This is a genomic window from Streptomyces sp. WMMC1477 (assembly GCF_027460245.1).
Taxonomy (GTDB): Bacteria; Actinomycetota; Actinomycetes; order Streptomycetales; family Streptomycetaceae; genus Streptomyces.
In genome coordinates, this window is the sequence record NZ_JAPZBD010000003.1 from 5,183,317 (window position 1) to 5,298,659 (window position 115,343).

A 115,343-nucleotide genomic window follows, 5' to 3' on the forward strand; every position below is an offset into this window, starting at 1 on the left:
GACCGCGCGGGACCCCACGCCACGGCTGCAGGGACCGGGCCGCTCCGACCGTGATCTGCTGGAGGCAGTGCTGCATGGACTCCGTACCCGGCTCTGACGTGTTCCCGGAGGCGGTGAAGATCCTCGTCGCGGGCGGCTTCGGCGTCGGCAAGACGACGTTCGTGGCCGCGGCCAGCGAGATCGCCCCGCTGAGCACCGAGGAGCTGCTGACCCAGGCCGGTGCCGGCACCGACAGCCTCGACGGCGTCGAGGCCAAGCGCACCACGACCGTGGCCATGGACTTCGGCCGCATCACGCTGAGCGGCCGGCACGTGCTGTACCTCTTCGGGACACCCGGGCAGGAGCGGTTCTGGTTCCTGTGGGACGAGCTGAGCGCCGGGGCGCTCGGCGCCGTCGTCCTCGCCGACACCCGCCGGCTCACCGACTCCTTCTCGGCCGTGGACTTCTTCGAGGAGCGCGGCCTGGCCTTCCTCGTCGCGGTCAACGAGTTCGACGGCGCATACCGCTACACCACGGACGAGGTGCGCGCCGCACTCGATCTCGGCCCCGGTGTCCCGGTCGTGCTCTGCGACGCGCGCGGCACCGAATCCACCACCCAGGTCCTCGTCTTCCTCGTTTCGCATCTGCTCGACACCAGGAGTGCGCATGCCCCCGACGTCGTATGACCCGACCACCCATCTGCTCCTCACCCCCGAGGACACCGAGGCCCCGGCCCGGGTCGTGCGCCTGCGCGAGCTGGGTCTGGGCGACGCGCCCGTGCCGGAGTTCGACGCGTTCGCGCGCAAACTCGCCGACGTGACCAGAGCGCCCTACGCGATGGTGAACCTCATCGACGAGCACCGGCAGTACTTCGCGGGCCTGTACACCCCCGCCGTCGACCGGGCGGTGGAGCTGGGACCCGCGCCGCCCAGCGCCCGGGTCGGCCGCACCATGGCGCGCGACCACGGCTACTGCCCGCACGTGATCGTGCGGCGCAAGGCGCTGGTGCTGGAGGACGTCTGCGACTACCCGCGGTTCGCCGGCAACCCGGTGGTGGACGAGATCGGGGTGCGCTCCTACCTCGGGGCGCCGCTGATCGACCGCACGGGAATGGCCCTGGGCACGGTCTGTGTCGTGGACCAGGAGCCGCGGCCCTGGGGGAGGCCGGGCCTGGAGACCATCAAGGGCATGGCCGCCGAGCTGGTGGAGCAGATCGAGCGGCGCGAGAGCGGCGGCTGAGGCGAGCCGGAGGGCGACCCGTCAGCGGCGCCCGGCCCCCACCGGATCCGGTGCCCCCGGCGCGTCCGGGGCGTCGGCCGGGCCCGCGTCCGCCGCACCGGTCCGCCCCACGTGCGCCGCCGCGGGCGGGGCCCCGCCCGGCGCCGGCGCCGTGGCGGCCGACTCCGCCGTCGCCGCCGTCTCCCGGCGGACGAGGTCGGCGAGGCGGGCCGACCAGTCACCCCGGGACGTGCCGAGGGCCACGTCCCCCAGCCGGTGCCGCTGCACGTCCGAGGTGCCCGCGGGGGCGAACAGGTGGTGCACGTCCCGCAGATAGCGCTCGACCGGGCAGTCGGTGAACAGCCCGGACGCCGCGTGGAGCTCCATCGCGTCCCGCGCGGAGTCCAGTGCGTTCTCCACGTTCACGAGCTTGGCGTTCATCAACTCGGCGTCGCAGGGCTGGCCCTGGTCGAGCAGGTGCACCGCCTGGTAGGCGGCGAGCCGCGCCGTCATCAGCCGGGACTGCATGCGGCCCAGCTTCGCCCGCACCGCCCCGACGCGGCCGAGCGGCGCCCCGTACCGCGTGCGGGCCGCGCACAGCCGCGACGTCTCCTCCAGCAGCGCGGTGTGGATGCCCAGCGCGACGGCGGTCAGGTTGGCCCGCCCGTAGAGCACGCTGGAGGAGTAGGCGACGGCCAGCCCGTCGCCCTCGCGCCCCAGCAGGGCGCTCGCCGGGACCCGGCAGTCGATGAGGCGCACCTCGCCGAAGCTGAACCCGTGCAGACCCATCGCGGGCTGCTGGGGAGCGAGCGTGCAGCCCGGCGTCCCCGCCTCGACCAGGAACGCCGAGAGCCCCTGGGAGCCGGGACCGGTGCGCAGCACGACGCCGTGGAGGTCCCCGATGTGGCTGTTGCCGACGAAGACCTTGCTGCCGTTGAGCACGTAGTCCTCGCCGTCGCGGACGGCCGAGCCGGTCATGCCGAGCACATGGCCGCCGGATCCGGGCTCGGTGACGGCGATGGTGGGAAGGCACTCCCCGGCGGTCACGGCGGGCAGCCAGGCGCGCTTCTGCCGCTCGCTGCCGAAGTGGAGTATCTTCGCGACGCCCAGCTGGGAGGCCTGGGCCATGGCGCCCATGGCGCCGCTCACCCGGGACAGTTCCTCGATGACGACCGTCTTCGCCACATGGCCGTCGCCCATCCCGCCGTAGCCGCGCGGCACCGTGACACCGATCCAGCCCTGCCGCGCGATGAGCCGCGACAGCTCGGGGCAGACCCGCCGCCCGGCCTCCATCGCCGCGACCCTGGGCCTCACCTCCGCCTCGGCGAAGTCCCTCACCTGGCGGCGCAGTTCCTGGTGTCGTCGGTCCGTGAAGTGGCGATCCATGACGAGCCCTTCCGCGTAGCGCTGCCCGCGGGCCTGTCCTGCGGGATGGTGCGCCGGCAGCCCCCGGCCGGGCGGCCGACCCCGCGATCGTGTCCGGCGCACGGCCCAGGCCCGGGGATACCGGTACTGTGACCGAAGGGCCGCGCTCTGTCACGGGGGCGCGGAAGCCAGGTGCGCCGCGGTGGGCGGTACGCGGGCGGGGAGTCGGGTGTCGTCCGTTCCGGTGGCTGTCGGGTCTCCCGCAGCATGCCCGGGCGGCACACCCGGCCCACGTGGAAACCCGGCTCACCGCAGGGCGCTCGGCGTGGAGACGGGGCGCGCGGGGACGGCGCGCGCCGAGGGGTGCGCGGCCGGCCCTCGGCCGGCTCCCCGCTCAGGCCGCAGCGGTCACTGCGCCGCGACCAACGGCATCGGTGCGGCCACCTGCTCCGGCGGGCCGGGCCGTGCGTAGAACCAGCCCTGGGCCGAGTCGCAGCCCAGGTCGCGCAGTTGCTCCGCCTGGGCCGCCGTCTCGACGCCCTCGACGGTCACCGAGAGGTCCAGGACGTGGGCCAGGGAAACGATCCCCTCGACCACCTTGAGGTCCACGGGGTCGGCCGGCTGCTGCTGGAGTCCCCGGGTGAAGGAACGGTCCAGCTTCAGGGTGCTCGCCGGCAGCCTGCGCAGGCTGGCCAGGTTGGAGTAGCCGGTGCCGAAGTCGTCCAGCGCGATGCCCACGCCCAGTTCGGCGAGTTGGCGCAGCGGCTTGAGCTCGGCGTCGTCCGCCCGGATCATCGCCGACTCGGTGACCTCCAGGCACAGCGAGCCGGGTGGCAGCCCGGCGTTCTCCAGGACGGCCACGGTGTCGGACACCAGGTCCGGATGGCTGAGCTGCCGTGGCGAGAGGTTCACGTTGACGCGCAGGGGCCGGGTGCCGCCGATGCCGCGGACCTGCCACTCGCAGGCCTGACGCACCGCCTCCTCCAGCACCCAGCGGCCCAGCGGGACGATCAGCCCGGTGTGCTCGGCCAGCGGGATGAACCGGTCCGGACCGAGTACGCCGTGCCGCGGGTGGTCCCAGCGCACCAGCGCCTCGGCGCCCTCCACGCTGCCGTCGGACATCCGCACCAGCGGCTGGTACTCGATGAAGAACTCCCCGGCCTCCAGCGCCACGGGCAGCCGGTTGGTCAGCGAGTGCCTGCCGATGATCCGCGCGTCGGAGTCCGGGTCGGCCAGCTCGTAGCGGTTGCCGCCCTGGGCCTTCGCCCGGTACATGGTGATGTCGGCGCTGCGCAGCACCTCGGCCGCCGTCCGCTCGCCCGCCGGGCCCTCGACGATTCCGATGCTGGCCCTGACCGTCAGCTCCCGCCCGTCCACGAGTACGGGGGTGGACAGCGCCTCCAGGGCGCGCTCGGCGAGTTCGGTGATGTCGCCGGAGTTCTCCGGGTCGGTGTTGAGTGCCACGAACTCGTCGCCGCCGATGCGGGCGACGAGCTGGCCGGGCCCCTTCACACAGCTCTGCAGCCGCTCGGCGACGGCGACCAGGAGCTGGTCCCCGACGGAGTGCCCCAGGCTGTCGTTGACGGTCTTGAAGCCGTCCAGGTCGAGGTAGCACAGGCCGAAGCGGGCGGCGTCCCCCTCCCTGGCCAGGGCCTGTTCCAGCCGTTCGAAGAACAGGGTGCGGTTGGGCAGGTCCGTCAGCGCGTCGTGGGTGGCCTCGTAGCGCAGCCGCAGGTGCAGCAGCCGACGCTCGGTGATGTCCTCCATCAGCGCCAGCATGTACCGGGGGGCGCCGTCGGGGTCACGCAGGAGGGAGACCGTCAGATGCGTCCACAGGACGGTGCCGTCGGGACGGTGGTAGGGCTTCTCGGTGCGGAAGTGGTCCCGCTCGCCGCGTGCGAGCTCGTCGTACATGCGCCACACGTTCGGCCCGTCGTCGGGATGCACCCAGCTCTTGATGGGACGGTTGCGCACGAGCCGCTCGTTGCCGCCGAACATCCGGGTGAGGGCGCTGTTCACCTCCAGGACCCGGCCGTCCAGCGTGCCGATGCCGATCCCGATGCTGGCGCCCTCGAAGACGGCGCGGAAGCGGGTCTCGCTCTCGTGCAGGGCCTGCTCGATCTGCGACTGAGCCGTCAGCGCGGCGCGTGAGAGGGCCTCCTGCTCGAAGCGGGTGCGCTCCTGCAGCGCCCGGGCGAAACCGGCCGCGATCGCGTGCTGCAGCCGGGCGCAGCGGGCCCGCGCCTCCTCGGGGGGAAGGCGGGAGGGATCGGAGCAGTACAGCAGCAGATAGGCGTCCACGACACCGAGGATCTGCGGCAGTGCCTCCGGCGCGGTGCAGTGCGCGTCCACGAGCTCCTGGCCGACCGCCCGGGCTGGCACCGGGTCGAACGGATGGGCGTGCAGGCAGGTGCACAGCAGTTCGGCCAGCGGCACGAGGTGCTGTTCGAACTCGGCCAGGGTCATGCAGGTGGCCGTCGTCGGGTAGACGGCGCGGCTCCAGACCGTCGCGAAACGCCGCAGCCCGTCGTCGCCGTCCGGGCCGGGCCCGGCCGGGGGGTGAAGGCCCGGCTCGGCTGTGTCTTCCGGGGAACTGTTCACGCCTTACGTCCCACCCCGCCGAACCCGGTGAACACGACCGGGTCCTCGTGCTCCGTGGATCCCTCCGGACGCCAGTTCGGCATCGGGACGAGACCCGGGTCGACGAACTCGAAACCGGCGAAGAAACGCTCCACCTCGGCTCGTGAGCGCATGATCAGCCGGGAGCCCACGTTCTTGTAGACGTTCGAGATCTCCCGCCCCTGCTCCGCGGTGCGCGGGCCCCCGTCCGTGGAGGCGTGCGTGAGGATCAGCAGCGACCCCGGGGCCAGCGCGTCCCGCAGTTGCGCGACCGCCGTCCAGGGGTCCTCCGAGTCCTCGACGAAGTGCAGCAGCGCGACCAGCAGCAGCGCCACCGGCCGGTCCAGGTCCAGCAGCCGCTTCACCGGCGCCCCGCCCAGCAGCGACTGCGGCTCCCGGAAGTCGGCCGCCAGCACGTCGGCCCGCTCGACGCCGTCCAGCACCGCCTCGCTGTGCGCGACCGCCACCGGGTCGTTGTCCACGTAGACCACGCGGGCCTCCGGCGAGGCGCTCTGGGCCACCTCGTGCACGTTGCCGAACGTGGGTATGCCGGAGCCGATGTCCAGGAACTGGGTGACGCCCTGGCCGACCGCGTAGCGCACGGCGCGGCGCATGAAGGCCCGGTTGGCCTGCATGATCTTCGGCAGTCCGGGGAACACCTCGATGGCCCTCCTGGCCGCTTCCCGGTCCACCTCGAAGTTGTGCGATCCGCCGAGGTAGTAGTCATAGATCCGGGACACACTCGGCTTGGACAGGTCGATGCCCTGCGGTGCCCAGGAGGGACGTTCCATCAATGACTCCTCATCGCGATCGCCGGCGTATTGACGTTCGAGGGATGAGGCTACTGACCTGAGGTGGGTGGGAGTAAGGAAAAGGAGACTCAACCTCCCGACACTGTCCTGATGTTGAGGTATATGCCCGGTTCGTGAAGGCGAAATCCTCCTGTTCCGCGCCCCATTCTCCACCCGTGCGGCCCCAGAACGCGCCGTTTCCCGCCGGAGCCGCCGGTACCGCCCTCCGGCCCGGGGACACCCGCACCGCCAGACGGGCGACCGCGGGGGTGCGCGCGTCGACGAGGACGCGGCCGGGGAAGGCCCCGGCGGGGTGGCCGGTCGGCTGGAGCTCCCCGCCGCCCGGGGCCGCCCGCGCCCGCTCGGCCGTCGGCGGACGGGTCGCCGCGCCGGCGGGCGGGCGATGTGTAGGTTCCGCGTAGAGGTGCACTCGTGGGGGTGTGAACGACACGAACGCATCGACTCCCGAACCGGACGGCGGCCGCTCCCCCGGGCAGAAGGGGGGCGGCGGGGTGCCCCCGAACGAGACGCCCCCCGCGGAGGGCACGCTCTCCGGCGCCGGGCCGGAGGAGACGCCCCACAACCCGACCAGCGGATGGTCCACCGGCCCGCTGATCGCCATCGGGCTGCTGGTGCTGGTCTTCGTCGTCTACTTCGTCGCCCGGATCATCCTGGCCTGAGCGGGCCGTCCTGACCGGCCCGGCGCGGAACCCGCTCCCGGCGGCCCCAAAGTCCGCTACGGGCGGCCCCGGAGGATCGTCGCGAACTCGCGCAGTCGCCCGCCGGGCAGCCTCGGCCGCAGCGGTGCGGTGTCCATGCCCTCACCCCTGCGGAAGGCCGCCAGGAACTCCGTCAGCGTCTCCGTGGAGGAGGCCGCGGGGGCCCACTCCAGCTCCTCCCGGGCCCGGCGCGTGCTCATCAGCGGCAGCCGCAGGAACGCGTCGAACAGCGAGGGCGAGGAGGGCACCAGCCGCAGCCGCCACGCGGCCGCCAGGGCGGCCCGGACGGCCGGGGCGGGCACGCGGACCGGGCGTGCCGCCAGGAGGCCCGCCAGCACCCCGGCATCCACCGGAGGCTCGCAGGCGAGGTTGAAGGCGCCGCTCACCGGCCGCAGCACGGCACGGACGAAGGCGTCGGCCGCGTCGTCGGTGTGGAGCACCTGGAAGCGCAGGCCCGCCAGGTCCGGGACGACGGGCACCAGTTCCGGGCGCACCAGGGCGTTCGGGACGGCAGGCCCGCCGAACAGCCGCCGCTGGCCCATCGCCGACTCCCGTTTGAACATGAACGTCGGGCGCATGCGGACCACCCGGATGCCGGGATGGTCGCGCTCGAAGGTGTCCAGCAGCCGCTCGATGTAGGCCTTCTCGCGCGGGTAGGCGGCCTCCGGCCAGCCGTGCGTGGGCCACGACTCGTCCACCCGCCGCTCCTGCCCGTCCGCCGGTCCGGGCGAGTAGACGCCGACCGAGGAGGAGTACACGAGCGCCGGAACCCCTGCCGCCGCCATGGCCCGCAGCAGCCGCTCGCTCCCCTCCACGTTCGTCCGCCAGGTCAGCCGCGGGGTGTGGGCGGGCTGGATCAGCCAGGCCAGGTGGACCACGGCGTCCGCGCCCTGGAGCAGGCCCGTCAGTTCCGCTTCCGCCTCGGGGGTGCCGAGGTCCGTGCTCGCCCACTCCGTCTTGGCCGGCGTCCACGCCGGGACCCGGCGGCACAGCCCGAGGACCGAGGCGACGCCCGGTTCATGGGCGAGGCGCCGCAGGACGCTCGTGCCCACGTTGCCCGTCGCGCCCGTCACGACGACCCGGAGTCCCTCCGTCTGGGTCACGCTTGCTCCTTCCGTCGCCGTCCGTGAACCTCCGCAGGTACCCCGGGCCCGGCGGCGGAAACGCGCCCGGGCGGGCCGTGTTTCCCCGCGTTCGCGCACGGGTACCGCGCACGGCTGAGGAAGGGGGAGCCATGGAGGAACCCGACCCGCGCGACGAGGAACGCGACCCGCGCGAGGACCCCGAGCGCGAGGGCCTGCTCAGCCACGTCTCCCCGCGCACCGGCACGGAGCCCGTGCGAGCTCGCAGCGCCGTGCGGCTGCGGCTGCTGCTCGGTCTGCTGTTCACGCCGCTGTTCATCGCGGGCGCGGTGCTGTTCTGGGCCTGGGCGGCCGCGTCCGGGCCCCACGACGTGCCCACCGACGGCTCGCTGCGCGTCATCGCCGTCCTGTTCACCGCGCTCGCGGTCTTCTCACTCATCGACCTGCTGGTCGTCCAGCGGCGCCTCCTGCGGGCCCGGCACCGGCGGGGGCGGCGCGCCGGGCACTGAGTGCGCGCCTGCCGCGCGCGGGCGGCGCACAATGCGGGCCATGCGCGTGATCGGACTGCTCAGCGGTACCTCCTGCGACGCCGTGGACGCGGCCCTGGCCGAGCTGACCGTCCGCCCCGACGGGGACCTGGACCTGCGCTGCGGCGGGCTGCTCAGCGTGCCCTTCCCCGCCGGGCTGCGCGCCGGGCTGGCCGCCTGCCTGCCCCCGGCCGAGCCCACCTGGCGAGGGATCTGCCACCTCGACGCCGCGCTCGGCCGGCTCTTCGGCGCGGTGGCCGCCCGCGCGAACGCCGAACTCGCCGACGGGGACGCCGCCCTCGTCGCCTCCCACGGCCAGACGTGCTTCCACTGGACGGACGGCCCCCGGGCCCTGGGCACCCTGCAGCTCGGCGCGCCCGCCTGGATCGCCGAGGCCACCGGGCTGCCCGTCGTCTCCGACCTGCGCTCCCGCGATCTGGCCGTCGGCGGCCAGGGCGCCCCGCTGGCGGCCACGCTGGACGCCCTGCTGCTCGGGGACGAGGGCCGCCCCGGCGCCCTCAACCTCGGCGGCATCGCGAACCTGAGCGTGCGCGAGAGCTCCGGCGCCGTCCTCGCCTACGATCTCGGCCCGGCGAACGCCCTGATCGACGCCGCCGCCGTCCGGGCCAGCCGCGGCGCCGCCACCATGGACCGCGACGGAGCCCGTGCCGCCCGCGGCCGGGTCCTGCCGGAGCTGCTTGCCGAGCTGCTGCGCGATCCGTACCACCGACTGCCCCCGCCCAAGTCGACGGGGCGGGAGCACTTCCACGCCGCCTACCTCCACCGCCACCTGCCGATCCCCGAGCCTGCGCCCGACGACGTCCTGGCCACGGTCACGGAGCTCACCGCACGCCTGGTGGCCGACGCCTGCCGCGCCCACCGGCTCACCGCGTTGACCGTCTCCGGCGGCGGGGTGCGCAACCCCACGCTCATGGCCCGCGTCCGCGCCCTGGCCGACCCGGTGCCGGTCACCGACAGCGCCGTGCTCGGCCTGCCGCCGCAGGCGAAGGAGGCCCACCTCTTCGCGCTGCTGGGCTTTCTGACCGTCCACGGCCTGCCGGGCAACACCCCCTCCGCCACCGGGGCCGAGCGCCCCGTGCTCCTCGGCTCCCTCACCCCGGGCCGAGGCCCGCTGCGGTTGCCGGACCCGCTGTCGCGTCCGCCCCGCCGTCTGCACGTGGCCGCGCGCTCCGGGCCGTGAGCCCGGCCTCGCCCCGGCGCTGCCCACGGCGGACCGGAGCCGGGCTCGGCCACGGCCCGCCCGGCTCCGGCCCCGTGGGCCGTACCCACATTGCCGCACGGCGTGGCCCGCCCGTCAAAGGGGCGTACGCCCCTTTGACGGGCGGGCCACGCCGTGGACCCGGGCGAGGCGGGCCCCGGGAGCCACTGAGACGGGCGTCCCGCCGGCCCCGTCGCGGGGGAGGCGGCTGGCCGGGGCTACACGCGGACGCCGTGCGCGCGCAGGTAGGCCAGGGGATCGATGTCCGAGCCGTATCCGGAGCCGGTGCGGATCTCGAAGTGCAGGTGGGGCCCGGTGGAGTTGCCGGTGTTCCCCGCCCGCCCGACCCGCTGGCCCGGCTCGACGCGCTGCCCCGCGCTCACCGATATGGCGGAGAGGTGCGCGTACTGGCTGTAGCGCCCGTCGTGGTGCCTGAGGACGACCTGGTACCCGTACGCCCCGCCCCAGCCCGCCGAGACGACGGTGGCCCGCGTCACGGCCGTGACCGACGTGCCGGTGGGCACGGGGAAGTCGACGCCCGTGTGGTAGCCCGCGCTCCAGGACGAGCCCGTCTGCCGGTAGGCGGTGCCGGGCCGGACGCCGGGGATCGGCGCCGTGTAGGCGGGCGCTGCCGACCGCTCCTGCCGCCGGTCGGCGGGACGCTGCTCGCGGTCCGGGGCGGGCTGGGGAGCCGGTGCCTTCGCGCGCCGCTGGTCCTGCCGCTGGTCGGCCCGCTTCTCGGCCGGCTGGCGGTCCTGCCGCCCCTCGGCCTTGCGCTCGGTCTTGTGCTCGGCCTTCTTCTCGGCCTTCTTCTCGCCCTTCGGGCCGGCCTCGCGGTCCTGGGCGCTGTCGGCGGCGGCCGCCTCGCGTGCTCCCCGCTCAGGCTGCGGGGACTTGGTCGCCGGACGGGGCGGGGCCGGGCGCAGGGCCAGGCGCTGGCCGGGAAGGATGAGGTCGGGATCGTCCCCGACGGTGCTCCGGTTGCGCTCGTAGAGCGCCGGCCAGCCGCCGCGCACGGTGTGGTCCTGCGCGATGGAGGACAGCGTGTCGCCCGGGAGGACCTCGTGCGTCTGGTTGCCGCGCCGGTGCTCCTGGCCCTCGGGGTCGTCCGTGCGGCGCTGCCCGGGCATCTGCCGCGCCTGCTCGCGGGCCGCCTGCCGCGCTATGGCCTCGCGCTGGCTCGCGGGACGGGCGCCGGTCCGCGCGGCCCGGTCCTCCGCGTTCCCGCGCGTGAGGCCCGCCTCGGGGCCGCACGCCGGCCAGGCCCCGGGGCCCTGCCCGGCGAGTACCTTTTCGGCCACCGCGATCTGCTCCGCCTTGGAGGCCCCGTCCGCGCGGACGGCGTACCGGGTGCCCCCGTACTGCTCCCAGGTGGACTGCTTGAACTGCAGACCGCCGAAGTACCCGTTGCCCGTGTTGACGTGCCAGCGTCCGCTGCTCTCGCAGGCGGCCACCTTCTCCCAGGTGTCCACCGGGGCCGCCTGCACGTGGCTCACGCCGATGAGGGGGAGGGCGATCCCGGCGCCACCGGCGGTGACGGTGAGCGAGGCACGGGATACGGAACTCGTCCGGGGACGGCGGTGACGACCACGGGGTGCCATGGGTTCCTCCCACTACCTGCGCTGCCGTGCGCTCCAACGGGCTCCCGAGAAGACGGGAGTTGACAAGCGCGTCAAACGTAGAGCGCACTCGGTGCGCACGGCAACCGATTCCGGCTCATTCGCCGGTTCCACCGCCCGTGCCGTGTACCGTCACATGGTGCTGGGCGGCCCGGCCGGCGGTCTCCGCGTCCGCGTAGACCTCGCAGACCAGGCGGCCGTCGGTGGTGAAGTCGTGTTCCAGCTCGTAGAGGGTGACCTCGCGGCCGTCCGCCAGCAGGAACGCGTGTTCGTAGACGGAGCAGAAGGCGTTGGGTCCGGCGGGGCCGAACCGCTGTGCCACACGGGAGATGTGGTGTCCGACGGCCGTGTCGAGCAGGGTCCGCGTCCGGGCGCCGGGGCGATCGGGGTTGACGGCGCGGCGCAGCAGCCGTCTCGCGTGGTCGGCCGAGTTCTCCTCGGTGTATCCGTGTGACACCGGGGCGGCGAGGTGGACCGGCACCGGGGGACAGGCCGCGCCGTCGCCCCCGGCCGCCACCGGCCCCGCGCCCGGATCCCCCGCCTCCGGCGCGGCGTCGCCCATGCGCTGGTGCACCCGGCTCTCCGCCTCCTGGAGAGCGGCGAAGTCCGGGTACACCTCGCAGGTCACCTCGCCGTCCGTATCCATGACATGGCGCAGTTCCCAGAGCACCAGGACGCTGTGGTCGGCGAAGGTGAACGTGTACTGGTAGGTCGAACACCGCAGCGCGGGAGGCGGGTTGCGATGCTGCCGGAAGGACCGCAGCTGGACGTCGCAGCGTACTGCCGCCGCCAGTCGGACCGTCAGCCGTTCGCTGAGGTCGAAGGGGTTGCGGGCCCGGGCGATGAGCAGCGCCAGGTGGTCGCCCGGCGCCGGCCCGCCCGTGCGCCGCGCCGTGTCGTTCATCGGGCGCCTCCACGTGTGCTGGACCGGAATCCCCCGTCACCCGTTGAATACCCAAAGTAGCGACGTCGCTTCACCGTGTGCGCAGAATGGCTGACATGTGCGGTTCCCGTGGCTCATGTGAGAAGGCCATCGCCACGCAACTCCCGCTTTAGTCAACGCAGTTACTTTCCGTGTCCTCATCCGCTCCCGTGGAGGACACCTCAATGCGCGCCAAGACCCCGCTCGCTCTGGCCACGTCCGCCGTCTCACTCGCCACCGTCGTCGCCCTCGCCAGCCCCGCCACGGCGGTGCCCGCCGACAAGTCACAGGTGCTGTACGGCTGGACGCAGACCAGCTCCTCCAGCTACAACTCCTGGCTCTCGGCCTACTACAACAAGTCCGCCTGGTCGTCCTACGCGTTCAACTGGAGCACCGACTTCTGCTCCACCTCGCCCGACAACCCCTTCGGCTTCCCGTTCAAGCTCGCCTGCGCCCGGCACGACTTCGGCTACCGCAACTACAAGGCCGCGGGCACGTTCAGCTCGCACAAGAACCGGCTGGACAGCGCCTTCTACGCCGACCTCCTGCGGGTCTGCGACCGCTACAGCGGCGCCACCGAGGGCTCCTGCAACGCCACGGCCTGGACCTACTACCAGGCCGTGCGGATCTTCGGCTGACGCGCGGCCCGGGGGTGCCGGCCGGCCCCACCGGCCGGCACCCCGCGGCATGGCCCGGCCGGGCCCTACCGCCGCGCGGAGGGCGCGGCCCCGCGCACGGTCAGCGCGCCGAGCAGGGCCCCGGTGGCCGCCGTGACCTCCTCGACGGCGCGGTCGAACGCCTCCGCGTTGTGCGCGGCGGGGCGCCGGAAACCGGAGATCTTGCGCACGTACTGCAGGGCCGCCGCGCGCATCTCCTCCTCGGTGACCGCCTCGGTGTACGGGGGACGCAGCGTCTTGATGCTTCGGCACATACCTCGACGGTACGCCGCCGCCCCGACGACCGGTTCCGGACGCCGTGGTGCCCGGGCGGGCACAGGGCCGGGCGGGCCCGCCCGGCGCCCGTGGGGGCTCCGGCGTCCCGCCCGGCGTCCTTCAGTGCGTCAGGTGAGCGGGCTGATGTGTGACCGACTCGATCTCGTGGCCCGCCTTGGCGAGGAGCTGGTGGGAGAGGTCGCGCAGCGCCCTGGCGGCCGCGATCTCCTCACCGACCCGCTGCTGAGCCGGGTCCGACGGGTAGCGGTCGGCCCTGCCGTGGGCCTTCAGCTCCGTGCCGTCCTGCAGGCGCATCATGCAGGAGGCCCGCGTCTTGTCGCCGTCCTCCCAGAACTCCATCTCGACGTTCATACCGACGATCGTTTCCATCAGGACCTTCTTTCGAGGGAACCATCGGCTGCGGCCGGTGGGGGAAGCGCATTCCCTGCTTGAGATTCTTCTCGTCCCGCGGAGGATCGGTCCGGGCCGGGCCGTCACCCGCGTGGAGACCCCTGCGGACAGGGAGCGCGGGCGCGGCGCCCACCCGCACCGACCGGTGGGCTTCTTCCAGGGTGCCTCCACGGCGCGCCGCGGGCGACTCAGGCCGGGGGACGGGCCCCGGCTGCCCGGCCCCTGCTCAGCCGAGGTCGATGCCCGGATACAGCGGGTGCTTGCCCAGGAGTTCCGCAGCACGCCCCCTGACCTGGTCCGCGACCCCGTCCTCGAGGGTGTAGCGGGCCTTGGACGGGGCTCCCGAGGCGGTGGAGCCCGGCGAGGCGGACCTGAGCACGGTGTGCATCAGGTCCGCCACCTCGTCCATCTCCGCGGTGCCGAACCCGCGCGTGGTGAGGGCAGGGGTGCCGATGCGCACGCCGGAGGTGTACCAGGCGCCGTTGGGGTCCTGCGGGATCGCGTTGCGGTTGGTGACGATGCCGGCGTCCAGCAGTGCGGCCTCGGCCTGCCGGCCACTGAGCCCGTACCCGGAGACGTCCAGCAGCACGAGGTGGTTGTCCGTGCCGCCGGTGACGAGCCGCCCGCCCCGGCGCTGGAGGCCTTCGGCCAGGGCGCGGGCGTTGTCCACGACACGCTGGGCGTAGCCGCGGAACTCGGCCCTGCGGGCCTCGGCGAGGGCGACGGCCTTGGCCGCCATGACGTGCGGCAGCGGCCCGCCGAGGACCATCGGGCAGCCCCGGTCGACCTGTTCGGCGAGTGTGGAGTCGCAGAGCACCATGCCGCCGCGCGGGCCGCGCAGCGACTTGTGCGTGGTGGTGGTGACGATGTTCGCGTGCGGGACGGGGTCGAAGTCGCCGGTGAGCACCTTGCCGGCCACCAGGCCCGCGAAGTGCGCCATGTCCACCATGAGGGTGGCTCCCACCTCGTCCGCGATCTCCCGCATGACGCGGAAGTTCACCAGCCGGGGATAGGCCGAGTACCCGGCGATGAGGATCAGCGGCCGGAACGCGCGGGCGGCGGCGGCCACGGCGTCGTAGTCCAGCAGGCCCGTCGCCGGGTCGGTGCCGTAGCTGCGCTGCTCGAACATCTTGCCGGAGATGTTGGGGCGGAAGCCGTGGGTCAGATGGCCGCCGGCGTCCAGCGACATGCCGAGCATGCGCTGGTTGCCGAGGGCGCGCCGCAGCCGCTCCCAGTCGGCCTCGCCGAGGTCGTTCACATGGCGTGCCCCGGCCGCGGCCAGCGCCGGTTCCTCGACCCGCTGGGCGAGCACCGACCAGAAGGCCACGAGGTTGGCGTCGATCCCGGAGTGCGGCTGGACGTAGGCGTGCTGGGCGCCGAACAGCTCCCTGGCGTGCTCGGCGGCCAGCGCCTCGACGGTGTCCACGTTGCGGCAGCCCGCGTAGAAACGGCGCCCCACCGTGCCCTCGGCGTACTTGTCGCTGAGCCAGTTCCCCATGGTGAGGAGGACGGCGGGGGAGGCGTAGTTCTCGCTGGCGATGAGCTTCAGCGAGCCGCGCTGGTCGGTGATCTCGGCCCCGATGGCGTCGGCGATCCGGGGCTCCACGCCGCGGATCACCTCCAGCGCGCTGCGGTAGGCGACGGTCTCGGGCGTGGGCCCGGCGGCGGGAGAGGGGGCGGGAGAGGGGGCGGGCGGAGTGGTCTGCGGTTCGGCCACGGGAACCTCCGGGAGGCGGCGGGGTGTGCTCCGGTGGCCCAGGCGCGCGGCAGCACATCACCGTTGACGGAGCCGCTCCCCAATGGTCAGTCCCATTTCCTCGCGCCAGTCACGGCTCGCTGCGAGCGTATCAAGCCCGGTCAGCGGATGTTCCTGCCGGAGAGCGCGCGGGCGATCACGAGCCGTTGGATCTCGCTCGTGCCCTCGAAGATCGTGTAGATCTTCGCGTCGCGGTACATGCGTTCCACCGGGTGCTCGCGGCTGTAGCCGGCCCCGCCGAGGATCTGGACGGCCTTCTCGGTCGCGCTCACGGCCAGTTCCCCGGCGCGCAGCTTGGCCATCGAGCCCTGGCCCGCGGTGAACTGCTTGTCGTTGCGGGCCATCCAGGCGCCCTGCCAGATCAGGAGCCGGACGGCCTCGATCTCGGTGCGCAGGTCGGCCAGGGTGAAGGCGATGGACTGGTTGTCGATGATCGGACGCCCGAAGGCCTCCCGCTCACCCGCGTACTCCAGGGCGTACTCGTAGGCGGCCCGGGCGATCCCGAGGGCCTGAGCTCCCACCGTGGGACGGCTGACCTCGAAGGTCGCCATGGCGGCCTGGCCCTTGGCGGCCCGGCCCTCCCTGGCCCTGGCCAGACGCCGGTCGAGCCGCTCCCTGCCGCCCAGCAGACAGGCACCGGGCACCCGGACGTCGTCGAGGAAGACGTCGGCGGTGTGCGAGGCCCGCAACCCCAGTTTCCTGATCCTGCGGTTGCCGGCCAGGCCCTCCGTGCCCGGGGGGACGATGAACGCGGCCTGGCCGCGGGAGCCCAGTTCCGCGTCCACGGAGGCGACGACGACGTGGACGTCGGCGATGCCGCCGTTGGTGATCCAGGCCTTCTGGCCGTTCAGCACCCAGGTGTCGGAGGCCGCGTCGTAGCGGGCCCGGGTGCGCATCGCGGACACGTCGGAGCCCGCGTGCGGCTCGGAGACGCAGAAGGCGGCGAGCCGGGGGTCCCGGGCGTCGCCGTAGCACTGCGGCAGCCACTCGGCCATCTGGTCGGGGGTGCCGGAGGCGAAGATGCCGGCCGCGGCGAGGGAGGTGCCGAAGAGGGCCATGCCGATGCCCGCGTCGCCCCAGAAGAGCTCCTCGTTGGCGATCTGGAGGGAGAGGCCCGAGGGGTCGCCGTACATCTCGGCCAGCGACTCGAAGCCGTACAGGCCGATCTTCGCGGCCTCCCGGATGACGGGCCAGGGCGTCTCCTCGCGGTCGTCCCACTCCGGTGCCGCGGGGCGGACGACCTCCGTGGCGAAGCCGTGGACCCAGTCGCGCAGGTCGCGCTGTTCTTCGGTGAGTTCGAGGGAGAACCCGCTCATGTCCGTCTCCTGGTGGTCTCTCGCGCGCCGGTCAGGCCTTGGGGATGTCGAAGAGCCGAGTGAGCCCGGAGGCCATGCCGACGTCGCCGGCGACCTTGAGTCTGCGGGTCATGAACATCGTCACCGGGGAGCCGTTGCCGGAGACGAGCTTCAGGAACTCCGCGTCGCCCATGACGAGGCTCACCCGCGGTTCGGCGTCGCTGCGGCCCTCGCGGACGGTGCAGGCGCCCGCGTCGATGGCCGTCTCGTAGACGGCGTCGCTCGCGCCGGTGATCTTCCAGCGGATCAGCGCGCTGAGCGAGCCCGCGGCCTCGGGGCGGAACTGCCGTTCCATGCGGGAGAAGACCGCGCCGAGGACCCGGTCGCGGAACTCGCCGGTCATGAACTGGCCGATCTCCCCGGCGGACAGGCCCTTCACGATCGTCGCGAACTCCTGCGGGGAGATGGTCGCGAAGTCCAGAGCGGCCAGGTCGTCGCGCGATGTACCCATGGTCGGTTCCTCACTGAAGCGGGCGGGCAGTATCTTACTTCTTAGTAAGTTTACTCTTTAGTAAGATTAGCCACGGGGTGGGTAGGCTGGCAAGGGTGACGGAGAAACGCAGGCGACGGGTCCCCCGGCAGGTCCGGGAGCAACAGATGATCGACGTGGCGGTCCAGGTGTTCGCCAAGCGCGGCTACCATGCCGCCTCGGTGGACGAGATCGCCGAGCTGGCCGGGGTCTCGAAGCCGATGGTCTACCTGTATCTGGACTCCAAGGAGAACCTGTTCATCGCCTGTGTGCGCAGGGAGGCGGGGCGGCTGGCCGAGGCCTTCGAGAACGCGGCGCGCGAGGAGGCCACCGCGGACCAGCGGCTGTGGGCGGGGCTCTCCGCCTTCTTCGGCTTCGTGCACGCGCACCGCGACAGCTGGGTCGTCCTGCACCGTCAGGCCTCCGAACTCTCCGAGCGCATCGCCCACGAGGTGGCCGCGGCCCGGCGCACGGTCATGGCCCAGGTGGCCGGGCTGGTCAGCGACGGCATCGCCGACAGCCCCAACCCGGCCCGTCTGGACGAGGAGGACGCCGACTTCGTCGCCCACGCCCTGGTGGGGGCCGCCGACACGCTCACCGACTGGCTGGAGAGCCATCCCGACGAGTCCCCCGAGCGCGTCACGCTGCGGCTCATGAACATGTCCTGGGTCGGCATGCGCAACGTGCTCGGGGGCGAGGTGTGGTCACCCCCCGGTCCGGCCGAGGGGTGAGACGCGCCCGCGCAGGTGCTCCCGCGTGCCGTCCGCGGAGCGCAGGACGAACGCGTGCCCGCCGTCCCGGACCGCGTGGCCGAACTCCACCCCGGCCGGCAACAGGACGGGGGAGCGGAAGCGCACCTCCGCCCGGCAGGCCTCCGGCAGGACGTCGGCCAGCGCCGCCAGCGAGCGGGCCTTGCTCCACATCCCGTGCGCGATCGCCCGGGGGAACCCCAGAAGCCGCGCGGTGAGCGGGTACAGGTGGATCGGGTTGCGGTCGCCGGACACCGCCGCGTAGGCCCGCCCCGTCGAACCCGGCAGCCGCCAGCGCTCGGTGCGGTCGGGGCGGGGGAGTGCCTCGTCCGGCCCCGGTCCGGCCGCCGGGCCTGTCGGGCGGCCGCGGCGCAGGTAGGTGCTCGTCGAACGCCAGACGGCGGTGTCGCCGTCCCGGGCCTCGGCGTGGATCTCGAACGCCGTGCCCTTCGGGTGCGGCACCTCGGCGCCCGTGCGCACGCGGTAGGTCAGCTCCTCCCCGGGGTCCACCGGACGCGTCCGCTCCACGACGTTGGCGACGTGGACGAGGCCGAGCAGCGGGTGGGGGAAGTCGCGACGGGCCATCAGTGCCATCGCCAGCGGAAACGCGACGAGGTGCGGGTAGGTCAGGGGCAGCGGCGCGGCGACCGGGAAGCCGCACACCTCCGCGTAGCGGTGGACCCTGGCGGGCTCGGCCCGCGCCGTGACGGTCAGCTCCCGCTCGGGGGCCGGGCCGCGGGGCCCGCCCCTGGGCCCGCCCTTGGGCAGGACGGCGCGGGCGTAGAGGGGCAACAGGGACGGGACGGCGCGCAGTTCGCGCACCGCGGGAGTGCGGGCGGGCGTTCCGGCGGTCTTCTCGCGGTCCACGGCGTCACGCCCCCAGCAGGGCCTGGCCGCACACGCGCAGCACCTGGCCGTTGACCCCGGCGCTTGCCGGTGCGGCGAAGAAGGCGACGGCCTCGGCGACGTCCACCGGCTGTCCGCCCTGGTTCAGGCTGTTCAGACGGCGTCCGGCCTCCCGGATGAACAGCGGTACCGCCGCGGTCATCCGGGTCTCGATGAAGCCCGGGGCCACCGCGTTGACGGTGATGCCGCGGCCGGACACCCGCGGGGCGAGCGCCTCCACGAGCCCGATGAGCCCGGCCTTGGCGGTCGCGTAGTTCGTCTGCCCGGCGTTGCCGGCGATGCCGGAGATCGACGACGTGCACACGAGCCGGCCGCCGTAGCGCAGGACCGGGTCGTCTCCGGCCAGCAGGGCCTCCGTCATGCGCTCGACGGAGGTCAGGTTGACCGCGATGACGGCCCTCCAGCGGTCGGCGTCCATGCGGCCGAGGATCCGGTCCCGCGTGATGCCCGCGTTGTGGACCACGACGTCCACGCCGCCGTGCTCGGTGCGCAGGTGCTCGGCGAGCGCCCGGGGCGCCCCGGGCGCGGTGACATCCAGCTCCAGGGCGCTGCCGCCGCAGCGTGCGGCGACGGCGCGCAGCTGCCCGCCCTGGGCGGGGACGTCCAGGCACACGACGTGGGCCCCGTCCCGGGCGAGCGTCGCGGCCACGACCTCGCCGATGCCCCGGGAGGCGCCGGTGACCAGGGTGATCCTTCCGGACAGCGGCCGGTCCCAGTCCTCGGTGGACGGCACGTCGCCGGTGCCGTCCACCCGCAGCACCTGCCCGGAGACGTAGGCCGAGCGGGCGGACAGGGCGAACCGCAGGGTGGACTCGACGGCTCCCTCCGCCCCGGGCGCGACGTGCAGCAGATGGGCGGTCGCCCCACGCCTGAGCTCCTTGCCCGCCGACCGGACGAAGCCCTCCAGCGCGCGCTGGGCGACGGCCGCCGCCGACGGGCCCGCCTGCTCCGGGGGTGTGCCGAGGACGACGAGGCGTCCGCACGGGGCCAGGGAGCGGATGCGGGCGTGGAAGAAGGCGTGCAGGTCCGTGAGGCCGTCGCTGTCGGAGACGCCGGTCGCGTCGAACACGAGGGCGGCGGGCCGTCCGTCGTCCGCCGCGTCCGGTCCGAGGACGGTGGCGCCGCTCGCCCCCAGGAGCTTCCGCAGCGGTCGGCGGAGGCGTCCGCCCTCGGCGCCGCCCAGGACCACCGGGCCCGTCACCACGGGATCGCCGGCCTCGTGTCGTCGCAGGGGCTCGGGGTGGGGCAGTCCGAGCCTGCGGACGAGGAAGCCGCCCGGTCCGCTGTTGGCGAGCCGCTGGTAGCGATCGGCCATGGATTTTCTCCTTACGCACAAGTAAGTTTACCCAAGAGTAAGAACCGAGTCCCCGGACCACAAGGAGAACCGTCCATGACTTCCCCCGGGAGCTCCCCCGGCCGTCGCGTCGCCATCGTCGGAGGCAACCGCATCCCCTTCGCCCGGGCGGACGGTCCCTACGCCACCGCGAGCAACCAGGACATGCTGGGCGCCGCCCTCGCCGGCCTCGCCGACCGCTACGGGCTGCACGGCAAGACGCTCGGCGAGTTCGTCGCCGGCGCCGTGCTCAAGCACGCCCGGGACTTCAACCTCGCCCGCGAGGTCGTCCTCGGCAGCCCGCTGGACCCCCGCACCCCCGCCTACGACGTCCAGCAGGCCTGCGGCACCGGGCTGGAGGCCGTGAGCCTGGTCGCCAACAAGATCGCCCTCGGCCAGATCGAGTGCGGCGTCGCCGGCGGCGTGGACACCGCCAGCGACGCGCCCCTCGGCGTCAACGACGACCTGCGCAAGGCGCTGCTCACGGCCCGGCGGAGCCGCACCCTCGGGCAGCGGCTCCGGGCCCTCGGCGCCGTCCGCCCCCGCCACCTCGTCCCGGACGTCCCGCGCAACGCCGAGCCGCGCACCGGCCTGTCCATGGGCGAGCACGCCGCGCGCACCGCCCTGCGGTGGGACGTCTCCCGCGCCGACCAGGACGCGCTGGCCGCAACCAGCCACCGTCGGCTGGCCGCCGCCTACGAGCGCGGCTTCTTCGACGACCTCCTCACCCCCTTCCGCGGCCTGGAGCGGGACCAGAACCTGCGCCCCGGCAGCAGTGAGGAGAAGCTCTCCACGCTGCGGCCCGTCTTCGGCGACGGGCCGCGGGCCACCATGACGGCGGGCAACTCCACCCCGCTCACCGACGGCGCCGCGACCGTGCTGCTCGCCAGCGAGGAGTGGGCCGCCGCCCACGGACTGCCGGTGCTCGCCTACTTCAGCCACTCCCGTACGACGGGCGTGGACTTCGTCGACGGCCCCGACGGCCTCCTCATGGCACCCGCCTTCGCCGTGCCCCGGCTGCTGGAGGCCGCCGGCCTCCGCCTCGCCGACGTGGACCTCGTCGAGATCCACGAGGCCTTCGCCTCCCAGGTGCTCGCCACGCTCGCCGCCTGGGAGGACCCGCGCTTCTGCGCCGAGCGCCTCGGCCTGGACGCCCCGCTCGGCGCCGTCGACCGGGACCGGCTGAACGTCGCCGGCTCCTCGCTGGCCGTCGGCCACCCCTTCGCCGCCACCGGCGGCCGCATCGTCGCCACGCTGGCGAAGCTGCTCCACGAACGCGCGGACGAACGCGGCGGCGAGCCCGGCGAGGGCCGGGAGCCCGTCCGTGGCCTCGTCTCCGTCTGCGCGGCCGGCGGGCTGGGCGTGACCGCCGTGCTCGAACGCTGACCGTGCCCCGGCCCCGCGCCTGCCCCGGCCCCCGCCGCGGCACCCGCCCCTCCACCCTGCCCCTCGTGAACAGGAGCCGCCTCCATGGGAGTACGCAAGGACCTGAAAGCAGCACGCAGCCGTCGTGACCTGGCCGCCCGGGCCGCCGTCGAGGTGATCCGGGAAGGAGGCGTCGTGCGGGAGGCGCGGTCCGCGGCCCTCGCCCCCGAACCGGTCGCCGGCAGCACGGCCGACATCCCCTTCACCAACGCCCAGGAGGCACCGGACGCCGTGGTGATGCGGCGCAAGCGCGGGGAGAGCTGGGAGCCCGTCACCGCCGCGCGGTTCGCCGCCGAGGTCACCGCGGTGGCCAAGGGACTCGTCGCCGCAGGACTGCGGCCCGGCGGGCGGGTCGCGGTGATGTCCCGCACCCGCTACGAGTGGGCCCTGGCGGACTTCGCGATCTGGGCCTCCGGAGGGCAGAGCGTCCCCGTGTACGCCACCTCGGCGGCCGACCAGGTGCACTGGATCCTGGAGGACTCCGGCGCCCGGTTCGCCGTCGTGGAGAACGCCGAACACCGCGCCACCGTCGAGGAGGCGGCCGGCCGGCTCGGCGAACCGGTGCGGATCTGGGAGTTCGACGCCGGCGGCGTGGCCGAACTCACGGCAGCCGGAGGCCGGATCACGGACGAGGAGGTGGGCGGCCGACGCGCAGCCCTGACCCCCGGGACCATCGCCACCGTCTGCTACACGTCCGGCACCACGGGACGGCCCAAGGGCTGCGTGCTCACCCATGCCAACCTGCACGCCGAGGCCAACAACACCGTCCAGCTCCTGCACCCCGTCTTCCAGGCCGTCACCGGCCAGGCCGCCTCCACGCTGCTGTTCCTGCCGCTCGCCCACATCCTCGGGCGCACCATCCAGATCGCCTGCCTGACGGCCCGGATCGAGCTCGGCCACTGGCCGAGCATCAGGCCCGACGAACTGCGCCCCGAACTGCGCCGCTTCCGCCCCACGTTCCTCGTCGGCGTGCCGTATCTGTTCGAGAAGATCCACGACACCGGCCGGGCCACGGCCGAGAAGCTGGGCCGCGGTTCCTCCTTCGAGCGCGCCGACCGGATCGCCGTGCGCTACGCCGAAGCCGTGCTGGCCGAGTTGCTGGGCACCGGCAGGGGGCCGGGCCCCGGGCTCGCCCTCGCCTGGAAGCTGTACGACCTGCTCGTCTACCGCCGGGTGCGCAGGGAGCTGGGCGGCAGGCTGCGGTACGCCATCAGCGGCGGCTCCCCGCTGGACCGCGACCTCAACCTCTTCTTCCTGGCCAGCCGCGTGCTCGTCTACGAGGGTTACGGCCTGACCGAGACGACCGCCGCGGCCACCGTCATCCCGCCGCTCGACCCCCGTCCCGGTACCGTCGGCCGGCCCGTCCCGGGCACCGCCGTCCGCATCGCCGACGACGGCGAGGTCCTGGTGCGGGGCGGCATCGTGTTCACGTCCTACTGGAACAACGAGGCCGCCACCCGGGAGGCCCTGAGCGACGGCTGGTTCGTCACCGGCGACCTGGGCACGCTCGACGACGACGGCTATCTGACCATCACCGGACGCAAGAAGGACATCATCGTCACCTCCGGGGGCAAGAACGTCTCCCCGGCGGTGTTGGAGGACCGCCTGCGCAGCCGTCCGCCGGTGGGCCAGTGCCTGGTCGTCGGCGACAACCGGCCCTGCGTCGGCGCGTTGATCACGCTCGACCCGGAGGCCGTGGAGCACTGGCTGGCCGTCCGCAAGCGGCCCCGGGACACGCCGTTCGAGCGGCTGCGGGAGGACCCCGAACTCCTCGCCGACATCGGCAGGGCCGTCGAGCACGCCAACGAGGCCGTCTCGCGGGCCGAGTCGATCCGCACCTTCCGGCTGGTGCCGGGGGAGTTCACCGAGGAGAACGGGATGCTGACGCCCTCGCTCAAGGTCAAGCGCCAGGCCGTCCTCACGGCCTTCGCCGAGGAGGTCGAGGCCCTGTACGCCTGAGGGCGGCGGCCGGCCTCAGGCGTGGTCGACCAGCTCGGCGTGCCCCTGGACCCGGGCGCAGTGGGCGCAGCAGAAGAACTGACCGTCCGACTGCACGCCGTGCCCCAGAATCCGGCACGAGCAGTTCTCACAGATCGGCGCCATCTTCTGGGCCATGCACTCCAGGCTGTCGAACACATGGACGGCGCCGCCCCGTGCGTGGACCTCGAAGGACATCTCGTACTCGTTGCTGCACACTTCGCACACGGCCATGGCTGCTCTCCCACAGTGCTCGGACGGTGGCGGACGCTCGGTCGTCCGCCACCGGCCAAGGATGGCGCCGCGGCCGCCGGGCGGCCCGGCGCGACGCGTCCCGCCCGCCGACCGGCCCAGCCGCGACCACCCGCCCGGACGACGCCGGTGCGCCCGGGTGGCGGCCGACGCTCGGCCACCCGGTTGACTGGCCTTCATGAGCTGCCTCTTCTGTTCCGTCGTCGCCGGGGACATCGCGGCCCACCGGGTGTTCGAGGACGACGTGGCCGTCGCCTTCCTCGACCACCGCCCGCTCTTCCCCGGCCATGTGCTCGTCGTCCCCCGCGCACACCGGGAGACCCTCACGGACCTCGCCCCCGAGGAGGTCGGCCCGTACTACCTGCGGGTCCGGCGGCTCGCCGGGGCGGTGGAGCGGGCCATGGCCGCCGCGGGCACGTTCGTCGCCGCCAACAACCGGGTCAGCCAGTCGGTGCCGCACTTCCACACCCACGTCGTGCCGCGCAACCGCAAGGACGGGCTGCGGGGGTTCTTCTGGCCGCGCACCCGCTACGCGGACGCGGACGAGGCCGCCGCCGTCGCCGCCCGGGTGCGCGGCGCGCTGGCCGACGGGGACACCTGACCAGGAGGCGTGCGGCGGCGGCCGGTTCAGGCCGTCGCCCCGCCTCCGCGCTCGTGCAGGGCCCGGACCGTCTCGACGGTGTCGGCCTCCTCGGCCCGCTTGTCCTCCCGGTAGCGCAGCACCCGCGCGAAGCGCAGCGTCAGGCCGTCCGGGTAGCGGGAGGAGTGCTGGACCCCGTCGAAGGCCACCTCGACGACCAGCTCGGGACGCACCCGTACGCCCCACGGCTCGCGCTCGCCGGCCAGCTCCGTCAGCCGCCGCGTCTGCCAGGCCAGCAGGGCGTCCGTCAGGCCTTTGAACGTCTTGCCCAGCATCGCGAACGTCCCGTCCGCCCGCCGCGCCCCCAGATGCAGGTTCGACAGGGTGCCGGTGCGGCGGCCGTGCCCCCACTCCGCCGCCAGCACGACCAGGTCCAGCGTGTGGACCGGCTTGACCTTCAGCCACGACGCGCCCCGCCGCCCCGCGTTGTACGGGGCGTCCAGCGCCTTGAGAACGACCCCCTCGTGGCCCCGGGCGAGCACCTCCTCGGTGAAGCGCCGGGCCTCGGCCCGCCCGGCCGGGGCGGCCGGGTCGGCGACGGTGAGCCGCCGCACGCGCAGCGGCTCGGGCACCACCGCGGCCAGCGCGGCGTGTCGCTCGTGCGCGGGCAGGTCGAGCAGCGTGCGCCCGTCCACGGACAGCAGGTCGAAGAAGACGGCGGACAGGGGCAGGGCGGCCCGCGCCGTCCCGACGTCCGAGCGGGAGCCGACCCGGCCGGAGACCTCCTGGAACGGCCGTGGGCGGCCCGCCGCGTCCAGCGCGATCATCTCGCCGTCCAGCACGGCCGAGCGCGCCGACAGCTCCCGGGCCGCGCTCACCACCTCGGGCAGCCGCTCGGTGATCTCGTCCAGCGTGCGGGTGTAGACGGCGACCTCGGCACCGTCGAGGTGGACCTGCACCCGGATGCCGTCGAGCTTCTCCTCCACCGCGCACGGTCCGAGCCGGTCCAGCGCCTCGTCCACGTCTCCCGCGCTCTGGGCGAGCATCGGCAGCACCGGGCGGCCCACGGTGAGCCGGAAGTCCGCGAGCGCGGCGGGGCCCCGGGCCAGCACGGCCTCGGCCACCGCGCCCAGTGAGCCGCCGAGCATGACCGCGCGCCGCACCGCGGCGACGTCCGCCCCGCTCGCCGCGGCCAGCCCCTCGACGGCGAGCGCGTCCAGCGCGCCCTGCCGCAGCTCCCCGGTGAGGAGCCGCACCAGGAAATGCTGCTCCTCGGCGGTCGCCGCGCGCAGCAGGCCCTCCAGCAGCCGGCGGCGTTCGGCCTGCGCGCCCTTCCCGGCGACGGCGGCGACGGCGCTCAGCGCCGCGTCGACCTCCGGGACGGTCAGAGCCGCCTCGGCCGCCGGGGGCACCGGTTCGGCGAGCGTGCGCCAGCCCACGCCGATGCTCCGCTGCGGCAGCCGTCCCGCCAGATACGTGACGGCGACCGGCGCCTCGGACGGCCCGGCGGTGCCGAACAGCTCCGCGAGGAGGGCCACCTTCGCCGAGCGGGAGGAGGTGGCGGCCACGGCGTTCGAGGTCCTGGCGAGGTCCGCGAGCAGCATGCGTCCATCCTCGCCCGCAGCCCCGCGCGGCGCAGGACGGCGGCTCCCGCCGCCTCGCCGCCCGTGCCGTCTCCGTAGAATCGCCCCCGGGGACGTGGACGTGTGAGGAGGCACGGTGGTGCGTGACCGGGACGAGGCGGGCCGGGCCCGCAGCGCCCGCCCGCGGGACGGGCTCGGCCGCCCGCTGCCCTACGGCGAGACGGGCGTGGCCCGGCAGCCCGAGGGCGTCGTGCGGACCCCGGAGGAGTCCCTGTCGGAGGCCCAGCGCCTGCTGGACGCGGGCAGGCCGTTCCACGCTCACGAGGTGCTGGAGGACGCCTGGAAGTCGGGTCCGGCCGCCGAGCGCCGACTGTGGCGCGGGCTGGCCCAGTTGGCCGTCGGGGTGACGCACGCGGCCCGCGGCAACCCGGTGGGCGCCGCAGCCCTGCTGCGGCGCGGCGCGGAGGGCATCGAGCCCATGGCCGAGGCGCTCCCGCACGGGGTGGACGTGCCCGGGCTCGTCGCGTGGGCGCACGAGCTCGCCGAGCGGGTCGGGCAGTTCGGCGAGGCGCCGGCCGCCGACGCCATCGCGCCGAGACTGCGCGGATAGCGGCGGGTTCCGGTCATCCTCCCGGCCGGCTGACGCCCCGCCATGTCGCCGACGTGGCGTCGGTCACGGAATGCGGGCACTCCTTCGCCGTCGGTACAACGGCGGGTAACCCCACGGCACCCTGGGATGATGGTCGGATGAGCGGAAGCGCTCTACAGTGAGCCGTGCGGGCGGCACACCTGACGGGGGCTCGACTGTGCACGGTGCACAGGGACAACCGTCGGCGTCCCACTAGCGTCCCTTGCGACCGTGCACCACACATCCGCAGCGCTCGTGCCGACCGACCGAGGCCGAGGCGCTGTGCTTGCCACTGGGGGGCAGTCATGCAGAGGATGGTTGAGCTGTCAACGTACAGCCGTCTTCGCCCAGACGGAAGGGGGGGTCACCGGAGGGGGGGAGCGCTCGTGGTCCCGCACCGTCCGCGTTCCCGGTGGAGCCGGTCGTGATGGAGACCTTCGAGTTACCGTGGCTCGTCACCTTCGGTGAGACGCCGCCGCCCGAGCTGAACGGCCACCAGGGCGGCATCGTGCAGGCGCCGCGCCGCAGCCTGGTGGACTCCCTGCAGGCCATGCGCCACCAGGGGATGCGGGTGGGAGCCGTGCTCATTTGCCTCGTCCACGAGTTGGCCCACGCACCCGTCGACCCGGAAGACGGGCCCTGGCAGTGGCCGCCGCCCAGCGCCCTGTACCGGCGCCTGACCACCCGTTGCAGCTCGCCGGACGGCGGCGGGCTCGACTACCGGCCGTGTGCGGCCCGCTTCTGGCTCCAGCCGCCGGAGCGCACCCACGTGCTGACCGACGGTGTCGCGCTCTACGACACGCTGTGCCGGGTCCGTTCACTGCGCCGCCACGGCCCGAACAGGTTCACCGCCGCCCTCCCCACGGAGGCCCTTCATCCGGAAGAATCGCCACCGCAGCCACACCAGGCTCAGGACGAGCACGGACCACACCAACCGGCCGACGTGTACTACCGCTGGACGTCGTGAGGGAACCGGCCGCCCACACGCACCGCACGAAGGGGACGCATGCGCATCGGGGTCCGCCTGGGCACCCGCGACATCCACGCGGCGCTGCTCGACGGCGACCGGATCGTCGAAGCGGCCGGTGCTCCGCTCGACGACGGAGCCGGTCCGCGCCCACGCGAGGTGGCCGACCGCCTCCTGCGCCGGCTGGCCGACCGCGCGCCGTCCGCCGTCGCCTCGGTCACCTGGGACGTCTCGGCCGTCCTGGAGTCCGCCCTGACCCGGGCCGCCGCACCGGCGGAGGACCGCCCCGCGGGCCGCGCCCCCTCCTGGCCGCCTGGACGGCGCCCGGTGGCCGCCCTCCGGCTGGTGCCCCGCCCGCCCGCCGTCGCCGGGGCCGGCTGCCACCCGGCCGCGCTCATCCGCTCGCTGGTCGCCTGGCGCGGCACCGCCCGGGGCGGGCACGACCTCTTCGGCACCGAACTGGCCGCACCCGATCTCACCGCCGCGCTCCGCTGCGCGGACGCCGTCGCCGCCGCCGGAATCGGCACCGTCGCCATCACCGCCACCGGCGCCACCGCCTGCCCCGACCACGAGGCGGGGGCGGCCGCGGCCCTCCTGGAGCGCGACCCGCGGCTGCGACTGTGCCTCTCGCACGAGACAGGCGGCCTCGGGCTCCTGGAACGCGAGGCGACGACCGTCATCAACGCCGCTCTGCTCGGCCCGGCCGAGAGCGTCATCGCGCACTGCGAGAAGTCCACCGCCACGCTGCCCGGCGCCCCCGCCTGCTGGTTCGCCACCGGGGACGGCGGCCGCGTCTCGGCCCGGCGGCTGTGCTGGCTGCCGGTGCTCGGGCTCGCCGCCACCGCGGCCGCCGCCCTGATCGCCGCCGCCCGGCAGTCGGGCACCGCCGACGCCCTCGTCGTGCTCGCCCAGAGCGGGACCGTGACGGTCGGCCAGGTCCGGGACGGCCTGCCGCACGTCGAGTCGGACCTGCCGGGAACCGGCGGTGTGCGGGTGTCCGCGCCCCAGCCCGTCCTCACCACCGCCCCGGCCCGCGCCGCCGGGATGACGCTGCCCGGGGCGCGCAGCCGGCAGACGGCGGACGTGATCGCCCCGCTGGACGACGGCGGGCGGCGGACGGCTGAGGAACTCGCCGAGCAGGCCGGGCGACAGGCCGTCCTGCTGCGGCCCGAGGCCGACCTCGCGGCGGCCGGAGCGGCGGGCACGGAGCCCGGCGCCTGGCTCGACCTCCTCGTGCCGGTGGGCGTGGGCGAGACGCTCGAAGGGGTCCAGGCCCAGGCCGAACACCGGGCGCTCGCGCTCGTGGCCGCGCACGGCGCCGAACCGGGCACCGCCACGGTGGTCCGCTCCTCCGCCACGGCCGTGGGATACCTGCGGATCTACCGCATCCAGATACGGGCCGGCAGCGGCCCCCGCGCCGGGGGGCGCCCCCGGGCCGGGGAGCCGTGGCGGACGGAGGACGGCCGATGAACGCGCCCGTGCCGCTGCGGCACATCGCCGCCGCCGACCTGCCCGCCCTGGTCGCCGGGAACGAACTCCTCAGCTCCGGCCGGGGCGCGGCCGGCCTGGACGGCCTGACCGTGTGCGTCGGCGCGCTGCTCGACCAGCACGGCCCGGTGCCGCTGGTGCCGCTGGACGGGCTGCCGTCCGGCAACCGCTGCGTGGCCGTGGGGGCCGTAGGCGGCTTCGCACCGCTCATCGAACTGCCCTTCAGCGGAGACGAGTTCGCGGCGGCCGTCCGCGCCCTGGAAGATCGCACGGGGGAAGCTGTGGACGCCGTCGTGGCGCTCAACTCCGCCGGCCCCAACGCCCTGGTCCCCGTCGCCGCCGCGGCGGCCCTGGGCGTGCCCCTGGTGGACTGCGACGGCATGGGGCGCATCCTCCCGCTCATCCACCAGACCACCTACGCCCTCGCCGGGCTGCCCGTCGCCCCGCTGGCCGCGATGAGCGCCGCGGGCGACAGCGTCGTGCTCGACTGCTCCACGGCCCGCGCCGACCTGCTGCTGCGCGGGGCCGTCGACGCCTCCGGCGGGCTCATGACGTGCGCCATGTACCCCACGACCGTCGAACGACTGCGGCACGCCGCCATCCGCGGCTCGACGAGCCGCATCCTGCGCATGGGCGAGCTGCTCCTCACCCAGAACCGGCACGCCGCCGTGCTGGCCGGGCTCGCCCGCACCGTCGGCGCCCGGCTGCTGGCCAGCGGCCGCGTCGTCGCGCTCGACCTGCCGGAGCCCGCCGCGGGCGCCCGCCACTACCCGTCCATGCCCACCAGCATCGTGGTGTCCGACCCGGCCTCGGACGGCCCCGTCGTCCGGCTGGAGGCGCAGAACGAGATCCTGCTGGCCCTCGTGGACGGCGCCGTCGTGGCCGCCGTGCCCGACGTGGTGTGTCTGCTGGACCGGCAGAAGCTGCGCCCGGTCGGGCTGGAGGGCGTGGCCGTCGGCGACCACGTGGACGTCCTGGTCGTACCGGCCGCACCCAGGTGGCACACCCCCGAGGGCCTCGCGCTCGCGGGTCCGCGCGCCTTCGGTTTCCCCGTGCGTCACCCGAACGAGGAGGGCAGCCGATGAGCCGCAGCCGTCCCGCCGGTCCGCTGACCGTCGCCGAGCTGGTGCGCTTCGGCCCCCTCGGCGAGGCCCGGATCTGGGCCGGAGACCGACTGGAGAGGCCCGTCACCGGCGTCACCCTCATCTCGGAGCTGGACCAGGCCCGGCGGTGCAGCCCGGAGACCGCCATGGTGCTCCATCCGGCCGCGGCCCACGGAAGCTGGGCGCTGGAGGCGGCGATGCGCTTCGCCTGGGAGCGCAACGCCGCCTGCGTGGTGGCGCCCGCGGACATCCCCGTCACCGGCTCCACCCCGCAGCTGGCCGAGCGGCTGCGGATGCCGCTGCTCTCCGTCGCCGACCCCGCCCGCCTCGCCCTCGACCTGGCCGTCGCCGTCGCGGACACCGAGGCCGCCCGCACCCGCCTCGTCGCGCGCTGCGCCGTCCTGTTCAGCGAACGGTCCAGCCTGCGGGACATCGTGGGGGCCATCAACACCGAGGTCCCCGGCGCTCTCGTCGCCCTGGTCACCCAGGAGGGCTATCTGCTGGCCGGGCGGGCCGCGGCACAGCGGACGGACGAGGCCTGCGCCGGGCAGCAGCGCCGGGTCACCGTCCCGGTGCCCGGCCCGGACGGGCGCCCCTGGGCCACGCTCGTCGCCCGCCTCAGCGACGTCTCCCCCGCGTGGACGGAGACGGTGACGACGATCCTGCGCCTCGCCCGCTCCTCCCTGACCGCGGCCGGAGCCGGGCTGCGGCTGTCGCTGTCCCACCAGGTCGGACGCGACCGGCTGCTGCTGGAGTCGCTGCTCAGCGGGGACGCGAGCGCCCTGCCCGGTGGCGGCGCCGGACCGGCCGGGGACGGTGGCGGCGCCGGACCGGCCGGGGACGGTGGCGGCGCCGGGCCCGCGCAGATGGCCAGGGAGGCGGGCTGGCCCGTCGACGGGCTGCACGTCGGCGTCCAGCTGCGCCCGGCCGAGCCGGTCACCGCCGACCTGGAGGCGGCCTCCGCCGGAGTCGTCGCCGGCTGGCAGACCGGCCGCTCCGCCGCCCCGCTGGTGTCCCAGCACGGCGGCTGGACGACCTGGTTCACCGGCTGCGACGTCGGCCAGGTCGTGCGGCAGGTCCAGCGGCGCATCGCCCACGCACGCATCCCCCTCCCGCTGACCGCGGGGGTGGGGGAGCCGGGTGAGGGCGTGGCGGGCCTGCGCCGCTCGCTGGCCGAGGCCGAGCTGGCCGCGACGGCGGCCAGCCGAAGACCGCCCGGGACCGTCGAGCGCTACGCCGAGCTCGGCCCGCGCGCCGTGCTGGCCGCCCTGCCCGTGGCCGAACTGGCCGCCGCCGCCCGTACCCTGCTCGCGCCCCTGCTGGCCGACGCCAAGGCCGACGTCCTGCTGACCACCCTCGCCGCCCTGCTCGACTGCGCGGGCTCCACCGGGCAGACCGCGGCCCGGCTCGGCGTCCACCGCAACACCGTCCTCGGCCGGGTGGAGCGCATCCGGGCCCGCGGCGTCGACCCGGACGCGCCCGACGGCCGGCTGGCCCTCCACCTGGCCTGCCACGCCCTCCTGAGCACCCGTGCGGTGAGCGGCTGACCCCGCGCGGGGCGGCGTCCCGTACACCGCCGCCGCGTGCCCGGGCGAGACCTGACCGACCAGCAGATCGCCCCGGACGGCCTCCGGGTCGCGCGCGGCGGCGTCGCCGTACCCGCCGCCACCGGTCATGCAGCGCACGACGTGCCCGGCGTGCGGCGGCACCCCGTCGCACTTCGGCATCCGCCGCTCGTCGGGGCGCCCCGGGTTGACGGCGACCTCGGGCGGCGCCGCGTCCGCGCCCCCGGCCAGCCCGACGGGGGCGAGGGCCCAGAAGGCGGCCACGTCGGCCGGCTTGCGCCTGACCCGCGGGCTGTGCCGCGCCACCCGGGCCCGCCGTGCTCGCGGAGGTGCGACGCACCGGCTGTCAGGAGGCGGGAGGGGCCGGCGGGGGAGTGGGGAAGCCCTGCCCGGGGCGGGCCGGGCGGCTGAGCCGCGGGGGGTGCGGACGCCGGTCGGGGACGCTCCGCGCCCGCCAGGACGCGTAGTCGGCCAGCGCCGCCCACTCCGCGTCCACCCGGCCGGGCAGCGCGCGGTCCTGGGCGGCCCACTGCCGCAGCAGGGCGGTGTAGACGGGTGTGGCCACGGCGTGAGGAACCGTTTCGTCAGATGCGGGGCGTGGCGTGGGCCCGCGCCCCCGCCACGGGGCGCCCGAAGAGGTTGCTGTCACAACCAGCCAACGGGGAGGACCCCGATGAGGTCACGCTGCCGTCGCACGGGGTGCCCACGCGGGTGAGCACGCCATTACCCTGTTCGTCACACGGACGCCACGAGGAGCCCCACCCCCACCCGGTCCCACTGGGACCCCACCGACGGAGTACTGATGAACGCCGCCCCTTCCCGCCGGAACGAACGGCAGCGGCGAGGCCGTCACCTCAAGGCCCTGCGCCGCACCTGCGAGGACATCCTCGGCGCCCTGGAAGTCGCCGACTCGCCCGACATGTTCGCCCTCTGTGAGCAGGTGGGCCGACGGCGCGAGCGCCCCGTCCGGCTCGCCGCCGTCGACCTGCGGGACACCGGCGTCTACGGACTGTGGATCGCCACGCAGGACGAGGACTTCGTCCTGTACGAGAGCCACACCAGCAGGCTGCACCAGGAGCACATCGTCGCCCACGAGCTCGCGCACATCCTCTGCGACCACCACCGCGGCGGGGATCTGGACGACCAGTCCATCCACCTGCTCTTCCCCAACCTCGAACCCTCCGTCGTGCGCGGGATGCTGGGGCGGTGCGGATATCTGGCCGCCGAGGAACAGGAGGCCGAGGTCATGGCCTCCGTGCTGCTGACCCGGGTTCAGCGCAAACCCGCCGAAGCGACCTGGGACGTCTCGGCCGAGGCCGCCCAGACGATCGCCAGGATCGAGAGTGTCGTCGGCCAGGAGACACACCAGGAGCGGCCCTAGGATGTTCTACCAAGTCCTGTCGTGGACGTGTGCGCTCGGCGGCCTGGCCGCCGTCCTGTACAAGCTGCCCGCGCTGCCCCGCCACCGGCGTGACGCCGCCTACATCGCCCTGTGCGTGTACTTCCTGTGTTCCAGCCTCAGCTTCTTCGTCGAACTGGACCAGGTGCGCGACGACATCGCGCGGTTCCTGCACTACCCGAACATCACCACGTTCCTGTGCCAGGCCCTCGTCGTCGTGCTCACCGCCGCCCAGCAGGTCGTCCTCGTCCACTGGTCCCACGGCCCCGGGCAGGCGGCGGCCAAGGCCCGCAACCGCATGCTCGGCTACGGACTCGCCCTCGCCGTGCTGGCAGTCCTGTTCTTCTTCGTCAACCCGCCCAAGCGGCAGGGCTCGGCCGAGGTCACCGTCCTGCTCAACCTGGAGAACCCCCGGTACGCCGCCTACTTCGCGTTCTACCTCGCCGTCTGTGCCGTCGGCCAGGTCGAGGCGGTACGGCTGTCCCTGCGCTACGCCCGCATCGCCCACCGCTCATGGCTGCGCTCGGGCATGTGGGCCGTGGCCGTCGGCGGCTCGCTCATCCTCGTCTACTGCCTGATCCGCTACTGGCAGATCCTCGCCGTCTCCACCGGCTTCGTCGAACCGTGGTCGGACCTGTACTGGATCGCCGGGAGCATCGGCTCGCTCCTCCAGGTGTTCGGCTGGACCGTCCCCTCCTGGGGACCGAAGCTGTCCGAGGCTGCCCAGTGGTGCGGGCACTACCGCTCCTACCGGCGGCTGCGGCCCCTGTGGTGGGAGCTCTACCGCGCCAACCCCGGCATCGCCCTGGACGCCCCGCCCACCCGGCTGCACGAGCTCGTCCCCGGCCGGGACCTCGAGTACCGGCTCTACCGGCGGGTCATCGAGATACGCGACGGCCAACTCGCCCTGCGCCCCTACATGGACCCGGACAGCGTCGGCGCCGAGGCCCGGCGTCTGGGCCTGTCCGACACCGCGCCCTCCTACGAGGCGCTGCTCCTGCGCAGCGCCCTGACGGCCCGCGCAGCCGGGCCCCCGAGCCCCGGCTCCGGCGGCCCGGAGTCCGTCACCCACGCCCCCGACGGGGACATCGACGAGGAGATCGCGTGGTTGACACGCGTCGCGGACCATTTCAGAGTCTTGACCGCGGGCCGTGATCCGGCCGAGGCGGAGCGTGCCCGGACCGGGGCGTGACGTTCCGGTCGTGCCCCCGTGGCGGCCGGGCGTCCTCGGCCCGCAGGACGTGCGAGACGAGGAGTTGACGATGGAGGCCGGCTGGTCGGCCCGGGCCGCGGGGGAGTACGCCGCACGGGTGCGTGGAGCCACCGCGCGGGTGCTGGCCCTGGAGGCCCGTGCCGGCGCCACGGCCGCCGGGCCCGAAGCGGCTCGCGCGGCCCTGGCCGCCTGGGCGGGCGTCCGGGCCGGGCCGCCGGGCCAGCCCGCCGGCCCGGAGTTCCGGCGGGGGAGCGGCCTCGGCCCGGAGACCGGGCGGGGGAGCGACGTCGGGGCGGCCCTCGGCGAGCTGGCCCAGGTCGCCGGATGGCTCCTCTTCGACGCCGAGCGGCACCGCGCCGCGCACCGCTTCTGCCGGCTCTCCCTGTCCCTGGCGCGCCACTGCGGGGACCGGGCTACCGAGCAACTCACCCTGGCCACGCTCAGCATGCAGGCCGCACACCTCGGCCGCCCGGACACCGCGCTCCGCCTCGCCGACGCCGCGCTGGAGCAGCCCCGCCTGCCCGCCCGTGTCGCGGCCGTCTTCCACCTCCGCCGCGCCCGCGCCCACGCCCTCGGCGGCCGCCGTGGCGCCGCCCTGGCCGCCGTCGACCTCGCCCGCGGCCTCGTCGGCGAAGGTCCGTCCCCGCGCGATCCGGCCTGGGCCTGGTGGGTGGACGAGGACGAGGTCGCCGGGCATCTCGGGCTCACCCACGCGGGCCTCGGGGAGTGGCACCGCGCCGTCGACGCGCTGACCGCGGCGACGCGCGGCGAACCCGGCACCACCGGCTTCCGGGCCCTGTTCGACGCCGAACTCCTCACCGCCGGGGTCCGCGCCGGGGCGTGGCGCGACGCGACGGCGCTGGCCGCTCGCATGGCCCAGGGCGCGGGCGGTATCGGCTCGGCCCGTGCGGCGGCGCTCGCGGGGCGGGCCGCGCGCTCGGCCGTCGCCGCCGTGCACGTACCCGGTGCGCTGCGCGACGCCGCGCGGCACCTCCAGACCACCCTGCCGCCACCGTACGGCGGCGGGACGTCGGGCTCGTCCCCCACGGGCCCAGAAGGGAGCGTGCCAACGTGTGGAACAACCCGGGCGGAGCACCGCTGCGAGCGTCACACCGGCTGCTGGTGAACCTGACCGTCACGGCCCTGCTCATCAGCGCGCTGTCACTCCTCGCGCTCGCCCTCGACCGCCACTCCGCCCCGGCCTCCGCCCCGGCGCCGGCCGGCCTCGCGCCCGCCGGGGCCGCCGAGGCCGCGCCCGGCGCCGAGAGCCGGCCGCACCGAGGCGAGCGCTGGATGGAGACCCGGCTCTTCTTCGGCACCGGCCGCCACGACGGCGAACCGCCGATAACCGACGAGCAGTTCCACGCCTTCCTGGACGAGGAGATCACCCCGCGCTTCCCCTCGGGCCTCACCCTGCAGAAGGGCCACGGGCAGTGGCGTGACCGCGAGGGCGACATCAACAGTGAGGAGTCCTACGAGCTGATCCTCCTCTACCCGGCTCACACCGCCCGGAGCAGCGACGCGGCGATCGAGGAGATCCGCCGCGCGTACACGACCCGCTGGGACCTGGAGTCCGTCGGCCGGGTGGACCACCGCGTCCTGGTCGACTTCTGAACCAACGCCGCCCGGCGGCACCGGCCGGGTGAGGCCGTCCGGCCCCGGGGCGCCCAGCTGCCCCGGGGCCGGCGTCCTCCGGGCGACGGCCGACCGAGGCGATCGTTTCGCGCCGTCGCCCGGTGGGTACCCGGCGGCGTCACACGCCGTACGGCGTGAGCCGCCGCCAACCGGCCTGCGCCCCGGCGCGGCTCAGCCGTCCCCCGTCCTTCCTTGGAGGAGAGGACCCGATGACGATGCAGCACGGACCGAACAAGGGCGGCCCGATGCGGGACGACGCGGCCAAGGAGGCGGTGCGCAGCGAGCTCCAGGCGGGCCGCTCGACGCGCGCCGACGACTCCCGGGAGGCCGAACCCCCGGGAGAGGACCAGCCGGAGGCGGACCTCGCGCCCGGCACCACCCTGACCGGCGGGACCCCGCCCGGCATGACCCCCGACGACGTCGGACTGCGCAACGAGCTGGCCCGGCACCTGGGCATCAGCGTCTACCCGGCCCAGCGCAACGACCTCCTGCGCACACTGCGCGAGAACAACGCGCCCGACCGGCTCGTGGACCTCGTCTCGGGGCTGCCAGCGGGGCACACCTACGAGAACGTCCAGGAGATCATGCGGGCCCTGGGCTTCGGCACCGAGGCGCACCGCACCTGACCCGCCCGGCAGGGGCGTGTCCGCCGTGTCCCGGGCGGGCGGGTCAGCTCAGCGCGTGAGGGCCCGCCCGCCGGCCGCCGCCGCGCACGCCAGCCCGGCCGCGAGAGTCGCCCGGCGCACGGCGGTCCGGTGTCCGGACCGCCCGCCGTGCACACTGCCCGTCCCGGGCTCCGGGGTGTAGAGGTTCCCGTGCCCGGGGCGGGCGGACCGCCGCCGCGAGAGGTGCTCCCGGTCCACCCGGCGGGCCATCCGCCGCTCCGCGCGCGCCGGAGCGAACCGCGCGCCCCGCACCAGGGAGCGGCTCCCCGCCCCCACCACGATCTCCCGCCGCGGCCGTTCGACGGTGTGCACGATCGCCCGCGCCACCCGCTCGGGGCTGTACACCGGTGGCATCGGACGCACCGCGCGCCGCGTGTAGTTGGCGGCCTCCCGGAAGAGCGGCGTGTCGACCGTCCCGGTCAGCACGGTGCACACCCGGATGCTCCGGTCGCCGCTGAGCCGCAGCTCCTGCCGCAGGCTGCCGCCCAGCGAGCGGATCGCGGCCTGCGACATCCCGTACAGGTGGGTGTAGGGCTGGCTCACCTCGCCCACCACCGAGGAGACGTTCACCAGGGTGCCGCCGCCGTGGGCCCGCATCGTCCGCAACGCGGAGCGGGAGCCGTGCACGGAGCCGAGCACGTTGACGTCCAGGACCGTGCGCAGATCCGGCAGCGGCACGCGGCGGAAGGGGCCGAAGACGCTGACGGCGGCGCAGTTCACCCACACGTCGACGCGTCCGAACACCTCCACCGCCCGGTGGGCCAGCCAGGTGACCTGGTGGTTGTCGGTGACATCGGTGGGAACGACGAGGGTCCGGGCGCCGCGGTGGCGCTCGCACTCCTCGGCCGCCGCCCGCAGCGCGCCCTCGCGCCGGGCGGCGAGGACGACGGCGCAGCCCCGCCGGGCGAACGCCTCGGCCGTGGCCCGTCCGATGCCTCCGGACGCCCCGGTCACGACGACGACGGATCCGCGAACACGCATGCCGACCTCCTCGGACGCCTTGCACCGGCGCCGCCGGCCGCGGGCCCGCCGGTGCCTCCGGCGCACCGCGCCCGGCCGCACGAACACCCCGGGTACCCCGGGGACGCGGAGCCAAGCACGCCCCGCCCGGCCGTGTCCGGGAGCGCTCTGCGGCCGCCGTCCGCACCGGACGTACGGTGCCCTCCGGCGTGCCGCGCGGCAAGGTCGGTCCGCGCACCCGCGCCCTTGATGGAGCCCAGCCCCCTCACACCCCCGGCTCGGCCGCCAGCCGGCCGGTCCTGACCGCCGTCAGCAGCTCGGCGTGGTCCGCCTCGGTGCGGTCCGCGTAGGCGACGGCGAACGCGGCCACCGCCTCGTCCAGCTCCTCGTTCTTGCCGCAGTACCCGGTCACCAGTCGAGGGTCGGCGCTGTGCGCGTGCGCCCGGGCCAGCAGCGCGCCGGTCATCCGGCCGTAGTCGTCGAGCTGTTCGGGGGCGAGCGCGGCCGGGTCGACGCTGCCCTTGCGGTTGCGGAACTGCCGCACCTGGAACGGGCGTCCCCGGACCGTCGTCCAGCCGAGCAGGATGTCGCTGACGACCTGCATCCGCTTCTGCCCCAGCACGACCCGCCGCCCCTCGTGCGCCACCTCGGGGACGGCGAACCCGGCGTCGGGCAGATACGGCGACAGGGCCGAGGCCCGGGCCTCCTTCACCTGGAGCACCAGCGGCTCGCCCCGGTGGTCGAGCAGGAGCACGACATACGACCGCGTGCCCACGCTGCCCGTTCCCACGACGCGGAACGCCACGTCCTCGATGGTGTGGCGGGCGAGCAGCGGCAGCATGTCCTCCGAGACCGTCTCCAGGTACGAGCCGAGCGCCCCCGCCACGGCGGCGGCCTCCTCGTCCGGGACCCGGCGCAGCACGGGGAGCGCGTCGACGAAGCGCCGGCCGCCCTCCGGGCACGCCTCGGTCGACTTGGCCGCGAAGCGGGCGCTGGTGTTCCTGCGCGCCTTCTCCACCACCCGCTCCAGCGTGCCCAGCAGGTCCCGGGCGTCCGCGTACGACACCAGCCGCTCGTCGGGGATGGCGTTCCACGCCTCCAGCGCGGACATCCCGGCCAGCAGGCGCATCGTGCGCCGGTAGGCGCCCGCGGCGTCGAAGGCGGCGGCCCGGCACACCTCCTCCGAGGCACCCGCCGCCCGGCCCGCCAGGACCAGGGACACAGCGAGCCGCTTGACGTCCCACTCCCAGGGGCCGACGGCCGTCTCGTCGAAGTCGTTGAGGTCGATGACGAGCCGGCCGCGGGCGTCCGCGTACAGCCCGAAGTTGCCGGCGTGCGCGTCGCCGCACACCTGGGCGGACACGCCCGTCACCGGGGTGGCGGCCAGGTCGTAGGCCATCAGCCCCGCCGAGCCCCGCAGGAACGCGAACGGCGAGGCCATCATCCGCCCGACCCGTATCGGCGTCAGCTCCGGCACCCGTCCGCGGCTCGACTCCTCGACCGCCTGGACCGCGCCCGGCCGTTCCCCGTCGAGCGCCCGGGCCCCCAGGGTGCGGTGGGCCGAGCGCGGCACCCGCTCCCGCAGCGCCTTGCCGGCCTTCTTGGGTGACGGGCCGTCTCCCGCCCCGGCCCGCCTCCCGAACCCCGCGACCTCCGGAATCCGCACCTCGGACCGCACCGCCGCCCCCGCCTCGCCCATGACCGGCCACTCCTCGCTCTCCGCCTGACCACCGAACGCCCCGACCGTACCGCCACCGCGGTCTGCGGTCCTTCCCCGGGGCGCACCCGGAGCAGCGGTTCAGGTGGCCGGTGCCGTGCTGGCGCGCACGATCAGGGCCGGCTCGACGGAGGCCGGGTCCGGCGCCGCCTCCGGGTCGGCGAGGTGGCGCAGCAGGTGGGAGACGGCCAGCGTGCCCATCTCCGCGAACGGCTGGGCCACGGTCGTCAGCGAGGGTGAGCAGTACTCCGCGAGGGCGATGTCGTCCACGCCGACGACGGAGATGTCCTCCGGGACCCGCCGGCCGAGTTCGTGCAGGGCACGGATGACGCCGAAGGCCATCTCGTCGCTGGCGACGAACACGGCGGTGACGTCCGGGATCTTGCCCAGGATCAGCCCGTTGCGGTAGCCGGAGGCGGGCGACCAGTCCCCTTCGAGCACGGGAGGCACGGTCGCACCCGCGGCCTCCAGGGTGTCCCGCCAGCCGCTGCGGCGGCTCGCGGCGTCGAGCCACTCGGTGGGGCCTGACACGTGCCACACCGTCTCGTGGCCCAGTTCCAGCAGGTGACGCGTCGCCAGCCGCGCGGCCAGCGTCTGGTCGACGGCGACGACCTCGGTGTCCGGTGTGCGGGAGCCGTCGATGGTGATGGTCGGCACGGAGCGGGTGAGCTGCTCGATCTTGCGGCTCACGTGGATGAGCGGCACGGCGAGGATGACCCCCTCGACGCGTTGGTCCGCCAGCCGGGACATGGCCTCCTCGATGGCGTGGGTGTCCAGGGAGGTGGCGGTGGCGGTGGACACCGAGTACCCGGCGGCGCGGGCGGCGCCCTCGATACCGAACGTCAGCGTCGTGCGGGAGGAGGAGTTGGTCCGCAGGGTCACGACGCCGATGGTGCGGCTGCGCCCGGAGGACAGCGTCCTCGCCGCGTTGTTCTTGCGGTAGCCGAGCTGCTCCACGGCGGCGAGGACCTTGGCCCGCGTCTTCTGCTGCACGTTGGGGTGGCCGGACAGGGTCCGCGACACCGTCTGCGCCGAGACCCCGGCCACCCGTGCGACGTCGGCCATGCCGGGCTCGCGTGAGGCGCCGCCGCCCGCAGCGCGCTTCCTCATGGTCTCCTTTCCCGTCGCCTTCACGTCCGTCGACATCGTTCGCTTCTCCTCCGGCCTGCCGACCCCGGCCACAGGTCCACTGCGCCGTCGGTTCGGGCAGTCTATCCATGGCCATGTCATTGGCATCGCTGTCACACCGGGGAACGGTTTCGTTGCGTCGGTGCGGGGGCTCCCGTCGCGGGGTCTCCGTGCCTCGCCCGCGGCCTCGGGCCGAGAGGCCGGATCGGACCGTTCCATCTGGTCGGCAGAAGGGAGGGAGCGAGTGAGACGGGCCGTGAGCGCGGGCGGCCGGGGCGGTGGTCGGCATCTGGGCTGGTGGCGGGCCGTCCGGGGGTGGGACGCGAACTGACGGGGTATCCGGAGTGTTATCGCTGACATCACGGGACTGCATCACGGCCACGAGGCGGTCGGTCGTCGGTGCCGCCCCGATCGTCCCGTCCGGCACGGACCGCCCGGCGGGGTCCTGAGGTTCGCGGCCCCCGTCCGCGCCCCCTGGCCCCGCACCGCCTCTGGCGCGCCGGTCTGACCACGGAGCCGCCGCGTCCGCCGCCGCCCACGCCCGGCGCCGGTCAGGCGCCGGGCACCCGCCGAGGGTTCGGCCGCGAACACGCGCGGCTCGGGCAGCCCGTGGGCACCGAAGACGGCCGAGACGGCGCCGGAGACCGAGGGGACCGCTTCCTCCGGCGCCAGCGCGATGACGCAGCCGCCGAACCCGCCGCCGGTCATCCGGGCGCCGAGAGCGCCCGCGGCCAGCGGGCTGACCGGTTCCTCGACGAACGATGCTTGTATATGCTCGAAACCAGCTTACTTCGAGCAGTAACACGCATCGAGGCTCACGGGTGCCCGGACGGTTCGCCTTCGGCGCCCTCCGGGAGGGTTCCCCGGGCCCGGTGCGCCCAGGGTCCACCGGCCTTCCGAGGAGCCTTCCCGCATGTCCCACGCAGCCCCCTCCCGCACCGCCGGGGAGATCGCCTCCCAGCCCGAGTCCTGGCGGCGGGCGGCACAGCTCGCACCCCGCTGCGCCGACCTCCTGCCCCGCCGCGGTGAACGCGTCGCCGTCGTCGGCTGCGGCACCTCCTGGTTCATGGCCCAGTCGTACGCCGCACTGCGGGAGAGCGGCGGGCACGGCGAGACGGACGCGTTCGCCGCCTCCGCGTTCCCCCACGGACGGCGCTACGACCGCGTGCTCGCCGTCACCCGTTCCGGCACCACCACCGAAGTGCTCGACCTCCTGGGGCGGTTGACGGGCCCCACCGCCACCTCGGTGCTCACCGCCGACCCCACGGCCCCCGTCCTGCGTGCCGCCGACGCGGCGGCCGTGCTGGACTTCGCCGACGAGGAGTCGGTCGTCCAGACCCGCTTCGCCACCTCCGTCCTCGCCCTCCTGCGCACCCACCTCGAGACCGAGGCCGCCCTCCCCGCGGGGGTGCGCCCGGTCGAGCGGGCCGTGGCCGACGCCCAGCGGGCCCTGACCGAGGCGCCCGGTGACCTGGAAGGCCGCGCCCCCGAGCAGATCACCTTCCTCGGCACGGGCTGGACGTACGGGCTGGCCCTGGAGGCGGCGCTGAAGCTGCGCGAGGCCGCCGGGGCGTGGACCGAGGCGTACCCGGCCATGGAGTACCGGCACGGGCCGATCCGCATCACCGGGCCCGGCCGGCTCGTCTGGGCCTTCGGCGCGGTGCCCCCGGGCCTGGCCGACGAGGTCGTCGGTGTGGGGGGCACCCTCGTCGCGCACTCCGGAGACGGTCACGACGGGCTGGACCCCCTCGCCGACCTCGTCCGCGCCCAGCGCCTCGCCGTCGCGCTCGCAGAGTCCCGCGGCCACGACCCGGACCGGCCGCGCAACCTCACCCGGTCCGTCGTCCTCGGAACCGGCCGTGCCTGAGCCGGGGCGGGCGCCCCGGCCGGGGCCGGAGCCACGTCCCGGACCCGAGCGCGTCATCGGTGTGGACGCCGGGGGCAGAAAGATCAGGGGCGTCGCGCCGGACCGGGAGCCGCACCCTCCAACCGTCCGGCGCCGCGCCGCCCCCGGCGGCGGACCGGCGGCCGCCCACGGGCCGGTGGGGTCCCGGTGATCCTCACGGTCACGCTCAACGCCGCGCTCGATGTCACCTACGGCGTCGACCGGCTCGTCCCCGACACCTCGCACCGGGTGGGGGAGACCCACGAACGGGCGGGCGGCAAGGGGATCAACGTCTCCCGGGTGCTCGCCGCCCTCGGGCGGCCCACGCTCGTCACCGGGCTCGCCGGCGGGCCCACCGGAGAGCTGATCCGTGGCGAACTGCGTGCCTCGGGCCTGCCCGAGGCGCTCATCCCCGTGGGCGGCGACGCGCGGCGCACGGTCACCGTCGCCTCCCGCGAGGACGGCCAGGCCACGGTCTTCAACCAGCCCGGCCCCCGCATCGCGCCCGGGGAGTGGGAGGAGTTCACGGCCCGCTACGCCCGTCTCGTACGTGAGGCACGGGTCGTCGTCCTCTCCGGCAGCGCTCCGCCCGGCCTCCCGGCCGACGCCTACGCGCGGCTGATCCGGACGGCGGCCGGAGCCGGAGCCCGCACCGTCCTCGACACCTGCGGACCCGCTCTCGGCGAGGCCCTCGGGGCCCGCCCGGACCTCGTCAAGCCCAACGCGGCCGAACTCGCCGAGGCCACCGGCCACACCGACGTGACCGCCGCCGCGCTGGCCCTGCGCACGGCGGGGGCGCGCACCGTCGTGGCCTCGCTCGGCCCGCGGGGCCTCCAGGCCCACACCCCGGACGGCGCCTGGCACGTGGCGCCCCCCGAACCCCTCACCGGCAACCCGACGGGCGCGGGCGACGCCTGCGTCGCCGCACTGGCCGCCGGGCTCGCCGACGGCCGGGCCTGGCGCCGCGTCCTGCGCGCGGCCGCGGCCCTGTCGGCCGCCGCCGTCCTGCGTCCCACCGCCGGTGACGTCGACACCGCCGCCTACCACCGACTGCGCACGTCCGTGCGTCTGGAGGAACTCCATGCCCCTCACCCCCACCGGTGACATCCTGGCCGAGGCCGAGCGGGAGGGGGGTGGCGTCGGCGCGTTCAACGTCGTCCAGCTGGAACACGCCGAGGCCATCGTCGCCGGGGCCGAGGCCGCCGGACGCCCCGTCATCCTGCAGCTCAGCGAGAACACCGTCCGCTACCACGGGGCTCTGGAACCGGTGGCCCTCGCCACGCTGGCCGTGGCCCGTACCGCCGACGTGCCCGCCGCCGTCCACCTCGACCACGCGGAGTCCCCCGAACTCGTCCGCGCGGCCGTCGAACTCGGGGTCCGCTCCGTGATGTTCGACGCCGCGAAGCTGCCCTACGCCGACAACCTGGCCGCCACGCGCGACATCACCGGCTTCTGCCACGCCCGGGGTGCCTGGGTCGAGGCGGAGCTCGGCGAGGTCGGCGGCAAGGACGGCGCTCACGCTCCCGGGGCGCGCACCGACCCCGACGAGGCCCGGGCCTTCGTCGCGACGACCGGGGTGAACGCCCTGGCCGTCGCCGTGGGCAGCTCGCACGCCATGCTCACGCGGGACGCCGTCCTCGACGAGGAGCTGATCACCCGGCTGCGCGCGGCCGTCCCGGTGCCGCTCGTGCTGCACGGCTCCTCCGGGGTGGCCGACGACGGGCTCCGCCGCGCGGTGGCCGCCGGGCTGCGCAAGGTCAACATCGCGACCCACCTCAACCGGACGCTCACCCGGGTCGTGCGCTCCCGGCTGGCGGCCGAGCCGGAACTCGCCGACCCGCGCCGCTATCTCGGCCCGGCCCGGGACGCCGTGGCCGCCGAGGTCGCCAGGCTGCTGGACCTCCTGGCGGCCCCCGGCGCCGCGACGACGGGCGGCGCCGGGGGCCGCGTCGCGGCTCCCGCACCCCGGGAGGCCCGCCCCCGCGTGACCCGTCCCGCTGACCCGTCGCGCCGTGGACAGCCGTGCCCCGGGAACCGATGATCGGAATCACGGTCCAGACCACTTCGCCCGCATCGTCCGCTCGCCCCAGGAGACGCCCGACGTGAACGCCCCGCCCACCGCCCCGTCCCCCTCGCCCGGCGGTGAGACCGCCCTGCGGCGCGAACGCGTCATCCGCGCGGCGGTACGGGAGGGGCTGACCGACCCGGACGAGGCGGTGCTCGCCGCCTTCGTCGACCTCGACGGCGTCGCCGCCTTCGTCGCGGCCCTGCGTTCGGCCTTCCCCGCCTCCCTCTCCGTCCTGCACACCTTCGCGGCCAAGGCCAACAGCCTCGTGCCGGTGCTGGAACACCTGCGGCTGCACGGCATGGGCTGCGAGGTCGCCAGCGCCGGTGAGCTGGACCGGGCCACGGCCGCGGGCTTCGGCCCCGAGCTGATCGTCTTCGACTCCCCGGCCAAGACCCGCGCCGAACTCGCCCGCGCACTGCGCCTCGGGGTGGCCGTCAACGTCGACAACTTCCAGGAACTGGACCGCGTCGACGCCCTCCTGGCCGGGAACCCCTCTGCCTCGCCGCTCGGGGTGCGCGTCAACCCGCAGGTCGGCGCCGGCTCCATCGAGGCGATGAGCACTGCGACCGACACCTCCAAGTTCGGGATCGCGCTCGAGGACGAGGGCAACCGCGCCCGGCTGGTCGACGCCTTCCGCGAACGACCCTGGCTCACCTGGCTGCACACGCACGTCGGCTCCCAGGGCATCGCGCCGGAGCTGACCGCGCGGGGCCTGGCCAGAACGGTCGAGCTCGCCGACGAGATCAACGCCGCGCTCGGCCGCCGGCAGGTCGTCGGCATCGACATCGGCGGCGGCCTCTCGGTCGATTTCGGCAGCGACGACCCCGACCCCGGCTTCGACGGCTACGTGGCGGCCCTGCGGCAGCACGCGCCCCGGCTGCTGAGCGGCGACTACCGGCTCGTCACCGAGTTCGGGCGGGCGCTGCTCGCCAAGAACGGATTCATGACGGCCTTCGTGGAGTACACCAAGACCGCCGGAGGACGCCCGGTGGCCATCACGCACGCCGGCGCCCACGTCGCCACCCGCACCGTCTTCCGGCCCGACGCCTGGCCGCTGCGCGTCACCGCGCACGATCCGTCGGGCCGTCAGAAGCGGGGCGACGTCCTGGCCCAGGACGTCGCGGGCCCCTGCTGCTTCGCCGGGGACCTGCTCGCCACGGCCCGCCCGCTGCCGCGGCTCGCCGCCGGCGACCTCGTCGCCGTCCTCGACACCGGCGCGTACGCCTTCTCCACACCCTTCCACTACAACAGCCTGCCCGTGCCCGCGGTGTACGGCTTCTCCACCGGCGCGGACGGCGAGGTCCGCTTCCGCACCCTCCGCCCGGCGGGCGGTCCGGACTGAGCGGCGGGCGGGGGAGCGCGGCGTAGAATCGGCGGCCGATATCGGCTTCGCCACCGCCGGAGGAGGGCCACGGTTGCGGGAGTTCCAGCGGGGCGCGGTGCGCCTGCACATCCTCCACCACGCGGCACGGGAGGAGATCCACGGCGCCTGGATGACGGCGGAACTGACCCGGCACGGCTACCGGATCAGCCCCGGCACCCTGTACCCGACGCTGCACCGGCTGGAGGCGGACGGGCTGCTCACCTCCGAGCAGCGGGTCGTGGCCGGGCGCACCCGGCGCGTCTACCGGGCCACCGCGGCCGGCGAGCGGGCACTCGCGGAGGACCGCAGAGCTCTTGCCGAACTGGCCCGTGAGGTCCTCGGCGACGAGGCGGCGAGGACCGGCGACGAGCCGCGGGGCTGAACCGGCCGCGCGGGAGCCTCAGCGGCGGTTCGCGGCGAGCCGCCGCAGCCCGTACCAGGCGGCGCCCACGGCCAGCACCGCCGTGCCCGCCAGCACCGAGGACGCGGGCAGCGTCACGGCCAGCGTGAGGCACCCGGCCAGCCCGAACAGCGGCACGACCCGCGGCGGACGGCGCTCCTGGCGCGTCAGCGTGAGGGCGGAGGCGTTGGCGACGGCGTAGTAGACGAGGACGCCGAACGAGGAGAAGCCGATCGCACCGCGCAGGTCCACCGTGGCCGCGGTCACCGCCACGACGGCTCCCACCAGCAACTCGGCCCGGTGGGGCACCTGGAACCGCGGGTGCACCGAGGCCAGGGCGTGCGGCAGGTGCCGGTCGCGGGCCATGGCGAGCGTGGTCCGGGAGACGCCGAGGATCAGGGCCAGGAGCGAGCCGAGCGCCGCCACCGCCGCGCCCGTCCGCACCACCGGCTCCAGCCAGCCGACGCCCGCGACCCTGACGGCGTCCGACAGCGGCGCGGTGGCCTCGCTCAGCTCCTCGGCCCCCAGCACCGCCAACACCGCGATCGCGACCGCGGCGTACACCAGCAGCGTCAGCCCGAGCGCGAGCGGCACGGCCCGCGGGATCGTCCGGGCGGGGTCGCGCACCTCCTCGCCCAGCGTCGCGATGCGCGCGTATCCGGCGAAGGCGAAGAAGAGCAGCCCGGCGGCCTGCAGGACGCCGACGGCCCCGGCATCGGCGCCGATCCCGAGCCGACCCGCCTCGGCGGCCGGTGAGTCGAGGCAGGCGACCACCACCGCGGCCAGCACGGCCAGGACGACCGCCACGACGGCGCGGGTGAACCAGGCCGCCTTCTGCACCCCGGCGTAGTTCACCGCCGTCAGCGCCACCACGGCGGCCACCGCCACGAGGTGTTCGTGCCCGGGCCACACGTACGCGCCGACGACCAGGGCCATCGCGGCGCAGGAGGCGGACTTGCCCACCACGAAGCCCCAGCCCGCCAGGTAGCCCCAGAACGGGCCGAGCCGCTCGCGGCCGTAGACGTAGGTGCCGCCGGAGGCCGGATAGCGGGCGGCGAGCCGGGCCGAGGAGGTGGCGTTGCAGTAGGCGACGACGGCCGCGAGGGCCAGCCCGAGCAGGAGTCCCGAACCGGCCGCACGAGCGGCGGGGGCCAGGGCGGCGAAGACGCCCGCGCCGATCATCGAGCCCAGACCGATCACCACCGCGTCGGTCACCCCGAGCCGCCGCCGCAGTTCGTCCGGCGCACCGGTGGCGGGGGACTGGCTCATGGCAGGACTCCTCGGCGTGCGGTCGGGCTTACGGTCTCCGATATCGGATCACGATACGTGAGCGGGCGAGGGCCACCCCCACAGGAGAGGTGCCCCTGGGGCGGCGCCGCGCCGTGTGCGCGCCGCGGCCGTCACGAGCGGTGGTGGAGGACGAGCGCGACGCCCATGGCCGCGTTGACGGCCAGCAAGAGCGCCAGCACGACGAGGACCACCGCCGCCTCCCGGCGCGGGGCCGGAGGGGTGGCCGTGGCCCAGTCCGGCCGGGCCGGCGGGTAGTACACCGTCAGCCGGTCGCCGACGTCCCTGGCCGGGCCGCCGCCTTCCGTGAAGCACACGGTGATCCCGTCCGCCGTGACGAACGCGTAGTCGTGGTAGCGCACCTGGCCCGAGGCGCCCTGGGGCCCCTGGGCGTTCCGGACGCGGGTGCGTACCACGCGGGCCGGGGCGGTCACCCCGCTGGTCCACGCCGCGCGGTGTCTGCGGGACCGGCGCACGACCAGGTGCCCGCACCACGCGGACGCTCCCAGCACCACCAGGCACAGCAGGTAGAGCACGCTTCCCCCTCGTGTCGGCGCACGCCGCTCGTCTGCTCCTACCCATCCGGGCGACGCTCCGTGCGCGGGGAGCGGAAACGTCGCCCGTGAAGTGTGCCTTGACGGGGTCTTGACAACGCAATTGGTCTGGACCAGCGTGAGCCCCCGTGGTGGCCACCGCACCCAGGGAGCCGGGAAGCCCGCCTCCCGCACCCCCAACTCCCCACCGGAGGACCCAAGTGGACCGCAGCACATCCGCCCGCAGAGGGCTGGGCGCCGGGCTCGCGCTCGCCCTCGGTGCCGGGCTCTGTCTCCTGGGCACGTCCACGACGGCGCACGCGGCCGACGTCAACGTCGTCAAGAACCCCGGATTCGAATCCGGCCTCACCGACTGGTCCTGTACCGCGGGCAGCGGTCAGACCGTCACCTCGCCCGTGCGCACCGGAACCGGCGCCCTCCGCGCGACGCCCGACGGGCTCGACCGCGCCGAGTGCACCCAGTCCCTCACGGTGAAGCCGGACTCCACGTACTCCGTCGAAGCCTGGGTGCGCGGCGGCTACGCCTACCTCGGCGCACGCGGCACCGGGACCACCGACGTGTCCACCTGGACGCCCGACACGGGAACCTGGACCCGGCTCTCCACCAGCTTCACCACCGGCTCCGACACCACCTCGGTGACCCTCTACACCCACGGCTGGTACGGCACCTCCGCCTACCACGTGGACGACGTCAGCGTCTTCGGCCCCGACGGCGGAGGCGGCACCGACCCCGACCCGGTCGTGCCCGGGGCCCCGGGGGCCCCCGAGGCCGGCGCGGTCACCGCGTCCTCGGTCACGCTGAACTGGCCCTCGGTCAGCGGCGCCACCGGCTACCACGTCTACCGCGACGGCACCCGCGCCGCCTCGGTGAGCGGTACCTCCGCGACGGTCACCGGGCTCACCGCGGACACCGCCTACACCTTCCGGGTGACCGCCGCCAACGCGGCCGGAGAGTCACCCAAGTCTCCCGCGGTGACCGTCCGCACCGCGGGGGACACGCCCCCGGGCGACCCTGCCGTGCCCCGGCACGCGGTGACCGGGTACTGGCAGAACTTCGACAACGGCGCCACCGTCCAGAAGCTCCGGGACGTACAGGACCAGTACGACGTCATCGCCGTGGCCTTCGCCGACTCCACCGCCACACCGGGCGAGATCGTCTTCAACCTCGACCCCGCCCTCGGCTACTCCTCCGCCGAGGAGTTCCGGTCGGACGTCGCCGCGAAGCAGGCCGCGGGGAAGTCCGTGATCATCTCGGTCGGCGGCGAGAAGGGCAACGTCCTCGTCAACAGCGACGCCGCGGCCACCGCCTTCGCGAACAGCGCTCACGCCCTGATGCAGGAGTACGGCTTCGACGGCGTCGACATCGACCTGGAGCACGGCATCGACGCCACCTACCTGAGCAAGGCGCTGCGCCAGCTCTCGGCGAAGGCCGGACCCTCCATGGTCCTCACCATGGCGCCCCAGACCATCGACATGCAGCACACCGGCACCGAGTACTTCAAGCTCGCGCTCGATGTGAAGGACATCCTCACCGTCGTCAACATGCAGTACTACAACAGCGGTTCGATGCTCGGCTGCGACGGCCAGGTCTACGCGCAGGGCTCGGTGGACTTCCTCACCGCGCTCGCCTGCATCCAGTTGGAGGGCGGCCTCGACCCGTCCCAGGTGGGCCTCGGCGTACCCGCCTCACCCCGGGGCGCGGGCAGCGGCTACGTCTCCCCGTCCGTGGTGAACGACGCCCTGGACTGCCTGACCCGGGGCACCGGCTGCGGCCAGTTCAAGCCGTCCAGGACCTACCCCTCGCTGCGGGGCGCGATGACCTGGTCGACCAACTGGGACGCCACGGCGGGCAACGCCTGGTCCCACGCCGTCGGCCCGCACGTCCACGGCCTGCCCTAGTCACGGGCGACGCAGACGGCGAGGGCCGGGCCGCCACCTCCTCCCGCGCCCGGCCCTGGCCGCTCGTCTCGGCGCCCGCGGTCCTCGCGCCCGTGCCCAACCGACGTGGCCCCGCCCGCGGCCGGGGGCTGCCGGCTAGCCGATGCCGTCCGGCGCGTACAGCAGCTCCCAGTCCCTCCCGCCGTCGCGGGAGGAGTAGACCTTGCCGTCCGCGTCCGCCGCCAGCAGGCGGTCGGGGGAGGCGGCGTGCAGCACCGTGGGCTCGGCGCCCTCGGGCAGTGCGCCCGCCTCGGCCCACTTCAGGCCGTCGCGGCTGGCCAGCACCGTGCCGTCGGGGGCCAGCCCCACGAAACCCTCGCCCTCCGGGCGGTCGACCGCGACGAGGGCGGGCGCCTGCGGGACGTCGGCGAACGTGCGGCCGCCGTCCGCGCTGCGCCTGAGCCCCTGGCCGCCCGTCGCCCAGACCTCCTGCGGCCGGCTCGGGTGAGCGGCAAGATCGGCGACATCCTCCTCGGCCCCGAACCGCCAGGTGCGTCCGCCGTCGGCCGACGACCACACCCGCCGACTCTGGCTGTCGTACGCGTACAGCACCTCGCCCGCGGGCTGCAGGGAGTGGAAGTCCGCCTCGCCCTCCGCCGAGACCGTCGTCCACGTCTTGCCCGCGTCGGTGCTGCGGATCAGGCCCAGATGCGGGGATGTCGCCCCGGGGTCGTCCATCGCCGGATGCCCGCTGCCCAGGAACGTGCCGGGTCCGGTGACGGTGAAGCCCATCGTGTCCTGGTGACGGTCGGCGATCCGGGTCGCCTCCCCGTCCGCCAGCCGGAAGACGCCGAAGTGCCCGGCGGCGTACACGGTGCCGTCGGCCGGGTCGAGGCCGAGCCCGTGCAGGTGTCCGGTGCCCGGGTCCCCGTCCGGCCCGCCGTGGCCGTCGGAGGCGTTCGAACCCCCGGCGCCGCAGGCGGCCAGGGTCAGGGCGGCGGCCACGGCCGCCGCCGCGGCGGCGAGCCGGCGGGCGGAAGAGCGGCGTGCGGGCGTTCGCTGCGTGCTCATGCTGGGGTGACTCCTGTGCGGTGGGAAGCGGATCGCGGGGAGGTGTCGGCCGCCGCGGGGGCGGGACGACGCGGCCGCGTCTAGACGCGCAGGATCTGCAACTGGGCCAGCGACGGCGGAGAGCGCTCCCCGGCCGTTTCCGTACCAGGGGATGAGGGCCCGGACGGCGGCGGGACCCGCGGCGGCACGGGTGCCGGGGCGGGCAGGACGGGAACGGCGTTGGGCCCGGGCGCGGCCTCGCACGGCTGCCGCGCGTGTTCGGAGTCACCGCTCCCGCCCTCGTGCCGCTCACCGGCGTGCGCGCCCTCGTCCGGTGCCGGGGAGCCGAGGGTGAGGTGCGGGGCCGAGGCCGCGCAGCGCACCGGGCCCGCCCCCGGCGGCTGGAGACCGTGCATGCCGAGCACGCATCCGAGCACCGCGAAGACCAGCAGCGCCGCCACCCGGGCGGCAGGGAGCCGGGAGGCGCGTCGGTGGCTGGTCATGCGCCGCAGCCTACCGTCGCCGGGGAAGGGACCGCCGTCCGCCTCCCGGTGACGGATCACCCCTGGCGGCACGGGCGCCCGCCCTCAGTGCCGCGCGTCCGGGTCAGCGGGGGCATGCGGGTGCCCGCCGGCCGTCACCGGCCGCACGTCAGGCAGGGCCCGCAGGTCGGCCGCCGGGTCTCCGCCGACGACCAGCAGGTCGGCGCGGAAGCCGGGACGCAGCGCACCGGTATCGCCGCCGATCCCGAGCGCCTCCGCGGACTCGCTCGTGGCCGTGTCGACGATCTCGGTGGGCGTGCAGCCCACGTGGGCGAAGAACTCCAGGCTCCACACGAACCCGTCGAAGACCGCGCCGCCCACCTCCACGTCCGTCCCCGCGATCAACCGGACCTCGCGCTCCCGCATCCGGCGCAGCCGGTCGAACACCTCGGCGGCCCGCTGCCGGCCGAAGCGTTCGGCGGACCCGCGCCAGTCAGGGCCGGCGGTGCCGCCGTGCCGCCGGACGGCCGGCGCCACGGGCGGCGGACGGGCCGGCGCGGCGAGCATCGTGACCGCACGCATCCCGGCGGGAATGCCGTCCGCGCACATTCAAACGACTGGCGCAAGAATGTTATGAGCCATCGGAAAAGAATGCTCTTCGTGCTGTGGTGCCAGTGGTCCGGGAGTGACCAGAGTAAGCAGAAATAAGGAGCGATGCCTGTGTGGTGAATTTCCCGGACGGATTTCGGCCACCGGCCGAAAATGCGCGTCTGCCGCATCGGTGGCAAACCCTTTACATGTCCGACATGAGTGGTCCATGATCGGCGGGGATACGTGTCGACAACCGGTCGCCACCCGAAAAGAAGGAGTCAGCGTGAGTCGTTTCGAAGCCGCGTGGGATCGTTTCTGGACCGACCTTCCCCAGGCCCGCGGCGCCTCGCCGTGGGACGTGGACCCCACCTATGTCGCACACGCGCATCTCCACCTCTTCGGCAGCGTGCTCGATCCGTCCCGGCCGGTCATCGACGTCGGCTGCGGCGATGGTGCGCAGACGGTCGCGATCGGTCAGCACTTCGACCGGGTCATCGGCGTGGACGTGGCCCCGAGCGCCGTGGAGCGGGCGCGCAAGCATCACGGCGCTCCCGGTGTCGAGTACGAGCAGTTAGACCTGCTCCAGCCCGAGCAGGCCATGGCCCTGCACGAACGGATCGGTGACGCCGGTCTGTACGTCCGCACGGTGCTGCACGCCTTCACTCCGGAGGAGCTCAAGCTCGCCGCCACCTCGCTGGCGCATCTGGCCGGTGGCACGGGTGGCGCCTTCTTCTACGAACTCGCCCCGTCGAGTCGCGAGTTCATTCTCGGCAAGCTCGCCGGTCAGGGCGTCCCCGCGGAGAAGTTCGGATTCGTCTTCGACCGTGTGCCCCTGCCCGTGGCCAGGGAGGAGGACGCCCTGCAGCGGGAACTGGAGGCCGTCGGCTTCGAGATCCTCTCCAGTGCTCCCATCGACTACCAGGGAACGGTCACGGCCGACGGCCGGCGCGTGAACGTCCCCGCCTTCTACGTCGTGGCGCGCGCGGGGGGCGCCCGGTAGCTCCGCCCCGTCAGACGGGCCAGTGCTGTGGCCCGGTCGAGTGCGTGGCGCACGCTCCACTCTTCGGCTGGGCCCTGCCGACATGAATTCCAGCGAACCCGTCAGCCGCCGAATGGTCTTCGCCGGCGTTTCATCGTGCATTCCCTCACGGGGCTGGCGCCGGGAGGTGCGCGTTGTCGGCGAACGGCCCTGCCTTTTCGGAGTTCTCCACGAGTGGCGTGATTTTCAACAGTTGAACCGTTGACCGCTACTGGGGGCGATGATAATTTCTGCCGCATGGGACGCATTGTTTCGATCAATACCGGTCCATGTGTTTCCTCTGATTTTGCGCGACGCGGAAACACCGCCATCAACAAACTTCCGGTCGAGGGAAATATCCGGGTCACGAAATTAGGCCTGGCGGGCGACGAGCAGGCGGCGGACTTCCACGGCGGCGAACTCCAGGCCGTCTACGCCTACGCCCGGGAAGATCTCGACTGGTGGTCCGAGCAACTCCGGACGCCGCTCCGCAACGGCATCTTCGGCGAGAACATCGATCTGGCCGGTTTCGACGCCAGCGGTGCCGTCCTCGCGGAGAAGTGGCGGGTGGGGGAAGCCCTCCTGCAGGTCACCGCTCCCCGCATGGCGTGCGGCACGTTCGGCGGCTGGATGAAGCAGGAAGGCTGGGCCAAACGCTTCAACAAGGCACGCCGACCCGGGGTCTACCTCCGAGTCCTCGAGGAGGGGGTGATCGCGCCGGGAGACCCCGTCGAACGCGTCTGGCGCCCGGCCAGGCGCATCACCGTCGCGGAGGCCGTCGGAGCGATCCTGGACGAGCAGGACGTCCTGCGCCGCATCATCGAGATGGCCGACGAGGAACCCACCTGGGACCGCGCCGCGATGATGTTCCACGTCTCCAACCGGACCCGGTCCCGCGCGAAGGACAAGGGCACGGACGGGCAGCGGTCGGACGGGCGTACCCCCGCCCGCTTACCGGGCGCCGGACCCGCGGAGGGGCCCCATGCTTGACGTGTTCGGCGACTACAGCGCGCGCGACCCGTTCACCGCCCTGGCCCGGGCGGCCCGGTCGTGCCCCTACCAGGAGGCGGCCGAGAACGGTGGCCTCTACGCGCTCGGGGCCGAGGACGTGAGACGGCTCCTCCTGAGCCGTGACGTCTGGTCCGAGCGGTCCAGCGACCAGCGCCTGGCCGCCATGGACGAGAAGGACGCGGCACGACGTGCCGCCCTGAAGCGCTTCCTCGCCTACTGGCCGGTCTTCTCCGACGCCGCCTACCACGACCGGGTGCGTCGGGTCACCGTCCGCCTCCTTCGGGGGACGGTGACACCGGGAACGCTGTCCGCCTGCGCTCGGCTGGCCGACCGACGTCTCACGACGAAGGGAGACGACCCCGTCGACTGGCTCCGGGACGTGGCGCGCCCCATGGCGCTCGAGGCGATCGTCGCCCTCGTGGGCCGTGCCGATGCCGCACGGCTCGTCCGCCTGGGCGAGGCCGTGATGGACGAACTCGCCACCGCCCGCATCGACATGGCCCGCATCGACCAGGCGCTGGCCGCCGTCGACGAGCTGAGGGCATGGCTGGACGTGGCCCGGGCCGAGCCTCCGACACCGCTGGTTGCGCGGCTGGGCGAGTTATGGAGCGACTCGGCCTACGGGCCCGAGACCGCCACCGCCCTGCTCACCCAGATCGTGACGGGCGCCTACGATCCCACGACCACCTCCCTGTGCGTCGTGGGGGAACGCGTCGACAGCGACGTCCTCGCCCGCGTCCCCGTCCCCTCGGTGAGGGAAGAGGTGTTCCGGATCGCGACGCCCTTCCGGTTCGCCAGCCGCTACGCGCGTCGCCCGCTCTCCGTCGGGCCCTATCGCCTGGACGTGGGGGACAGGGTCAACCTGTGCCTCGCGACGGCGAACCTCGACCCGGCGCAGTTCCCGGAACCGCTGCGGATCCGCGACAGGGGCAACACCTCCCGCGGCCTCAGCTTCGGTGTGGGCAAGCACTACTGCCCCGGCGCCCCGCTGGCGCGGGCGGTGGTCGAAGTCCTGCTCGAGTCGATGCGGAAAGCCGGGGTCCATTTCCGTGCGGAGCAGGTCGAGCGGGAACCGGAACTCCCGATGCTCCGCTACCGGAGGCTGACCGGACGACTCGTGCCGGCCGCCTGGCCCGACCGGTGACGCCTCCCGGGCCCGGGCGCCCGCTCCGCCCGCGCGGCACCGGACCCTCGGCCGGCCGGCCGGTGCCCCCTCACCAGGGCCCCCGGGGCAGCGGACGAGTCGCTCGGGCCGGGCGGTTGCGAGGCCGCGCCGCCGAAAGGCGCCCCGCCGACGCCGCTTCGGCCCCGGCCGCCGGCCCCTCCCCGTTCCCTCATCCATGGAGCTCGCGTTGAGTGCGCTGATCATCGACACCGATCCCGGGCTGGACGACGCCCACGCCCTCGCCATGGCGCTGACCCCCTCGTCGAAGCGGCCCTCGGTCCCGGTGAGCGCGATCTGCACGGTCGCGGGCAACGTCGGTATCGACGCCGTGACCGGCAACGCGCGGTGGCTGCTGGGGGCCTTCGGAGACGAGGCGTCCCGCCCACCGGTCTACCGGGGGGCCGCCGGCCCCCTGGCCGGTGCCGTCGCGGACGCCGCGGACGTCCACGGTACGGACGGCCTCGGCGACATCCCCCGCTGGCCGGTGGCGGACATCGCGGAGGAGACCCTGCCCGCCGCTCTGGCCCTCACCGACACCGCGCGTCGCCGGCCGGGCGAGATCACGCTGGTCACGCTCGGCCCCCTCACGAACATCGCGCTCGCCCTCCGGCTGGAGCCGCGGCTGCCCCGCCTGCTGCGCCGGGTCGTCGTCATGGGCGGCGCCGTACGCGGCCACGGCAACCTCACGCTCAACGCCGAATTCAACATCGGTGCCGACCCCGTGGCCGCGGACCTGGTGTTCGCCAACTTCCCGGACGTCACGCTGGTCACCTGGGAGGCGACGATCAACCACCCCTTCGCGCGGGAGGAGTTCGACGCCTTCTTCCGAGGCGAGAGCGAGGCGGCCGTCAGCCTCCGACGCCTCGTGGACAACCGCTACCTCACCGATCCGGGCTACGGGCGGCGCTCCGCGTACTTCCGGGCGGACCCGCTCGCCATGGCCGTCGCCCTCGACCCCTCGGTCGTCACCCGCGTGATGCACCACCGCGTCTACGTCGGCTACGGGCCGGGAACTCTCGGACACGGTCTGACCGCCGTCGACTGGCGGGACACCCGCTCCGACCGGCCCGCGGCCACGATCGTGGAGGAGCTCGACCACGACCGCCTGCTCGAACTGCTCCGCGTCTGAACGGCCCCCGGGACCGCGAAGCCGCGCCCCCTACCCCAGCCCCTCCGCCCTCCACAACGCCGCCCCGCGCGGGGCGGCGACGCGATGCGCGTGCGTGGCCGGAGCACCTCACAGGAGAGAAGCATGAACACATCCCCGCAGACCCCCGAGCCGCTGAACCCCCTGCTGGACCTCGAGAAGGTGGCGCCCGGCACGCCCTCGCGCCTGGTCGCACAGCTCGCGTTCATCGCCGAGATCGACCGGCTGAAGTCCGTGCTGCGGCTGAGTCCCCTCCTCGCCGCCGACCGCCGGGAGAACGACGCCGAACACTCCTGGCACCTGGCGCTGATGGTCATGGTCCTCGCGGAGTACGCGAACGAGCCGATCGATGTGGAACACACCCTGAAGCTCGTGCTGGTGCACGACCTCGTGGAGATCTACGCGGGGGACACCTGCCTCTTCGACGACGACGCCAAGAAGGACCAGGCGCAACGCGAGGCCGCCGCGGCGAAGCGGCTGTTCGCCCTCCTGCCGGACGGCCAGGACGAGGCGTTCCACGCGCTGTGGGACGAGTTCGAGGCGCGACGTACTCCGGAGGCCAGGTTCGCCAAGGCCATGGACCGGCTGCAGCCGCTGCTGTTGAACGCCGGCAACGAAGGGGGAACATGGCGCGCCCCCGGCGTCACCGAGGCGCGCGTGCGCGAGCGCACCTCCGTCATCGCGGACGGTTCGCTGACGCTGTGGGACCTCACGCGGAAGCTGTTCGCCCATGGCGTGCGCGAGGGCTGGCTCGCACCGGGGCCCTGACGTCAGTACCTCCACCCTGACGTCAGCGCCTCCGCCGCATCCGAGCCGCCCCGGGCGGGTGCGCTGGAAGGCGGGCGTCCCCCGGACTATGGTGTTCGCGAACGTGCACGCCGTACCTGGAGGAGGAGCGCGATGTCCTCGAAGCGACGCCGGAAGAAGAAGGCCCGCCGCAAGAACGCCGCGAACCACGGGCGGCGCCCGCAGACCTGAGTGCGGCCACCCGCGGCCCTGACCCTGGCAACAAGCCTGGTCGGGGCCGTTTGCGTGCCGGGTGCCGCCACGCGACGGGAGCGGTGCGGCGCCTTTCGCGAGTGGAGTGGCGGCTTCTGCCGGTGCCTGAAGCCCCACGGCTTCCTACGGTGGGGAGCGGAGGCGGTCGACGGGACCGCCGGAGCGAAGGCGGAGATCATGCGCACTGCACTGGTGACCGGTGCCTCGTCCGGGATGGGCAAGGAGACGGCGAAGATGCTGCTCGACAAGGGGTTCGCGGTCTACGCCGTGGCCCGTCGCGTCGACCGCATGGCCGACCTGGAGAAGCTGGGTGCGGTCACGCTGCGCATGGACATCACCCGGGACGAGGACGTCCAGGCCGTCGTCGACCGCGTCACCGCCGAGCGCGGCGGTGTCGACGTGCTCGTGAACAACGCCGGCTTCGGCCTGTACGGCGCCGTCGAGGACACCGCCGTGGCCGACGCCCGGTACCAGTTCGAGGTCAACCTCTTCGGCCTGTCCCGGCTGACCCAGCTGGTCGTCCCGCACATGCGCGAGCAGGGCTACGGCAGGATCGTGAACGTGTCCTCCATCGGGGGCAAGATCTACACCCCCCTCGGTGCCTGGTACCACGCCACCAAGCACGCGCTGGAGGGCTGGTCCGACGCCCTGCGGCTGGAGCTCGCCCCGTTCGGCATCGACGTGGTGATCATCGAGCCGGGCTTGATCGAGACCGAGTTCGGGGACGTGACGGTGGAGCCGATGCTGAAGCGCTCGGGATCGTCGGCCTACGCCGGGCTGGCCGGGAAGGTGGCCTCCGCCACCCGTGCCAACTACGAGCCGGGGAAGGCCACCCCCGCCTCCCGGCTGGCCGAGGTGATCGTCGGATCGATCACGGCCCGGCGTCCCCGGACGCGTTACGTGGCGGGCAAGTACGGCAGGCCGCTGGTCACGCTGCGGAAGTGGCTGAGCGACCGGGCGTTCGACCGTGTCGTCATGCGTGCCCTCGGCGCCTAGGACAAGCGCCATGGCCGTCGACACCTTCGCGCTGGAACCCGCCCTGCGGGCGCTGCTGGCCGACCTCGGCGTCAGCCCGGCTCACGTGCTGCGCCGGGCGGGGCTGCCCGGCGACCTGTTCAACCGGGCCCCGGTGCGGCTGAGCGCCGGGCAGTACTTCGCGCTGTGGCGGGCGCTGGAGGCGGAGACGGACGACCCGGAGCTGCCGCTGACCATCGGGCGGGCGCTGTCCCCCGAGACCTTCGACCCGCCGCTGTTCGCCGCGCTGTGCAGCCCCGACCTGCGCACGGCCGCCCGCCGCATCGCTGTGCACAAGAAGCTGACGGCCCCCGTCTCGCTCCGCGTGGACGAGAGCGCGCACCGGCTCCGGGTCGTCTACGACTGGCCCGGGGGACTGGAGCCTCCGCCGCTGCTCGTGCTCACGGAGCTGGTCTTCTGGGCCGTGCTGGCCAGGACCGCCACCCGGACGCGGGTACGGCCGCTGCGCGTCACCACTCCGGAGCCGCCCGAGAGCATCGCCCCGTACCACGAGTTCTTCGGCGCCGCCGTCGAACGCGGCCCGCTGCAGTCCGTCACCTTCTCGGCGCGGGACGCGGAGCGGCCGTTCCTGACGGCCGACGAACGCATGTGGGACTTCTTCCAGCCGGAACTGCGGCGGCGGCTGTCGGAACTGGAGGCCGGAGCGACGACGGCGGACCGGGTACGCGCCGCCCTGCTGGAGCAGTTGCCCGCCGGCAGCGCCGCCATGGAGACGGCGGCCCGGACCCTGGCCGTCAGCACGCGCACCCTGCAGCGGCAGCTCAGGAGTGAGGGCACCACTTTCCAGGCCGTTCTCAACGACACCCGCGAGGCCCTGGCCCGCCACTACCTCACCCACTCGGGCCTGACGGTCCGGGAGATCTCCTTCCTGCTCGGCTACGAGGACCCCAACTCCTTCTACCGGGCCTTCCAGTCGTGGACCGGCCAGACCCCCGCCCAGGCGCAGGCCGAGGCGCTCTGACCCGGGGGAGGAGCATCCCGCGGGCCCCGGGACCGCCGGCCGGGTGGCGGTGAGCCGCGGCCGGCCGCCACGGCACCACCGAGCCCGCCCCCGGGCCCCGTCGGCGGCGTGCGGACGCCGGACCGAGGGGCCCCGCGGCCGTCCCGGTAGGGGCGGCACGCGGGGCGTGCTGTCCCCCGACGACGCGGTCGGCGTGCCTGACCGGGTACGTCGCGGGCGTCCGGTCTGCCACCCCCACCGGGGCTGCCGCCGGAGGCGCGGAACGGGAAGGGTCGGACACGCGGCCCCGGCCGCGCCGCGGACGACCGCCGGAGGGACGCATGCCCGACGCCGCAGAGCCGACTGTCCTCCCCCTGCCGCCCGGACCGGCGCCGCCCGGTTCACCGGCCGGCCGCGCCCCCGTGGCCACCGCCGTGGCGCGGGGCCGCCACCGACCGCCACGCCCCGATGGCCGGCCGGCGGTGCGAACGGCTGGAGCGCACGCCAGGACGCACACGAGGACGGAAGGAGCCACGCCATGGTGACGGCCATGGAGCAGCGGCGTGAAGCCGCCGCCGACCGCACACTCACCTATGACGACTACCTGGAGCTGACCACGCTCCTCGGGCTCCAGCGACCACTGAGCGCCCACCCGGACGAGCTGCACTTCATCGTCGTGCACCAGTCGATGGAGCTGTGGTTCAAGCTCCTCGCCCACGATCTGCGCCGGGTCGTCGCCTTCCTGGACGCCGACCGGCTCCCGGAGTGCTGCACGGTCATGCGCCGCGTCAACGACGTGATGACCGCGCTGCTGGCACAGATGCGCAGCCTGCGGGACCTGCCGCCGCACAGCTTCCACGCCTTCCGCGGTGTGCTCGGCCGGGCCAGCGGCTTCCAGTCCGCCCAGTTCCGCGAGGTGGAGGTGTGCTCGGGGCTGCGGGACGAGGGCTATCTGCGCGATCTGCGCGGCGTCTGCGGCGGAGTCCTGCCCGAGGCGGTCGTCCGGAACCTGGGCAGGCGCAGCGTCGCCGAGGCCCACCGGGAGGCGGCCCACCGTGCGGGCCTGTGCGACTGGGCCGCGCTGTACACCGACGAGGGCGCCGCCTCGCCGCTGTACGTCCTCAGCGAGCAGCTCATGGACTACGACGAGCTGTGGCTGCGGTGGCGCACCGAACACGTCGCCCTGGTGCTGCGTATGAACGGCGGCTCGGCCCGGGGTACCGCGGGGACCGAGATCGGATACCTGCAGCGCACCCTGCGTCACCGCTTCTTCCCCTACCTGTGGGAGTCGCGCGACACGCTCGCCGCCGACCCGGCCGGCGGGGACAACGAGCGGGGCGCACGTGCCGGGTGAACCCGGTCACGGCGCCTCCCAGGACCGGCAGACCCCGGAAGGAGAGACCGTATGGTCAACAGCGTGGTGATCGTCGGCGGCGGTACGGCGGGCTGGATGACGGCCACCTACCTGCGCGCCACCTTCGGCGAGCGGCTGCCCGTCACCCTCGTGGAGTCGGCCGACGTGCCCACCGTCGGAGTGGGCGAGGCGACCTTCAGCACCGTCCGGCACTTCTTCGACTACCTCGGCCTGGCCGAGCGGGAGTGGATGCCCTCCTGCAACGCCTCCTACAAGCTGGCGATCCGCTTCGAGAACTGGCGCGGCACGGGTGAGCACTTCTACCATCCGTTCGAACGTCTGCGGGTGGCGGACGGCTTCTCCCTCGCCGACTGGTGGCTCAAGACCGGTGGCCGCGACGGCCTGCGGTTCGACGAGGCCTGTTACGTGCTGCCCGCACTGTGCGAGGCCAAGCGCTCGCCCAAGCACGTCGACGGTGAGCTGTTCGAACGCGCACTGCACGACGGCGGGGACCGCCCGCGGCGCACGACGATGAGCGAGCAGGACACCCAGTTTCCCTACGCCTACCACTTCGACGCCGCCCAGCTCGCCGGCTTCCTGGCCGACTTCGGCACCCGGAACGGGGTGCGCCGCGTCCTCGACGACGTCGTGGAGGTGCGGCAGGACGAACGCGGCTGGATCTCCCACCTGGTCACCCGGGAGCACGGGGAGATCGGGGGCGACCTGTTCGTCGACTGCACCGGTTTCCGGGGCCTGCTGATCAACAAGACGCTCGGCGAGGAGTTCGAGTCCTTCCAGGACGTCCTGCCCAACGACCGCGCCGTGGCCCTGCGGGTGCCCACGGACGTCGAACGCGAGGGCATGGCCCCCTACACCACGGCGTCCGCCCGCGACAGCGGCTGGATCTGGACGATCCCCCTGTTCGGGAGAATCGGCACCGGGTACGTCTACTCCTCGCAGTACTGCTCCCCCGAGGAGGCCGAGAGGGAGCTGCGGGGGTTCGTCGGGCCCCGCGCGGAGGGGCTGGAGGCCAACCACATCCGGATGCGGATCGGCCGCAACCGGCGTTCCTGGGTGAAGAACTGCGTCGCGGTCGGGCTGTCCAGCGGTTTCGTCGAGCCGCTGGAGTCCACGGGGATCTTCTTCATCCAGCACGGCATCGAACAGCTCGTCAAGCACTTCCCCGGCGAGGACTGGGAACCGGCGCTGGCCGACGGCTACAACGACAGCGTCGCCCGCTGCATGGAGGGCGTGCGGGAGTTCCTCACCCTCCACTACCGGGCCGCGTCCCGCGCTGACACGCCCTACTGGAAGGCGACCAAGGAGCGGGAACTGCCCGAGGGAATGGCCGAGCGCCTGCGGGGGTGGGAGGCGCGCCTGCCCGACGGCGACTCCGTCTTCCCCTACTACCACGGCTTCGATCCCTATTCCTACGCGGTGATGCTGCTCGGTCTGGGACACCCGCCGGCCCGTACGCACCCGGCGCTCGACCTGTTGGACGGTGCCGAAGCCCGGCGGCAGTTCCAGGAGGTGCGGCGGCAGGCCGAGCGTCTGACCGCCGAACTGCCCAGCCAGTACGCGTACCTGGCGCAGCTTCACGGCTGACCTCCCGGCGGTGGGGCGGTGCCCGGAGCGACCAGCTCCGGGCACCGCCCCACCGCGCGGTCATCCGGCCTGTGGGAGCGTCACCGCTCGTACGCGGACGTCTCCGCGAGCCCGGACCAGTCGGCGAAGCGCCGCCGGCCGTACAACAGCGGGGCTCCGGGCCCGGTGATGACCTCCTCGACCGCCCCGATGACGACGGTGTGGTCGCCCGCCGGATGGGTGCGCAGCACCCGGCACTCGGCCGTCGCGTGGGCGTCCTCGGTCAGCCGCGGCACCCGGTACCGGGCCGTCGGCTCCCAGGCGACCCTGGAGAACCGGTCCGGTCCGGGGCCGGCGAACGTCTCGGCCGTGTTCCGGCCTCCGGCGTGCAGCAGGTTCACGGCGAACGCCGCGCTCTCGCGCAGTGCCCGCAGCGTGCCGCTCCGGTTGTCGACGCACACCAGCAGGCTCGGCGGGGTCAGGCCCACGCTGCACATCGACGTGCAGGTCAGCCCGCGCGGTGCGCCGGAGCCGTCCACCGTGGTCACCACGGCGACCCCGCTGGGAAAGCCGCTCATCAGCGAGCGGAAGGCGTCCGCGTCGGCCTGCCGCGGACGGCCGGGGTTCCGGTCGCGGGCCCCGGAAGGGCCGGTCCCTGTGCTCCGCATGAGGCCGCCTTTCGCAACGGGGATGAGGGGCGGTGCCGGCCGGGGCGGGAGCGTCGCAGCCGGTCCCCGGGCCGCCACCGTAGGAGGCGGGGGGCCCGCGGGCGACGGCCGGCCGGAGCGGCCGTGCGAGGGGTCCGTCCGAGCACTGCCCGGTCGGCCTCGCGCGCCGCTCGGCCGTCCGCCACCCGCCGTCACCTCAGGGCGCGGGCGCCGGGGTGATCCCCGCCTGGACGGCGACCACCGCGGCCACCGTGCGGTTGGGGCAGTTGAGCTTGGCCAGCACGTTGGAGACGTGGCGCTTGGCGCCGTGCTCGGAGATCCCGAGCCGCCGGGCGATCTGCTTGTTGCTCATCCCCTGGACCATCAGGGCGAGCACCTCCTCCTCCCGCGGGGTGAGCTGCGGTCCGCGGCTGCGGCGTTCCCCGGCCTTCACCACTGCCAGCAGTTCCCGCACGAGGTCCGGCGGCACGGGTATCTCACCGCGTTTGATCTCGGTGACCGCGTGGTACAGCGTGTCCGCGCTCAGCCCGGACTCCTGGACGAAACCGTCGACGGCCAGTCCGCTGGCCCGCCGGACGCTGTACCCGTCGACCGCGCTCAGCAGGAGCAGGACCTTGGACCCGGACCCCTGCGCCGTCCGGATCAACTCCCGGAGCGTGGGGGTCTCCAGGGACGCGGGCAGCAGCACGATGTCGGGTGAGAAGCGGCTGAGCATCTCGCCGAGCACGGCGGAGGAAGGGGCGACGCGTACGGAACCGACGTCGTTCATGTGCTCCAGCAGGTTCTCCAGGCCGCGCCTGACGACCTCGTCCTCGTGGAGGACCGCCACATCGAGCAGAAGCGGGGAGCGGTGGGGGAATTGCAGGTCCATGACATGGCAGTCGAGTACCTGTTCCTTCATCGACCAACCTCCTCAGCTGTTGGATCGACACTATGGGGGGCGGGTGCGGGGGCGGGGGAGCGCCGAACCGCACCGGCGGGGACGTTATAAGGCATGTCCAGCGGGTGGAAGATGTAACACCTGAAACATCGGCTTGCGTGCTAAACGTGGCGAAGTATCGTCACCGCGGCCCTGGCGCATTTCCCTGCCGCGGGCCGTCCCGTCGGCGGCGCGCTCCGCGAACTCTCCACCGCCGCGGCCCCCTTCTCTCCTGACCGCTTGGGCGGCACACCGGCCCGGCCTGCGGAAACGGTGGTTCTCACCCCGGGGGGTACCCGATGGGGCACCGTCCCCGGTGCCCCATCGGCCCCTCTGAAGGGGGCTGGGGCAGTGCGGACCGCTCGCGCATGCTGCTGGCCGGACCGCAACCTCGCGACGGGGATGACCATGAAACTCAGGACGATGCTCAAGTCCAAGATCCACCGGGCCACCGTCACCCGGGCCGACCTGCACTACGTGGGATCGCTGACGATCGACGCCGATCTCATGCGGGCCGCGGACCTGCTGCCCGGCGAACTGATCCACGTCGTCGACATCGACAACGGCGCACGTCTGGAGACGTATGTGATCGAGGGGCCCGCCGGGTCCGGGGTCATCGGCGTCAACGGCGCGGCGGCACGGCTCGTCCAGCCCGGCGACCTGATCATCATCATCGGGTACGCGCAGCTCTCCGAAGACGAGCTCACCGGCCACGAGCCCAAGGTGGTCTTCGTCAACGACAAGAACCAGCTGGCCGGGACGGGCGACGACCCGTCCAGCGCGCTGCCCGCGGACGGCACGGCAGCCGGGACCACGTCAGCGGACGGCCGGGGATCGGCCTGACCGCAGCCGGTTTCACCCCGACCGTGCCGTCGCCGCCGACGCGGCAGGAACAGGAGCCAGCCAGGATGACCGACCCCACCACCCGGCCGCCCGGAACCGACGCCCGCACCTTCCTCGGGACGGTCCTGGAGCACGTGCGGCGCGACCCGGAGGCCACCGCGTACCGCTTCCTGCCCCCCGGCCACCGCGCCGGCGACCGCGGTTCGGCGATCTCCCGGCGCCGACTGGACGCCAGGGCACGGACCGTAGCCGCGCGCCTGCGGAGCCTGCTCGGGCCCGGACGGGCGGCGGCGCTCCTGGTCCTGCCACCCGGTCACGACTTCACCGCCGCTCTCCACGGCTGCCTGTACGCCGGGGTGACGGCGGTCCCCTGCCCGCCACCGCGTTCCGCCGGAGACGACTCCGACCGGATCGCGGGCATCGCCGAGGACGCCGGGACCGGTGCGGTCGTCACCACGGCGGAGCTGGCGCCGGCCCTGAGAGCGTCGTGGGGAGGAGCGCGACCGGATGCCCACTGGGTCGAGGTGGACACCCTCCCGGAGGAGGACGGCGCCGACTGGCAGCCGGCCGACGCCGCGCAGGACGGCCCGGTGCTGCTCCAGTACACCTCCGGCTCCACGGGACGCCCCAAGGCCGTGGTCGTCGACCATGCGGCGCTCACCGCCCAGATCGAGAACTTCCGGGCCCTGACCCGGTTCCCCGACGGAGCGTCGGTGGTCAGCTGGATGCCGGTCTACCACGCCCTGGGCCTCGGTCACCTCCTGCTGGCCCAGTACGCCGGGGGCGAGGCCGTCTACATGGCTCCCGACGACTTCGTCGACGACCCGGGCCGCTGGCTGCGCGCGATCAGCGACGTCTCCGGTCCGGTGCTCGGCGGCGGTCCCAACTTCGCCTACGAGCGGTGTGTCGAGGCCGTGGGGAAGGAACGGGTCTCCTCGTTCGACCTGTCCTCCTGGCACACCGCGCTGGTCGGCGGCGAGCGCATCCAGCCTCGCACCCTGGAGAGGTTCACGGCCGCCTTCACCCCGGCCGGTTTCCGCGACGAGGCGCTGTTCTGCGCCTACGGCCTCACCGAGGCCATGCAGATCGTCCTCGGCGAGCACGGGCCCAGGACCCTGACGGTCGACGCCGCGGAACTCGAACGCGGCCGCGCCCGGGTGGCGAGGGAGGGCGACGGCGGTCGGGTCCGGGTGCTGACCGCGTGCGGACGCTCCGGGCCCTCCGCCGAGGTGCTCGTGGTCGACCCCGGGACCGGCACCGAGGCGGAACCGGGCCGCGTGGGCGAGGTGTGGGTCGCCGGCCCCGCCGTCTGCGACGGCTACTGGCAGCGTCCGATGCAGACCGAACAGACCTTCTCCGGACGCTTGAAGGGGTCGTCGAGGACGTGGCTGCGCAGCGGCGACCTCGCCTTCCGCCACGACGGCCGCGTCTTCCTGTGCGGACGCTCGCGGGAACTGGTCATCATCCGGGGGCGCAACCTCCACCCCCAGGACATCGAGGCATCCGCCCGCGCGGCCGTACCCGAGCTGAAGGCGCTGCCCGTGGCCGCCTTCTCGGTGGACGACGAGGAGGGCGAGCGCCTGGTCGTCGTCCAGGCCGTACCGGACTCCGCGTCGCCGGAATCCGCCGGCCTCGCGGAACCGGCCGGCCTCGCCGAGCGCATCCGGCGCGCCGTCGCCTCCGACCACGAGGTTGAGGCGGAGGTCGTGCTGGTCGAGCCCGGGCAGATCGCCCACACCGACAGCGGAAAGGTGCGCCGCACCGGCTGCCGCCAGGCGTACACCGACGGAGAATTGACCGTGTTGCACACCACCGGATCCGGGACCGGTGGCCTCCCCGACGGCGAAACGTCCGAGGCGGGCGAGGCGTTGCGCGCGCTGCTCGGCTCCCTCCCCGCCCGGCTGCGCGTTCCCGTGGCCGCGTCCGAGGTGCGCCGCCGGCTCGCGGCGGCCACCGGGCAGCCCGCCGACGCCATCGACGACGACACGCCCCTGGTGGCACTCGGCCTGGAGTCCCTCCGCGTCATCGCGCTCCGGTACGGCCTGGAACGAGACTTCAAGGTCTCCCTGCCGACCGCCGGCCTCCTGCGGGGGACCGCCGCCGACCTCGCCGCGCGGATAGCCGAGGACGCCGGCGACCGGGACGGCGGGACGCCCTGGCCCGAGCTCGTGGCCAACCCGGCCCAGCGGTACGAGCCCTTCCCGCTCACCGAGATCCAGCAGGCCTACCTCGTCGGCCGCAGTACCGCCTACGACCTGGGCGGTTCCTCCATCCACCTCTATCTGGAGGTGGAAACCGAGGGCATCGACGTCGAGCGGCTGCGCGAGGCCCTGGACCGCCTGGTGCGGCGACAGGAGATGCTGCGGGCCGTCGTCAGCGCGGACGGGCACCAGCGCATCCTGCCCGCCGAGGAGGTGCCCGAGGTACGCATCCCCTGCCACGACCTGAGCGGAGCGGACGAGGGGGAGAGGCGGCGGTACCTGGAGGCGGTGCGCGAGGAACTCACCCACCAGGTCCTGCCCCTGGACGCCTGGCCCCTGTTCGACATCCGCGCCACCGCGCTGGGCGGAGACCGCCACCGGATCCACATCAGCCTGGACCTGCTGGCCTTCGACGTGGCGAGTGTGCGCCTCTTCTTCCTGGAATGGGGCGACCTCTACGCCGACCCCGCCGCCCAGCCGCCGCCCCCCGACGTCTCCTTCCGCGACTTCGTGATCGCCGCGCAGCAGATCGAGCGGACCACGGTCTACGCGGCCTCGCGCGACTACTGGCTGGAGCGGGTCCCGACCCTGCCCCCGGGCCCCGAACTTCCCCTGCTGCCGGTGCCCGAAGGTCCCGCGGCACGCGTTCCCGTGCGTCGGCGCCACCAGGAGCGTCTGGACGCCGAACGCTGGAGGACCCTGCGCGAGCGCGCCCAGGAGCGGGGACTGACCCCCTCGGCCCTGCTGCTGGCCGCGTACGCCACCGTGCTCGGCACCTGGAGCTCCACCAGTCACTTCACCGTCGACGTCCCGCTGTTCAGCCGCTGGCCGCTGCACGAGCGGATCGACGACATCCTCGGTGACTTCACCTCGGTGACGCTGCTGGAGGTCGACCTGCGGCCCGACGACGGCGTCGCGGGCCTGGCCACCCGGATCCAGCGCCGGCTGTGGCAGGACCTTGAGCACCGCTACTTCAGCGGCGTGGAGGTGATGCGCGAGATCTCCCGCACCCGCGGTCTGCCCGCCTCGGCCTTCGCCTCCATCGTGTTCGCCAGCACCCGCGAGCACGGACGCGACCAGGAGTTCTCCCAGGGCGAGTGGGGCACACGCTGGCTGGGCGAGACGGTGACCGGGGTCACCCAGACGCCGCAAGTCCTCCTGGACCACCAGGTCTTCGAGGACGCGGGGGTGCTGTCCTACAACTGGGATGCCGTGGCCGACCGCTTCCCCGCGGGCATGGTCGAGGAGATGTTCACCGCCTACGGCGACCTCCTGCGACGGCTGGCGGACGATGAGGAGGCCTGGTCGCCCGGCGGGTTCGACCCCCTTCCGGCGGCCCACCGGGCCCTGACGGAGGAGGCCAACGACACCGCCGGCCCCGTGCCGGAGGGCCACCTTTTCTCCGGCATCGCCGACCAGGCCCGCGAGCACCCCGCCCGTACCGCGGTGATCGCCCCCGACCGCCGCCTGGCGTTCGGGGAGCTGTACGAGCACGCCTGCCGACTGGGGCGCAGGCTGCGTGCCCTGGGCGCGGGCCCCGGCCACCTCGTCGCCGTCCACCTGCCCAAGAGCGCCGAGCAGGTGGTGGCCGCCGTCGCCGCCCAGCTCTCGGGCGCCGCCTACCTGCCGGTCGACCCGGACCTTCCCCGGCGGCGCAGGCACACGATCCTCGAACAGGGTCTGGTCCGCCTCGCGCTGGTGCCCGCGGGCGCGCAGCCGGACCTGCCGGCCGGCGTCGTCGCCGTTCCCGTGGACCTCGACGAGCCCCCCGCGGAGGACGGCGGCCCCCTGGACCCTGTACAGAAGCCCACCGACCCGGCCTACGTGCTCTTCACCTCCGGTTCGACCGGTGAGCCCAAGGGCGTCGTACAGACCCACCGGGCCACCCTCAACACCCTCGTCGACGTGCGCGAACGCCTCGGTGTGGGACCCGGGGACGTGGCCCTCGGCCTGTCCGCGCTCAGCTTCGACCTGTCGGTCTGGGACGTGTTCGGGGTGCTGGGCGCGGGCGGAACCCTGGTGCTGCCCGAACCGCACGCCGCCCGCGACCCCGGCCGCTGGCTGGAACTGACGGCCGAGCACGGCGTCACCCTGTGGAACTCCGTGCCCGCCCTGCTGCGGATGCTGGTGGAGCACCTCGCCGGCGCCGCCGGCGAACCCCACCCCGCGCTGAGGAGACTGCGCTCGGTGTGGCTGTCGGGCGACTGGATACCGGTGGATCTCCCCGACCGGATCAGGGCGCTGGCCCCGGGCGCCCTCGTCACGGCCTCGGGCGGACCCACCGAGACGGCGATCTGGTGCGTGGCCAACCCGCTGGGCGAGGTCGATCCGCGGTGGGACTCCATCCCCTACGGCCGCCCGATGCGCAACCACACCATCCACGTCCTCGACGACCGCATGCTGCCGTGCCCGGTCGGCGTCCCCGGCGAGATGTACATCGGAGGAGCGGGCCTCGCCGAGGGCTACTGGCGCGACGAGGAGCGCACCGCCGCCTCCTTCGTCACCCGTCCCGGCTCCGGCGAACGCCTCTACCGCTCCGGGGACCTGGGCCGCTGGCTGCCGGACGGAAACCTGGAGATCCTCGGCCGTGACGACCTCCAGGTGAAGATCGGCGGCTTCCGCGTCGAACTGGGCGAGATCGAGGCGGCGCTGACCCGCCACCCGGAGGTCGCCGAGGCCGCCGTGGTCGCCACCGGAACCGACCGGCACTCCCGCACACTGGCCGCCTGCGTCGTGCCCGCGGCCTCCCGCGCCGAGGACGGCCGGGACGCCTACGACGCCGAGGAGCTGGGGGAGGTGGTCACCGACCCCGTCGAGCGGCTGGAGTTCAAGGCCCGCCGGGCCGGGCGCCGCACCGATCTCGACGGCCCGCGCCACCGCCTGCCGCTCACGGAGGGGACCAAGGGCCGCGGTGCGGTCCCGCGCACCAGCCACCGCCGCTACGACGACCGCCCGGTGCCCCAGGCCGAACTGGCCCGGCTGCTGGAGCCGCTGAGCAGCCGGGAGGACGGACCCTTCCCCAAGTACGCCTACGCCTCGGCCGGCTCGCTCTACCCCGTCCAGACCTACCTCTACGTGGCCGAGGGCCGCGTGGAGGGCCTGACGGGCGGTACGTACTACGCCGACCCGGCCACGCGGGAACTGGTCTCCGTCGAGCCCGGGGCGCGGCTGCCGCAGGACGTTCACGTCGAGGCCAACCGGGCCACGTTCGCCGGATCGGCGTTCTCCGTCTTCCTCGTCGCCGACCGCGAGGCGATCGACCCGCTCTACGGGCGCCGCAGCCGGGACTTCTGCCTGCTGGAAGCCGGCCTGATGGCCCAGCTGCTCGACACCGCCGCGACCGAGGGAGCCGTGGGCCTGTGCCAGCTGGGGCTGGTCCGCTCCACTCCCGCGCTGCGCGCCGCACTGCGCCTCAAGGACGGCCACGAGGTGCTGCACGCACTGGTCGGAGGCCTGCGCCCCGAACAGAAGCCCACCGGGCCCGGCGAGCCGGTCGCCGCCCCCGGTCCCGCGGACGGCGGATCGCTGCCCGAGCGGCTCCGCGCGCACCTGTCGTCACTCCTGCCCTCCTACATGGTTCCGGCCACCGTCACCGAACGGGAGGCGCTGCCGCTGACGGGCAACGGCAAGGTGGACCGCGGCAGGCTGGCGGTCTCCCTGCGCGCGGCACCGCGCACCGGCGGGTACGTGGCCGCCGAAGGCGACCTGGAGCGCACCGTCCAGGAGGTCGCCCAGCGGACGCTGGGGATCGACTCGATCGGGGTCACCGACAACTTCTTCGACCTGGGCGCCACGTCCGTGCGGGTCGTCCAGGTCCACCGGGAGCTGAGCGCGGCGCTCGGCCGCACCTTCCCGCTGCTGAGCCTCTTCGAGCACACCACGGTGCGCCGCCTCGCGGAGTTCCTCGACGGCGGCGGCGACACCACCGAGGCGGCCCGGGAGGGACGCGACCGCGCCCAGCTGCGCCGTGCCGCGAACCGCCGCACACCCGGCCGCCGTCCGATGCCGCCCCAGGCGCCGACGCCGCACCAGGAAGGTCCTCACGCATGACAACCCCCCGGTTCAACGAACCCAGCGACGCCGCGGCCGGCGTGCTCGACGGCGGGGAGATCGCCGTCATCGGCATGGCCGGCCGGTTCCCCGGCGCGTCCAACGTCGGCGAGTTCTGGGACAACCTGCGCCACGGTGTGGAGTCGGTGACCTTCTTCGAGGACGAGGAACTGCTCGCCAGGGGAGTGCCCGCCGAACTCCTCGCCGACCCCGCCTACGTCAAGGCCGGTTCCCTCCTGGAAGGCGTGGAGCTCTTCGACGCGGCGTTCTTCGGCTACAACGCCCGCGAGGCGGCCCTGCTCGACCCGCAGCAGCGGCTGCTGCTGGAGACCGCCCACACCGCGCTGGAGGACGCGGGCTGCGTACCCTCCGCCGTCCCCGGGGCGATCGGCATCTACGCGGGCAGCAGCCTGTCGACCTATCTCGTCTCCAACCTCCTGGCGGGCCGCGCCGGTTTCTCGGACGTCGCCGAGACGCTCGAACTGCTCGTCACCAACGACAAGGACTACCTCGCCAGCCGGGTCAGCTACCGGCTGGACCTGAACGGCCCGGCGGTGGCGGTGCAGACCGCGTGCTCCTCCTCGCTCGTGGCGCTGCACCTGGCCACGCAGGGGCTGCTGGCCTACGACTGCGACGTCGCCCTCGTGGGCGGGGCCTCGGTGCGGGTGCCCCAGGGACGCGGTTACCTCCACCGCGAAGGGATGATCTTCTCCGAGGACGGGCACACCCGGCCCTTCGACGCCTCCGGCAGCGGCACCATGTTCGGCAGCGGCGTCGGGGTGGTCGTGCTCAAGCGGCTCGCCGACGCCATCGCCGACCGCGACCGCGTCGACGCGGTGATCAGGGGAACGGCGGTCAACAACGACGGCGCGGCGAAGATCGGTTACACGGCCCCCGGCGTCGACGGCCAGGCCCGCGTCATCGCCACCGCGCTGGGGGTGGCGGACGTCGACCCCGACACGGTCACCGCCATCGAGGCCCACGGCACGGCCACCCCGCTCGGCGACCCGATCGAGATCACCGCGCTCGCCCGGGCCATGGGCCGGTCGGCCGGCGGGGCCTCCTCCTGCGCCATCGGGTCGGTGAAGTCCAACGTCGGCCACCTCGCGGAGGCGGCGGGCATCACCGGTCTGATCAAGACCGTGCTCCAGCTCAGGCACCGTGAACTCGCGCCGTCGCTCCACTTCGAGCGCCCCAACCCGCGACTCGACCTGGACTCCGGGCCCTTCCACATCGTCACCGAGCCGACCGAGTGGAAGACCGACGCGGTACCGCGCCGTATCGGCGTCAGCTCGTTCGGGATGGGCGGCACCAACGCCCACGCCGTTCTGGAAGAGGCCCCATCCCTGCCGCCGGCCCGGCCCCTCACCCGCGATCTGTACCTCCTGCCGCTGTCCGCCCGCACCCCCGGCGCACTGGAGAGGGCCACCGACGAACTGGCCACGGCCCTCGACGGCGAGGCGGGCCGCGACCCCGCCGCCGCCGCGACCACCCTCCAGCGCGGGCGCGCCGCCCACCCCCACCGCCGGCTGGTCGTGACCCGCGACGCCGCCGACGCGGCCCGCGCCCTGCGGGACCGTGACGCGGAGCGGGTGGCCACCAGCCGCGCATCCGAAGTGCCCCGGGTGGTCCTGATGTTCCCCGGCCAGGGCAGCCAGCACCCGGGCATGGGCGCCGGCCTCTACCGGAGCGAACCCGTCTTCCGCGAGCAGATCGACCTCTGCTCCGAGACCCTGGCCGACGAACTCGGCCTGGACCTGCGGGAGCTGATCCTCCCCGGGCCCGGAGCCGACCTCCACGAGGCGGCGGCCCGGCTGCGCGACACCGCCCTGGCACAGCCGGCCCTCTTCACCGTCTCCTACGCCCTCGCCGAGCTGCTCGACAGCCTCGGGGTGCGGCCGGACGCGCTGATCGGGCACAGCGTCGGCGAGATCGTCGCCGCCTGCCGCGCGGGCGTGATGTCGCTGCGCGACGCGCTGCACCTGGTCGCCGTCCGCGGCCGGCTCATGCAGGCCCTTCCCCCCGGCGGCATGCTCTCGGTGGCCCTGCCCGAGGACCGGGTGTGCGCGATGCTGCCCGCCGATCTGTCGCTGGCCGCCGTCAACGGCCCGGAGCTGTGCGTGGTCTCCGGCCCCTCCGCGGAACTCGACGCCTTCGCCCGGCAGCTGGCCGACCAGCAGATCACCGGGCGGGAGCTGCACACCTCGCACGCCTTCCACTCGGCGATGGTCGAGCCGATGCTGGAGGAGTTCGCCGCCGTCGTCTCCGGCCTCGACCTCCACGAGCCGGTGGTGCCGTACGCCGCCAACCGCACCGGGACCTGGGCGACGGCGGCCGAGGCCACGGACCCCGGGCACTGGGCCCGCCACGTCCGGGAGCCGGTGCGCTTCGGCGACGGGATCCGCCTGGTGACCGAGCAGGGCCCGACCGTGCTGGTCGAGGCCGGCCCCGGGACGGTGCTGTCCGCCATGGCCCGGCCCGCCGCCCGCGGCCGGGGCGCCACCGCCGTCTCCTGCCTGCCGCCCGCCCGCACGGAGGACGGCGTCCGGGACGAGGCCCTGCGGTTCACCGAGGCGCTGGGACGGCTCTGGCTGGCCGGCGCCGAGCTGGACTGGGAACGCGTCCAGGGCGGCACCGGCGACCGCATCGCCCTGCCCACCCACCCCTTCGAGCGGCGCCGCTACTGGATCGAGCCGGCCGGCACCGGCGAGCGTGCCGCGGGGCCGTACGAGGTCGAGGCGCCCGAGCAGGAGACCGCGGACACCGCCGCGCCCCTCTCCCTCTCCGGTGACCTCGACCCGCGTCCGCCCCTGACGACGCCCTACACCGAGCCGCGTGACGACCGTGAGCGGCGGCTCGCGGCCATCTGGCAGGAACTGCTGGGCGTCGCACCCGTCGGCATCCACGACAACTTCATGGAACTGGGCGGGCACTCGCTGCTCGCCGCCCGCGTGGCCGAGCGGATCAAGGCCGACCTCGGCACGGCCGTCGCGCTCCGCGACCTGCTGGCCGACCCGACCATCGCCGGTCTGACCGCCCTGCTGGGCGGCGACACCCCCGAGAAGGCCACCGATCCGCGAGCGGACGGCGAACAGTTGCCCGCCGCCGTGCCCGACCCCGCGAACCTCCACGAGCCGTTCCCGCTCTCGGAGATGCAGCAGGCCCAGTGGATCGGCCGCATGGGCAGCTTCCAGGGCGGCGGGGTCGCCGCGCACGTCTACTGGGAGGTGGACCTCGACGAGGAGGTCGACGTCCACCGGCTGGAGAGCGCCTGGCAGAAGGTCGTCGACCGGCACGACATGCTCCGGGCCGTCATCGACGACGACGGGCGTCAACGGATCCTGCCCGACACCGGCCCCTACCGCTTCGCGGTGCTGGACCTGCGGGACGCCGCTGCCCCGGAGAGCGACCGTGCCCTGGCCGACCTGCGCGCCGAGCTCTCGCACGAGATCCGGCCCGCCGACCGCTGGCCGCTGTTCGACATCCGCGTCACCCTGCTCGCCGGCGGCCGCACCCGTCTGCACCTCAGCTTCGACCTGCTCATCGCCGACATCGGCAGCATCCGTCTGCTGGTGCGGGACTGGCGCCGGTACTACCAGGGCCGCGAGGAGGAGATACGCCCCCTGCGCATCTCCTACCGCGACTACGTGCTGGCGTCCGAGGAGGTCCGTCGCACGGCCCTGTACGAGCGCTCCCTGAGCTACTGGCGCGACCGGGTGGCCGACCTGCCGCCGGGGCCCGATCTGCCCCTGGCCCTCAATCCCGCCGCTCTCACCGAGCCCGAGTTCACCGCCCGCGACGCGGTCGTGCCCACCGGGGCCTGGAACCGCTTCAAGGAGCGCGCCGCGGCGGCCGGGGTGACCCCCTCGGCGGCGCTGCTCGCCGCCTACGCGGCCGCCCTGGGAACCTGGGCCCGCGAACCCCGCTTCACCCTCAACGTCACCGTCATCAACCGCCTCCCGGTGCACGAGGACGTGCGCGACCTGGCCGGCGAGTTCGCCTCGTTCGACCTGCTGCCGGTCGACCTCGCCGACGGCCCCGGCTTCGCCGACCTCGCCGCCGCGCTGCAGCGGCAGAGCTGGGAGGACCTGGAGCACCGCTATCTCAACGGCGTGGAAATCCTGCGGGAGATGGCGCGTGTGCGCGGCGGCACCAGCGGCTCGGTCATGCCCGTCGTGTTCACCAGCACCCTCGTCCAGGAGAACGAGGCCGAGGACGCCTCGATCTTCGGCTGGCTCGGCTCCGTCCTCCACGAGATCGCCCAGACCCCGCAGGTGTGGCTGGACTTCGCGGTGATGGAGACCGCCGAGGGCGTCCAGCTCAGCTGGCACTGGGTGCGGCAGCTGTTCCCCGACGGGGTGATGGAGTCGGTCTTCGACGCCTTCCGCGTCCTGGTGGAGAAGCTGGCCGACTCCGACGACGCCTGGCGGGCCACGGCCCCGTGCCCCCTGCCCGCGGACCAGCGGGAGCTGATCGAGGCCGTCAACTCCACCGAGGGCCCCGTGCCCGAGGGGCTGCTGTACGGGCCGCTGATGGAGCGTGCCGCGCGCCACCCCGACCGCACCGCGGTGGTGGCCTCCGACCGGGATCTGACGTTCGGCCAGCTGCGTCGGCACGCCTGCGTCCTGGCCCACCGGCTGCGCGCCCTGGGCACCGGGCCGGGCCGCCTGGTCGCCGTGGCCATGGAGAAGGGCTGCGAGCAGGTCACCGCGGCCCTGGCCGTGCAGCTCGCGGGCGGCGCCTACCTGCCCGTCGACCCCGACCTGCCCGCCGAGCGCCAGGACCACCTGTGCGAACGCGGCCAGGTCAGGCTGGTGCTGACGCGCCCCGGCGGACCGGAGCGCGACTGGCCCGAGGGCGTCCGCGCGATCGAGGTCGACCTCGACGCCGACCCCGGCGACGCACCCGGTGCCGACGGCACCCCGCCCGAGACCGTCCAGACCCCGGCCGACCTCGCCTACGTCATCTTCACCTCCGGGTCCACCGGTGAACCCAAGGGCGTGGTCCTCTCCCACCGGGCCGCCCTGAACACCCTCGTCGACGTCAACGAGCGCTTCGGGGTGGGGGAGCGGGACGCCGTGCTCGGCCTGTCCTCGCTCAGCTTCGACCTCTCGGTCTACGACGTCTTCGGCGTCCTCGGCGCGGGCGGCCGGCTCGTGCTGCCACGCCCCGGCACCAGCCGCGACCCCGGGCACTGGGACGAGCTGGTGCGCCGGCACGGCGTCACCCTGTGGAACTCCGTGCCCGCGCTGATGCAGATGTACGTCGAGCACCTGTCCGGGACGGAGCGCGGCGACGGTCCGCCGCCGCTGCGCCTGGCCCTGCTCTCCGGCGACTGGATCCCCCTCGACCTGCCCGCCCGGCTGCGCGAACTGGTTCCGGACCTGCGGCCCGTCAGCCTCGGCGGGGCCACCGAGGCCGCCGTGTGGTCGATCTTCCACCCGATCGACCCCGCCGTGGCGTCCGACCCGGAGTGGGACTCCGTCCCGTACGGCACGCCCCTGCGCAACCAGACCTTCCACGTCCTCGACGCGGGCATGCGGCCCTGCCCCGTGTGGGCCGTCGGCGAGCTGTACATCGGCGGCGTCGGCGTCGCCGAGGGCTACTGGCGCGACGAGGAGCGCACCGCCGCGTCCTTCGTCACCCACCCCGCCACCGGTGAGCGCCTCTACCGCACCGGCGACCTCGGCCGCAGGCGGCCGGACGGCACCATCGAATTCCTCGGACGCGAGGACTTCCAGGTGAAGGTGGGCGGCTTCCGGATCGAACTGGGCGAGATCGAGGCGGCGCTGCTGCGCCACGACGGTGTGCGGGAAGCGGCCGTGGCGGCGCCCGGCGACCGGCACAACCGCCGGCTCGTCGCCTACGTCGTCCCGGGCACGCCCGGCGCCGAACGCACCCCGGAGGGCGACCAGGACCTGGCGGACGACGTCCGCGCGCTCGCCGAGGGCGTCCTGCCCGCCTACATGGTCCCGGCGGCCTTCGTGGTCCTGGACCGGCTGCCGCTCAGCTCCAACGGCAAGGTCGACCGCTCCGCGCTGCCCGATCCCACCGCCGCCACGGCCGGCGGCGGCGGGGAGGCCGGCCCCCTGGCCGTCCGGCTCGCCGAGATCGTCGCGGAGGTCGTGGGCACGCCCGGCATCGGTCCGAGGGACAACTTCTTCTCCGTCGGCGGCAACTCGATCATGGGCATCCAGGTCGTCTCCCGCGCCACGGCCGAGGGGCTGGAGTTCAGCGCCGCCGACCTGTTCCAGCAGGACACCATCGCGGACCTGGCCGCCCTGCTGGAAGCCCGGGGCACCGACCTCGGCGGAACCGGCACGACCGCCGCCCTCACACCGCGGCAGGCCCAGCTCCTGGCCGCCGACGTGGCGCCGCGCAGTGTCCACCGCGCCGAACTGACGGTCGGGCAGGACCTCGAACCCGCCGCCCTGGAAGCCGCGCTGGCGGCCGTGGTCGCGGCGCGCCCCGCCCTGCGCACGCGTCTCGTCGAACAGGAGGACGGCTGGGCCCGGCGCACCGCACCCGCCGACGGCGAGGAGACGGCCGGGGAGACCTCCGTGCCACTGATCGACCTGGGCTCCCTGCCCGAGGCCGGGCGGGAGGCGGCGCTGGAGCAGATGGCCGCGGAGATGCGCGAGGAGCTGTGCCCGGTGCGCGGCCCCGTCACCAAGGCGGCCCTGTTCGATCTCGGCACCGGAACCCGCCGCCTGCTGTGGCTGGTGCACGAGGCCGCCGTGGACGGCCCCTCGTGGCCGGCGCTGCTCGCGGACCTCGCCCACGCCGCCGACCGGGCCGCCCGGGGCGAGGAAGCCGCGTGTGACGCGGAGGACCCCGACGCCCTGCGCCGCTTGACGGGGTCGGCCGGCGCCCCGGCCCTTCGCACCGACGCGAGCGGTCCGGACCCCGGGCGGGCCTCTCACGCCCCGGCTCCGCTCGCCCTCGGGGAGGGGGACACGCTTCACCGGCTCGGGGCCGAACTGACCCCGCAGGAGACGGCGGACCTCCTCGACGGAACCGCCGCCGCCTACCGGCTCACCGCGGCCGAGACCCTGGCCGCCGCGCTCACCCTCGCCCTCGGCGTCCTGGAGACCCCGGACGCGGTCCGCGCGGACCTCGAGCACGACCCGCGGACCGCGGACTCGGCGCACGCCGGCGACGCCCGCGCGGTCGGCAGCCTGGCCGTCCTGCGGTCCGTGGACCTGGACGCGGCGACGGAGCCGGGGGCGGCCCTGGTCGCGGCCAAGGAAGCCTGCCGTGCCGCGCCGCCGGAGCGGACCGCCGAGGACGCCGGAGTCCTGCTGCGGCACCTGGGGACCATGACGGCGCCCGCCGGGGCGCTCGCCCCGCTCCACCCGCCCGTCACCGAGGGCGGCCACCCCCTCGCCGTCACCACCCAGATCACGCAAGCCCGGCTGTCCCTGACCGTCGCCTGCCGCTCCGGCGAGACGCCGCCCGACGGCCTGCCACGCCTCGTGGACGCCCTCGTCGACGCGCTGCGGCGCATCGCCGACCACTGCCGCACGCCAGGAGCCGGATCGCTCAGCCCCAGCGACTTCCCGCTGTCGGGCCTCGACGCGGACGAGCTGACCGCGTTCGTCGACGCGTTCGGCGCCGACGGCGGTGACGGCCCCGACCCGGACAGCACGCAGGCACACGCCGAGGAGACCCGATGAAGCCTGACACGCTCCAGGACGTCTACGAGCTGGCGCCCATCCAGGAGGGCATGCTCTTCCACAGCCTCTTCGCGCCCGAGTCCGGCGTGTACGTGGAGCAGCTCACCTTCACCCTGCGCGGCACTCCGGACCGCGAGGCCTTCCGCAGGGCCTGGCAGGACGTGGTCGACCGGCACCCCATCCTGCGCACGGGGTTCCACTGGGAGGAGGTCGGCAAGTCCCTCCAGGCGGTCCACCGCCACGCCGAACTGCGCGTCGAGGAGGTCGACTGGCGCGGCCTGCCGGAGGAGGAACAGGACCGTCGGTACCGGGAGTTCACGGCCGAGCACCGTCGCAGGGGCTTCGACCTGCGCCGACCCCCGCTGATGCGGGTGGCCCTCGTCCGCCTCGGCGACGACCTCCACCGGCTCTTCTGGAGCTTCCCGCACCTGGTCATGGACGGCTGGTCCTTCGGCCTGGTCCTCCAGGAGTTCGCCGAGAGCTACGCCGCCCGGGCCCGGGGGGCGGCGCCCTCACTGGCCCCGACCCGGCCCTACCGCGACTACGTGGCCTGGTGGAAGGGACGGGACCTGGGCAAGGCCGAGGAGTTCTGGCGCCGGACGCTGTCGGGCTACGAGCCACCCGGGGCCCTGGAGATCGGCCCGCGGCCGCCCGGCGACGACGGTCCCAGCCACGCGTTCGTCCCCGACCGCTCGCTCGGCTCCCTGGTACGTGACCTGGATTCGCTGGCCCGTGACAACCGCCTCACCCTCAACACCCTCGTCCAGGGTGCGTGGATGATGCTCCTGTCCCGCTACACCGGACGGGCCGACGTCATCAGCGGCGCGACCTCCACCCACCGCCCGGCCGACCTGCCCGGCGCAGGGACGATCGTCGGGCCGATGATCACCACGACTCCGGTGCGCGCCCGCATCGACCCGGAGCGCCCCCTGCTGCCCTGGCTGCGACAGCTCCAGGACGAGATGACCGAGGCGCGCGAGTTCGCGGACGTGCCCCTGCACCTCTTCCACCGGTGGGCGGGGCTCCCCGGCGGCGGCGTGCCGCTGTTCGAGACCGACCTCGCCTTCGAGAACACCCCCGCGCCCGAGATGGCCCTGTACGGCCTGGAGATCGTCGACTTCGCCTACGACGGCCGCCCGCACTACCCCCTCACCATGGTGGTGTTCCCCCAGGAGGGCCTGCCGCCCCGGCTCGTCCACGACCGGCGGCGCTTCGCCGAACCGGCGGCCGAACGGCTGACGGCCCACTTCCACGAGTTCCTGGCCCAGATGGCGGCCGCCCCCGGCGGGCGGCTGGGCGACATCGAGCCCTACGCCCCCGAGGAGCGGATCCGGCTGCTGAGCGGCGGTCACGAACCGCGGCGGATCCCCGACGCGCCCTGCCTGCACGAGATCTTCGCCGATCAGGCCGCGCGCACACCCGACGCCACCGCCCTCGTCTGCGGCGGCGACCGCCTCACCTACCGGGAGCTGGACGAGCGCGCCAACCGGCTCGCCCGCCGGCTCCAGGAGCTCGGGGCCGCGCCGGAGGAGCGCGTCGGCCTGTGCCTGGAGCGCTCGGCCGACCAACTCGTGGCCATCCTCGGCGTCCTCAAGTCCGGTGCCGCCTACGTCCCCCTGGACCTCGCGCAGCCCGCCGCGCGGATGGCCCAGGTCCTCGGCGACGCCGGGGCCCGCATCCTGGTCACCCACGCGGCGGCGTCCGACCGCGTGCCGGCGGACACCGGGCCCGTGGTGGACCTCGACCGCGACGCCGGGGAGATCGCCGCGCTCGATGCCTCGGCACCCGAGTCCGGCGCCGCCCCGGAGAACCTGGCCTACGTCCTGTTCACCTCCGGCTCCACCGGTCGCCCCAAGGGCGTGGAGCTGACCCACGCCCATGTCGTCCGCCTGGTGCGCGGAGCCGAGACCCTCTTCGAGGTCGGCCCCGACGACGTGTGGAGCATGTTCCACTCCTACGCCTTCGACGTCTCGGTCTTCGAGACCTGGGGCGCCTTCGCCACCGGAGGGCGACTGGTGGTCGTGGACCGCGACACCGCGCGCTCGCCCGAGGCCCTGCACGCCCTGCTCGGGCGCGAAGGGGTCACGGTGTTCAGCCAGACGCCCTCGGCGTTCCGCCCCTACGCGCGGCACGCGCTGGACCACGAGGGCGAGCAGCCGCCACTGCGCTACGTGATCTTCGCCGGCGAGTACCTCGACGTGCCCTCGCTCGCGCCGTGGATCGAGCGCTTCGGCGACGCCGAGCCGCGCCTGGTCAACATGTACGGGATCACCGAGATCACGGTCCACGCGACCTTCCACCGCGTCACGGCGGCGGACGTCGACTCGGGTGTCCGCAGCTGCATCGGACGCCCCCTGCCCGACCTGCGCATCCACCTGCTCGACCCGCACGGACGGCCCGTACCGCCGGGCGTGTGCGGCGAGATCCACGTCTCGGGACCGGGCGTGGCGCGCGGCTACCGGGGACTGCCCGAGCAGACCGCCGAGCGCTTCCTCGACGACCCCTTCGCCGGCGACGGCTCGCGGATGTACCGCTCCGGGGACCTGGCCCGCCTGCTCGACGACGGCACGCTGGAGGTGCTCGGCCGGGCCGACGACCAGGTCAAGATACGCGGCTTCCGCGTGGAACCCGGAGAGGTGGCCGCCGCGCTGAGCGAGCACCCGGGAGTCCGGGAGGTGCTGGTGACCGCCCGGGAGCAGGGTCCCGGCGACGTGCGCCTGGTCGCGTACGCCGTGCCGTCCGGGGACGGCGCCGGGGGAGAGGAGCTCGACGCCGGGCTGCGCGCCCTGGCCCGGGACCGCCTGCCGGAGTACATGGCGCCCTCGGCCGTCGTCGTCCTGGACGAGCTTCCGCTGACCGCCAACGGGAAGGTGGACCGCCGCGCCCTGCCCGCACCGGACGGGCGCCGCCCGGACGCCGCCGGGGAGTACACCGCCCCGCGCGACGAGCTGGAGACCGAGATCGCCCGGGTGTGGGCCGAGGTCCTCGGCGTGGACCGGGTCGGCGCCCACGACGACTTCTTCGCCCTGGGCGGGCACTCCCTCCTGGCCACCCGGGTCGCAGGGAGGCTCCGAGCCGCGCTGGACCGGGAGGTCCGCGTGCGGACCCTCTTCGACCAGCCGGTGCTCTCCGCGCTCGCCGAGGCCCTGCGCGAGACACGGGCCGCCCCCGCCGCCGAGGGCCCCGCCCTCGTCGCCCGGCCCCGCACACCGGCCCGCCGCCCGGCCTCCCGGAAGGAGCGCTCGTGACCATCGAACAGCCGGGCGGCACCCACCGCGGACCCGGTCCGGGGACGCCGGCCCCGCCGGAAGAGGCCGAAGAGGATTACTACGTCCTTCCCACGTCCTTCGCGCAGCGGAGGCTGTGGTTCCTGTCCCAGCTCGCCCCCGCCAGCGCCGCCGCCTACCTCGGGCACGGAGCGGCCCGCCTGCGCGGCCCCCTGGACACCGCGCTTCTGCAGCGTTCCGCGGACACCCTCGTGAGGCGGCACGAGACCCTGCGCACGTCTTTCGCCGAGCAGGACGGCGAACCGGTACAGCTCGTGCACACCAGCGGTCGGCTGCCGGTCGCGGTGACCGACCTGTCCAGCACGGCCGAGCCGGAGGCCGCACTGCGGAAGCTGCTGGAGGACGAGGTCTCCCGCCCCTTCCGCCTGGACACCGCACCCCTGGCCCGCGTCGTCGTGTACCGGCTCGCGCCCGAGGACCACGTGCTCGTGGTGACGTTCCACCACGGCATCGGCGACATGTGGTCCGGGGCCGTCCTGGTGCGCGAACTCGCCGCCTGCTACACGGCCCACGCCGACGGCGCCGAGCCCCATCTTCCCGAACTGCCCGTCCAGTACGGCGACTACGCCGCCTGGCAGCGGGAGCGGCTGGACAGCGGCGAACTGCTCGGCCAGATCGCCTACTGGCGCCGACGGCTCGCGGACCTGCCGGTACTGGAACTCGCCTGCGACCGGCCGCGTCCGCCGGTGCAGTCCTTCCGCGGCGCGGTCCGCACGGCCGAACTCCCCGCCCGGCTGGTACGGGAGCTGGGGGAGCTGGGCCGGCAGCGGGGCGCGAGCCTGTTCATGGTGCTGCTGGCGGGGTTCTCGGTGCTCCTGTCCCGCTACTCCGGACAGCGGGACATCCCCGTCGGCTCTCCGGTGGCGGGCCGGGACCGGCCCGAGCTGGAGCACCTGATCGGAGTCTTCATCAACAACCTCGTGCTGCGCACCGACGTCTCCGGGGACCCGGCGTTCAGCGAACTGGTCGACCGGGCCCGGGAGACCTGCCTGGAGGCCTACGCCCATCCGGACGTGCCCTTCGAGCGGCTGGTCGAGGAACTGCGCCCGCCGCGGGACCTGTCCCGGGGCGCGCTGGTGCAGGTCATGCTGATGCTGGGCAACACCCCGCGCGACGACCTGCGCATGCCCGGTCTGGAGGCCGAGACCGTACGGATCGACCCCGGCACCGCCAAACTCGACCTCTTCCTGACGTTCCTGCCGGAGACGGACGCGTCCGGGGAAGACGGCGGTCTCCGCGTCGAACTGGAGTACAGCACCGACCTGTTCGACGCCGCCACCGCGGACCGGATGCTCGCCCACCTGCGGACGCTGCTGGAGGCGGCCGCCGCCGGGCCGCACCGGCGGCTCTCCGAGCTGCCGGCCCTCCCCGCGGACGAGCTGCGGCTGCTGGAGGACTGGGGCACCGGCGAGACGGCACCCGTACGCGAGGTCCTCCTCCACGACATGGTCCGGGAGCAGACCGCGCGGGACGGCGGGCGCACCGCCGTCTTCCTGGACGAGTCCCGCCTGACCTACACCGAACTCGACGAGCGCGCGAACCGCCTCGCCCACCACCTGCGGCGGCTCGGCGTCCGTCCCGGGGACCGCGTCGCCGTGTTCACCGAGCGCACCCCCGACCTGCTGGTCGCCCTGCTCGGCGTGCTCAGGTCCGGGGGTGCCTACGTGCCCGTCGACCCCGACTACCCGAGCGAGCGCATCCGGTACCTGCTGGCCGACTCCGAAGCGCGCCTCCTGGTCGCTCACACGGGCCTGACCGCCCGACTGCCCGAACACGACGTCCGGCTCGTCCTGCTGGACGGAGAGAAGGACCGAGCCGCCATCGCGGCCGAGAGCGCGGAGTATCCCGAGACCGTGGGCGGACCCGAGGACCTCGCCTACGTCATCTACACCTCCGGCTCCACCGGCCGCCCCAAGGGCGTGATGGTCCCCCACGGGCGCCTGCCGAACCTCCTGGACTCCATGCGCCGCGAGCCCGGCCTGAGCGAGCACGACATCGTGGCCGCCACCATCACCCACGCCTTCGACATGTCCGTGCTGGACTTCTTCCTGCCGCTGAGCACGGGTGCGGCCATCGCGTTGATACCCCGGGCCGACGCGGTCGACGGCGACCGGCTCGCCGCCCGGATGGACGCCACCGGCGCCACCTACTGGCAGGCGACGCCGGCCGCCTGGCAACTCCTGCTGGACACGGGCTGGCGGGCCCGCGGACGGTTCCGGGGCCTGTGCGGCGCCGAACCGCTGTCCGCGGAACTGGCCCGGCGGATGAGCCGGGCCGGGGTCGAGGTCTGGCAGGTGTACGGGCCGACCGAGACCACGGTGTGGGCGGCCTGCCACCGCTACGCCGAAGGCGAGAACCCGGTGCCGCTCGGCCGTCCCCTGCCCAACACCCGCTTCCGCGTCCTGGGCCCCGACGGCCGTCCGGCGCCCCTGGGCGTGCCCGGCGAGCTGACCATCGGCGGCCCGGGCGTGGCCCGCGGTTACCACGGGAAGCCGGAGCTGACGGAACGGCACTTCGTCGCCGACCCGCGGGGCGCGGACCGCTACGGCCGCGTCTACCGCACCGGCGACCTCGTCCGTTACCGGCCCGACGGCGTACTGGAGTTCGTCGGCCGGGCGGACTCCCAGGTGAAGGTCCGCGGCTTCCGCGTGGAACTGGGCGAGATCGCCGCGGTGCTGCGCGAGCACCGCGCCGTGCGCGACGCCGTCGTCCTCGTCCGCGAGGACACCCCGGGAGACCGGCGACTCGTCGGCTACGCCGTGCCCGAACACGCGCCCGACGACGTCGGCGTCCTGGCGGAGGAGCTGCGGGAGGCGGCTCGCGAACGCCTTCCGGACTACATGGTTCCGGCGGCCGTCGTCGTCCTGCCCGAGTTCCCCCGCACCCCCAACGGCAAGGTCGACCGCGCCGCCCTGCCCGTCCCGGGAGCCGCGTCCCGCGACCGCACGCGGAGCTTCACCGAGCCCCGCACGGAGACGGAACGGCGCGTGGCCGCGGTGTGGGCCGAGGTCCTGGGGCGGGAGAGCGTCGGGGCGCACGACGACTTCTTCACTCTCGGCGGACACTCGCTGCTCGCGGCGCGGGCGGTGGGCCGGCTGGGTAAGGAGCGCGGCCGCAAGATCCCCGTCCGGCTGCTGTTCGACCACCGGACCGTGGCCGAGCTCGCCGACGTACTCGACGGCCCGGCCGCCGCGGGGGCGGAGCCGGGCGCGGGACCGGAGGCACTGCCGCGCCGCCCCGAGGCCGACGGCCCCCACCGGGGTCACCACCTGCTGCCCGCCTCAGCCGGCCAGAAGCGGCTGTGGTTCCTGCACCGGCTCGACCCGGACAGCGCCCGCGCCTACCTGATGCCCGGCCGGGTGGAACTGGACGGCCCCCTGGACGCCGACGTCCTGCGAGAGGCCGTGGACCTCCTGGTGCGGCGCCACGAGACGCTGCGCACCGCCCTCGTGGAAGTGGACGGTGAGCTCTTCCAGGCCGTGGCACCCGCGGCACGCGTGCCCGTCGAGGTGCTCGACCTGACGGCCCTGCCCGAGGACAAGCGCGCCGCCGAACGCGAGGACGTCCTGCGCGAGGCGGCCTCCACGCCTTTCGACCTCGGCCGCCCACCCCTCGTGCGGGTGACGCTGCTGCGCACGGCGCCGGAACGGCACGTCCTCTCCGTCGTCTTCCACCACTCCGTGTGCGACCGCTGGTCCGTCGCTGTCTTCGTCCGCGAGCTGGTGGCCGCCTACGGCGCGCTGCGGGAGGGTGCGGAACCGGACCTGCCGCACCTGCCGGTGCAGTACGGCGACCACGCGGCCTGGCAGCGCGACCGCCTGGACGGCCCGGAGGCCGCCGGGCAACTCGCCCACTGGAGGGAGCGCCTGCGCGGCCTTCCCGCACTCGACCTGCCCACCGACCGGCCGCGTCCGGCCGTCCAGACCTTCCGCGGCGCCCGGCGCACCAAGGAGCTGCCGACCGAGCTGGTGCGCGCCCTGGAGGAGGCCGGCCGGCGCGGCGACGCCACCCTCTTCATGGTCCTCCTCGCGGCCTTCACCGTGCTGCTGTCCCGCTACGGCGGGCAGAAGGACGTCGCCGTGGGCTCCCCGGTGGCCGGCCGGGACCGGCCCGAGCTGGAGCACCTGATCGGGTTCTTCGTCAACACCCTGGTCCTGCGCACCGACCTGGAAGGCGATCCCGCCTTCACCGAGCTGCTCGCCCGGGTCCGGCGCACCTGCCTGGACGCCTACGCCCACGCGGACGTCCCCTTCGAGCGTCTCGTCGACGAGGTGGGGACCTCCCGTGACCTGTCCCGCACCCCGCTCGTGCAGGCCGTGCTCTCCTTCGGCAACATCGACATCCCCGAGGTCCGCATGGGCGGTGCGGACGTCCGCCCGCTGGACGTCTCCCCGGGAACCTCCAAGTTCGACCTGGTGCTGGAGGTCGTGCCGCGCGGCGGCACCTGGCAGGCCACCCTGGAGTACAACACCGACCTCTTCGACGCCGCCACCGCCGACCGCCTGCTCGACCACCTGGGCGAGATCCTCGACGCCGTGGCCGCCGAACCCGGACGGAGGCTGTCCGAGCTGCCCGCCACCCGCGCCGCCGACCGCGCGGACCTCGAACGCTGGGGCCGGGGCCCCCGGCGCCCCCTGCCCGAGGTACCGGCGCACGTGCTGTTCGAGGAGCGGGTACGCGAGCACCCGGACGCCACCGCCCTGGTCTGCCCCGACGGGGAGATCGGCTACGGGCGGCTCAACGCCCGCGCCAACCGGCTCGCCCGCCGGCTGCGTGCCCTCGGAGTCGGCCCCGGCACCCTGGTCGCGCTCTGCGCCCACCGCTCGGCCGACACCTACACCGGCATCCTGGGGGTGCTGAAGGCGGGCGGCGCGTACGTGCCGGTCGACCCCGGCTACCCGCCGGAGCGGGTGCGGTTCATGCTGGCCGACAGCGCCGCACCGGTCCTGCTCACCCAGCAGGACGTGCGCGAACGCCTCGGCGACCTTCCCGGCACGCCGCACCGCCACGTCGTGCTCCTCGACCGCGACCACCGCGACGACCCCCGTCCCGGGGACGAGGACGGCGCGGACCTCGAACCGCTCGCCCGTCCCGACGACCTGGCGTACGTCATCTACACCTCCGGCTCCACCGGCCGCCCCAAGGGCGCCATGGTGACCCACCGGGGCGTGGCCGGCCTCCACCTCAGCCGGGACCTGATACCGGCCGGGCCGGACGACCGCGTGCTGGCCTTCGCCTCCACCAGCTTCGACGCCTCGGTGTGGGAGTGGACGATGGCCCTCCTCGGCGGCGGCGCCCTCGTGCTGCCCCCGGCGGACGACGCCGCGGCCGGCCTCGGCGTCGTCGACACCGTCCGCGACCACAACGTGACGGTCGCCCTGCTGCCGCCCTCGCTCCTGGCCCACCTCGACCCCGCCGACACGCCCTCGCTGCGCACCGTCGTCTCCGGGGGAGAGGACTGCTCCGCCGCCGTCGCGGCCCGGTGGGCGCCGCACGTGCGGCTGGTCAACGCCTACGGCCCCACCGAGGCCGCCGTCTACGCCACGCTCTCCGGGGCCCTGACCGGAGACCGCCACCCACCGCTCGGGCGCCCCGTGCCCAACGCCCGGCTCTCCGTCACCGACGCCGACGGGCGGCCGGTGCCCGTCGGCGCCACCGGCGAGCTGCGGATCGGCGGGGCGGGCGTGGGCCGCGGGTATCTCGGCAGGCCGGAACTCACCGCGGAACGGTTCCTCCCCGACCCCTGGCACCCCGACGATCCGGCCCGGCGCGTCTACCGCACCGGCGACCTCGTGCGCTATCTGCCGACCGGCGAGCTGGAGTACCTGGGCCGCCAGGACGCGCAGACCAAGATCCGCGGCTTCCGTATCGAGCCGGGCGAGGTCGAGGCGGTGCTGCGCGGCCACCGGTCCGTCGGGGACGTCCTGGTCGCCGTCCGCGAGGACCCGCCGGGCGACCGGGCGCTGGTCGCCTACGTCGTCCCCCACCCGTCCGCCGCCCCGGCCGACGCGGCGGGAGAAGCCCGGCTGGCCGGCGAACTGCGCGCCCTGGCCCGCGAACACCTGCCCGCCTACATGGTCCCGGCACACCTCGTGCTCCTCGCCGCGTTCCCGCTGACCCCCAGCGGCAAGGTGGACCGGACGGCGCTGCCCGCACCCGTCGCCGGCGGCACGGTCGCCGACGAGGGACACGTGGCGCCGGCCAACCCCACCGAGGAACGGCTGTGCGCCCTCTTCACGCGGGTGCTCGGGGCCGAGCGGGTCGGAGTACACGACGACTTCTTCGCCCTCGGCGGCAATTCCCTCTCCCTCTCCCGGCTGCACGCCCTGGTCAGAGACACGTGGCCGGAAGCCCGCGTGCCCCTGCGCCTGCTCTTCGAGCGACCCACCCCCCGTGCGGTGGCCGAGGCGGTGGGCGGCGGCGCGGACGGCCACCACGCCCCGGACCCGGCCGTCGACGTCACCCTCGATCCCGCCGTGCGGGTCACCGGTGACTGGACCTGGAACGGGGATCCCCGGGTCATCCTGCTCACCGGCGCAACCGGCTTCCTCGGCGCGTTCCTCCTGAGAGCCCTGCTGGAGACCACCTCGGCCCGGGTGCTGTGCCTGGTCCGCGCCGAGTCTCCGGAGCACGCCTCCGCCCGGCTGGAGGAGCACCTGCGCGGCCTGGGCCTGTGGGACGGGCGTGCCCGCGCCCGGGCACGGGCTCTTCCGGGAGACTTTTCCCGGCCCGCGCTGGGCCTGGGGCAGGAGGCCTTCGCCGAACTGGCCGCAGACGTGGACGAGATCCACCACTGCGGCGCCAGCGTCAACTTCGGCCAGCCCTACGCGGCCCTGCGCGAGGCCAACGTAGGCGGCGTCCGCGAGATCCTGCGGCTGGCCTGCACCGGGCGGGTCAAGCCCGTCCACCACGTCTCCACCCTCTCGGTGTTCTCCCTGCGGGGCGAGGGCGATCCCCTCGCGTACGAGGACGAACTGCCGGCCGTGCCCCCGTCCGCCGACAACGGCTACAACCAGAGCAAGTGGGTGGCCGAGAAGATCGTCGCGCTGGCGCGGGAGCGCGGGGTGCCGGTCTCGGTCTACCGCCCCGGCCGCATCGCCGGGGACAGCGCGAGCGGAGCCTGGCGCACCGACGACGTGTTCTGCCACGTGCTGCGCGCCTGTGCGGTGATCGGTTCGGTGCCCGAGCTCGCCTTCAGCACCGACATCGTCCCCGTGGACCACATCGCCGCCGTCATCGCCCGCGCCGCCCGCGGGCGTGAACACCTGGGCGGCACCTACCAGTTCGCCGGCGCGGAACGGCTCGGCTTCGACACCGTCGTTGAGGCGCTGGACCGGGCCGGACACCCGGTGCGCCGCCTGCCCTACGACGCGTGGTACGAGACCTGCCGACGCCATGCGGAAGCCCACCCCGGCAGCGGCCTCGGGCCCACCCTCTCGCTGTTCGGCAAGCGGGTCGAGGACGACCGCAACGGCCTGCGCGAACCCGTGTTCGACACGACCAACACCCGCCGGGCGTCCGGCGGGCTCCGCCCCGCGAGGGTGGACGCGGCCCTGCTGGAACGCTACCTGCGCGCGCTGACCGCCAGCGGGTTCCTCCCCCCGCCCTCCCCGAAAGGCACCGCATGACCGAACGTCCCACCGTCCTGATCGCCGGTGCCGGTGTCGGCGGGCTGACCGCGGCCCTGGCCCTGCGCCGGTACGGCTTCCCGGTCCGGATCTACGAGCGCAGGAGCGGCCGAGGCATCGAGACCGGCGGTACCGGGCTGAACGTCTGGAGCAACGCCACCACCGTCCTCTCCCGCCTCGGCCTCGACGAGCGCCTGGCGGCGAGCGGCACCCGCATCGAGCGCGGGCAGGTCGTGTCCGAGCGCAACGTCCCGATGGTCCGCATACCCGTGCAGAGCTACACGGCGCCCGGCGCAAGCCCCGGCGTCACCCTCGCGCGGGGCGACCTGGTGCGCACGCTGCTGGAGGCCTGTGAGGCCGCCGGGGCCGACATCGTCTTCGGCCGCACGGTCACCGGCCACCGAGACGAGGGCGACCGCGTCCGGCTGCTGCTGGACGGCGGCAGCGAGGCCGAGGGCGACCTGCTGATCGGCGCCGACGGCATCCGCTCCCGGACGGCCGCGCAGTTGCCCGGCGACACCGAACCCGTCTACAGCGGGGTCACCACCTACCGAGGCGTCAGCGACACCAGTGGCGGGGTCCCCCCGGAGACCGTCCACTTCTTCCAGGGCCCCGGCGGCGTCAACGGCGGCGCCTGGCACGTCGGGCGGGACCGCGTGGCGTGGACCGTGGGCCACTTCGCCCCGGCCGGCGGCCGGGACGAGCCGGGTACCCTGCGCGAACGGGCGCTCGGGCTGATCGAGGGCTTCGCGGGACCACCGTGCGCCTTCGTCGCCGGTACTCCCGAGGACCGGATCATCCGCACCGACCTGTACTACCGCCGGTGGCGCGACACCTGGGGCCAGGGGCGCTTCACCCTGCTCGGGGACGCCGCACACGCCATGCCGACTGTGCTCGGCCAGGGCGCGTGCCAGGCGATCGAGGACGCGGCCGTCCTCGCCCGCGAGCTGGCCGCGGCCCCGGACGACCCGGTCTCCGCCCTGCGCTCCTACGAGCGCGCCCGCCAGGAGCGCGTCGGCTGGGTGCGCGGGTGCGTCTTCAAGGTCGGGGGCGCGCCCCGGGTCGACCATCCGCTGCTGCGGCCGCTGTTCGTACGGCTCACCCGTCTCCTCGCCCGCCGCGGCCAGGAGGAGATGTGGCGCGGCCTGCAGCGCCCGCCGCGGCTGCCCGCCCCCTTCCCGGGCCCGCCCGCCCGGGACCTTCCGCCGTCCGCACACCGCTGAGAGGACCCTGATGACCGCGACCGCGCCCCCGGGGTGCCCGCCGCCGCTGACCGTCCTGCCCGGGCCCGCCGCCGAGTGGCGGCAGACGGTCCGCGACGTCGCCCGTACCGCCGTGGCGCCCCGGGTGCGGGCCATGGACGAGGCCGAGCGGCTCGACGACGACCTGGTCAAGGAGCTGTTCCGGGCCGGGCTGATGGGGATCGAGGTCCCCCGGGCCTATGGAGGCGCGGGGGGCGACCTCTTCCAGGTGGTGCTCGCCATCGAGGAACTCGCCAGGGTCGACCCCGCGGTCGCCGTGTTCGTCGACGTCCAGAACGCGCTGGTCGCCAGCGCTCTGCTGCGGCACGGCAGCGGCGACCAGAAGCGGCGCTTCCTGCCCCGGCTCGCCACCGGCCTGGTCGGCGCCTACGCCATCTCCGAGGAGGGCGCGGGCAGCGACGCCTTCGCCCTCGCCACCCGGGCCGAACCGGACGGGGACGGCTACCGCCTCACCGGGCGCAAGCAGTGGATCACCAGCGCCGCGCAGGCGGGCCTGTTCCTGGTCTTCGCGCGCACCGGCGGCGACACGCGCGCGCCCAGCCTGGGCGCGTTCCTCGTCGAACGCGACGCTCCGGGCCTGACCGTCGGCGACCCGGCGGGCAAGATGGGCATCCGCGCCAGCTCCACGTGCGAAGTGGTCCTCGACGGCGTGCGGGTGGGCCGCCAGGACCTCGTGGGCCGCCCGGACGGCGGTGCCGCGCTCATGGTGGAGACCCTGGTCGTCGGCAAGCTCGGCATCGCCGCCCAGCTCGTCGGCCTCGCCGACGGCGCCCTGCGGTACGCGTTCGACTACGCTGGCGTCAGGCGCCAGTTCGGCACCCGCGTCATCGACTTCCAGGGTGTCGGCTTCCCCCTGGCCGGGCTCGCGGCCGAACTGGAGGCGGCCCGCGCCCTGCTCTACGACACGGCCCGGCTCCTGCAGCACGGAGCGCCCCAGAACGAGCGGATACGGGCCACCTCGATGGCCAAGTACGTGGCGTCGAGGATCGCCGAACGCTCGGCCTCGCAGGCCGTGGAGACCCTCGGGGGGAACGGTTTCTCCACCCGCCACCCGGTGGAGAAGCTCTACCGCGACGCCAAGGTCGGGGCGATCTACGAGGGCACCTCCAACATCCAGTTCCAGACCATCGTCTCGCTGCTGGCGGGGAACACCGCGCGGTCCTCCGGGCCCGCCGCCGAGCGTGAGGAGTGAGCACCGTGGACCGCACCCGCCACACCGCTTTCCGGCCTGTCGGTCGAACGGGCGTCGAGGCCCCTCTGCGGATGTTCTGCCTGCCCTACGCGGGGGGCTCCGCGCGGATGTACGCCGACTGGGAACGGCACCTGCCCCCCTTCGTCCAGGTCACCCCCGTCGAACTGCCGGGGCGCGGCAGTCGGCTGGCGGAACCCCCGCACACCCGTGTGGAGCCGCTGGTGGACGACCTGCTGCCGCGGCTGCTCGCCGCCGGCGACGGGCCGTACGCTCTCTTCGGGTACAGCCTGGGCGCACTGGTCGCCTTCGAGCTGGCCCGAGCGCTGGAGCGGCGCTACCGCCGCCCGCCGGTCCGCCTCTTCGTGGGCGCCTTCCGGGCCCCGCACCTGCCGCGCGGCACCGTCCCCGACTACGACCTGCCCGAACCGCAGTTCCGCGAGCGCCTGCGGGCGTTCAACGGCACTCCGGAGGAGGTGCTGGCCGACGAGTCCCTGATGGAGATGCTCATCCCGACCCTCCGTGCCGACTTGGCGGTGGCCGACACCTACCGCCACCGCGAGGGCCGTCCGCTGACCTGTCCCATCACCGCCTTCGCCGGGAGCGAGGACGCCGAGGTGCGGGTCTCGTCCGTCAGCCAGTGGCGGCGGCACACCGACGCCGGTTTCACGCTCAAGGTGCTGGAGGGCGACCACTTCTTCCTGCACCAGCAGGAACGGGCCCTGCTGGGGGAACTGTCCGCGGCCGTCAGCGTCTGACCGCTCCCCGGCCCCGCTTCCGCGGGCCCTCGTCCCGCCGTCCGGCGGGCGGGGCGGCGGGCGGACGCCGACGCGCGGGGACGAAGACCGCCGCGGCCGCGGCCCCGGCCAGGTACATCCCGCCGCTCAGGGCGAGCCCGCGGTGGATGCCCGCGGTGAGCGCGGCGTCCACCGCCTCCTCCCGCTCCCGTTCGCGTTCCCCGCCCGCCGCGCCGTGCGCTCCCAGGCTGCCGTCGACGGCCTCGCGCACCAACTCCCGCTCCGCCGAGGGCGACAGCCCGAGCCGGTCGGCCCGCTCGGTCAGCGAAGCGGAGAACCCCGCGGCCACCACGGCCCCCACGACCGCGACGCCGAGCACGTTGCCGACCTGCTGGCTGGTCATGGAGGTCGCCGAGGCGATGCCGGCGCGAGCCGGGGCGACACCGCTCATCAGCGCCGCGTTGGTGGGGGCCATCGTCAGTCCGACACCCGCGCCGACCGGCACCAGCGCCGGCCACCACAGCGCGTACGGAGTCGCCGCGTCCACCGTGGCCAGCACCAGCAGCCCGGCGCCGGTGCTCACCATCCCGCAGACCATGGGCAGGGCCGGGTCGTAGCGTGCCGCCAGCCTCCCGGCCACCGGGGCCGCCACCGCCGCGGGCAACAGCAGCGGCAGCATGCGCAGCCCGGCCTCCGACGGCGTGTACTCCTGCACCTGCTGGACGAACAGGGACAGGAAGAGAAACGACCCCAGCAGGCCGAAGGCGACGGCGAACAGGATGCCGTTGCAGGCCGCGAAGCGCCGGTCGCGGAACAGGGCCAGGGGCACCATCGGCTGCGCGGAGCGGTGCTCGACCGCCAGGAACGCCGCCAGCAGAACGCCGGCCAGCCCGAGCGAGGCCGTGATCTGCGGGGAGGACCACCCCGACCGCTCCGCCTCGATCAGACCGTAGGTGAGGCAGCCCAGCCAGCCGGTGGCGAGGACCTGCCCCGGGACGTCGACCCCGCGCCGCAGGGCCGGGATCTCGGGCAGGACCCGGCGTGCGAGCACCACCGTCGCCGCACCGAAGGGGCCGTTGACCCAGAACACGCTCGCCCAGCCCAGCGAGTCCACCAGGGCTCCGCCGATGACCGGGCCCAGCGGCAGGGCCAGGGCCGAGACGCCGGACCACACCCCCATCGCGCGGGCCCGCTCACCCGGTTCCGGGTACAGGTGCGTGAGGAAGGCCAGAGTGGCCGGCACGAACAGCGCGGCACCGACCCCCTGGCAGACCCGGCCCGCCACCAGGGCCTCCAGGGTCGGCGCGGCCGCGCACAGCAGGGAGCCGCAGGTGAAGACCGCCAGCCCCCACAGGAACACCCGCCTGCGGCCCAGCCGGTCACCGAGGGAGCCACCGGAGAGCAGCAGGCAGGCGAAGGCCAGCACATAGGCCCCGACGATCCACTGGAGCCCGGCCACCCCGGTGCCGAGGTCGCGGCGGATGCTGGGCAGCGCCAGGTTGACCACCGTGATGTCGAGCATGGACACGAACTGTGCCGCGCACAGCACGGCGAGGCCCCACTTCCGGCTCGTCCTGTGATCGTCCAACACGTCGCTCCCGCGGTCCGCAGCCGTACCGTCGTGCGCGTCGGACGTGCCGTCCCACGCTGCCCGGGCACGGTAGGCCGCACCGTGATGCGCGGGGCACCCGCAGATGCTCTCCCGGTTCGGGGTACCCGTCAGAGCACCCCGGACAGGGCCCCCGGGCAGCGACCCCGACCCGCCGCCCCTGCCGGAGCACGCCCACCCGCCGGCCCGGAGCCGTGGAGCCCGCGGCGGCGCCCCGAGGACCTTGTCGGGTTCCGGCGAACGGCCGACGGCTCAGCCGGGTGGCATCGATGCGCGGCGCGGATTCGCGCGACCTGGGCCGGACGCCGAACGCCGGACCTTGGAGCGGGCTCCCGGGGCGATCCCGCAATCCTGATGCCACGTCAGGCACACGGTTGCGCTCCCGGACACGCAAAAGCCCGTTGAGCTGGAACTTCTTCCAGCTCAACGGGCTTCGCACCGTGTCGGGACGACAGGATGTGAACCTGCCACCCCTTGACTCCAGATCATCGAGTCAGGTGTTTCCCCGGTTCAGAGCCACACCGGCACATGATCACCCGTGCCGCAGAGCTGTCCTTGTCCGCCTTCGCGCACAGCGTGTGGTCCCTAAGTGGTCCCATGACCAAAAGAGGACTTGCGGGTGTTGCTTTGGCCGTGCTGGCAAATCATTGCCCCGACCCTTCAGGCATGGTTGCCCCGGCAGCGGGAGCCAGCACGCCCTGGCCCCCGCTCGGCGGCGGGCCGCTCCGTCTGGCCGACCATCAGCCGGCCGCAGGCGGGGCGGGCCCCGTACACTGTTCTTCACCCGCTCCGCGTCCCTTGCCGGTGAGTCCCACCGGAGTCACCGGCGAAGCGGATGACGGCCCGGCCCCCTCGCTCACGTCGCGTCACCCCCGCCCGGCGCGGGTACGGCGGAAGTCATCCGGCGCGGGGTGCGAGCGTCCAGCCTCAGGCGCAGCCGGCGCGGATGATAGACGGTCGCCAGCGGGACCGGGCGAATGTCCATGTCGGGCTCGCAGGTGACCCGCCAGCGGCCGAGGATGGTGGCGAGTCCCAGGGTGGCCTCGGTGCGTGCGTAGAGGTCGCCGATGCACTTGCGGGCGCCGGTGCCGAACGGCACGAAGGCATGGCGGGAGGCCGGTGCGACACGGTCCGGGAGCCAGCGGTCGGGGTCGAACGCCTTGGGGTTGTCGAAGGCGTCCTCGTACTGGGCGACCGCGGCGGGGCTGAACACGACGGTGGAGCCGGTGGGCAGCTGACGGCCCGCGAGTTCGGCCGGGGAGGCGGTGAGGCGGGTGAACAGCCAGGCCGGCGGGTGCAGCCGCAGCGTCTCGGAGATGATCCGGTCGGCCAGCGAAAGGTTCGGCAGATCATCCCACTGCGGGGCGCGGCCGTCGAGGACGGTGTCGATCTCGTCGTAGAGCGCGGCCTCGGTTTCCGGGTGCTGGGAGAGGAGGTAGAAGACCCAGGTGAGGGTGCCGGCGACGGTCTCGGTGCCAGCCGCCATGACGGTGATGACCTGGTCGTGGATCTCCTTGTCGCCGAGCCGGCCGCCGTCCTCGTCGCGGGAGGCGATCAGGGCGGCGAGCAGGTCGTCGCGCTCGGTGTCGGAGCTGCGGTAGTCGTCGATGAGCTGCTGGGTGGTCCGGTGCAGGAAGTCCAGGTTGCTCTGGTAGCGGCGCTGGGACGGCAGGGGCAGCCGACGGATGGACGCCGGCAGGAACATCTGCCGGAACAGGCCGTTGAGAACGACGTCGAAGGAACGTTCCACCTTCGCCGCAAGCTCGGGGCTGACGGGGGTGGAGTACAGGGTACGGCCCACCGTGCGCAGGGCCATGCCGTACATCTCCTGGAAGGCGTCGACGACCATGCCGTCCTGCCAGCGCGACGCCGTTGCCTCGATCTCGGCATGCATGGCCTCGGCGTACCGCTTGAGCTGGCCGCGGGTGAACGCCGACTGCATCAGCCGGCGCTGACGGCGGTGGTCGGCGAACGGGCAGGTGACCAGACCGTTGCCGGCGATGTCACGGGCGCGGTCGTAGAAGACCCCGCCCTTGTCGAAGACGCGGTCGTTGGTCAGGACCTGCCGCAGCAGCTCGGGGTGCGTCGGGACGTAGGCCGTGGTGGGGCCGATCTTGATCTCGACCAGGTCGCCGTGGGCCGACAGCGAGGTCATGAAGTTCACGGGGTGACGCATCATCTGGAGGGCGTGTCCCACGACGGGGAGCGCCCCGGGCGCAGCTCCCGCCAAGAAGGTCTGCTCAGTCATTCGATTCTCAACTTCCCGTCTCTACTGCTCTGTTTACAGCCGATCCCGGACTTCCGATGACTGTGCCGCCGGGACGAACCGGGCGCGGGTACGTGCTGCTAGCCAGTGCTGCGGCCGAGCTCCTCCAGGTAGCCCTGGGCACCGGCGGCGACCGCGAACTCGGCGTCGTAGCGGCCCGAGGAGCGGTGCCAGTCGTAGGAACCGCGGATCACCGTGCGCACCGCGTCGGTGCGGTACCGCTCCAGTGCCTCGCGTTCGGCCTCGTCGAGCCGGTAGACGTCGCCGACCTTCGGCAGGCAGGACTCCAGCAGCAGGAACTGTTCCAGCCGGGCGTGCACCTCGTCCTGAAGGTGGGCGATACTGCGCCCCTTGGACCAGCCGTGCTCGCGGCGCAGGATCATGATCATGTTGTTCTGCTCGCCGCGGGCCTCCTCCTTCTCCAGGGAGGCGATGTCGTTGAGCATCAGATTGACGTCGACGGCGACCTGGAGCATCGCGTCGAGCACCGCGCTGCCGAAGACCCGGTGCGGCACCTCGAAGCGGCCCGCGCGCTCGGCGAGGTCCACGGTCGGCTGAACGCCGATCGTGTGCCGCCGCATGGCGAGGTACTCCGCGGCGCAGTCGTACGGCTTGTTCCGGAACCGGCTCCGCGCCTCGTCGACGTATCCGTCGAAGTAGTTTCGCCAGTGCCGGGTGCTGCGTGCGCACCAGGCCGGTGTCATCTCCTCGCGGCAGCGCCGCCAGAGGTCCGCGAACCCGTGGGCTATCGGAGGCGCCGAGGCCGGAAGGGGGCCGTCCAGAGCGGCCGCCACCGCGTCGGTGAGACGTTTCGCGTCTTCGGGGTCCTCACCGCGCGGCCCGTCGAAGAGGTCGTCGAAGAGGAAGAACCACGACATGAGGTCGACGCCGAGGTCCAGGTCGGCGCCGGTGGCATGTGGATAGAAGCGCGAGGCCAGATCCGCGTAGCCACCGCGCAGATGACGCTCGGCCGCTGCCTCGGACGTGATCAGGCCGAGCGAGCGCGGCCACGCCAGCATTTCGGCCTCGGCCCGGGCGTGCTCCGGACTCTGCCGGGCCGGCAGGGGCATGTGGAAGTCGACATCCTGAGGCATGGGGAATCCTTGGGGTCGGTTGAGGAGGGGCGGCGAACGGGTCGGTGCTCTGACGGAGGCGCTGCACTGTGGGGAGACTCAGACGTCGGGAAGGGGCATACGGGTACGGAGGCCGGCCCGACCTCAGACCTGGCGGTCGACGACGAACTTCCCGAGCGCGAGGAGTTCACCCCGCGCCCCGGCGTCCAGCTCGACACCGCGGAGCGCGTCCTCGGCCAGCGCCATCCGCCGGGCTGCCTCGGCCAGCGCCCAGTCCCGGCCACCGGCGTTCTCGACCAGGTCGGCCACGCGCCGCAGTTCCTCCTCGGCGGGTTCGCCGGGAGTGTCGAGCCAGGCGGCCAACTCACCACTGAGCGGGCCGTCCTGATTCAGTGCATGGCTCACCGGCAGGGACTTCTTGCGGGAGCGCAGGTCGGAGTGGACCGACTTGCCGGTGACGGCCGGGTCGCCCCAGATGCCGAGAACGTCGTCGACGAGCTGAAAGGCGAGACCGACCTGATCGCCGTAGAGCGACAGCCCGGCTACCGTCGCCTCCGGTGCCCCGGCGAGAACGGCGCCGATCGCGGCGCTCGCCGACAGCAGCGCCCCGGTCTTTCCGGCGGCCATGTCGACGCATTCCCCGACCGTGACCTGCGAGCGCTGCTCGAAGGCCAGGTCCTGGACCTGGCCGCGGATCAGATGCCGGGTGGTGCGTGCCAGCAGCCGGGCGGCGGGGGCCGCCGTCGGCAGCCCCGTGTCCAGCAACACCTCCTGGGCGAGTACCAGCATCGCGTCACCGGTGAGGATGGCGCTGGAGGGACCCCACAGCTTCCACACCGTGCGCCGGTGGCGGCGTTCCTCGTCGCCGTCCATCAGATCGTCGTGCACCAGGGAGAAGTTGTGCACGAGCTCCACGGCCACGGCACCGGGCAGGGCGACCTCCGGCGGTGCGCCGACCGCCTCGGCCGACAGCAACGCGAGTGCCGGCCGTACGGCCTTGCCGGCGTCGGCGCTGGTGGGCGCGCCGTCGGCGGTGATCCAGCCGAAGTGGTAGGCCGCCTGGTGACGTGAGCGGTGGTCGAGCCGGTCGACGGCGGCACGCAGCGCCGGGGTGATCGTGTCCCGGCTGTGGCTGAGGCATGCGGGAGCGGTGCTCATGCGGCGATCTCCGCGCGCCAGGGGTCGGCCGGGTCGTCGAAGATGCTGACGAGCTGTCGCATGATGCGCCGTTCGGCCGGGTCGAAGGCCTGCTTGGCGTGGACGGTGCCCAGTTGGTCCCACATGACGATGTCCCCGGGCTGCCAGGTGTGGACGTAGGTGTACTGAGGCTTGCCCGCGTGCGACAGCAGTTCGTCGAGCAGCTTGCGGCTCTCGTCGGGGGCGAGGCCCACGATACGCTTGGTGTTCAGGGTGCTGATGTAGACGGACTGGCGGCCGGTGCGGGGGTTGCGGGCGATGAGGGGGTGGATGGTGGACGTGCCGTCCTCGGGTTGGATCTGTTCGGCCTCGCCGAGGGACACCTCGCCCTGGAGCTCCTCCTCGATGGTCTCCTCGTAGCCGGTGCGCAGGGCGTGGCGGACCCGGTAGGAGTGCAGGCGCCGGTGCTCCTCTGGCGACAGCGACTCGTACAGGGCGTACATGTCGGTGAAGAGGGTCTCCCCGCCGCCGGACGACGGCACTTCCACTGCCTCCAGGAAGCCGACCTGGGAGACGCGGGGGCGGAAAGAGTAGTCGGTGTGCCAGCTCATCCATCCGGCGTCGCCAACGCCGATCTTACGGCCGTCCTCCACCAGGTTGGAGACGATCAGGATCTCGTTGTGGTCGGGGTGGGCGCCGCTGGTGAGACCGGTCTTCGGGATGTACCCGAAGCGACGGCCGAAGGCGAGAAACTCCTCGTAGGAGGGGGTCTCGTGGCCGCGGAAGACCAGTACGAGATGCGCGTCGAGCGCCTCCCAGATCTCCTCGGACTGGCATGTGTCCGGGTCGCCGGTGACATGGGCACCGTGCACGACGGCGCCGAGAGCGGCGCCGGGTATCGGCGTTACGTCCATGGGCATTGCCGCCTTTCGCGAAGGGGGATCACCGCAGTTCGAGGCCGGCGAGGTCGCCCGCCTCGCGCCAGCCCCTGAGGATGTTCACGAACTCCACCGAACCGCCGCCGTAGCTGGAGTTGAGCAGGGGCAGTCCGCCCGGGTCGCCCTCGTTGTTGTAGAGGCCGGGCGTGCAGTTCTCGAGGAAGTCGAGGTCGTTGGTGGCGAGCCGGAGGATCTCCTCGACCCATGCCTTCTCACCGGTCTCGGAGGCCTCCACCACCTGGTGGCCGCGCTCCTCGACGGACTTGACGATGTGCGCGAGGTGTCGGGTCTGCTCGCCCAGCATGTAAGCGATGTTGACGTGCCGGCCGGCCTGCACCTTGGACAGAATGAAGCAGTTGGGGAAGCCGTGCACCTGGAGTCCGTGCAGGGTGTGCGCCCCGTGTGCCCACTTCTCGGACAGCTTCAGGCCGTCGCGGCCGACGATGTCGTATCCGGCGCGGTCGGTGTACGGTACGGCGAACTCGTGCTCGTAGCCGGTGGCGAAAACCAGGCAGTCGATCGGGTACTCCCGGCCGTTCGCGACCACCCCGGCCGGCGTGAGCCGCTCCACGCCCCGCCCCTGGGTGTCGACCAGGGTCACGTTGGGCCGGTTGAAGGTCTCCAGGTAACTGTCGTGGAAGCAGGGCCGCTTGCAGTACACGCGATAGTACGGCTTGAGGGCGGCGGCGGTCGCGGGGTCGGTGACAACGCTGTCGATGCGGGCGCGCAGCTCCTCCATCTTGAGAAAGTCCGCCCGCTCGGCCGCGAGGGCCCTCTCGTTCGGGTCTCCCCCGGTGTCACCGGTGGGCAGAATCGCGGCGGCCAGCTTGGCCGTGGTCTGGGTCCAGCGGTCCTGGACCAGGTCCTCGTCCTGTGGGACGCCTGAGGTCAGTGCGTGGAAGTTCTCCATCCGGCGCTGCTGCCAGCCCGGTTCGAGGCTGTTCGCCCAGTCTGGCGAGGTGGGCCGGTTACCTCGGACGTCGACCGTGGCCGGAGTGCGTTGGAAGATGACGAGCTCCTCGGCCCACTCGGCGAGGTGCGGGGCGAGCTGGACGGTCGTCGACCCGGTGCCGATGACGCCGACCCTCTTGTCCCGCAGCTTGGTCAGGCCGCCGGTGCTGTCGCCGCCGGTGTAGTCGAAGTCCCAGCGACTGGTGTGGAAGGAGTGCCCGGCGAACGCCTCCAGACCCGGCAGCCCGGGGAGTTTGGGGCGGTGCATCAAACCGATCGACATGGCCACGTACCGGGCTCGTATCAGATCGCCGCGGTCGGTGCTCACCAGCCACTTCCCGGCTGCCTCGTCCCAACGCAGCTCGGTGACGGTGGTCTGGAAGAGGGCATCGCGATAGAGGTCGTACCGGTGGGCGATCTGTTGGAGGTGGGCGAAGATCTCGGGCCCGGTGGAGTATTTCTCGGTGGGTATCGTGCCGATCTCCTCGAGCAGCGGCATGTAGATGTAACTCTCGACGTCGCACCGGACGCCGGGGAAGCGGTTCCAGTACCAGGTGCCGCCGACGTCGGCGGCCTCGTCGATCAGGCGGATACGATCAAGGTTGGTCTCCTTGCGCAGATGGGCACCGGTCAGCAACCCGCCGATACCGGCGCCGACGACGGCGACGTCCACCTCGTCGGCGAGCGGCTCGCGCTCCTGCCGGTCGGTGTAGGGGTCTCGCGCGTAGCGGCTGAAGTCACCACGCGCGAACTGGTAGGTGCGGCCGGCGGTGCGCTTGTCTCGCTCCTGCCGGTATTTCCCCCGCACCGCCTCCAGGTCGATGTTCAGTGTTTCGTCGCCACGGTCGTCGCTTTCAGCGCTGGCCACGGATCCTCCTCGGAAGGGAAGCGGGCGTAAGGGACAGGTGACGCCATACGTCATCGAACTGATCGCGCAGCCGCGGCGGGGCGTCGGAGTTGCTGAAGAGGTAGAAGCGGTCGGTGCCGATGGCCCCCCATACGACTTCGGCCACGTCCTCGGCGCTCACCGAGGTGTCGCCCCCCGCGCCGCGGGGGGCCGTCAGGCCCTTGACCATGGGGGTGTCGACACGGCCGGGGCACAGCACCGACACCCGGACCTCGGTGCCTTCCAGGTCGGCGCGCAGACTGCGGGCGATCGCGAGGTCGGCGTGCTTGGAAGCGGCGTAGGCGGCGCTGCCGCCGCCGACGACGAAGGCGGACATCGAGGCCGTGTGGATCAGATGTGCGGGCCGGCCGCGCTCGAGGAGCCGGGGGGTGAAGGCGCGGGCCACCAGGACGTGTGCCCAGTGGTTGACCTCGAAGACCTGCCGCATCCGCTCCAGCGGCACCTCCCACAGGGGCTGCCCGACGGGGCCGAGGACGCCGGCGTTGTTGCACACCACGCCGATGTCGCCGAGCTGGTCGAACGCCGTGTCCGCGAGGTGTTCGACGGCCTCCGGGTCGGTCAGGTCAGCGGCCACGGGGATGACCTGCGCGCCCTGAGCGGTGAGTTCGGCGGCCCGGCGGTGCAGCGCGTCACTTTCGACGTCCGCCATGACCACGCCGACGCCGGCCCGCGCGAAGCGGGCGCTGAGGGCGAGGCCGATACCGCTGGCCGCACCGGTAACCACGGCTGTCCTCGTCTGTAGCTGCACTTGGCTGTCTCCGCTTCTGCGCTCGGGTACGCCGCAGGACGGCGTGCCGTTGCCGACGAGAAGGTCTGGAACGGGTCGCGTCGTTCGAGGGATGCGGGTGTCATCCGGGGTCGGGTAGCTTCAGGCTGATCATGAGAACGGTCACGGCGAAACACACCAACAGAGCGAGAACAAATACGGCCGCTGACACCGTCGACAGCGCACCGGCCAGCGAGACGTAGAGGGTCCCGCCGACGGTCGCGCCCAGCGCGGTCGCCATCTGCTGGCTGGTCACCAGGACACCGCTGCCCATGCCGGCCTGCGCGGGAGGTACGTCGGCGAGGATCGTCCGGAACAGCGTCGGGCCGGTCAGCGCCGCGCCCACGCCGAAGAGGCCGATCCCGAAGAGGACGAGCACCAGCGAAGGGTGCGGCCAGCCAAGGCCGACCGTCAGGGCCAGCAGCAGCAGGCCCAGGGCCTGGACGAGTGCGCCCAGGGTGACGATCCGGCGGCCCAGGGCCGCCGCGATCCTCGGGGTGAACAGCGTCACCACGAAGAACGCCGCGGCGAACGGTGTGAGGACACCGCCGGAGGCGAGCCCGTGCAGACCGAAATGCCCCTGCGCGACCAGCGCGTAGACGAACAGGAAAGCCCCGAACCCGGCCGAGAACGGCACCATCGCCGCAAGGCCTCTGCGCATCCCCGGGTCGGACAGCACCGACGGGGACAGCAGTGGTGAGCCGCCCCGCGCCTCCAGCGCGCGTTCGACCCGCACCAGCGCCGCCGCCGCCGCCGCGGCGACCGCGAGCAGCGACCACAGCCACCGTGGCCAGCCCAGGTCGGGGCCTGCCACGACCACGGCGAGGATGCAGACCATGGTGACACCGAACAGCACGGTACCCATCGGGTCGAAACGCGGCTTCGCGTCCGCCTTGGTCGGGGGGACGCGCCGGACGGCGAGCAGCGCGGCCAGCCCGATCGGCACATTGATCGCGAAGACCGACCGCCAGCCGATCCCGGCGACGTCCAGCGAGACCAGCATCCCGCCCAGGACCTGCCCGGTGACCATGCCGAGCGCCGCGGTCGCGCCGTACATGCCGATCGCACGGGCTCGCGCCTGGCCCTCGGTGGCTGCCTGGATCGTCGCGAGGACCTGCGGTACGAGCATGGCGGCGGCGGCGCCCTGGAGCAGCCGGGCCGTGACGAGGAACTCGATGGTCGGGGCGAGCCCGCACAGTGCCGACGTGGCGGTGAATGCTGCGAGCCCGTATGCGTACAGGCGCCGTCTGCCGAAGGCGTCGCCCAGTCGTCCCCCCAGGACCAGGCCAAGGGCGAAGGTGAGGCCGTAGCCGGACACCACCAGCTCCAGCGCGGCGGGGCCGCCGTGGAGATCGTCGTTGATCGAGGACAGCGCCACGTTGACGATGGAGGCGTCCACGATGGACAGGGCGTACCCGGTGAGCACCACCACGAGGGCGATGGTGAGGCCCGGGGCGGTGTCTGCCGACGGGGTGGAGGCAGGCTGGGGGGAGACCGGTCCTTGTCCAGGGGGCGTCCCCTGGTTCTTCGTCATTGACTCGTTCGTCATTGACTCGCTATTCGCGCAGAAGTGAGGGGGCGGGGAGTCATCGCTACTCGACGGCGGTGGGAGTGCCGGTGATCTTCGACATGATTCCCTTGGAGGCGTCCTTCGCGGACTCCGGCCAGGGCGTCAGAGCGTTGAAACCGCGTTGCGAGGAGGCGGGCTGGATGCGAGTGTCCATCGACATCCGCATGCCGGCCGGGTCTGCCGAGACGTTGGGGATGGACTTGTGACACGTGAAGGCGTGGAAGAGGATCACGTCGCCCGGTTCCATCGGCGAGAACAGCAGCTGCTCGTCGGCACCGAACCCCTCCGCCGGGATGCCGCGCACGGGGTGGCTGAAGCGGCGGAAGTTCTCGGTGACGACGTGCTCGCGCGGTCCCTGCTTGTGGCTGCCGTCGGCCACGGCGACGCCGCCGATGTCGCGGGAGGTCGGGAGCAGCGGTATCCAGGCGGTGCGGAAGTCCTTGTTGGGCCCTATGTAGAAGCCGTCCTGGTGCAGCGGCGTCAGGAAGCTCGGCTCCGCGGAGCCCGCGGCGGAGGGGTAGTAGCGGATCGTCGTCGACTTGAAGACGAAGACCGGCTCGCCGAAGACCTTCTCCCAGACCTTGACGGTCGAGGGGTGGTTCCACAGGTCGTCGTACTTGACGTAGTCGTGCATCGCCACCTCGTCGACCGCTTCGAAGGACTCGATGGAGAGGGTGTCGAGGGTCGTGCCGGGGGCGGCGTGCCCGAGTGCGATCAGGCCCCCGAGCATCTGCTCGGCAGTGGTCCGCACGAGCTCGGGGTCCAGGGCGCCGCGCAAGTAGACGTAGCCGTGCTCGTCGTAGAACCGGTCGAGAGCCTCACGGTCGCCGAGAAGGGGGGTGCAGTCGACGTAGTCGCTGAAGGTTTCCGTCATGGCTTCTTGTCCTCGCAACGTCTGTACGTGGGGGAAGGTGCCGTAAACTTCCGGAGGGTCAGAAGGTGACGGGAATGGCGTCGAACCCGCCGGTGATCCGGTGCTCCTGCCAGCGCAGCGACTCTTCGGGCACCGCGAGGCGGAGGTCGGGCAGCCTGCGGAACAGCCTCTCGAACACTGCGGTCAGCTCGATTCGGGCCAGCGTGCGGCCGATGCAATGCCGTGCGCCGTGCCCGAATGCCAGGTGCGACTTGGGCTTGTCCCGGGTCAGGTCGAACCGGTCGCCGTCGGGGTAGGCCCGGCTGTCGTAGTTGGCCGCGCCGATGCCCAGCATCACCGCGTCTCCGGTCCGGATCACTGTGTCGCCGACGGTGATGTCGCCGTGCGCGTAGCGGGGTATGACCGCGTTGGCCCCGTTGCCGCCGACGGCCAGGCGCAGGATTTCCTCAACCGCGTCCGGCGCGAGTTCGGGCTTCTCGGCCAGCAGGGCGCGCTGGGCCGGATTGCGCAGGAGCAGCAGGGTGCCGAGGTCGATACGCACGATGGTGGTCTCGTATCCGAACAACAGTACGGCGTTGCCCAGGTGGGCGATGTCAGCGTCGGACAGTTCGCCGTCCGTGTCGGCGATCAGTTCGGAGAGGATGTCGTCGCCCGGCTCGGTGCGCTTGTGCGCCACCAGTTCGGACATGTAGTCGACCACCTGTTCGAAGGTGTTCGCCGAGTGCTCGTTGTCGCTCTGGTCGAAGGTGCCTCTCGCCCACTGCCCGAACCGCTCCCGGTCGGCCAGCGGTACGCCGAGGAGATCGCAGACCACCATGGTCGGCAGCGGGAACGACAGGGCGTGGTGCAGGTCGACCGGCGGGGCGCTGGCGGCCAGCTGGTCGAGCAGCTCGTCGACGTGATGTTCAATCCGGGTCTTCATCAGGCGCATCCGGCGCGTGGTGAAGCGGGGCACGAGCAGTTGGCGCATCTGCGCGTGCCTGGTGGGCTCGGTCTCGTGGTCATCCCCGGCCATCAGCGCGATCATGAATTTCCTTGCCGCGCTCTTGGCCGCCTGCTGTGGGTTGGGATTGCTGAGCCGGAGCCGGCGGTCGGCGAGTAGGGTCCTCACCTCGTCGTAGCGGGTGACCAGCCACGCGTCTTCACCGGGGGTCCGCACCCTGGTGATCGGCCCCTCCTGCTGGAGTGCGCGCATCTGGGGGGCGATGCCGAGCAGGTCTGGGTTGTCGAACGGTAACTTCGGGAGTTCCTTCATTGAGTCTCCCCTCATCGTGTGGCGCATGGGGTGTGTCAGGCATTCGGCACACCGACGGCACCGGTGGCGTCGAGTGCGCTGCGCGCCGGTTCACGGGCGCGCCCAGGCTGTGACCGCCGCTTCGGCGGACGATCGAAGCCGACGTGCGGGTGACAGACCGGGCCAAGGCTGCTACAGAGACGACCCGATGAGCTGTGCCAGGTCGATGAGCCGGTTGGAGTAGCCCCACTCGTTGTCGTACCAGCCGACGACCTTGACCTGCGGGCCGTACACCCGGGTGAGCTCTGCGTCGAAGACGCAGGAGGCGGGGTCGCCGACGATGTCGGTGCTGACCAGCGGGGCGTTCACGGACGACAGCAAACCCTTGTACGGCCCGGCGGCAGCCGCGGCGTACGCCTCCTTCACTTCTTGGACGGTCGTGCCGCGGCGGGTGGTGACGGTGAGGTCGGTGACCGAGCCGGTGGGGACGGGCACCCGCAGGGCGAACGCGTCGAGGCGACCGGCGAGTTCCGGCAGGACGAGGCCGATGGCCTTGGCGGCGCCGCTGGAGGTGGGCACGATGTTCATGGCCGCGGCCCGGGCCCGGCGCAGGTCCTTGTGCGGTGCGTCCTGGAGGTTCTGGTCCTGCGTGTAGGCGTGGACCGTGGTCATCATGCCGGTGTCGATACCGACGGCGTCGTGCAGCACCTTGGCCAGTACGCCGAGGCAGTTGGTGGTGCAGGATGCGTTGGAGACGATGGTGTGGCGCTCGGGGTCGTAGTCACCATCGTTGACCCCCATCACCAGAGTGATGTCCTCGCCGCTGGCCGGAGCGGCGATGATGACCTTCTTCGCTCCGCCTTCGACGTGTGAGCGCGCCTTCGCGGCGTCGGTGAAGATGCCGGTGGACTCGATCACGATGTCCACGCCCAGGTCGCCCCAGGGCAGGTCGACGGGGTCACGTTCAGCGAGGACCTTGATCGTCCGGGCACCCACGCGGATCGCGCCCGGCTCGGCGGTGATCTCCTCGGGGAAGCGCCCCAGAACCGAGTCGTAAGCGAGCAGATGGGCCATCGTGGGCACGTCGCCCAGATCGTTGACGGCGACGATCTCCAGCTCCGAACTCCGCGTGGCCGCCGCGCGGAAGACGTTGCGACCGATGCGTCCGAAGCCGTTGATGCCGATTCGCACAGTCATGGGTGTGTTTCCTCACCTAGCGCTCCGCAAGCCCATCGGCGCACCGTTGCGCCGACCTGCGATGCGAACCGTGCGCCTGAACGAGGCGCCTGGCACATGATCGATCAACAGCTTACATAAGTTTGCGATATATTTCCAGCCGTGACTTCTCCTCAGCGCGCGAACGCCGACACCGACTTGGACGTCGGAGACCTCACCAAGGCGATCGAGAACTTCAACCGCTACTACATCCGGCTTCCCACGGTGCAGAAGCTGTCGTTCACGACCCTGTCCGTGCTGGACACCCTGGCCAACAGCGGTCCGAAGCGGCTGACCGAACTCGTCAGGACCGAGCAGATCAGCCAGCCGGGCCTCACTCAGCTGGTCACACGGCTCGAGCGCGACGGGCTCGTGGAACGCCGCCCCGATCCGGCGGACGGGCGCGCCGTCCTCGTCCACATCACCGACAGCGGCCGGAGGATCGGCCAGGCCCGGCACGAGGACCGGGGCCGTCACCTGACTCCGCTGATCGCCCAGCTGGCGCCCGCGGAGCGACAGGCGATCGCCGCGGCTCTGCCCGTTCTGAACCGCCTTGCGGAACTCGGGGCCGAAGCCGGACGGTAGGGCCCACAGTCATCCGCCTCGACGGCCCCGACGACCCCGAAGACGCGCCCCCGGCCGGGCCGGCGTCCAGCTCCTCACCGACGCCGTCAACGCGGCCGTGGCGCACTCCTACACCACCGTGACCGTCCCCGCCTCCGGCACCGAGCCGGAGCGCGCCCTGCGCTGGGGCACCCAGCTCGACATCCGCCCCATCGCCACAGCGGTACTCCGCGACGCGACGCACTGAGGCGAGGTGGCCGTCAAGCTCGGCTAGGAGCATCTGCGACGTCACGACCCGCGGCACACGGGCCTGACCTGGATGGCTGACGCTGGCGTGCCGCTGCACGTGCTGCGGAAGATCGCCGGGCACGGTTCCCTCACCACGACGCAGCGTTGCCTTCACCCGGACATGCGATCGGTGGAGCTGGCGGGGGTCGCGCTGAGTGCCCACCTCGCCAAGCCGTCCTGGGTCCCATCTGGGTCTGAGGAAGGCGAGAGTGGTCCCAAAGTGGTCCCAGAAGAGCGCCCGAAGCGGCACTTGCGGCTGGTGTGCTGAGCGGCCCGGCCGACACGACGAAGGCCCGCTGACCTGGAAATCGATCCAGATCGGCGGGCCTTCTCGCACCGTCGGGACGACAGGATTTGAACCTGCGACCCCTTGACCCCCAGGCGCGTGCCAACCTACTGGCCACAGTATGCCGACTATGCCGGGGCGGCCTGGCTTGCGCACTCTGCGATGTAGGCGTCCACTGACGTACGTGCCTGTTGATGTCGGTCGTTGATGTCAGAGCCCCCTCCTAGTTCCGCCAGTTCAAACACCTCCGGGTGCGTTACGAGATGCGTGGTCTGAACCCAACTTGAAGCGGCTAGGTGCCGCACTTCCTGACGATCGGTAAGTTAATATACGGTTCCTGGGGGCTGCGTGCTGGCTACGCAGAGTTATGGCACGGCGGTTCCATCCCCTACAGTCCTGACGCAACCTTGGGGACGGGGAAGATTGTGAGTACAGCCGGACCAGACAGACTTCCGGCTACTGGCGTTCAGATACGGATCGACGGCGAGATGGTCACCGTCGTTGCCGCAGTGCCCACCGTCGATGGCGCCGATCTCGTTGTCCGGCGCAGCAACGGCACGCTCACCGACGTGGTATTGGGTCATGCCGAGCTGCGTGCGGCAACGGTGCCGGCCAACGACGGGAGGGGCGATCCAGGGCGGGCGCTGGCGGGCTTGTGGGGCTGGTGGATGCAGTACGCCGTTCCCCGTATCCGATCCGCTGTGCTGGCCACCCGCCCGCTGCGGCCGTACGCGCATCAGGACGAGGCGGTGTTCAGCCACATGCTCGCCCAGCCGCGGCTGCGCTTTCTGCTTGCCGACGAGCCGGGCACCGGCAAGACCATCATGACGGGGATGTACATCGCCGAGGGCACCCGGCGTGGGCTGGTGCCGGGCCGGACAATCATCGTCGTGCCAGCGCACCTGGTGGCCAAGTGGCAGCGGGACTTACGCCGCTACTTCGCGATCGAGGCGGCGACGGTGACCGGCGAGATCGCCAGAAGTCCCCGGGATCTGGACCCGCGGGTCAGCGTGTGGGTAGCAAGCCTGGATCTGTACACGCACAACGCAGACGTCCGCCGCACGATTTCCGGGGCCCGGGCGTCGTGGTCGCTGGCCGTCTTCGACGAGGCGCACCGGCTGACGCCCACCTCCCAGTACCTGGGTGCGGCGCGGGAAGTGGCGAACCGCTCACACCACCTGCTGCTGCTGACCGCCACCCCGCACCGAGGCAAGGAGCATTACTTCCGAGCCCTGCTCAATCTGCTGGACCCCACGCTGTACCCCTGGGATCCGCGGCAGTCCGAGTACGACAGGGCGTTGAAGCCCTCGACGTTGTCCTTCCTGCGCAGGATGAAGGAGGAGCTGAAGGGCTTCGACGGTACGGATCTGTTCCCACCCCGGTTCGCCGAAACGGTGCCGGTGGATCTCAGCGGCCCGGAGGTGGCGGCCTACACCGCGGTCATGGACTACGTGGATGCCCACTACGGCGAGAACGCGACGCTGGCCCGCTCGATCTACGGCAAGCGGGCGGCCTCCTCTCTGGTGGCCGCGGCCGCGACGGTCCGGCGACGGGCGGAAGCGCTCAAAGGGCCGGCCTCGGGTCGGACGGGCGCGGTGGTGCCCGAGGAATTCGCCCGCAGCAACGGGACGGTCGACCTTGGGGTAGAGGACGACGAAGCCTGGCAGCGGGCCGAGGAGGCTCTTGTTCGCGCGCGCAGTCGGGACAAGGGCAGTGAACTGATGGCCGTCGATGGGGTCTTGGCTGCGATTGAGCAAGCCACGGCTTCTGGGCTGTCCACGAAGTGGCTGCGGACGCAGGAGCTCTTAGCGGTCCATGGCATCGCGCCCGGACAGGGGCAGTTGCTGGTGTTCACTGAGTTCGCCGATACTGCCCGCTGGCTGGCCGAGCGCTTCGACTGGGCCGGCTACAGCGTTGAAGTGCTGCAGGGCGCGGTTGGCCACCACGAGCGGGATCGACTCCAGCAGCGATTCCTGACCGGACAGTTCCAGGTACTGGTCTCAACCGACGCCGGCGGCGAGGGGATTGACCTGCAGTCCGCCCACGTGATGATCAACTGGGACATTCCGTGGTCCCTGGTCCGCCTTGAGCAGCGCATGGGCCGCCTGCACCGCATCGGCCAGTCCCAGGCCGTGCACATCTACCACCTGGTGGCGCCGCAGACCCGCGAGGGGCGGGTCCAGGAGGTCATGCTGGGCAACCTCCAGGCCGCCGGAGAGTCGCTCGATGGGCGGATCTTCGACCTGATGGACGCCACTGCCGACCGCGCCGGCTTCGATTACACCCGCGCTCTTACCGAGGCCCAGGCTGGCCGCGACGTTGCCGTCCCTGCGGTGGCCACGTTGCTTGCCACGGCCAAGGAGCTGGTCAGGGACGAGAACCGGCTCCATACGCCGGCAAACACCGAGGCGGCACTGGAGCGGTTCCGTAGCGACCGCCTGGAGGCGATCAACCCGGTCATCGTCGACGGCTTCGTCGACCAGCTCGCCTTCGCCGAGCACTGGAGATCGGGCCCGGGCCCGGCCAAGGGGATCCGCCACCTGAGCGCTACCCGGCTGCTCCCGCCGGCGCTCGGCGGCACGCACGAGGCACTGGTGGCCGCTGACGGATCCTCGGTCCGGAAGGCTGTCAACGACGGCGCCCAGGGACTGGACGACGTCGTTGTGCTCGGTCCCACCGAGGAGCCGTTTCACGAACTGACCGACCTTGCCCTGCGCATCGGCGAGAGCGACCTGGTCCGCGGCACGGTTCTCACCGACCCTGCCTCGTTGACCGACTACACCCTGCTGGTCTACGACGCCGAGGTTGAGATCCATGACGGCATCCGACGCCGACGGCGCAAGTCGCCGGTCTTGATCCGGTACTCCGGCGCCGGGGCCTTCGAGAGCGCCTGGGAGTCCCTGATGCTGCTCGCTCCCAGCGGAACTGCCCGCCGGGCGGCACCACCGCTGTCCCCCGCGCTGCGCCACGACGCCGAGCAGGAAGCCCGCGCGGCACTCGCTCGCGAAGCCGCGAGGGCCCGCGCCGAGCGGGAGGTGTGGGTGGACCAGGCGCGTCGGCAGCTCGACCAGGTCGAGTACCGCTACCTCGACGAGCTCGAAGACCTGCCCGCTCCGGAACGGCGCGAGCGAATGGCCCGCTTCGGGGAGCTCAAGCGCGATCGCCTCGCTCAGCTCGACGACATCAGCAGGGTCGGGCAGAGCGCTCCGCGCCTGGTCGGCTGGGCGTACGTGGTCGGTGAGGCCCGCGCCGACCAGCTCGGCTACGACCCCGACAGCGAGGCGGTTGCGGTGGCCGCCGTCCTGGCCGAGCTGGAACGGCTCGGCTTCGACGTGGACGACCGCCAGAGCGCCGGGGTGGGCTACGACCTGCTGGCCCGGCACCGCACCACCCGCGAACAGCGCTTGGTGGAGGTCAAGGGCCTGCAGGCGGGCCTGGCTCCGGTGTGGCTGGAGCAGCACGAGTGGGCCCAGGCACAGCAGCGCGGCCAGGACTACTGGCTGTACGTCGTGGTCGACTGCGCCACTGCTCCCGCGGTTGCGGTACGGGTCCAGGACCCAGCCGGCCTGCTGGCCAGCGGGCCGCGGCGTATCGAACGGTTCCAGATCAAGGTTGCCGACCTGCGTCGGCTGATGGGAGAACAGCGGTGACCACTATCGAGCAGGCGTCCTCGGCGAGTACCCCGCCTGCCGCGCCGAGCGGCGGCGAGGATACGGTGAGCCGCCTGATCGACCGCTGGTTCCCATGCGCCTCGGTCGACGCCGCGGTCGGTACACCGGCCGGCTCCGGGCGCAGTGAGAAGGCGTTGTTCACCTGGTTCGCCTCCCGGCCCATCGCCCAGGCCCGCGCGGCCGTGCTGACGGCCCTGCTGCCAAACCAGGCCGCCCTCCAGGGTGATGTGGAGAAGGCGGTCGAGAGCGGCGACACCGAAGCCCAGCAGCGCCTGCGGAAGGCCATCGAGGCCCAGTACCCGGTCGGCCGCCCGGTGGTTCTGGACATGTTCAGCGGGCGCGGCATCCTCCCGCTGGAGGCCGCACGCCTGGGGGTGACCGCCGTCGGCACGGATCTCAGTCCGGTGGCGACCCTGGCCGGGCGGCTGTTGGCCGACAACCCGCTGCGCGACTGGTCTGCAGAGCCCGAACTTCCCTTCTCGGAGCCTCCGGCAGACCAGGCGCTGTTCGGCGAAGCCGTACCCCGTCTGCTCAAGGACGTCCGACTGGTCATGGCCGAGGTCGGGGCCCGGGTCGCGGAGGCGGTGTCCCCGCTGTATCCGCGCAGCCACAACGGGGCCTTCCCGTGGGCCTACGTGTGGGCGGTCACGATCCCGTGCGACCACTGCAGGCGCCGCTTCCCGCTGATCGGCTCCATGGTCCTGCGGCACCCGTACCGGCGCACCGAGGACGACGGGCAGGCCCTGCAGCTGGTTGTCGAGCAGGACACCTGGCGCACCGAGGTGATCGAGGGGCCGCCGCTGCAGGAGCCGACCTTCGCTGCCGCCGCCGGCAAGAGAGGCAAGAGCGCGCGGTGCCCATTCCCCACCTGCGGTCATGTGCACACCCTGGAGTCGGTCAAGCGCATGGGGCAGGCCGGGCAGTACCGCGATGCGCTGCTGGCCGTCGGTGAGGAACTTGAGGGATCTCGCAAGGTCTTCAGGGCGCCTTCCGAGCGGGAGTTTTCTGCTGCGGATTCGGTAGACCTGTCGCAGCTTCCGCCGCTGTCCGGCCTGCGCGCCGCGCCGGATGAGGCCATACCCGAAGGGAACAACCACACGGTGCGGGCCAGCGCGTACGGCTACCGCACGTACGGCGACCTGATGAACCCGCGCCAGACGGCCAAGTTCGTCGCGACCGCCCGCGCCATCCAGGAGGTGGCCGCCGACTGCATCGCGGCCGGCGTCAGCCCCGAGTACGCCACGGCCCTCGCCGGGTACGCTGCTGCGAACCTCCAGCGTCAGCTGCGCGTTGCCACCCGCGGCGCCAAGCTACGCACTCATGGCAACCCGAACGGCACGGCCCAGAACCGCGCACAGGTCGATCACGTTTTCTCTAATGAGAGCAAGGTTTCCTTCAACTTCGACTACGTCGAGGCCGGGCCAGGCAATGGGCCGGGTACCTGGTCCAGCGTCAGCGAGAGCGGCCTCAACGCCCTGAAGAAGGTGCTCGCCGAGTCGCCTGGTGGCCGCCCCGGTCGGTTCCGCCAGGCCTCCGCGGTCGCCTTGCCCTTCCGGGACGGTTCCGTGGACGCCGTGATCACGGACCCGCCGTACTACAACATGATCGACTATGCCGACGCCTCCGACCTCTTCTACGTCTGGCTGCGGCGGACGCTCCGGAACCTGATGCCGGACCTGTTCGACCAGGCCGGCCACGACGGACTGCAGGACAAGACCGACGAAATCATCGTCAAGAACGGCAACGCCTCCGGCGAGCACCGCACCCGCGACTTCTACGAGCAGATGCTCAGCCGCGCCTTCGGCGAGGCCCGGCGTGTCCTGCGCCCGGACGGACACCTCGTCGTCGTCTTCGGCCACTCCGACCCCGACGCCTGGCGCCGCCTGCTCGGCGCCCTGCACGACGCCGGCTTCGTGGTCACCAGCTCCTGGCCCTCCAGGACCGAGACGGCCGCGACCGGTGTGGCCAGCATTAAGGTCACGGTCACCATCGGCTGCCGCGTCGCCGCTCCCGGCCGCCCGGCCGTCACCGCCGCCCAGGTCGACCGCGAGGTCACCGAGCGGGTCAAGGCCGCAGCCCGGGAGTGGGACCGCGACGGCCTGGCCCTTACCGACCAGCTCATGGCCGCCTACGGGCCGGCCATGGAGATCTACGGCCGCTACTCCAAGATCCTCAAGCCCGACGGCAGCCGGGCCGAACTCGACCGTTACCTGACGCTGGCGCGTACCGCCGTCCGCGATGCCACCGCGCTGAGGCTGGACGAGTTGCCGCTGGAGACCTTCGACGCCCCTACCCGCTTCGCCGTCTTCTGGCAGCGCCTGTACGCACGTTCGGACGTCCCTAAGGGTGAGGCGCGCTTCCTCGCCCAGGCTGACAACCTGCGGCTAGAGGACCTGCGCGGCGCGCTGCTGACGGAGAGTAAGAGCGGCTACCGACTGCGGTTGGACGCGCCGGACGCCGTCGACGAGCAATCCTCGGCCTTCGAGGTGGTCCGGGCCATGGCCGCCGCATGGGACCAGAACGCCACCGAAGGCGTCGCCGCGGTCCTGGCCCACTGCGAACGCCAGCCCACCGACGCACACCTGTGGGCGGTCGTCGGGGAGATCGTCGCACAGCTCCCGCCCAGCGACCAGGTCGCCAAGGCGCTGACCGCCGTGCAGCGCAACGCCGCCACCATCACCAGCCTGGCGCACCGCGCCGCCGCATCCGCCCCCGGCGAGCCCGTCACCCAGCTCGCCCTGTCCATGCCTGATGAGGAGGCCTGAGCATGTCGACCGGCACCGCTGCGCACTGGGCGGACCTGCTGACCCTGCGGCCCGAGGTCACCGACTCCGACGGCTCGGTCGGGGAACTGCAGATGAGCTTGCACAAGGCCGTCTACCAGACCGTGGACGTGCCCTACCGCAAGGTCGACTACTACAGCGACATCACCCAGCCCACCCCGAACCTCGTCGGCTTCTTCGGCCGCATCGCGCGCCGACTGGGAACCGACGCCGACCGCGCGGCACTGTTCCACCTCGACCAGGGCATGGGTGGAGGCAAGAGCCACGCCCTGGTCGGGCTCTACCACATGGCCCACTCTCCGCAGGAGTTCTTCGCCACGGAGCTGGGCCGCAGGGTCCGCGACGAAGCTGAGCAGGGCGGCGCCGACGTGGACCTGGCCGACGCCCGGACTGTCGTTCTTACCGCCGACTACTTCAGCCCCGGCAGGACCAGCGAGATCTTCGGCCCGGCCACCAACCTGTTCGAGCGGTTCCTGTGGTCGCTGACTGGTGGCGACATGGACCGCTACCAGCGATACGTCAACGGCGGCCCGAACAAGGACACCCTGCAGCAGGCACTCACCGACGTGGGACGCCCGGTGCTCATCCTGCTGGACGAGCTCATGGACTACGTCCTGCAGCTCGCCGAGCCCGCGAACATCGCCTCCATGCCCGGCGAGCAGGCGTTCCTCAACGCCCTGATGGA

General features: G+C 73.5%; 85 protein-coding genes, 2 pseudogenes and 1 riboswitch (2 of these 88 only partly in view). Of the genes and pseudogenes, 49 read left to right on the forward strand and 38 right to left on the reverse strand.

The features are described from left to right. The 3 genes in view from O7609_RS22720 to O7609_RS22730 are tightly spaced (each overlapping or abutting the next) and all read left to right on the forward strand, a layout consistent with a single transcriptional unit that may run on beyond the window. On the forward strand, nucleotides 1-97 hold the 3' portion of the coding sequence (locus O7609_RS22720) for a DUF742 domain-containing protein (protein ID WP_269735140.1). The gene continues 284 nt to the left of window position 1, outside the view; only the last 97 of its 381 coding nucleotides appear in the window; its start codon lies off the left edge, out of view; the stop codon is at nucleotides 95-97. Next, the gene (locus O7609_RS22725) at nucleotides 75-665 is read left to right on the forward strand and encodes a GTP-binding protein (RefSeq protein WP_269735139.1); all 591 of its coding nucleotides are present in this window, start codon (nucleotides 75-77) and stop codon (nucleotides 663-665) included. The genes O7609_RS22720 and O7609_RS22725 overlap by 23 nt, the downstream gene beginning before the upstream one ends. Beyond that, a complete protein-coding gene (locus O7609_RS22730; RefSeq protein ID WP_269735138.1) occupies nucleotides 646-1,218 on the forward strand; it encodes a GAF domain-containing protein in 573 nt (190 codons plus the stop codon). Before O7609_RS22725 ends, O7609_RS22730 begins: the two co-directional genes overlap by 20 nt. Nucleotides 1,219-1,239: 21 nt before the next feature. On the opposite strand, the gene O7609_RS22735 is transcribed toward O7609_RS22730, so the two are convergent. The 3 genes from O7609_RS22735 to O7609_RS22745 all read right to left on the reverse strand — a co-directional run bounded on the left by O7609_RS22735 (nucleotide 1,240) and on the right by O7609_RS22745 (nucleotide 5,972). Next, nucleotides 1,240-2,583, reverse strand: a complete 1,344-nt coding sequence (locus tag O7609_RS22735; RefSeq protein ID WP_269744147.1) for an acyl-CoA dehydrogenase family protein — start codon at nucleotides 2,581-2,583, stop codon at nucleotides 1,240-1,242. A gap of 387 nt (nucleotides 2,584-2,970) precedes the next feature. Further along, nucleotides 2,971-5,085, reverse strand: coding sequence for a putative bifunctional diguanylate cyclase/phosphodiesterase (locus O7609_RS22740; RefSeq protein WP_269737151.1), 2,115 nt, complete (start codon nucleotides 5,083-5,085; stop codon nucleotides 2,971-2,973). A gap of 74 nt (nucleotides 5,086-5,159) precedes the next feature. Beyond that, nucleotides 5,160-5,972 carry an SAM-dependent methyltransferase gene (locus O7609_RS22745; protein ID WP_269735136.1) on the reverse strand — a complete coding sequence of 271 codons (813 nt, stop codon included), beginning with the start codon at nucleotides 5,970-5,972 and terminating at the stop codon, nucleotides 5,160-5,162. Nucleotides 5,973-6,412: 440 nt separating this feature from the next. On the opposite strand from O7609_RS22745, the gene O7609_RS22750 reads away from it, so the two are divergent. Beyond that, nucleotides 6,413-6,652 (forward strand): DUF6480 family protein, encoded by a 240-nt coding sequence (locus O7609_RS22750; RefSeq protein ID WP_269735135.1) that lies wholly within the window; start codon nucleotides 6,413-6,415, stop codon nucleotides 6,650-6,652. Nucleotides 6,653-6,708: 56 nt separating this feature from the next. On the opposite strand, the gene O7609_RS22755 is transcribed toward O7609_RS22750, so the two are convergent. Next, complete coding sequence (locus O7609_RS22755; RefSeq protein WP_269744148.1) at nucleotides 6,709-7,794, reverse strand: NAD-dependent epimerase/dehydratase family protein; 1,086 nt, start codon at nucleotides 7,792-7,794, stop codon at nucleotides 6,709-6,711. Nucleotides 7,795-7,925: 131 nt separating this feature from the next. Here O7609_RS22755 and O7609_RS22760 point away from each other — a divergent pair, with 131 nt between their 5' ends. After that, nucleotides 7,926-8,282, forward strand: a complete 357-nt coding sequence (locus O7609_RS22760) for a hypothetical protein (protein ID WP_269744149.1) — start codon at nucleotides 7,926-7,928, stop codon at nucleotides 8,280-8,282. Between the two features lie 40 nt (nucleotides 8,283-8,322). Then, nucleotides 8,323-9,501, forward strand: a complete 1,179-nt coding sequence (locus O7609_RS22765) for an anhydro-N-acetylmuramic acid kinase (protein WP_269735132.1) — start codon at nucleotides 8,323-8,325, stop codon at nucleotides 9,499-9,501. A 236-nt stretch (nucleotides 9,502-9,737) separates the two neighbouring features. On the opposite strand, the gene O7609_RS22770 is transcribed toward O7609_RS22765, so the two are convergent. Together O7609_RS22770 and O7609_RS22775 are read right to left on the reverse strand one after the other, a co-directional pair. Beyond that, nucleotides 9,738-11,015: a transglycosylase family protein gene (locus tag O7609_RS22770; RefSeq protein ID WP_332330055.1), complete on the reverse strand. Its 1,278-nt coding sequence runs from the start codon at nucleotides 11,013-11,015 to the stop codon at nucleotides 9,738-9,740. Nucleotides 11,016-11,235: 220 nt separating this feature from the next. Further along, nucleotides 11,236-12,042 carry a DUF6227 family protein gene (locus O7609_RS22775; RefSeq protein WP_269735130.1) on the reverse strand — a complete coding sequence of 269 codons (807 nt, stop codon included), beginning with the start codon at nucleotides 12,040-12,042 and terminating at the stop codon, nucleotides 11,236-11,238. Nucleotides 12,043-12,245: 203 nt separating this feature from the next. Here O7609_RS22775 and O7609_RS22780 point away from each other — a divergent pair, with 203 nt between their 5' ends. Further along, complete coding sequence (locus tag O7609_RS22780; RefSeq protein WP_269735129.1) at nucleotides 12,246-12,698, forward strand: phospholipase; 453 nt, start codon at nucleotides 12,246-12,248, stop codon at nucleotides 12,696-12,698. 65 nt (nucleotides 12,699-12,763) lie between these two features. Here the strand turns inward: O7609_RS22780 and O7609_RS22785 are convergent, their stop codons facing one another. From O7609_RS22785 to O7609_RS22805, 5 genes are all read right to left on the reverse strand, one after another. Continuing rightward, nucleotides 12,764-12,991, reverse strand: coding sequence for a DUF2277 domain-containing protein (locus O7609_RS22785; protein WP_269735128.1), 228 nt, complete (start codon nucleotides 12,989-12,991; stop codon nucleotides 12,764-12,766). 121 nt (nucleotides 12,992-13,112) lie between these two features. Then, nucleotides 13,113-13,382 (reverse strand): DUF1876 domain-containing protein, encoded by a 270-nt coding sequence (locus O7609_RS22790; protein ID WP_219093797.1) that lies wholly within the window; start codon nucleotides 13,380-13,382, stop codon nucleotides 13,113-13,115. A 247-nt stretch (nucleotides 13,383-13,629) separates the two neighbouring features. Beyond that, nucleotides 13,630-15,120 (reverse strand): glycine hydroxymethyltransferase, encoded by a 1,491-nt coding sequence (locus O7609_RS22795; protein WP_269744150.1) that lies wholly within the window; start codon nucleotides 15,118-15,120, stop codon nucleotides 13,630-13,632. A 29-nt stretch (nucleotides 15,121-15,149) separates the two neighbouring features. Beyond that, a riboswitch (ZMP/ZTP riboswitch) is annotated at nucleotides 15,150-15,243 on the reverse strand. 17 nt (nucleotides 15,244-15,260) lie between these two features. After that, on the reverse strand, nucleotides 15,261-16,475 hold the full coding sequence (locus tag O7609_RS22800; RefSeq protein WP_269744151.1) for an acyl-CoA dehydrogenase family protein: 1,215 nt from the start codon (nucleotides 16,473-16,475) through the stop codon (nucleotides 15,261-15,263). A gap of 31 nt (nucleotides 16,476-16,506) precedes the next feature. Beyond that, entirely contained in the window at nucleotides 16,507-16,965 is a 459-nt protein-coding gene (locus O7609_RS22805; protein WP_269735125.1) for an SCP2 sterol-binding domain-containing protein, read from the reverse strand. A 95-nt stretch (nucleotides 16,966-17,060) separates the two neighbouring features. Here O7609_RS22805 and O7609_RS22810 point away from each other — a divergent pair, with 95 nt between their 5' ends. After that, entirely contained in the window at nucleotides 17,061-17,714 is a 654-nt protein-coding gene (locus O7609_RS22810) for a TetR/AcrR family transcriptional regulator (RefSeq protein WP_269735124.1), read from the forward strand. Here the strand turns inward: O7609_RS22810 and O7609_RS22815 are convergent. Both O7609_RS22815 and O7609_RS22820 read right to left on the reverse strand, forming a co-directional pair. Continuing rightward, nucleotides 17,688-18,599: a MaoC/PaaZ C-terminal domain-containing protein gene (locus tag O7609_RS22815; RefSeq protein WP_269744152.1), complete on the reverse strand. Its 912-nt coding sequence runs from the start codon at nucleotides 18,597-18,599 to the stop codon at nucleotides 17,688-17,690. The two genes, O7609_RS22810 and O7609_RS22815, sit on opposite strands and share 27 nt — an antisense overlap. Before the next feature lie 4 nt (nucleotides 18,600-18,603). Beyond that, a complete protein-coding gene (locus tag O7609_RS22820) occupies nucleotides 18,604-19,953 on the reverse strand; it encodes a 3-oxoacyl-ACP reductase (protein WP_269744153.1) in 1,350 nt (449 codons plus the stop codon). 75 nt (nucleotides 19,954-20,028) lie between these two features. Here O7609_RS22820 and O7609_RS22825 point away from each other — a divergent pair, with 75 nt between their 5' ends. Further along, nucleotides 20,029-21,357 (forward strand): acetyl-CoA C-acetyltransferase, encoded by a 1,329-nt coding sequence (locus O7609_RS22825; protein ID WP_269744154.1) that lies wholly within the window; start codon nucleotides 20,029-20,031, stop codon nucleotides 21,355-21,357. Between the two features lie 84 nt (nucleotides 21,358-21,441). Next, a complete protein-coding gene (locus O7609_RS22830) occupies nucleotides 21,442-23,355 on the forward strand; it encodes an AMP-dependent synthetase/ligase (protein ID WP_269744155.1) in 1,914 nt (637 codons plus the stop codon). A gap of 15 nt (nucleotides 23,356-23,370) precedes the next feature. Here the strand turns inward: O7609_RS22830 and O7609_RS22835 are convergent, their stop codons facing one another. Further along, nucleotides 23,371-23,607, reverse strand: coding sequence for a hypothetical protein (locus O7609_RS22835; protein ID WP_269735119.1), 237 nt, complete (start codon nucleotides 23,605-23,607; stop codon nucleotides 23,371-23,373). Nucleotides 23,608-23,803: 196 nt separating this feature from the next. Here O7609_RS22835 and O7609_RS22840 point away from each other — a divergent pair, with 196 nt between their 5' ends. Next, the gene (locus O7609_RS22840; RefSeq protein WP_269735118.1) at nucleotides 23,804-24,226 is read left to right on the forward strand and encodes an HIT family protein; all 423 of its coding nucleotides are present in this window, start codon (nucleotides 23,804-23,806) and stop codon (nucleotides 24,224-24,226) included. 26 nt (nucleotides 24,227-24,252) lie between these two features. On the opposite strand, the gene O7609_RS22845 is transcribed toward O7609_RS22840, so the two are convergent. Continuing rightward, nucleotides 24,253-25,809 carry an ATP-dependent DNA ligase gene (locus O7609_RS22845; RefSeq protein WP_269744156.1) on the reverse strand — a complete coding sequence of 519 codons (1,557 nt, stop codon included), beginning with the start codon at nucleotides 25,807-25,809 and terminating at the stop codon, nucleotides 24,253-24,255. Nucleotides 25,810-25,924: 115 nt separating this feature from the next. Here O7609_RS22845 and O7609_RS22850 point away from each other — a divergent pair, with 115 nt between their 5' ends. The 5 genes from O7609_RS22850 to O7609_RS22870 all read left to right on the forward strand — a co-directional run bounded on the left by O7609_RS22850 (nucleotide 25,925) and on the right by O7609_RS22870 (nucleotide 31,521). Further along, nucleotides 25,925-26,398, forward strand: a complete 474-nt coding sequence (locus tag O7609_RS22850; protein WP_269735116.1) for a DUF309 domain-containing protein — start codon at nucleotides 25,925-25,927, stop codon at nucleotides 26,396-26,398. A 442-nt stretch (nucleotides 26,399-26,840) separates the two neighbouring features. Continuing rightward, nucleotides 26,841-27,383 carry a hypothetical protein gene (locus O7609_RS22855; RefSeq protein WP_269735115.1) on the forward strand — a complete coding sequence of 181 codons (543 nt, stop codon included), beginning with the start codon at nucleotides 26,841-26,843 and terminating at the stop codon, nucleotides 27,381-27,383. A 39-nt stretch (nucleotides 27,384-27,422) separates the two neighbouring features. Then, on the forward strand, nucleotides 27,423-28,853 hold the full coding sequence (locus tag O7609_RS22860) for a hypothetical protein (protein ID WP_269735114.1): 1,431 nt from the start codon (nucleotides 27,423-27,425) through the stop codon (nucleotides 28,851-28,853). Beyond that, complete coding sequence (locus O7609_RS22865; RefSeq protein WP_269735113.1) at nucleotides 28,850-29,956, forward strand: DUF917 domain-containing protein; 1,107 nt, start codon at nucleotides 28,850-28,852, stop codon at nucleotides 29,954-29,956. The genes O7609_RS22860 and O7609_RS22865 overlap by 4 nt, the downstream gene beginning before the upstream one ends. Continuing rightward, nucleotides 29,953-31,521, forward strand: coding sequence for a helix-turn-helix domain-containing protein (locus O7609_RS22870; protein ID WP_269735112.1), 1,569 nt, complete (start codon nucleotides 29,953-29,955; stop codon nucleotides 31,519-31,521). The genes O7609_RS22865 and O7609_RS22870 overlap by 4 nt, the downstream gene beginning before the upstream one ends. A 364-nt stretch (nucleotides 31,522-31,885) precedes the next feature. On the opposite strand, the gene O7609_RS22875 is transcribed toward O7609_RS22870, so the two are convergent. Then, a complete protein-coding gene (locus O7609_RS22875; RefSeq protein ID WP_269735111.1) occupies nucleotides 31,886-32,104 on the reverse strand; it encodes a hypothetical protein in 219 nt (72 codons plus the stop codon). A gap of 237 nt (nucleotides 32,105-32,341) precedes the next feature. Between O7609_RS22875 and O7609_RS22880 the strand changes: the two genes are divergently transcribed. The 5 genes from O7609_RS22880 (at nucleotide 32,342) to O7609_RS22900 (ending at nucleotide 36,412) form a co-directional block, all read left to right on the forward strand. Beyond that, the gene (locus O7609_RS22880) at nucleotides 32,342-32,920 is read left to right on the forward strand and encodes an ImmA/IrrE family metallo-endopeptidase (protein WP_269735110.1); all 579 of its coding nucleotides are present in this window, start codon (nucleotides 32,342-32,344) and stop codon (nucleotides 32,918-32,920) included. A gap of 1 nt (nucleotide 32,921) precedes the next feature. Beyond that, nucleotides 32,922-34,130 (forward strand): MAB_1171c family putative transporter, encoded by a 1,209-nt coding sequence (locus O7609_RS22885; RefSeq protein WP_269744157.1) that lies wholly within the window; start codon nucleotides 32,922-32,924, stop codon nucleotides 34,128-34,130. Nucleotides 34,131-34,140: 10 nt separating this feature from the next. After that, on the forward strand, nucleotides 34,141-35,277 hold the full coding sequence (locus tag O7609_RS22890; protein ID WP_269744158.1) for a DNA-binding protein: 1,137 nt from the start codon (nucleotides 34,141-34,143) through the stop codon (nucleotides 35,275-35,277). After that, nucleotides 35,274-35,765 (forward strand): DUF3574 domain-containing protein, encoded by a 492-nt coding sequence (locus O7609_RS22895; protein ID WP_269735106.1) that lies wholly within the window; start codon nucleotides 35,274-35,276, stop codon nucleotides 35,763-35,765. The genes O7609_RS22890 and O7609_RS22895 overlap by 4 nt, the downstream gene beginning before the upstream one ends. Before the next feature lie 230 nt (nucleotides 35,766-35,995). Next, the gene (locus O7609_RS22900; protein ID WP_269735105.1) at nucleotides 35,996-36,412 is read left to right on the forward strand and encodes a DUF2795 domain-containing protein; all 417 of its coding nucleotides are present in this window, start codon (nucleotides 35,996-35,998) and stop codon (nucleotides 36,410-36,412) included. A gap of 48 nt (nucleotides 36,413-36,460) precedes the next feature. Here O7609_RS22900 and O7609_RS22905 read toward each other — a convergent pair whose 3' ends face one another. The 4 genes and pseudogenes from O7609_RS22905 to O7609_RS24780 form a co-directional block, all read right to left on the reverse strand. Then, nucleotides 36,461-37,432, reverse strand: a complete 972-nt coding sequence (locus O7609_RS22905; RefSeq protein ID WP_269735104.1) for an SDR family oxidoreductase — start codon at nucleotides 37,430-37,432, stop codon at nucleotides 36,461-36,463. A 244-nt stretch (nucleotides 37,433-37,676) separates the two neighbouring features. Continuing rightward, a complete protein-coding gene (locus tag O7609_RS22910) occupies nucleotides 37,677-39,110 on the reverse strand; it encodes a DUF2252 domain-containing protein (RefSeq protein ID WP_269735103.1) in 1,434 nt (477 codons plus the stop codon). A 99-nt stretch (nucleotides 39,111-39,209) separates the two neighbouring features. After that, on the reverse strand, nucleotides 39,210-40,238 hold the full coding sequence (locus O7609_RS22915) for a LacI family DNA-binding transcriptional regulator (RefSeq protein WP_269735102.1): 1,029 nt from the start codon (nucleotides 40,236-40,238) through the stop codon (nucleotides 39,210-39,212). A 570-nt stretch (nucleotides 40,239-40,808) separates the two neighbouring features. Beyond that, nucleotides 40,809-40,991: pseudogene (locus O7609_RS24780) on the reverse strand (galactokinase); the annotation flags it as partial. Between the two features lie 178 nt (nucleotides 40,992-41,169). Between O7609_RS24780 and O7609_RS22925 the strand changes: the two are divergent. From O7609_RS22925 to O7609_RS22945, 5 genes are all read left to right on the forward strand, one after another. Next, the gene (locus O7609_RS22925) at nucleotides 41,170-42,123 is read left to right on the forward strand and encodes an SIS domain-containing protein (protein ID WP_269735101.1); all 954 of its coding nucleotides are present in this window, start codon (nucleotides 41,170-41,172) and stop codon (nucleotides 42,121-42,123) included. Nucleotides 42,124-42,309: 186 nt separating this feature from the next. Further along, a complete protein-coding gene (locus O7609_RS22930; RefSeq protein WP_269744159.1) occupies nucleotides 42,310-43,245 on the forward strand; it encodes a 1-phosphofructokinase family hexose kinase in 936 nt (311 codons plus the stop codon). Beyond that, nucleotides 43,223-44,182: a class II fructose-bisphosphate aldolase gene (locus O7609_RS22935; protein WP_269735099.1), complete on the forward strand. Its 960-nt coding sequence runs from the start codon at nucleotides 43,223-43,225 to the stop codon at nucleotides 44,180-44,182. Before O7609_RS22930 ends, O7609_RS22935 begins: the two co-directional genes overlap by 23 nt. Before the next feature lie 61 nt (nucleotides 44,183-44,243). After that, nucleotides 44,244-45,551, forward strand: coding sequence for a diaminopimelate decarboxylase (locus O7609_RS22940; RefSeq protein WP_269735098.1), 1,308 nt, complete (start codon nucleotides 44,244-44,246; stop codon nucleotides 45,549-45,551). Nucleotides 45,552-45,624: 73 nt separating this feature from the next. Then, nucleotides 45,625-45,954 carry a PadR family transcriptional regulator gene (locus tag O7609_RS22945; RefSeq protein ID WP_269735097.1) on the forward strand — a complete coding sequence of 110 codons (330 nt, stop codon included), beginning with the start codon at nucleotides 45,625-45,627 and terminating at the stop codon, nucleotides 45,952-45,954. An 18-nt stretch (nucleotides 45,955-45,972) separates the two neighbouring features. Here O7609_RS22945 and O7609_RS22950 read toward each other — a convergent pair whose 3' ends face one another. Beyond that, complete coding sequence (locus O7609_RS22950; RefSeq protein WP_269735096.1) at nucleotides 45,973-47,241, reverse strand: APC family permease; 1,269 nt, start codon at nucleotides 47,239-47,241, stop codon at nucleotides 45,973-45,975. 131 nt (nucleotides 47,242-47,372) lie between these two features. Continuing rightward, the gene (locus tag O7609_RS22955) at nucleotides 47,373-47,795 is read right to left on the reverse strand and encodes a DUF3592 domain-containing protein (RefSeq protein WP_269735095.1); all 423 of its coding nucleotides are present in this window, start codon (nucleotides 47,793-47,795) and stop codon (nucleotides 47,373-47,375) included. Between the two features lie 218 nt (nucleotides 47,796-48,013). Here O7609_RS22955 and O7609_RS22960 point away from each other — a divergent pair, with 218 nt between their 5' ends. Continuing rightward, nucleotides 48,014-49,711 (forward strand): chitinase, encoded by a 1,698-nt coding sequence (locus O7609_RS22960; RefSeq protein WP_269735094.1) that lies wholly within the window; start codon nucleotides 48,014-48,016, stop codon nucleotides 49,709-49,711. 135 nt (nucleotides 49,712-49,846) lie between these two features. Here O7609_RS22960 and O7609_RS22965 read toward each other — a convergent pair whose 3' ends face one another. The 3 genes from O7609_RS22965 to O7609_RS22975 form a co-directional block, all read right to left on the reverse strand. Next, on the reverse strand, nucleotides 49,847-50,761 hold the full coding sequence (locus O7609_RS22965) for a F510_1955 family glycosylhydrolase (protein WP_269735093.1): 915 nt from the start codon (nucleotides 50,759-50,761) through the stop codon (nucleotides 49,847-49,849). 80 nt (nucleotides 50,762-50,841) lie between these two features. Next, a complete protein-coding gene (locus O7609_RS22970) occupies nucleotides 50,842-51,243 on the reverse strand; it encodes a DUF6153 family protein (protein ID WP_269735092.1) in 402 nt (133 codons plus the stop codon). Between the two features lie 84 nt (nucleotides 51,244-51,327). Next, on the reverse strand, nucleotides 51,328-51,804 hold the full coding sequence (locus O7609_RS22975) for an amidohydrolase family protein (RefSeq protein WP_269735091.1): 477 nt from the start codon (nucleotides 51,802-51,804) through the stop codon (nucleotides 51,328-51,330). A gap of 292 nt (nucleotides 51,805-52,096) precedes the next feature. Here O7609_RS22975 and O7609_RS22980 point away from each other — a divergent pair, with 292 nt between their 5' ends. From O7609_RS22980 to O7609_RS23020, 9 genes are all read left to right on the forward strand, one after another. Beyond that, nucleotides 52,097-52,813, forward strand: a complete 717-nt coding sequence (locus O7609_RS22980; protein WP_269735090.1) for a class I SAM-dependent methyltransferase — start codon at nucleotides 52,097-52,099, stop codon at nucleotides 52,811-52,813. Nucleotides 52,814-53,089: 276 nt separating this feature from the next. Continuing rightward, nucleotides 53,090-53,821 carry an MOSC domain-containing protein gene (locus tag O7609_RS22985; protein WP_269735089.1) on the forward strand — a complete coding sequence of 244 codons (732 nt, stop codon included), beginning with the start codon at nucleotides 53,090-53,092 and terminating at the stop codon, nucleotides 53,819-53,821. Continuing rightward, nucleotides 53,814-54,986, forward strand: coding sequence for a cytochrome P450 (locus O7609_RS22990; RefSeq protein WP_269735088.1), 1,173 nt, complete (start codon nucleotides 53,814-53,816; stop codon nucleotides 54,984-54,986). The genes O7609_RS22985 and O7609_RS22990 overlap by 8 nt, the downstream gene beginning before the upstream one ends. A 208-nt stretch (nucleotides 54,987-55,194) precedes the next feature. Then, a complete protein-coding gene (locus tag O7609_RS22995; RefSeq protein WP_269744160.1) occupies nucleotides 55,195-56,136 on the forward strand; it encodes a nucleoside hydrolase in 942 nt (313 codons plus the stop codon). A gap of 123 nt (nucleotides 56,137-56,259) precedes the next feature. Next, a complete protein-coding gene (locus tag O7609_RS23000; protein ID WP_269735086.1) occupies nucleotides 56,260-56,922 on the forward strand; it encodes an HD domain-containing protein in 663 nt (220 codons plus the stop codon). Between the two features lie 408 nt (nucleotides 56,923-57,330). Continuing rightward, nucleotides 57,331-58,149, forward strand: a complete 819-nt coding sequence (locus O7609_RS23005) for an oxidoreductase (RefSeq protein WP_269735085.1) — start codon at nucleotides 57,331-57,333, stop codon at nucleotides 58,147-58,149. A 10-nt stretch (nucleotides 58,150-58,159) separates the two neighbouring features. After that, nucleotides 58,160-59,149 (forward strand): AraC family transcriptional regulator, encoded by a 990-nt coding sequence (locus tag O7609_RS23010; protein ID WP_269735084.1) that lies wholly within the window; start codon nucleotides 58,160-58,162, stop codon nucleotides 59,147-59,149. A 517-nt stretch (nucleotides 59,150-59,666) separates the two neighbouring features. Continuing rightward, nucleotides 59,667-60,482, forward strand: coding sequence for a tryptophan 2,3-dioxygenase family protein (locus O7609_RS23015; RefSeq protein WP_269735083.1), 816 nt, complete (start codon nucleotides 59,667-59,669; stop codon nucleotides 60,480-60,482). Between the two features lie 51 nt (nucleotides 60,483-60,533). Beyond that, the gene (locus O7609_RS23020; protein ID WP_269735082.1) at nucleotides 60,534-62,087 is read left to right on the forward strand and encodes a tryptophan halogenase family protein; all 1,554 of its coding nucleotides are present in this window, start codon (nucleotides 60,534-60,536) and stop codon (nucleotides 62,085-62,087) included. Between the two features lie 80 nt (nucleotides 62,088-62,167). Here the strand turns inward: O7609_RS23020 and O7609_RS23025 are convergent, their stop codons facing one another. Together O7609_RS23025 and O7609_RS23030 are read right to left on the reverse strand one after the other, a co-directional pair. After that, nucleotides 62,168-62,734: a flavin reductase family protein gene (locus O7609_RS23025; RefSeq protein WP_269735081.1), complete on the reverse strand. Its 567-nt coding sequence runs from the start codon at nucleotides 62,732-62,734 to the stop codon at nucleotides 62,168-62,170. 196 nt (nucleotides 62,735-62,930) lie between these two features. Further along, on the reverse strand, nucleotides 62,931-63,635 hold the full coding sequence (locus O7609_RS23030; protein ID WP_269735080.1) for a response regulator transcription factor: 705 nt from the start codon (nucleotides 63,633-63,635) through the stop codon (nucleotides 62,931-62,933). A gap of 420 nt (nucleotides 63,636-64,055) precedes the next feature. On the opposite strand from O7609_RS23030, the gene panD reads away from it, so the two are divergent. From panD to O7609_RS23070, 8 genes are all read left to right on the forward strand, one after another. Further along, the gene (gene panD, locus O7609_RS23035) at nucleotides 64,056-64,496 is read left to right on the forward strand and encodes an aspartate 1-decarboxylase (protein ID WP_269735079.1); all 441 of its coding nucleotides are present in this window, start codon (nucleotides 64,056-64,058) and stop codon (nucleotides 64,494-64,496) included. A gap of 65 nt (nucleotides 64,497-64,561) precedes the next feature. Further along, nucleotides 64,562-70,747 carry a non-ribosomal peptide synthetase gene (locus tag O7609_RS23040; RefSeq protein WP_269744161.1) on the forward strand — a complete coding sequence of 2,062 codons (6,186 nt, stop codon included), beginning with the start codon at nucleotides 64,562-64,564 and terminating at the stop codon, nucleotides 70,745-70,747. After that, entirely contained in the window at nucleotides 70,744-78,423 is a 7,680-nt protein-coding gene (locus O7609_RS23045; RefSeq protein WP_269744162.1) for a non-ribosomal peptide synthetase/type I polyketide synthase, read from the forward strand. The genes O7609_RS23040 and O7609_RS23045 overlap by 4 nt, the downstream gene beginning before the upstream one ends. Continuing rightward, complete coding sequence (locus O7609_RS23050; protein WP_269744163.1) at nucleotides 78,420-81,671, forward strand: amino acid adenylation domain-containing protein; 3,252 nt, start codon at nucleotides 78,420-78,422, stop codon at nucleotides 81,669-81,671. Before O7609_RS23045 ends, O7609_RS23050 begins: the two co-directional genes overlap by 4 nt. Beyond that, nucleotides 81,668-89,338, forward strand: coding sequence for a non-ribosomal peptide synthetase (locus tag O7609_RS23055; RefSeq protein WP_269744164.1), 7,671 nt, complete (start codon nucleotides 81,668-81,670; stop codon nucleotides 89,336-89,338). Before O7609_RS23050 ends, O7609_RS23055 begins: the two co-directional genes overlap by 4 nt. Continuing rightward, nucleotides 89,335-90,561, forward strand: coding sequence for an FAD-dependent oxidoreductase (locus tag O7609_RS23060; RefSeq protein ID WP_269735074.1), 1,227 nt, complete (start codon nucleotides 89,335-89,337; stop codon nucleotides 90,559-90,561). Before O7609_RS23055 ends, O7609_RS23060 begins: the two co-directional genes overlap by 4 nt. 10 nt (nucleotides 90,562-90,571) lie before the next feature. Next, nucleotides 90,572-91,792: an acyl-CoA dehydrogenase family protein gene (locus O7609_RS23065; protein WP_269735073.1), complete on the forward strand. Its 1,221-nt coding sequence runs from the start codon at nucleotides 90,572-90,574 to the stop codon at nucleotides 91,790-91,792. A gap of 5 nt (nucleotides 91,793-91,797) precedes the next feature. Then, complete coding sequence (locus O7609_RS23070) at nucleotides 91,798-92,547, forward strand: thioesterase II family protein (protein WP_269735072.1); 750 nt, start codon at nucleotides 91,798-91,800, stop codon at nucleotides 92,545-92,547. Here O7609_RS23070 and O7609_RS23075 read toward each other — a convergent pair. The 11 genes from O7609_RS23075 to gap all read right to left on the reverse strand — a co-directional run bounded on the left by O7609_RS23075 (nucleotide 92,537) and on the right by gap (nucleotide 107,048). Continuing rightward, a complete protein-coding gene (locus tag O7609_RS23075) occupies nucleotides 92,537-94,114 on the reverse strand; it encodes an MFS transporter (RefSeq protein WP_269735071.1) in 1,578 nt (525 codons plus the stop codon). The two genes, O7609_RS23070 and O7609_RS23075, sit on opposite strands and share 11 nt — an antisense overlap. An 877-nt stretch (nucleotides 94,115-94,991) precedes the next feature. After that, nucleotides 94,992-96,383 carry a pentalenene oxygenase gene (ptlI, locus tag O7609_RS23080; protein ID WP_269735070.1) on the reverse strand — a complete coding sequence of 464 codons (1,392 nt, stop codon included), beginning with the start codon at nucleotides 96,381-96,383 and terminating at the stop codon, nucleotides 94,992-94,994. A gap of 98 nt (nucleotides 96,384-96,481) precedes the next feature. Then, entirely contained in the window at nucleotides 96,482-97,495 is a 1,014-nt protein-coding gene (ptlA, locus tag O7609_RS23085; protein WP_269735069.1) for a pentalenene synthase, read from the reverse strand. 123 nt (nucleotides 97,496-97,618) lie between these two features. Beyond that, nucleotides 97,619-98,632, reverse strand: a complete 1,014-nt coding sequence (locus O7609_RS23090) for a polyprenyl synthetase family protein (protein WP_269735068.1) — start codon at nucleotides 98,630-98,632, stop codon at nucleotides 97,619-97,621. Continuing rightward, nucleotides 98,629-99,525: a neopentalenolactone/pentalenolactone F synthase gene (ptlD, locus tag O7609_RS23095; protein ID WP_269735067.1), complete on the reverse strand. Its 897-nt coding sequence runs from the start codon at nucleotides 99,523-99,525 to the stop codon at nucleotides 98,629-98,631. The genes O7609_RS23090 and ptlD overlap by 4 nt, the downstream gene beginning before the upstream one ends. Nucleotides 99,526-99,553: 28 nt before the next feature. Continuing rightward, on the reverse strand, nucleotides 99,554-101,368 hold the full coding sequence (ptlE, locus tag O7609_RS23100) for a neopentalenolactone/pentalenolactone D synthase (RefSeq protein ID WP_269744165.1): 1,815 nt from the start codon (nucleotides 101,366-101,368) through the stop codon (nucleotides 99,554-99,556). Beyond that, nucleotides 101,355-102,131 carry a 1-deoxy-11-beta-hydroxypentalenate dehydrogenase gene (gene ptlF / locus O7609_RS23105; RefSeq protein ID WP_269744166.1) on the reverse strand — a complete coding sequence of 259 codons (777 nt, stop codon included), beginning with the start codon at nucleotides 102,129-102,131 and terminating at the stop codon, nucleotides 101,355-101,357. The genes ptlE and ptlF overlap by 14 nt, the downstream gene beginning before the upstream one ends. A gap of 124 nt (nucleotides 102,132-102,255) precedes the next feature. After that, the gene (locus O7609_RS23110; RefSeq protein ID WP_269744167.1) at nucleotides 102,256-103,707 is read right to left on the reverse strand and encodes an MFS transporter; all 1,452 of its coding nucleotides are present in this window, start codon (nucleotides 103,705-103,707) and stop codon (nucleotides 102,256-102,258) included. Nucleotides 103,708-103,765: 58 nt separating this feature from the next. Next, nucleotides 103,766-104,617, reverse strand: a complete 852-nt coding sequence (gene ptlH, locus O7609_RS23115; RefSeq protein ID WP_269735064.1) for a 1-deoxypentalenic acid 11-beta-hydroxylase — start codon at nucleotides 104,615-104,617, stop codon at nucleotides 103,766-103,768. Between the two features lie 58 nt (nucleotides 104,618-104,675). Beyond that, nucleotides 104,676-105,872, reverse strand: coding sequence for a pentalenolactone synthase (gene penM / locus O7609_RS23120; RefSeq protein ID WP_269735063.1), 1,197 nt, complete (start codon nucleotides 105,870-105,872; stop codon nucleotides 104,676-104,678). 171 nt (nucleotides 105,873-106,043) lie between these two features. Beyond that, a complete protein-coding gene (gene gap / locus O7609_RS23125) occupies nucleotides 106,044-107,048 on the reverse strand; it encodes a type I glyceraldehyde-3-phosphate dehydrogenase (protein WP_269735062.1) in 1,005 nt (334 codons plus the stop codon). Between the two features lie 141 nt (nucleotides 107,049-107,189). Here gap and O7609_RS23130 point away from each other — a divergent pair, with 141 nt between their 5' ends. The 5 genes and pseudogenes from O7609_RS23130 to O7609_RS23155 form a co-directional block, all read left to right on the forward strand. Next, nucleotides 107,190-107,651, forward strand: coding sequence for a MarR family winged helix-turn-helix transcriptional regulator (locus O7609_RS23130; RefSeq protein WP_269735061.1), 462 nt, complete (start codon nucleotides 107,190-107,192; stop codon nucleotides 107,649-107,651). An 8-nt stretch (nucleotides 107,652-107,659) separates the two neighbouring features. Next, nucleotides 107,660-108,186, forward strand: a pseudogene (locus O7609_RS23140) (replication initiator); the annotation flags it as partial. Between the two features lie 506 nt (nucleotides 108,187-108,692). Then, entirely contained in the window at nucleotides 108,693-111,854 is a 3,162-nt protein-coding gene (locus tag O7609_RS23145; RefSeq protein WP_269744168.1) for a helicase-related protein, read from the forward strand. Nucleotides 111,855-111,919: 65 nt separating this feature from the next. Beyond that, nucleotides 111,920-114,640, forward strand: coding sequence for a DUF1156 domain-containing protein (locus O7609_RS23150; RefSeq protein WP_269744169.1), 2,721 nt, complete (start codon nucleotides 111,920-111,922; stop codon nucleotides 114,638-114,640). A gap of 2 nt (nucleotides 114,641-114,642) precedes the next feature. Beyond that, nucleotides 114,643-115,343 carry the 5' end (the start) of a DUF499 domain-containing protein gene (locus O7609_RS23155; protein ID WP_269744170.1) on the forward strand. 2,281 nt of this gene lie beyond the right edge of the window, so the window shows 701 of its 2,982 coding nt (coding positions 1-701); its start codon is at nucleotides 114,643-114,645; the stop codon falls past the right edge of the window.

Excerpts from the sequence above, each read along its gene's own strand:
- O7609_RS22725 (WP_269735139.1), top strand. The coding sequence starts at position 75 with ATGGACTCCGTACCCGGCTCTGACGTGTTCCCGGAGGCGGTGAAGATC.
- O7609_RS22730 (WP_269735138.1), top strand. The coding sequence starts at position 646 with ATGCCCCCGACGTCGTATGACCCGACCACCCATCTGCTCCTCACCCCC.
- O7609_RS22735 (WP_269744147.1), bottom strand. The coding sequence starts at position 2,583 with ATGGATCGCCACTTCACGGACCGACGACACCAGGAACTGCGCCGCCAG.
- O7609_RS22745 (WP_269735136.1), bottom strand. The coding sequence starts at position 5,972 with ATGGAACGTCCCTCCTGGGCACCGCAGGGCATCGACCTGTCCAAGCCG.
- O7609_RS22760 (WP_269744149.1), top strand. The coding sequence starts at position 7,926 with ATGGAGGAACCCGACCCGCGCGACGAGGAACGCGACCCGCGCGAGGAC.
- O7609_RS22765 (WP_269735132.1), top strand. The coding sequence starts at position 8,323 with ATGCGCGTGATCGGACTGCTCAGCGGTACCTCCTGCGACGCCGTGGAC.
- O7609_RS22775 (WP_269735130.1), bottom strand. The coding sequence starts at position 12,042 with ATGAACGACACGGCGCGGCGCACGGGCGGGCCGGCGCCGGGCGACCAC.
- O7609_RS22780 (WP_269735129.1), top strand. The coding sequence starts at position 12,246 with ATGCGCGCCAAGACCCCGCTCGCTCTGGCCACGTCCGCCGTCTCACTC.
- O7609_RS22785 (WP_269735128.1), bottom strand. The coding sequence starts at position 12,991 with ATGTGCCGAAGCATCAAGACGCTGCGTCCCCCGTACACCGAGGCGGTC.
- O7609_RS22790 (WP_219093797.1), bottom strand. The coding sequence starts at position 13,382 with ATGGAAACGATCGTCGGTATGAACGTCGAGATGGAGTTCTGGGAGGAC.
- O7609_RS22800 (WP_269744151.1), bottom strand. The coding sequence starts at position 16,475 with ATGAGCGGGTTCTCCCTCGAACTCACCGAAGAACAGCGCGACCTGCGC.
- O7609_RS22805 (WP_269735125.1), bottom strand. The coding sequence starts at position 16,965 with ATGGGTACATCGCGCGACGACCTGGCCGCTCTGGACTTCGCGACCATC.
- O7609_RS22820 (WP_269744153.1), bottom strand. The coding sequence starts at position 19,953 with ATGGCCGATCGCTACCAGCGGCTCGCCAACAGCGGACCGGGCGGCTTC.
- O7609_RS22825 (WP_269744154.1), top strand. The coding sequence starts at position 20,029 with ATGACTTCCCCCGGGAGCTCCCCCGGCCGTCGCGTCGCCATCGTCGGA.
- O7609_RS22830 (WP_269744155.1), top strand. The coding sequence starts at position 21,442 with ATGGGAGTACGCAAGGACCTGAAAGCAGCACGCAGCCGTCGTGACCTG.
- O7609_RS22835 (WP_269735119.1), bottom strand. The coding sequence starts at position 23,607 with ATGGCCGTGTGCGAAGTGTGCAGCAACGAGTACGAGATGTCCTTCGAG.
- O7609_RS22840 (WP_269735118.1), top strand. The coding sequence starts at position 23,804 with ATGAGCTGCCTCTTCTGTTCCGTCGTCGCCGGGGACATCGCGGCCCAC.
- O7609_RS22845 (WP_269744156.1), bottom strand. The coding sequence starts at position 25,809 with ATGCTGCTCGCGGACCTCGCCAGGACCTCGAACGCCGTGGCCGCCACC.
- O7609_RS22860 (WP_269735114.1), top strand. The coding sequence starts at position 27,423 with ATGCGCATCGGGGTCCGCCTGGGCACCCGCGACATCCACGCGGCGCTG.
- O7609_RS22865 (WP_269735113.1), top strand. The coding sequence starts at position 28,850 with ATGAACGCGCCCGTGCCGCTGCGGCACATCGCCGCCGCCGACCTGCCC.
- O7609_RS22870 (WP_269735112.1), top strand. The coding sequence starts at position 29,953 with ATGAGCCGCAGCCGTCCCGCCGGTCCGCTGACCGTCGCCGAGCTGGTG.
- O7609_RS22880 (WP_269735110.1), top strand. The coding sequence starts at position 32,342 with ATGAACGCCGCCCCTTCCCGCCGGAACGAACGGCAGCGGCGAGGCCGT.
- O7609_RS22885 (WP_269744157.1), top strand. The coding sequence starts at position 32,922 with ATGTTCTACCAAGTCCTGTCGTGGACGTGTGCGCTCGGCGGCCTGGCC.
- O7609_RS22900 (WP_269735105.1), top strand. The coding sequence starts at position 35,996 with ATGACGATGCAGCACGGACCGAACAAGGGCGGCCCGATGCGGGACGAC.
- O7609_RS22905 (WP_269735104.1), bottom strand. The coding sequence starts at position 37,432 with ATGCGTGTTCGCGGATCCGTCGTCGTCGTGACCGGGGCGTCCGGAGGC.
- O7609_RS22910 (WP_269735103.1), bottom strand. The coding sequence starts at position 39,110 with ATGGGCGAGGCGGGGGCGGCGGTGCGGTCCGAGGTGCGGATTCCGGAG.
- O7609_RS22915 (WP_269735102.1), bottom strand. The coding sequence starts at position 40,238 with ATGAGGAAGCGCGCTGCGGGCGGCGGCGCCTCACGCGAGCCCGGCATG.
- O7609_RS22925 (WP_269735101.1), top strand. The coding sequence starts at position 41,170 with ATGTCCCACGCAGCCCCCTCCCGCACCGCCGGGGAGATCGCCTCCCAG.
- O7609_RS22935 (WP_269735099.1), top strand. The coding sequence starts at position 43,223 with ATGCCCCTCACCCCCACCGGTGACATCCTGGCCGAGGCCGAGCGGGAG.
- O7609_RS22950 (WP_269735096.1), bottom strand. The coding sequence starts at position 47,241 with ATGAGCCAGTCCCCCGCCACCGGTGCGCCGGACGAACTGCGGCGGCGG.
- O7609_RS22965 (WP_269735093.1), bottom strand. The coding sequence starts at position 50,761 with ATGAGCACGCAGCGAACGCCCGCACGCCGCTCTTCCGCCCGCCGGCTC.
- O7609_RS22970 (WP_269735092.1), bottom strand. The coding sequence starts at position 51,243 with ATGACCAGCCACCGACGCGCCTCCCGGCTCCCTGCCGCCCGGGTGGCG.
- O7609_RS22975 (WP_269735091.1), bottom strand. The coding sequence starts at position 51,804 with ATGCGTGCGGTCACGATGCTCGCCGCGCCGGCCCGTCCGCCGCCCGTG.
- O7609_RS22985 (WP_269735089.1), top strand. The coding sequence starts at position 53,090 with ATGGGACGCATTGTTTCGATCAATACCGGTCCATGTGTTTCCTCTGAT.
- O7609_RS22990 (WP_269735088.1), top strand. The coding sequence starts at position 53,814 with ATGCTTGACGTGTTCGGCGACTACAGCGCGCGCGACCCGTTCACCGCC.
- O7609_RS23000 (WP_269735086.1), top strand. The coding sequence starts at position 56,260 with ATGAACACATCCCCGCAGACCCCCGAGCCGCTGAACCCCCTGCTGGAC.
- O7609_RS23005 (WP_269735085.1), top strand. The coding sequence starts at position 57,331 with ATGCGCACTGCACTGGTGACCGGTGCCTCGTCCGGGATGGGCAAGGAG.
- O7609_RS23010 (WP_269735084.1), top strand. The coding sequence starts at position 58,160 with ATGGCCGTCGACACCTTCGCGCTGGAACCCGCCCTGCGGGCGCTGCTG.
- O7609_RS23015 (WP_269735083.1), top strand. The coding sequence starts at position 59,667 with ATGGTGACGGCCATGGAGCAGCGGCGTGAAGCCGCCGCCGACCGCACA.
- O7609_RS23020 (WP_269735082.1), top strand. The coding sequence starts at position 60,534 with ATGGTCAACAGCGTGGTGATCGTCGGCGGCGGTACGGCGGGCTGGATG.
- O7609_RS23025 (WP_269735081.1), bottom strand. The coding sequence starts at position 62,734 with ATGCGGAGCACAGGGACCGGCCCTTCCGGGGCCCGCGACCGGAACCCC.
- O7609_RS23030 (WP_269735080.1), bottom strand. The coding sequence starts at position 63,635 with ATGAAGGAACAGGTACTCGACTGCCATGTCATGGACCTGCAATTCCCC.
- panD (WP_269735079.1), top strand. The coding sequence starts at position 64,056 with ATGACCATGAAACTCAGGACGATGCTCAAGTCCAAGATCCACCGGGCC.
- O7609_RS23040 (WP_269744161.1), top strand. The coding sequence starts at position 64,562 with ATGACCGACCCCACCACCCGGCCGCCCGGAACCGACGCCCGCACCTTC.
- O7609_RS23045 (WP_269744162.1), top strand. The coding sequence starts at position 70,744 with ATGACAACCCCCCGGTTCAACGAACCCAGCGACGCCGCGGCCGGCGTG.
- O7609_RS23050 (WP_269744163.1), top strand. The coding sequence starts at position 78,420 with ATGAAGCCTGACACGCTCCAGGACGTCTACGAGCTGGCGCCCATCCAG.
- O7609_RS23060 (WP_269735074.1), top strand. The coding sequence starts at position 89,335 with ATGACCGAACGTCCCACCGTCCTGATCGCCGGTGCCGGTGTCGGCGGG.
- O7609_RS23065 (WP_269735073.1), top strand. The coding sequence starts at position 90,572 with ATGACCGCGACCGCGCCCCCGGGGTGCCCGCCGCCGCTGACCGTCCTG.
- ptlI (WP_269735070.1), bottom strand. The coding sequence starts at position 96,383 with ATGACTGAGCAGACCTTCTTGGCGGGAGCTGCGCCCGGGGCGCTCCCC.
- ptlA (WP_269735069.1), bottom strand. The coding sequence starts at position 97,495 with ATGCCTCAGGATGTCGACTTCCACATGCCCCTGCCGGCCCGGCAGAGT.
- O7609_RS23090 (WP_269735068.1), bottom strand. The coding sequence starts at position 98,632 with ATGAGCACCGCTCCCGCATGCCTCAGCCACAGCCGGGACACGATCACC.
- ptlD (WP_269735067.1), bottom strand. The coding sequence starts at position 99,525 with ATGGACGTAACGCCGATACCCGGCGCCGCTCTCGGCGCCGTCGTGCAC.
- O7609_RS23110 (WP_269744167.1), bottom strand. The coding sequence starts at position 103,707 with ATGACGAAGAACCAGGGGACGCCCCCTGGACAAGGACCGGTCTCCCCC.
- ptlH (WP_269735064.1), bottom strand. The coding sequence starts at position 104,617 with ATGACGGAAACCTTCAGCGACTACGTCGACTGCACCCCCCTTCTCGGC.
- penM (WP_269735063.1), bottom strand. The coding sequence starts at position 105,872 with ATGAAGGAACTCCCGAAGTTACCGTTCGACAACCCAGACCTGCTCGGC.
- gap (WP_269735062.1), bottom strand. The coding sequence starts at position 107,048 with ATGACTGTGCGAATCGGCATCAACGGCTTCGGACGCATCGGTCGCAAC.
- O7609_RS23145 (WP_269744168.1), top strand. The coding sequence starts at position 108,693 with ATGGTCACCGTCGTTGCCGCAGTGCCCACCGTCGATGGCGCCGATCTC.